This window comes from Zymobacter palmae (assembly GCF_003610015.1).
GTDB lineage: Bacteria > Pseudomonadota > Gammaproteobacteria > Pseudomonadales > Halomonadaceae > Zymobacter > Zymobacter palmae.
This window is the reverse complement of the sequence record NZ_AP018933.1, coordinates 979,921-1,095,263: the sequence shown is the minus strand read 5'-3', so window position 1 is coordinate 1,095,263 and position 115,343 is coordinate 979,921. Positions and strand designations below refer to the sequence as shown.

At 55.6% G+C, this 115,343-nt stretch carries 91 protein-coding genes, 6 tRNA genes, 2 pseudogenes and 2 CRISPR repeat arrays (2 of these 101 only partly in view); of the genes and pseudogenes, 39 read left to right on the top strand and 60 right to left on the bottom strand.

What is annotated here, in order from left to right; translation table 11 throughout:
* The 6 genes from recB to ZBT109_RS04770 all read right to left on the bottom strand — a co-directional run.
* A protein-coding gene (recB, locus tag ZBT109_RS04795) for an exodeoxyribonuclease V subunit beta (RefSeq protein ID WP_027706100.1) crosses the window boundary here: on the bottom strand, positions 1-3,313 show its 5' portion. It extends 446 nt beyond the left edge of the window; 3,313 of the gene's 3,759 nt are visible here — the first part of the coding sequence; its start codon is at positions 3,311-3,313; its stop codon lies beyond the left edge, outside the window.
* A 36-nt stretch (positions 3,314-3,349) separates the two neighbouring features.
* Positions 3,350-3,928, bottom strand: a complete 579-nt coding sequence (locus ZBT109_RS04790) for a UbiX family flavin prenyltransferase (RefSeq protein ID WP_038279441.1) — start codon at positions 3,926-3,928, stop codon at positions 3,350-3,352.
* 50 nt (positions 3,929-3,978) lie between these two features.
* The gene (recC, locus tag ZBT109_RS04785) at positions 3,979-7,485 is read right to left on the bottom strand and encodes an exodeoxyribonuclease V subunit gamma (RefSeq protein WP_038279438.1); all 3,507 of its coding nucleotides are present in this window, start codon (positions 7,483-7,485) and stop codon (positions 3,979-3,981) included.
* Positions 7,486-7,662: 177 nt separating this feature from the next.
* Positions 7,663-8,463, bottom strand: coding sequence for an SDR family NAD(P)-dependent oxidoreductase (locus ZBT109_RS04780; RefSeq protein ID WP_051524187.1), 801 nt, complete (start codon positions 8,461-8,463; stop codon positions 7,663-7,665).
* Positions 8,464-9,247: 784 nt separating this feature from the next.
* Positions 9,248-10,576 carry an MFS transporter gene (locus ZBT109_RS04775; RefSeq protein WP_051524186.1) on the bottom strand — a complete coding sequence of 443 codons (1,329 nt, stop codon included), beginning with the start codon at positions 10,574-10,576 and terminating at the stop codon, positions 9,248-9,250.
* 405 nt (positions 10,577-10,981) lie between these two features.
* Positions 10,982-12,301 (bottom strand): MFS transporter, encoded by a 1,320-nt coding sequence (locus tag ZBT109_RS04770; RefSeq protein ID WP_027706097.1) that lies wholly within the window; start codon positions 12,299-12,301, stop codon positions 10,982-10,984.
* A 292-nt stretch (positions 12,302-12,593) separates the two neighbouring features.
* Between ZBT109_RS04770 and ZBT109_RS04765 the strand changes: the two genes are divergently transcribed.
* Positions 12,594-13,460 (top strand): aldo/keto reductase, encoded by an 867-nt coding sequence (locus ZBT109_RS04765; protein WP_027706096.1) that lies wholly within the window; start codon positions 12,594-12,596, stop codon positions 13,458-13,460.
* 103 nt (positions 13,461-13,563) lie between these two features.
* Here ZBT109_RS04765 and ZBT109_RS04760 read toward each other — a convergent pair whose 3' ends face one another.
* Positions 13,564-13,995, bottom strand: coding sequence for an OsmC family protein (locus ZBT109_RS04760; RefSeq protein ID WP_027706095.1), 432 nt, complete (start codon positions 13,993-13,995; stop codon positions 13,564-13,566).
* Between the two features lie 164 nt (positions 13,996-14,159).
* On the bottom strand, positions 14,160-14,729 hold the full coding sequence (locus ZBT109_RS04755) for a histidine phosphatase family protein (RefSeq protein ID WP_038279435.1): 570 nt from the start codon (positions 14,727-14,729) through the stop codon (positions 14,160-14,162).
* 191 nt (positions 14,730-14,920) lie between these two features.
* Here ZBT109_RS04755 and ZBT109_RS13755 point away from each other — a divergent pair, with 191 nt between their 5' ends.
* Both ZBT109_RS13755 and ZBT109_RS04745 read left to right on the top strand, forming a co-directional pair.
* On the top strand, positions 14,921-15,277 hold the full coding sequence (locus ZBT109_RS13755; RefSeq protein ID WP_051524185.1) for a flagellar transcriptional regulator FlhD: 357 nt from the start codon (positions 14,921-14,923) through the stop codon (positions 15,275-15,277).
* Positions 15,274-15,798 carry a FlhC family transcriptional regulator gene (locus tag ZBT109_RS04745; protein ID WP_027706093.1) on the top strand — a complete coding sequence of 175 codons (525 nt, stop codon included), beginning with the start codon at positions 15,274-15,276 and terminating at the stop codon, positions 15,796-15,798. The genes ZBT109_RS13755 and ZBT109_RS04745 overlap by 4 nt, the downstream gene beginning before the upstream one ends.
* 666 nt (positions 15,799-16,464) lie before the next feature.
* Here ZBT109_RS04745 and ZBT109_RS04740 read toward each other — a convergent pair.
* Positions 16,465-16,839: a histone-like nucleoid-structuring protein, MvaT/MvaU family gene (locus ZBT109_RS04740; protein ID WP_027706092.1), complete on the bottom strand. Its 375-nt coding sequence runs from the start codon at positions 16,837-16,839 to the stop codon at positions 16,465-16,467.
* 519 nt (positions 16,840-17,358) lie between these two features.
* Between ZBT109_RS04740 and dinB the strand changes: the two genes are divergently transcribed.
* Complete coding sequence (gene dinB, locus ZBT109_RS04735) at positions 17,359-18,417, top strand: DNA polymerase IV (protein WP_027706091.1); 1,059 nt, start codon at positions 17,359-17,361, stop codon at positions 18,415-18,417.
* A gap of 617 nt (positions 18,418-19,034) precedes the next feature.
* Here dinB and purU read toward each other — a convergent pair.
* A complete protein-coding gene (purU, locus tag ZBT109_RS04730; RefSeq protein ID WP_027706090.1) occupies positions 19,035-19,880 on the bottom strand; it encodes a formyltetrahydrofolate deformylase in 846 nt (281 codons plus the stop codon).
* A gap of 203 nt (positions 19,881-20,083) precedes the next feature.
* Between purU and ZBT109_RS04725 the strand changes: the two genes are divergently transcribed.
* Complete coding sequence (locus tag ZBT109_RS04725) at positions 20,084-21,727, top strand: ribonuclease J (RefSeq protein WP_027706089.1); 1,644 nt, start codon at positions 20,084-20,086, stop codon at positions 21,725-21,727.
* A 161-nt stretch (positions 21,728-21,888) separates the two neighbouring features.
* On the opposite strand, the gene ggt is transcribed toward ZBT109_RS04725, so the two are convergent.
* The 8 genes from ggt to ZBT109_RS04690 all read right to left on the bottom strand — a co-directional run bounded on the left by ggt (position 21,889) and on the right by ZBT109_RS04690 (position 27,265).
* Positions 21,889-23,658 (bottom strand): gamma-glutamyltransferase, encoded by a 1,770-nt coding sequence (gene ggt, locus ZBT109_RS04720; RefSeq protein WP_051524184.1) that lies wholly within the window; start codon positions 23,656-23,658, stop codon positions 21,889-21,891.
* 323 nt (positions 23,659-23,981) lie between these two features.
* Positions 23,982-24,611, bottom strand: coding sequence for a uracil phosphoribosyltransferase (upp, locus tag ZBT109_RS04715; protein WP_027706087.1), 630 nt, complete (start codon positions 24,609-24,611; stop codon positions 23,982-23,984).
* Between the two features lie 105 nt (positions 24,612-24,716).
* The gene (gene ung / locus ZBT109_RS04710) at positions 24,717-25,421 is read right to left on the bottom strand and encodes a uracil-DNA glycosylase (protein WP_038279431.1); all 705 of its coding nucleotides are present in this window, start codon (positions 25,419-25,421) and stop codon (positions 24,717-24,719) included.
* Positions 25,422-25,471: 50 nt separating this feature from the next.
* Positions 25,472-25,933 carry a xanthine phosphoribosyltransferase gene (gpt, locus tag ZBT109_RS04705; RefSeq protein WP_038279428.1) on the bottom strand — a complete coding sequence of 154 codons (462 nt, stop codon included), beginning with the start codon at positions 25,931-25,933 and terminating at the stop codon, positions 25,472-25,474.
* An 8-nt stretch (positions 25,934-25,941) separates the two neighbouring features.
* Positions 25,942-26,529: an adenine phosphoribosyltransferase gene (locus tag ZBT109_RS04700; RefSeq protein ID WP_051524183.1), complete on the bottom strand. Its 588-nt coding sequence runs from the start codon at positions 26,527-26,529 to the stop codon at positions 25,942-25,944.
* 271 nt (positions 26,530-26,800) lie between these two features.
* Entirely contained in the window at positions 26,801-26,959 is a 159-nt protein-coding gene (locus tag ZBT109_RS13750) for a hypothetical protein (protein ID WP_156934054.1), read from the bottom strand.
* Between the two features lie 68 nt (positions 26,960-27,027).
* Positions 27,028-27,104: transfer RNA gene (locus tag ZBT109_RS04695), tRNA-Val, on the bottom strand.
* Positions 27,105-27,188: 84 nt separating this feature from the next.
* Positions 27,189-27,265 (bottom strand) — tRNA-Val (locus ZBT109_RS04690).
* Positions 27,266-27,463: 198 nt separating this feature from the next.
* Positions 27,464-28,692: a CRISPR direct-repeat array (repeat unit 28 nt; unit sequence TTTCTAAGCTGCCTATGCGGCAGCGAAC).
* A gap of 239 nt (positions 28,693-28,931) precedes the next feature.
* On the opposite strand from ZBT109_RS04690, the gene cas1f reads away from it, so the two are divergent.
* From cas1f to cas6f, 6 genes are all read left to right on the top strand, one after another.
* The gene (gene cas1f / locus ZBT109_RS04685) at positions 28,932-29,915 is read left to right on the top strand and encodes a type I-F CRISPR-associated endonuclease Cas1f (RefSeq protein ID WP_027706083.1); all 984 of its coding nucleotides are present in this window, start codon (positions 28,932-28,934) and stop codon (positions 29,913-29,915) included.
* Positions 29,912-33,307 carry a type I-F CRISPR-associated helicase Cas3f gene (gene cas3f / locus ZBT109_RS04680; RefSeq protein ID WP_027706082.1) on the top strand — a complete coding sequence of 1,132 codons (3,396 nt, stop codon included), beginning with the start codon at positions 29,912-29,914 and terminating at the stop codon, positions 33,305-33,307. Before cas1f ends, cas3f begins: the two co-directional genes overlap by 4 nt.
* 135 nt (positions 33,308-33,442) lie before the next feature.
* Entirely contained in the window at positions 33,443-34,852 is a 1,410-nt protein-coding gene (csy1, locus tag ZBT109_RS04675) for a type I-F CRISPR-associated protein Csy1 (protein ID WP_027706081.1), read from the top strand.
* Entirely contained in the window at positions 34,849-35,841 is a 993-nt protein-coding gene (csy2, locus tag ZBT109_RS04670) for a type I-F CRISPR-associated protein Csy2 (RefSeq protein ID WP_027706080.1), read from the top strand. The genes csy1 and csy2 overlap by 4 nt, the downstream gene beginning before the upstream one ends.
* A gap of 55 nt (positions 35,842-35,896) precedes the next feature.
* Complete coding sequence (gene csy3 / locus ZBT109_RS04665; RefSeq protein ID WP_027706079.1) at positions 35,897-36,916, top strand: type I-F CRISPR-associated protein Csy3; 1,020 nt, start codon at positions 35,897-35,899, stop codon at positions 36,914-36,916.
* 12 nt (positions 36,917-36,928) lie between these two features.
* Positions 36,929-37,498: a type I-F CRISPR-associated endoribonuclease Cas6/Csy4 gene (cas6f, locus tag ZBT109_RS04660; protein WP_027706078.1), complete on the top strand. Its 570-nt coding sequence runs from the start codon at positions 36,929-36,931 to the stop codon at positions 37,496-37,498.
* A 130-nt stretch (positions 37,499-37,628) separates the two neighbouring features.
* A CRISPR array of direct repeats spans positions 37,629-39,277; the repeat unit is 28 nt; unit sequence GTTCGCTGCCGCATAGGCAGCTTAGAAA.
* Between the two features lie 80 nt (positions 39,278-39,357).
* Here cas6f and speC read toward each other — a convergent pair.
* On the bottom strand, positions 39,358-41,514 hold the full coding sequence (speC, locus tag ZBT109_RS04655) for an ornithine decarboxylase (protein ID WP_027706077.1): 2,157 nt from the start codon (positions 41,512-41,514) through the stop codon (positions 39,358-39,360).
* 403 nt (positions 41,515-41,917) lie between these two features.
* Between speC and ZBT109_RS04650 the strand changes: the two genes are divergently transcribed.
* Complete coding sequence (locus tag ZBT109_RS04650) at positions 41,918-42,340, top strand: secondary thiamine-phosphate synthase enzyme YjbQ (protein ID WP_027706076.1); 423 nt, start codon at positions 41,918-41,920, stop codon at positions 42,338-42,340.
* A gap of 42 nt (positions 42,341-42,382) precedes the next feature.
* Here ZBT109_RS04650 and hda read toward each other — a convergent pair whose 3' ends face one another.
* A complete protein-coding gene (gene hda, locus ZBT109_RS04645; protein WP_027706075.1) occupies positions 42,383-43,075 on the bottom strand; it encodes a DnaA regulatory inactivator Hda in 693 nt (230 codons plus the stop codon).
* A 301-nt stretch (positions 43,076-43,376) separates the two neighbouring features.
* Here hda and purN point away from each other — a divergent pair, with 301 nt between their 5' ends.
* The gene (gene purN, locus ZBT109_RS04640) at positions 43,377-44,093 is read left to right on the top strand and encodes a phosphoribosylglycinamide formyltransferase (RefSeq protein WP_027706074.1); all 717 of its coding nucleotides are present in this window, start codon (positions 43,377-43,379) and stop codon (positions 44,091-44,093) included.
* A gap of 69 nt (positions 44,094-44,162) precedes the next feature.
* Here the strand turns inward: purN and ZBT109_RS04635 are convergent, their stop codons facing one another.
* From ZBT109_RS04635 to apbC, 3 genes are all read right to left on the bottom strand, one after another.
* Positions 44,163-45,296 carry an esterase-like activity of phytase family protein gene (locus tag ZBT109_RS04635; RefSeq protein WP_038279471.1) on the bottom strand — a complete coding sequence of 378 codons (1,134 nt, stop codon included), beginning with the start codon at positions 45,294-45,296 and terminating at the stop codon, positions 44,163-44,165.
* 325 nt (positions 45,297-45,621) lie between these two features.
* Positions 45,622-46,191 carry a dCTP deaminase gene (dcd, locus tag ZBT109_RS04630; protein ID WP_027706072.1) on the bottom strand — a complete coding sequence of 190 codons (570 nt, stop codon included), beginning with the start codon at positions 46,189-46,191 and terminating at the stop codon, positions 45,622-45,624.
* A 114-nt stretch (positions 46,192-46,305) separates the two neighbouring features.
* The gene (gene apbC, locus ZBT109_RS04625) at positions 46,306-47,109 is read right to left on the bottom strand and encodes an iron-sulfur cluster carrier protein ApbC (RefSeq protein WP_051524181.1); all 804 of its coding nucleotides are present in this window, start codon (positions 47,107-47,109) and stop codon (positions 46,306-46,308) included.
* A gap of 490 nt (positions 47,110-47,599) precedes the next feature.
* On the opposite strand from apbC, the gene metG reads away from it, so the two are divergent.
* From metG to nth, 3 genes and pseudogenes are all read left to right on the top strand, one after another.
* Positions 47,600-49,642 carry a methionine--tRNA ligase gene (gene metG, locus ZBT109_RS04620; protein WP_027706071.1) on the top strand — a complete coding sequence of 681 codons (2,043 nt, stop codon included), beginning with the start codon at positions 47,600-47,602 and terminating at the stop codon, positions 49,640-49,642.
* A gap of 26 nt (positions 49,643-49,668) precedes the next feature.
* Positions 49,669-50,037, top strand: a pseudogene (locus ZBT109_RS14185) (RnfABCDGE type electron transport complex subunit B); the annotation flags it as partial.
* A gap of 602 nt (positions 50,038-50,639) precedes the next feature.
* Entirely contained in the window at positions 50,640-51,287 is a 648-nt protein-coding gene (gene nth / locus ZBT109_RS04610; RefSeq protein ID WP_027706069.1) for an endonuclease III, read from the top strand.
* 204 nt (positions 51,288-51,491) lie between these two features.
* Here the strand turns inward: nth and ZBT109_RS04605 are convergent, their stop codons facing one another.
* Positions 51,492-51,785 (bottom strand): HlyU family transcriptional regulator, encoded by a 294-nt coding sequence (locus ZBT109_RS04605; protein WP_027706068.1) that lies wholly within the window; start codon positions 51,783-51,785, stop codon positions 51,492-51,494.
* Positions 51,786-52,031: 246 nt separating this feature from the next.
* The gene (locus ZBT109_RS04600; RefSeq protein ID WP_027706067.1) at positions 52,032-53,252 is read right to left on the bottom strand and encodes an argininosuccinate synthase; all 1,221 of its coding nucleotides are present in this window, start codon (positions 53,250-53,252) and stop codon (positions 52,032-52,034) included.
* A gap of 242 nt (positions 53,253-53,494) precedes the next feature.
* On the opposite strand from ZBT109_RS04600, the gene rnt reads away from it, so the two are divergent.
* A complete protein-coding gene (gene rnt / locus ZBT109_RS04595) occupies positions 53,495-54,178 on the top strand; it encodes a ribonuclease T (protein WP_027706066.1) in 684 nt (227 codons plus the stop codon).
* Between the two features lie 111 nt (positions 54,179-54,289).
* Here rnt and grxD read toward each other — a convergent pair whose 3' ends face one another.
* Both grxD and ZBT109_RS04585 read right to left on the bottom strand, forming a co-directional pair.
* Positions 54,290-54,631, bottom strand: coding sequence for a Grx4 family monothiol glutaredoxin (gene grxD, locus ZBT109_RS04590; protein WP_027706065.1), 342 nt, complete (start codon positions 54,629-54,631; stop codon positions 54,290-54,292).
* A 358-nt stretch (positions 54,632-54,989) separates the two neighbouring features.
* Positions 54,990-55,065, bottom strand: a tRNA-Ala gene (locus ZBT109_RS04585).
* Positions 55,066-55,295: 230 nt separating this feature from the next.
* Between ZBT109_RS04585 and uvrC the strand changes: the two genes are divergently transcribed.
* Together uvrC and ZBT109_RS04575 are read left to right on the top strand one after the other, a co-directional pair.
* Entirely contained in the window at positions 55,296-57,143 is a 1,848-nt protein-coding gene (uvrC, locus tag ZBT109_RS04580) for an excinuclease ABC subunit UvrC (RefSeq protein WP_027706064.1), read from the top strand.
* An 828-nt stretch (positions 57,144-57,971) separates the two neighbouring features.
* Positions 57,972-58,574 carry a hypothetical protein gene (locus tag ZBT109_RS04575; RefSeq protein ID WP_027706063.1) on the top strand — a complete coding sequence of 201 codons (603 nt, stop codon included), beginning with the start codon at positions 57,972-57,974 and terminating at the stop codon, positions 58,572-58,574.
* Between the two features lie 134 nt (positions 58,575-58,708).
* On the opposite strand, the gene ZBT109_RS04570 is transcribed toward ZBT109_RS04575, so the two are convergent.
* From ZBT109_RS04570 to ZBT109_RS04535, 8 genes are all read right to left on the bottom strand, one after another.
* A complete protein-coding gene (locus ZBT109_RS04570; protein WP_027706062.1) occupies positions 58,709-59,287 on the bottom strand; it encodes a manganese efflux pump MntP in 579 nt (192 codons plus the stop codon).
* Between the two features lie 272 nt (positions 59,288-59,559).
* Positions 59,560-59,805, bottom strand: coding sequence for a hypothetical protein (locus ZBT109_RS13745; RefSeq protein WP_170144689.1), 246 nt, complete (start codon positions 59,803-59,805; stop codon positions 59,560-59,562).
* Positions 59,806-60,039: 234 nt separating this feature from the next.
* Positions 60,040-60,126 (bottom strand) — tRNA-Leu (locus tag ZBT109_RS04560).
* A gap of 46 nt (positions 60,127-60,172) precedes the next feature.
* Positions 60,173-60,246, bottom strand: a tRNA-Cys gene (locus ZBT109_RS04555).
* A gap of 143 nt (positions 60,247-60,389) precedes the next feature.
* Positions 60,390-60,797: an ExbD/TolR family protein gene (locus ZBT109_RS04550; RefSeq protein WP_027706061.1), complete on the bottom strand. Its 408-nt coding sequence runs from the start codon at positions 60,795-60,797 to the stop codon at positions 60,390-60,392.
* A 33-nt stretch (positions 60,798-60,830) separates the two neighbouring features.
* Positions 60,831-61,454, bottom strand: coding sequence for a MotA/TolQ/ExbB proton channel family protein (locus ZBT109_RS04545; protein WP_051524180.1), 624 nt, complete (start codon positions 61,452-61,454; stop codon positions 60,831-60,833).
* A 52-nt stretch (positions 61,455-61,506) separates the two neighbouring features.
* Positions 61,507-62,271: an energy transducer TonB gene (locus ZBT109_RS04540; protein WP_051524179.1), complete on the bottom strand. Its 765-nt coding sequence runs from the start codon at positions 62,269-62,271 to the stop codon at positions 61,507-61,509.
* Positions 62,272-62,351: 80 nt separating this feature from the next.
* Positions 62,352-64,700 carry a TonB-dependent siderophore receptor gene (locus ZBT109_RS04535; protein WP_051524178.1) on the bottom strand — a complete coding sequence of 783 codons (2,349 nt, stop codon included), beginning with the start codon at positions 64,698-64,700 and terminating at the stop codon, positions 62,352-62,354.
* 460 nt (positions 64,701-65,160) lie between these two features.
* Between ZBT109_RS04535 and ZBT109_RS04530 the strand changes: the two genes are divergently transcribed.
* Positions 65,161-66,912: an ABC transporter ATP-binding protein/permease gene (locus ZBT109_RS04530; protein ID WP_027706060.1), complete on the top strand. Its 1,752-nt coding sequence runs from the start codon at positions 65,161-65,163 to the stop codon at positions 66,910-66,912.
* 130 nt (positions 66,913-67,042) lie between these two features.
* On the opposite strand, the gene ZBT109_RS04525 is transcribed toward ZBT109_RS04530, so the two are convergent.
* From ZBT109_RS04525 to ZBT109_RS04510, 4 genes are all read right to left on the bottom strand, one after another.
* Positions 67,043-68,098: an oxidoreductase gene (locus ZBT109_RS04525; RefSeq protein WP_038279419.1), complete on the bottom strand. Its 1,056-nt coding sequence runs from the start codon at positions 68,096-68,098 to the stop codon at positions 67,043-67,045.
* Positions 68,099-68,706: 608 nt separating this feature from the next.
* Positions 68,707-68,782, bottom strand: a tRNA-Gly gene (locus ZBT109_RS04520).
* A gap of 75 nt (positions 68,783-68,857) precedes the next feature.
* On the bottom strand, positions 68,858-69,406 hold the full coding sequence (gene pgsA / locus ZBT109_RS04515; protein ID WP_027706058.1) for a CDP-diacylglycerol--glycerol-3-phosphate 3-phosphatidyltransferase: 549 nt from the start codon (positions 69,404-69,406) through the stop codon (positions 68,858-68,860).
* A gap of 148 nt (positions 69,407-69,554) precedes the next feature.
* Positions 69,555-69,806 (bottom strand): hypothetical protein, encoded by a 252-nt coding sequence (locus ZBT109_RS04510; RefSeq protein ID WP_027706057.1) that lies wholly within the window; start codon positions 69,804-69,806, stop codon positions 69,555-69,557.
* 183 nt (positions 69,807-69,989) lie between these two features.
* On the opposite strand from ZBT109_RS04510, the gene ZBT109_RS04505 reads away from it, so the two are divergent.
* Both ZBT109_RS04505 and ZBT109_RS04500 read left to right on the top strand, forming a co-directional pair.
* Positions 69,990-70,922, top strand: a complete 933-nt coding sequence (locus tag ZBT109_RS04505; protein WP_038279415.1) for a S66 peptidase family protein — start codon at positions 69,990-69,992, stop codon at positions 70,920-70,922.
* A 211-nt stretch (positions 70,923-71,133) separates the two neighbouring features.
* Positions 71,134-72,276, top strand: a complete 1,143-nt coding sequence (locus ZBT109_RS04500) for an FUSC family protein (RefSeq protein ID WP_027706055.1) — start codon at positions 71,134-71,136, stop codon at positions 72,274-72,276.
* 301 nt (positions 72,277-72,577) lie between these two features.
* Here ZBT109_RS04500 and ZBT109_RS04495 read toward each other — a convergent pair whose 3' ends face one another.
* Positions 72,578-73,024 (bottom strand): hypothetical protein, encoded by a 447-nt coding sequence (locus tag ZBT109_RS04495; protein ID WP_156934053.1) that lies wholly within the window; start codon positions 73,022-73,024, stop codon positions 72,578-72,580.
* 223 nt (positions 73,025-73,247) lie between these two features.
* On the opposite strand from ZBT109_RS04495, the gene ZBT109_RS04490 reads away from it, so the two are divergent.
* From ZBT109_RS04490 to ZBT109_RS04480, 3 genes are read left to right on the top strand one after another with little or no spacing between them, the layout of a single operon-like run.
* Positions 73,248-73,544, top strand: a complete 297-nt coding sequence (locus ZBT109_RS04490) for an integration host factor subunit beta (RefSeq protein ID WP_027706053.1) — start codon at positions 73,248-73,250, stop codon at positions 73,542-73,544.
* 43 nt (positions 73,545-73,587) lie between these two features.
* Entirely contained in the window at positions 73,588-73,893 is a 306-nt protein-coding gene (locus ZBT109_RS04485; RefSeq protein WP_051524177.1) for a lipopolysaccharide assembly protein LapA domain-containing protein, read from the top strand.
* Position 73,894: 1 nt separating this feature from the next.
* Positions 73,895-75,163 (top strand): hypothetical protein, encoded by a 1,269-nt coding sequence (locus tag ZBT109_RS04480; RefSeq protein ID WP_051524176.1) that lies wholly within the window; start codon positions 73,895-73,897, stop codon positions 75,161-75,163.
* On the opposite strand, the gene pyrF is transcribed toward ZBT109_RS04480, so the two are convergent.
* Positions 75,127-75,840, bottom strand: coding sequence for an orotidine-5'-phosphate decarboxylase (pyrF, locus tag ZBT109_RS04475; RefSeq protein ID WP_027706052.1), 714 nt, complete (start codon positions 75,838-75,840; stop codon positions 75,127-75,129). The two genes, ZBT109_RS04480 and pyrF, sit on opposite strands and share 37 nt — an antisense overlap.
* A 173-nt stretch (positions 75,841-76,013) precedes the next feature.
* On the opposite strand from pyrF, the gene ZBT109_RS04470 reads away from it, so the two are divergent.
* The 5 genes from ZBT109_RS04470 (at position 76,014) to ZBT109_RS04450 (ending at position 80,049) form a co-directional block, all read left to right on the top strand.
* Positions 76,014-76,313: a ComEA family DNA-binding protein gene (locus ZBT109_RS04470; RefSeq protein ID WP_169734024.1), complete on the top strand. Its 300-nt coding sequence runs from the start codon at positions 76,014-76,016 to the stop codon at positions 76,311-76,313.
* 185 nt (positions 76,314-76,498) lie between these two features.
* Complete coding sequence (locus ZBT109_RS04465) at positions 76,499-76,948, top strand: FxsA family protein (RefSeq protein WP_027706051.1); 450 nt, start codon at positions 76,499-76,501, stop codon at positions 76,946-76,948.
* Positions 76,949-77,175: 227 nt separating this feature from the next.
* Complete coding sequence (locus ZBT109_RS04460) at positions 77,176-77,469, top strand: co-chaperone GroES (RefSeq protein WP_027706050.1); 294 nt, start codon at positions 77,176-77,178, stop codon at positions 77,467-77,469.
* A gap of 64 nt (positions 77,470-77,533) precedes the next feature.
* The gene (gene groL, locus ZBT109_RS04455) at positions 77,534-79,162 is read left to right on the top strand and encodes a chaperonin GroEL (RefSeq protein ID WP_027706049.1); all 1,629 of its coding nucleotides are present in this window, start codon (positions 77,534-77,536) and stop codon (positions 79,160-79,162) included.
* Between the two features lie 152 nt (positions 79,163-79,314).
* Positions 79,315-80,049 (top strand): RNA methyltransferase, encoded by a 735-nt coding sequence (locus tag ZBT109_RS04450; protein ID WP_027706048.1) that lies wholly within the window; start codon positions 79,315-79,317, stop codon positions 80,047-80,049.
* 63 nt (positions 80,050-80,112) lie between these two features.
* On the opposite strand, the gene ZBT109_RS04445 is transcribed toward ZBT109_RS04450, so the two are convergent.
* From ZBT109_RS04445 to gyrA, 8 genes and pseudogenes are all read right to left on the bottom strand, one after another.
* Positions 80,113-80,694 (bottom strand): TetR/AcrR family transcriptional regulator, encoded by a 582-nt coding sequence (locus ZBT109_RS04445; protein ID WP_027706047.1) that lies wholly within the window; start codon positions 80,692-80,694, stop codon positions 80,113-80,115.
* A 134-nt stretch (positions 80,695-80,828) separates the two neighbouring features.
* A complete protein-coding gene (brnQ, locus tag ZBT109_RS04440; RefSeq protein WP_027706046.1) occupies positions 80,829-82,211 on the bottom strand; it encodes a branched-chain amino acid transport system II carrier protein in 1,383 nt (460 codons plus the stop codon).
* Positions 82,212-83,200: 989 nt separating this feature from the next.
* Complete coding sequence (gene rpsA / locus ZBT109_RS04430) at positions 83,201-84,877, bottom strand: 30S ribosomal protein S1 (RefSeq protein WP_027705352.1); 1,677 nt, start codon at positions 84,875-84,877, stop codon at positions 83,201-83,203.
* A gap of 233 nt (positions 84,878-85,110) precedes the next feature.
* Complete coding sequence (gene cmk / locus ZBT109_RS04425) at positions 85,111-85,791, bottom strand: (d)CMP kinase (RefSeq protein WP_027705351.1); 681 nt, start codon at positions 85,789-85,791, stop codon at positions 85,111-85,113.
* A pseudogene (locus ZBT109_RS04420) lies at positions 85,788-88,054 on the bottom strand (bifunctional prephenate dehydrogenase/3-phosphoshikimate 1-carboxyvinyltransferase). The gene cmk and the pseudogene ZBT109_RS04420 overlap by 4 nt, the downstream one beginning before the upstream one ends.
* A 74-nt stretch (positions 88,055-88,128) precedes the next feature.
* The gene (pheA, locus tag ZBT109_RS04415) at positions 88,129-89,241 is read right to left on the bottom strand and encodes a prephenate dehydratase (RefSeq protein WP_051523866.1); all 1,113 of its coding nucleotides are present in this window, start codon (positions 89,239-89,241) and stop codon (positions 88,129-88,131) included.
* A 25-nt stretch (positions 89,242-89,266) separates the two neighbouring features.
* Positions 89,267-90,358: a 3-phosphoserine/phosphohydroxythreonine transaminase gene (serC, locus tag ZBT109_RS04410; protein WP_038278379.1), complete on the bottom strand. Its 1,092-nt coding sequence runs from the start codon at positions 90,356-90,358 to the stop codon at positions 89,267-89,269.
* 37 nt (positions 90,359-90,395) lie between these two features.
* A complete protein-coding gene (gyrA, locus tag ZBT109_RS04405; RefSeq protein WP_027705348.1) occupies positions 90,396-93,101 on the bottom strand; it encodes a DNA gyrase subunit A in 2,706 nt (901 codons plus the stop codon).
* Between the two features lie 279 nt (positions 93,102-93,380).
* Between gyrA and ZBT109_RS04400 the strand changes: the two genes are divergently transcribed.
* Positions 93,381-94,307 (top strand): recombination-associated protein RdgC, encoded by a 927-nt coding sequence (locus tag ZBT109_RS04400; RefSeq protein ID WP_027705347.1) that lies wholly within the window; start codon positions 93,381-93,383, stop codon positions 94,305-94,307.
* Between the two features lie 100 nt (positions 94,308-94,407).
* Positions 94,408-95,571, top strand: coding sequence for a 1-acyl-sn-glycerol-3-phosphate acyltransferase (locus ZBT109_RS04395; protein WP_232012866.1), 1,164 nt, complete (start codon positions 94,408-94,410; stop codon positions 95,569-95,571).
* A gap of 202 nt (positions 95,572-95,773) precedes the next feature.
* Here the strand turns inward: ZBT109_RS04395 and ZBT109_RS04390 are convergent, their stop codons facing one another.
* Positions 95,774-97,276, bottom strand: a complete 1,503-nt coding sequence (locus ZBT109_RS04390) for a TrkH family potassium uptake protein (RefSeq protein WP_027705345.1) — start codon at positions 97,274-97,276, stop codon at positions 95,774-95,776.
* Positions 97,277-97,514: 238 nt separating this feature from the next.
* On the opposite strand from ZBT109_RS04390, the gene ZBT109_RS04385 reads away from it, so the two are divergent.
* A complete protein-coding gene (locus ZBT109_RS04385; RefSeq protein WP_051523864.1) occupies positions 97,515-98,702 on the top strand; it encodes a cation diffusion facilitator family transporter in 1,188 nt (395 codons plus the stop codon).
* On the opposite strand, the gene ZBT109_RS14080 is transcribed toward ZBT109_RS04385, so the two are convergent.
* Positions 98,690-99,178, bottom strand: coding sequence for a pilin (locus ZBT109_RS14080; RefSeq protein WP_038278377.1), 489 nt, complete (start codon positions 99,176-99,178; stop codon positions 98,690-98,692). The genes ZBT109_RS04385 and ZBT109_RS14080 overlap by 13 nt on opposite strands.
* Positions 99,179-99,325: 147 nt before the next feature.
* On the opposite strand from ZBT109_RS14080, the gene ZBT109_RS04375 reads away from it, so the two are divergent.
* The 5 genes from ZBT109_RS04375 (at position 99,326) to yacG (ending at position 103,664) form a co-directional block, all read left to right on the top strand.
* Positions 99,326-100,813, top strand: coding sequence for a GspE/PulE family protein (locus tag ZBT109_RS04375; protein ID WP_051523863.1), 1,488 nt, complete (start codon positions 99,326-99,328; stop codon positions 100,811-100,813).
* The gene (locus tag ZBT109_RS04370; RefSeq protein ID WP_027705343.1) at positions 100,800-101,996 is read left to right on the top strand and encodes a type II secretion system F family protein; all 1,197 of its coding nucleotides are present in this window, start codon (positions 100,800-100,802) and stop codon (positions 101,994-101,996) included. Before ZBT109_RS04375 ends, ZBT109_RS04370 begins: the two co-directional genes overlap by 14 nt.
* The gene (locus ZBT109_RS04365) at positions 101,993-102,619 is read left to right on the top strand and encodes a prepilin peptidase (protein WP_051523860.1); all 627 of its coding nucleotides are present in this window, start codon (positions 101,993-101,995) and stop codon (positions 102,617-102,619) included. Before ZBT109_RS04370 ends, ZBT109_RS04365 begins: the two co-directional genes overlap by 4 nt.
* A 48-nt stretch (positions 102,620-102,667) precedes the next feature.
* Positions 102,668-103,276 carry a dephospho-CoA kinase gene (gene coaE / locus ZBT109_RS04360; protein ID WP_038278376.1) on the top strand — a complete coding sequence of 203 codons (609 nt, stop codon included), beginning with the start codon at positions 102,668-102,670 and terminating at the stop codon, positions 103,274-103,276.
* 157 nt (positions 103,277-103,433) lie between these two features.
* Positions 103,434-103,664, top strand: coding sequence for a DNA gyrase inhibitor YacG (yacG, locus tag ZBT109_RS04355; protein ID WP_027705341.1), 231 nt, complete (start codon positions 103,434-103,436; stop codon positions 103,662-103,664).
* 43 nt (positions 103,665-103,707) lie between these two features.
* Here yacG and ZBT109_RS04350 read toward each other — a convergent pair whose 3' ends face one another.
* The 4 genes from ZBT109_RS04350 to ZBT109_RS13550 form a co-directional block, all read right to left on the bottom strand.
* Complete coding sequence (locus tag ZBT109_RS04350; protein WP_027705340.1) at positions 103,708-104,691, bottom strand: Nudix family hydrolase; 984 nt, start codon at positions 104,689-104,691, stop codon at positions 103,708-103,710.
* 193 nt (positions 104,692-104,884) lie between these two features.
* Positions 104,885-106,087, bottom strand: a complete 1,203-nt coding sequence (argJ, locus tag ZBT109_RS04345) for a bifunctional glutamate N-acetyltransferase/amino-acid acetyltransferase ArgJ (RefSeq protein ID WP_027705339.1) — start codon at positions 106,085-106,087, stop codon at positions 104,885-104,887.
* 201 nt (positions 106,088-106,288) lie between these two features.
* Complete coding sequence (gene secA, locus ZBT109_RS04340; RefSeq protein ID WP_027705338.1) at positions 106,289-109,015, bottom strand: preprotein translocase subunit SecA; 2,727 nt, start codon at positions 109,013-109,015, stop codon at positions 106,289-106,291.
* 207 nt (positions 109,016-109,222) lie between these two features.
* Positions 109,223-109,570 carry a hypothetical protein gene (locus ZBT109_RS13550; protein ID WP_084261818.1) on the bottom strand — a complete coding sequence of 116 codons (348 nt, stop codon included), beginning with the start codon at positions 109,568-109,570 and terminating at the stop codon, positions 109,223-109,225.
* 47 nt (positions 109,571-109,617) lie between these two features.
* Here ZBT109_RS13550 and ZBT109_RS04335 point away from each other — a divergent pair, with 47 nt between their 5' ends.
* Positions 109,618-110,088 carry a DUF721 domain-containing protein gene (locus ZBT109_RS04335; RefSeq protein WP_027705337.1) on the top strand — a complete coding sequence of 157 codons (471 nt, stop codon included), beginning with the start codon at positions 109,618-109,620 and terminating at the stop codon, positions 110,086-110,088.
* Between the two features lie 192 nt (positions 110,089-110,280).
* On the opposite strand, the gene lpxC is transcribed toward ZBT109_RS04335, so the two are convergent.
* From lpxC to ZBT109_RS04310, 5 genes are all read right to left on the bottom strand, one after another.
* Positions 110,281-111,189 (bottom strand): UDP-3-O-acyl-N-acetylglucosamine deacetylase, encoded by a 909-nt coding sequence (gene lpxC / locus ZBT109_RS04330; protein ID WP_027705336.1) that lies wholly within the window; start codon positions 111,187-111,189, stop codon positions 110,281-110,283.
* Positions 111,190-111,403: 214 nt separating this feature from the next.
* Positions 111,404-112,570 (bottom strand): cell division protein FtsZ, encoded by a 1,167-nt coding sequence (ftsZ, locus tag ZBT109_RS04325; protein WP_027705335.1) that lies wholly within the window; start codon positions 112,568-112,570, stop codon positions 111,404-111,406.
* A 34-nt stretch (positions 112,571-112,604) separates the two neighbouring features.
* On the bottom strand, positions 112,605-113,906 hold the full coding sequence (ftsA, locus tag ZBT109_RS04320; protein ID WP_027705334.1) for a cell division protein FtsA: 1,302 nt from the start codon (positions 113,904-113,906) through the stop codon (positions 112,605-112,607).
* A gap of 518 nt (positions 113,907-114,424) precedes the next feature.
* Complete coding sequence (locus ZBT109_RS04315) at positions 114,425-115,159, bottom strand: cell division protein FtsQ/DivIB (RefSeq protein ID WP_027705333.1); 735 nt, start codon at positions 115,157-115,159, stop codon at positions 114,425-114,427.
* Between the two features lie 116 nt (positions 115,160-115,275).
* A protein-coding gene (locus ZBT109_RS04310) for a D-alanine--D-alanine ligase (protein WP_027705332.1) crosses the window boundary here: on the bottom strand, positions 115,276-115,343 show its 3' end. Its footprint extends 889 nt past the window's final position; the window shows 68 of its 957 coding nt (coding positions 890-957); its start codon lies off the right edge, out of view; it ends in the stop codon at positions 115,276-115,278.

The window sequence follows — 115,343 nt, the reverse complement described above, 5'->3', positions numbered from 1 at the left end:
GCACCCTGTCCAGAGTGCCGATGGACACCTCTGCGGTGACGGGCAGCCAGAACTCCAGCTCGGCACGCCACTGGCGGATAGCCGCCAGCGTCAGCGTAGACAGCTGAGGGTGCAGCGGCGTCTCGACCAGGGTCATCAGCCATGCATACAGTGGATCGCCCCAGCCCTCTTCATAGCCCGAACGTGCCAGCGCGCGCCCGATATCAACACGCAGCGTATAGCTGTATTCCACGCTTTCGAGCTGATCGAACTGCACGTTCTGTAGGATGCCATGTAGGAACGTCCCCGCCTGCGGCCCCCGCGGGAAGTTGACGATCGGCCCTAGCGGCGGCGCAGGCCGCGGCGTTTCTTCATTCAGCACCTCGCGGTCTGAATCCACCATGCCGGCTTGACCGTCAGGGTCGAGCGGCACGTCACTGTGCAGATCACGCACCAGCGCAGAATACGATGCAATCCACCAACGGCGGTCAATCTGACCGGAGAAGGAGCGCGCTTCTAGCGCGGTGGAAGGCGGCTCCTCCTGCAACAGTGCGTTAGCAGGCAAGGGAGCTGGCAGTGGCAACATCACAAAGGTCGGTGTGTCGCATAGCGCCTGCAAGCGCTCCCGCACGACGGTACCGTCCAGTAACGGCTCCATGTCCTTGCCCGTCACCTGACGCTCAGCACCGCGCAGCAGCAGGTTGCCCAGCGCGCTCAGCGCCAGCGTAGTTTCATTGCTGCTCGGCCGACTGCGCCCCTTGAACAGCGGTGCAACGCCAAGACGGCAGGCGTGACGCGCGCGGGTGAGTCCGACGTACAGCAAACGGATATTCTCATCAAGGCGCGCGCGATCCGCTCGTTCCCATAGCGCACTGGTCGCCTCGTAGGCCACACTTCTGCGCCCATCATCACCGGTCACGGTGCACGCCTGATGCTTGTTGCCCGCTTCAGGGCGGTAATCGCAGACGAAGGGCAGATAGACAATGGGGTATTCCAGCCCTTTTGACTTGTGGATGGTGATGACCTTGACCAGTGCATCGTCGCTTTCAAGGCGCTGCACCAGCGACTCAGGGTCCATATCGCTGTCGAAACGCGCCGCCAGCGCGCGATGCAACCAGCGCAGCACGGCCAGCTCACCGTCCAGCTGCTGGCTGGCGGTCTGGGTCAGCTCGACCAGATGCATGAAATCGGTCAGGCTGCGTTCGCCATCGCTGCGCCGCAGCAAGCGTGCACTGATATCGAAGTGCTGCATGATCCGCCGCACCATCGCCAGTACCCCCACCTGCTGCCAGTCACGGTGGAACGTATCAAACTGCTCGGTCAATCGCTCCCAGCGCAGTTCATCGTCGATCAGGTGTGCCACTTCATCCAGACTATCGCTCATCAGGCGAGTGCCCATAACACTACGGATGCGGCCATCGTCATGCGGGTGAGCCACCGCTTCCAACAGCTGTAATAGCCAGAACGCTTCGCGGGTCTGAAAGACCGAACGCTGTAGGCTCAGGTAGACGCTGCGAATGCCAACCTTGCGCAACGCGTCCTGCACCCGACGCGCTTCGCTACCCGTACGCACCAACACGGCAATATCAGCCGGCCGCACGGGCCGCAACGCGCCATCTGACTGACGAAAGCCCGCGTTGCCAAGCTGACTGTCATGCAGAAGCTGCCAGATATCATGGCACGCGGCATCACTCATCGTGCGGCTGTATTCACCGCTACGCATAAAGTCGTCGCTGTCAGGAAACCAGCAACCCAGTGCGGGCGCAGGCTCACCTTGCTGTTCCAGCACTTCGTCTAGCCCTTGCGCCTCGACTGACACAAACGGAATGTCGGGGTGACGGAAGGGTTCATCGGCAGCCGAGAACAGGCGATTAACCGCATCAACCATGACCTGAGACGAACGGAAGTTGCGCGCCAGCGTGTAGCGGGTAGTGATATCGCGACGAGCGCGCAGATAGGTGTTGATGTCCGCATTGCGGAACGCATAGATCGCCTGCTTGGGGTCACCGATCAGCAGCAGCGCCGTTGCACCGGCGAACTCGGCATCGGCGTCCTGATAATGCTCACGCGCGGGATACAGTCGATCGAAGATACGGTACTGAACCTCATCGGTATCTTGGAATTCGTCGATCAGCGCTACGGGCAGTTCGGTGCGAATGCGCTTAGCCAGTCGTCCACCCATCGGTCCTTGCAGCGCGTCGTCCAGCGCATTCAGCAGATCGTCGAAGTCCCAGACCCCATCGGCCTGTTTGCGCCTCATCAGCGCCGCGGCTAGTCCATCGCGGGCATGAGCCAGCATCAGTGCTTCCAGCGGATAGTCATCACTGCGGCAACGGGCATCGCTCCACGCATCCAGCGCATCGAAGAACGGATGCTGTGGCGGCGTGCCGCCCTTCTTGGTCGCCTGTGCGAGTCGCGCTGCACTGCACCACGCCTCACCGCTGGTCATCAGCAACGTAGCAGGCCATTCCCCACCGTTCTGGGCCCATTGCGCCAGCGCTTCCCCTTTGCTTTCCAGCTGCTCAAGCTTGAACTGGTTCTTTTTCAGCTGACCGCTTTCTATCCCCTCGCGCAGCAGTACCAGTACATCGTCCTGATAGGCAGTCCGTGCCGCAGCCAGCGCTTCGGCAGCCCGCTGCTGTGCATGAAGCGCAGGCAGCAACACCTCACGCAGCGAAGCGGGTGCATCAATAGGCTGGTCTTGCCAAATCAACGGCTGAGGACGCCCGCTGGCCAGCAGCGGCCGCAGTCTATCGCCCAGTGCCTGTGGTCCTGACCAGCACTGCTGCACCAGCGCCTGCGCATCGGCCGGCAACGGATAGAACTCGCGCCGCCAGTAGTCTTCCAGTTCCTGATCGAACAGTGCCTGAGGATCAGCCAGCAGTTCCGCTTGAAACGGTGTCCCGCTATCGAACGCATGCCGTTTCAGCATGCGTTGGCAGAAGCCGTGAATGGTGAAGATGGAAGCGTCGTCCATCATGCGCATAGCCTGATCAAGCCGCAGCGCATTGCGGGCCTGCTGCCCTTCCGGCAGCGAATCAAGGATCTTCTTCAGTACAGGATCAGGCGTACTGTGGCCCAGCAATGCATCGCGTGCATCACGCAGCCGTTGGCGAATACGGTTTTTCAATTCATCCGTCGCCGCTTCGGTAAAGGTCACCACCAAGATGTCTGGCGGCATCAACGGCTTGACGAAGGCAGCCTCGCCACCGTGTCCCAGCACCAGCCGCACGTAAAGGGCCGCCAGAGTGAAGGTCTTGCCGGTACCGGCACTGGCTTCGATCAAACAGCGGCCACGCAAGGGCAGCGTTGGGATATCAAGCGGTTGCGTCATGTGCGCCTCGACAGTAGATAAAGGAACAGCACGGCCTCAGCCGCGCGGATTCCAGCGATGAACACCGGGCACATCCAGATCGAACAAATCGAGCACACGCCCGACGGTATGGTCGATCATGTCGTCCAGCGTCTCGGGACGTGCATAAAAACTGGGCACCGGTGGCGCAATGATCACTCCCAGTTCGGACAACTGGGTCATATGGCGCAGATGACCGGTATGCAGCGGCGTTTCACGCACCATCAGCACCAGACGGCGGCGTTCCTTCAGCACCACATCCGCAGCGCGGGTCAACAGCGTGGAAGTCGTTCCTGCGGCGATGTCGGACATTGAGCGCATTGAGCAGGGAGCCACTACCATGCCCATGGTGCGAAACGAGCCGCTGGCGATGGAGGCCCCGATCGAGCGTTCGTGATGCACGACGTCCGCCAACGCTTCGACCTCTGGCACGCTCAGATCGGTTTCCAGCGCCAGCGTCTGTTTGGCCGCCGCGGACATAACCAAGTGAGACTCGATGGGCAGTGCCTGCAAGCGTTCCAGCAGACGCACGCCGTAGCAGATGCCGGAGGCACCCGAAATACCAACGATCAAGCGCAAGGGGGAAGTGGCGGTCATCAACAGCAGTTCCTTTGTTCTCTTAGGGGTAGAATTAAAGGTATGGCCGCTTACAGATGCTGCTCAGCATCGACTAGACGCGCGACCAGTGGGCCGTACAGACGACGGCTCAGCGGCGCAAATCCATCGGCCAGCAGATCATCAAAGGTCGGCCACAGCTCGCCTAGCACCGGATGCTGGTCGCGCAGCGGCGCGCGGCGTTGATCGCCGCAGAAGGTCTCTTCTTCATAGCGATCGCGGCACGGCTGCCAGAGTGGGTCGTCCGCCGCCAGCGTATCCTGCTCGGGTGCGCTGCCGTCAAGGTAGGTAAACGCCAACGAGCGATCCACCGGCAGCGGCCGCTGCCAGCCCTCTTCCATCACGGCAAGCCATTCAATCAGTTGCTGTTCGGCCGCCAGCGGGGTAATCGCCGGCAAACGCAGCACACGGTCTTCGAACACCCAGCCGGGGCGCACGGATCGCCCTGTCGCTAGGCTGGCCAGCAGCGCTTTCACCTCGTTCTCGAACAGGCGATGCGGTTTCTGCAATACGGGCAGCCCTTGGCGTGAGAATACGTCGCCATAGTGGGCGGGAGCGATCTGCCAGCAGTGCAACTGCCCGTCTTCATCTTGCTGAAGCCCTTCCAACACCGCCTCAAGCCAGCGTGTCTGCCCAAGAGCGTCCTGCCATGACCAGCGCAGCACCTGACGCTCCAGCGTTACTAACCCTTGTTGTACCTGCCGCCAGCGGTCAAGCTGCACGGTCAGCCGCGGTAGCATGCCGCGCACCAGCGCGTCACCGAACCCGAGCAGCGGCAGTTGTCCTGCCCGCTGCATTCTGGCTACCGCCGTTTCGAGAGGCTCTCCTGCTCGCGCCCCTTCCAACAAACGCCGCTTGAAATCGAAGACCTGAAGATTGTCCAGCGTGAAGGGTTCAGCGTCTTCCTCATCCACCTCTGGCTCACGGTAGTGAACGCTCAGCCTTGCCGCCAGACACAGCGTGGAGGGTGAACGCAGCAAGCGCAGCAGCCCGTCCTGTGATAGCTGGCTATCAGCCAGCGGTGCGGGTGGCAGTGTATGCGCTTCCTTCGGCAGCAACGGCCGATGTGCCACGTTCAGCGCCGCGGCCCAGTGCTCGTCATAGGTGTACAGCTGCGGTTCGCGGCCTTCCAGATAGCGGTGCGAGAACGGCTGAAGTGGGTGCTGCTGAGTCAGCCAATCAAGCACATGCTCGCCCGTATCCGGGTCATAAGGATGTTCGGCATCATCGGGCAGACGCCAGCCCTGCGCGATCGCATCGCGCAATTCGCTGATCAGGATCGACGGCGAATGCGGGCTTCCCCCACGCTGATCCTGTCCGACCCACGAACAGGTCAGACGTGTACGCGTTGCCAGCAACGCCTCCAGCATCAAATAGCGGTCATCATCGCGCCGCGAGCGGTCACCCGGTTGCGGATAGACCGCCATCAGATCGAAGTCCTGCGCTGGGCGCGTACGTGGATAGTCACCGTCATTCATGCCCAGCAACCAGGTGTAGCGGAACGGGATGGCACGCATCGGCATCAGCGTAGCGAAGTTGATGCTACCGCCCAGAAAGCGTGGTGCTAAACCGTCGTCGTCAATGATATCGCTCAGCGCGGCGCGCACGATGCACAGCGCTATCGGTTCATCGAAACGCGCACTGTCGCACTGATCTAACCAATCGTACACGGCACGCGTTAGGCGCTGACGGATATCGAATTCTTCTGCTGTGCGCGGTGCAAACACGGCATCGTAAAGGTGTGCCAGCCGCTCTGCCCACTGGGTCGGCGGGCACGGCTCGGCCATCTGCTCGGCAAAACGGTCAAGGGTATCCGTCACATCCATCAGACGCCCGACCAGCTCGGCATCCAACCCTTGAATCTCATCGTACGGCTCAATGTCGGCAAAGGCCTCGCCTGCGGCTTGGCTTTCACCGCCCACGGCGTAACCCAGCAACATTCGCTCCAGCCCGAAACGCCAGGTGTTGTTGGCTAGCGCCGGAAGTCCCAACAGCTCGCGATGGGCTTCATTCAACCCCCAACGCACACCGCTGCCCGTCACCCAGCGCGCGATACGCGGCAGCGCACTGGCGTCGATACCGAAGCGATGGCGGAAGGCAGGAATGTCCAGCCAGTCCAGCAGCTCACTGACCGTCAGCCGCCGTTCAGGCAAATCAAGCAACTGTAGGGCACACACCAGTAGAGGGTGAGACCGCGAGGCTCTGCGGTCAGCAATGCTATAAGGCATCCAACGGGCATCGGAGCGGTCGTACTGACCGAACACCGCGTCGATCAGCGGCGCATAGCGGTCGATCTCCGGCACCATCACTACGATATCACGCGGTTTCAGCGTTGGATCCTGCTCGAACGCCGCCAGCAGCTGGTCTCGCAGAATTTCGACTTCACGCAGCGGTGAGTGTGCCGATACGAACTGCACCGAGGTATCATCCAGTGCCAACAGACGCGGGCCATGACCGGTATCCAATCGCTCACGCGGATGCGCCATATCCAAAATGTCCTGCTGAAGCTGCTGCAACAGTGACGCATCAGGCCCGGAAGCCCAGTCTAGGAAGATATCGTGATCAATGTCGAAGCCCTGCTCAGTTTCGAACTCATAGAGTGCCGCAATGAAATCGCGCCCCTGTGCGCCCCACCCTGCCAATAGCGGATTGGCACGCAGGTGCAGCTCGTCGGGTGCAAGCGATTCCAGCTCAGGATGCGGCTGATGGCGCGCACGCGCCAGCGCCCGGGTCTCGCGCCGCAGCGCCTCACGCTCACCCACAATATCGCCCCAGTAAAACCGGCACGGGTTCGTCACCAACAGATAGATATCGGTCACCGAAGCGATGGCCTGCAATGCCTCCAAAATCTGCCATGGCAGGCTGGAAATACCGAAGATGAAGATACGACGAGGAATGCCCGCTGGCCGCTCGGTCAGCTCAGCTGCCCGCTCGCGGAAGCGGCGATGCACCCACGCGCGGTGAAAGGTACGTTCTTCCGGCGTGACATCATTGAGCAGCATACGCCACAGTACCGGCTGCCAGCGCTGGTCATCATCCAATCGAATAGCCGTTTGCTCGGTACGCTCGTATGCCCACGCCGCCATCCAGTCGGGGCGGTACAACAAATACTGGTCGTACAGATCGGCGAGACGTTCGGCCAGCTGATGAAGACGCTGATGCGAAGTCGTGTCGCTGACATGCTCATGGCGACGCAGATAGGTCGCCAACGGTGCATATACCGGCTCGTCGACCAGCTGCGGTAGCAGGCGCATTAACCGCCATACCAGCGCCTTGCGATCGAACGGTGAGCGTTTAGGTATCGTGTTTCCCAGCACGGCGCGATAGGCCTGCCAGATGAATTCCGACGGCAGCGGAAAGGCCAGTGATGCCGCAACGCCTTCCCGCTCGGCGATACAAATACGCAGCCACTGCGCCATCCCCTTGGACTGCACCAGAAAGACATCGTCTTCCAGCGGTGAAAGCGGCTCGCGTTCGACCAGCGACAGCGCCAGATCGCGCAAATCCTCGATATGGTTGGCATGAATAACCGAAAACATAGACACCTGCTGCCGAAGGGAAGGAAACCGAAGATGGCGTAGCGGTCACACCGGCATTGTCATCGCAATCCGGTAACAACACATTAGCCATGTTCCCATAGCTTAACATCGCCACGAAAAAACCGAGCGCGATAATGCCGCTCGGTTTGAGGGAACAACGATCAGGCCCAGAAAAGGCTATTCATCGACCGCGTGGTCCTTGCGCTCGTCGTAGCGCACCACGTTCTGACTGTAGCCACCGTCGATGTAGAGCGTTGTGGCGGTGATATAGCGTGCATGTTCGGAGCAGAGGAAAACGATCGGGTCCGCGATGTCATCGGTAACGCCGACGAAGCCCGCAGGAATCCATGCGTGGTACTTATCGCGCCCGGTCTTTTCGATATCGTCACGGTTGATGTCGGTTTCGATTGCCCCCGGGCTGACCCCAACCACGCGAATGCCATATTCACCCCACTCGACCCCAGCAGCGCGCGTCAGCATCTTCAGCCCTGCTTTGGCAACGCTGTAGTGAGACACCCCCTTGCGCATCACTTCATCGTGGATCGACTGCATATTGATGATGACCCCACCGCCACTCTTCTTCATCCGCAATGCCGCCTGCTGCGCACACTGGAACGGCGCCGTCAGGTTGACCTGTAGCAGCCCCTGCCAGGCTTCCAGCGGTAGCTCTTCCAGCGCATAGGTATTCTCATAGCCCGCATTATTGACCAGAATATCGATCTGCGGAAACAGCGTGTCAAACTGCTCGAACACTTGGGTAATGCTGGTGGGATCGGAAAAGTCACCGACAATTTCGCGCACTGTGACGCCATACTGCTCGGACAGCTCGGCCGCCATTGCTTCAGCCCCTTCATGGGGCGTACGGCAATGCATGGCGACATTGGCCCCTGCGGCGGCCAGTGCATGAACCACCTGCGCCCCGATGCCACGATTTCCGCCCGTTACCAACGCGTTCTTACCTTTCAGCGTCACGTCCATGACAGCTCCTGTCCTGATTGTCCTAAGGGATGGCGAATAAGAACAGGCCGAGCACTCCCGCTCGACCACAGCTTATCTTTTCTTAGGACAGTATAAGAACAAAAGTGCATCTTGCTTCAAACCGAATTGCCTCATCCCCCCCAATGCGACCAAGAGGCGTTATGCCCTTAAGCAAGTGTTCAATAATCTCACTCAACGGTGTGATGAAAACCGCTGGCATGGAAGGAGATTACTGCATAAGAGAGCCGCTAACGGCACCTACATACCGGCCTGCGCCGCACCGACGATAGGTATTCTTTAAAACGCAGCCGGGAAAGTAACGGGGCTCATTGGCGATGAGAAATATGATGGAGAAACGGCCATCACCACAGCATGCCAATAGCTCACGATGCGGCTAACAGAACAACGTGCCATACCAATTAGTGCGGCCAGCATGCGGCTCATGATCAGATGGCATAAACCATGCTAAGTGCATGTTTCATAACGCTAATACCCGTATCACTTAAGGGACATCAAACCACACATTGCGGTAGAAACCGTCTATTATAGACAGGGCAAAAGCGATCACTCAGGTTACGAAACAGCCTCTAAATACGACGCCCAAATCGTAAAACAGCGTAAGCGGCTCAGCGCTTTCGGAAACAGGGAAATAACCGTACAACAAATACGGCATATACCGCGGTACACATATATAAAACATATAAAAAACGCGCTTATCCAGAGGATAAGCGCGCTCACCATACGGCAATGATGCAAGAGGGATGGCACTACATCGCACCATGCCTCAGATGTAGCGACGAACGCCCTGTCGAGTCAGTACGGCACCAATCACGATACCCATAAGGCTCAGTGCACAGATGTACACTACCGGAGCCCACGTCATTTTGGTGATGACCATGGTCAACAGGATCGGTGTGGCACCACCGAATACCGCATAGGCCACGTTATAAGAGAACGATACGCCGCTGAAACGAATTTCAGCCGGGAAGATGCGCACGATCAATGCAGGAATAACGCCAATTATTCCAACGAAGAAACCGGTCAAGGCATAGGTCACAAACAGCAAGGTGTCACTGTAGGCCGACATGGCTGTGGCATAGAACGCGGTAAAGGTGACCGCCACCCCCACGCTGAACGTGGCCAGCGCGCGCCCTTCGCCCACACGGTCAGCCATAAAGCCGGACATCAAGCACCCGACACAGGTCATGATAATGGCAACCATATTAGCCAAGTGCATGGTGCCGTCGCTCAACGTATGCGTAAGGCGCGGCAACATGTTCGGCAACATTAACAGAATAACAACCACGACCCCGGTCAACATCCACGTGACCAACATCGACAACCCGACCGCCTTGCCGTGCTTAGCCAGCACTTCTTTCAACGGCAGACGCTTGTCTGCGCCTTTGCGTGCCTGAATACGTGCGAATACCGGCGTTTCCTGAAGATAGCGACGCAACCACAGCGTGACCAACCCCAACACACCACCCAACAGGAAAGGATAGCGCCAGATTCCTAAGGTGATCTGATCCGCATGCGAGTAAATCGCATCGCAGATCACCACCACAATCGAGCCCATCAGAATACCGAACACCAACCCGCACGACAGTGCACCGCAAGCCAACGCTACGTGGCGCTTCGGCGCATGTTCGGCCACGAATACCCACGCTCCGGGCGCTTCACCACCGATGGCCGCCCCTTGACACACGCGGAAGATCAGCAACAATACCGGTGCGGCATAACCGATCGTGGCATAGGTCGGCAACAGCCCAATAAGGAGTGTCGGCAACGCCATCAGCAGGATGCTGAACATGAACATCTTCTTGCGTCCGATCATGTCACCGAAGTGTGCCATCACGATGCCGCCCAGCGGACGCGCCAGATACCCCATGGCGAAGATACCAAAGGTCTGCAGCATACTCAGCCAGCCCGGCATGTTCGCCGGGAAGAACAGCGTCTGTACCGCCGATGCAAAAAAGACATAAATGACGAAGTCGTAGAACTCAAGCGCACCGCCCAGTGCAGACAGCCCCAAAATCTTGGCGTCCTCAGCACTGAGTCGGCGTGTTTCATCAGGCGTCTTTGCCTCAGCCTCTATTGTTGTCGCAGTTGTCATGGACGCACCCATCTATAAGAATTATTGCCGAAACATGAACAAAGCAGGCATTTGATGCTACTCATGCTCTACATCGCACTATTCAACAAAAGTATCATGATGCAAGATAGCATGTCATTGCGTTTTTACATCAATTCACAGCATAAAAGCGCGACTCGCTAGCATATTATTTCAACAAAGTGAAAATCACTGGAATATATCGTCCTTGCCTACTCGCATCGCTAACCCCACCTGACGCCAGCCACTGCCCCAGTAAAAGCACCATGCCCCACCGCCAACGCGGATCGCTTTCCCACGGTGCAATGACACGCCTCCTTCGGCTCATCAACGAAAATGCCCACCTCATAAGAGACGGGCATTTCATCTTTCAGTTTGGTATGCGACTGCCACTGCCGTGTTAGATGATCACAGATAGCGCGGCATGCGGCCTCCCATCAGCGCGACGCCCAACACACTCCCTACCCCGGCAAGCAGCAACACGTACACCATAATGGCCCAAGGGCTGTAATGGATACCCGTTGTCAGCAACAGCGGCGTAATCCCACCCGACAAGGCATAGGCAGAGTTAGTCGAAAAGGAAACACCTGAAAAGCGCACTTCGGCAGGAAACATCTTTGCCGCCATTGCGGAGACGATCCCTGTCAACGCCAGCAGAAAGCCGCTCGCGCCATACAGTCCCCAGAACAGCCACTGGGTTTCCAAAAGCACCCCTTTTATCGTCAACAACTGCAGCAGTGCGAAGCACCCACCACCCAAGGCGCAAAACGCGACCCATGTTTTTGGCTCAGTAAAGCGATCTGACAAACAGCCTCCGATCAGGCAGCCCAGTGCGGTCATGACCACGACCATGATACTGACCTTCAGCATGCCAATCTCGGAAACACCGGCTATGCGCGGCAACAACACCGGCGTCAACAACACGACCGATATGAACAGACAGGATTGAACAAAAGCCGCCAGCATCAGTGTCAACGCGGTACGGCGGTGATCTTTCAGCACAATGCCGATAGGCAGCGCACTGCTCTGAGCGCGGCGAGCCCGCATCTGCTCGAACACAGGCGTTTCATGCAGCTGACGACGCACCCAAAGCGCGACAAAGCCCAATACTCCGCCCAGCAAGAACGGCAGACGCCATGCAAAGCTCAACTGAGAGGCTTCTGAAAAGAAGTGGCGACAGGCATAGGACACCGAAACGCCCAACAGCAGCCCAACCATGAAGCCACAGGCCAAAGCGCCACCCGCCAGGCCGATATGCTGGCGCGGCACGTGCTCCGCCACGAAGGTAGTCGCACCCGGCCCTTCGCCAGCAAAGGCCACCCCTTGGCATACCCGCAGCAGCAATAACAGCAACGGTGCCGCAATTCCCCACGACGCATAGGTGGGCAGCATGCCGATCAGCAGTGTAGGAATGGCCATCAACAGAATGCTGACCATGAACAGCGCCTTGCGACCAATCAAGTCGCCGAAATGCGCCATGATGCCCCCACCCAGCGGCCGGATCAGATAGCCAATCGCGAAGATGCCAAAGGTCTGCAGTGTACGCAGCCACACCGGCATGTCTTCAGGAAAGAACAGCTGCTCCACAATGCTGGACAGATAGACGAAGACAATGAAGTCGTAAAACTCCAGCGCACCACCCAGCGCTGCTAGGCCCAGTACGCGCACGTCCTGCTTGCCGAGCGTCTTGAACGTTGTCGAAGGAATGGCTGCGTCCGCCGTGGTCATTGTGTTCTCCCCTGTCCACCGCCTGTATCAGGCGCCGGGTATCGCTGTGGATGGTTGATAGGCAGGTCCTGTCTCAAGGACACCTTTTCACACTAACATGAACAATAAGCATTATGTTGTCGTTATATTCAAAATATAAGCATAAAATTTCAATATAAACTTTTAAAAAAGCAACACACCCCATGCAATACCCATTAAAAGCAATATCACCTCAATTCAATGACAGCTTGAGCTCGCTCGACTCATGTCCGATGATAAAGACAGTCTATAGCGACATCGCAAGGAGAGGCGCATGGCATCCATTACCCTTCAATGGCCCGACGGCACGGTATTACCCGCCATCGGGCAAGGCACATGGAAGATGGGCGAAGACCCCTCACAGCGAAAGGCCGAAATCGCGGCGCTGCAGCATGGACTGGACCGCGGGCTGACACTGATCGATACGGCAGAAATGTACGGTGAAGGCGGCGCGGAAGAAGTGGTAGGCGCCGCCTTGGAAGGTCGGCGAGATGAGGCTTTTATCGTCAGCAAGGTCTACCCGCACAACGCATCGCGTAAGGAGATGATCAAGGCCTGCGATCGCAGCCTGCGTCGCCTGAATATCGACGCGATCGACTGCTACCTGCTTCACTGGGGCTCCAGCACGCCAATCGATGAGATCATTGAAGGGTTCATGCACCTTCAACAAGCGGGCAAGATTAAAGGATACGGCGTCTCCAATCTGGACGATCGGGAGATGGAAGCGTGGTGGCAACATGACAATGGCGCACTGTGTCAGACCGATCAGGTGCTCTACCACCTCGGGTCTCGCGGTGTCGAATACCGCCTACTGCCTCTGCTACGTGAACGTCGCCTGCCCATGATGGCATACTGCCCGCTGGCACAGGGTGGTCGACTGCGTCAGCATCTGATGAGCTCACCAGCCGTCGTCGACGTCGCCCAACGTCACGGCGTGACACCTCAACAGATCCTGCTGGCATGGGTAATCCGCGAACAGCACGGCCAGCGCAGCGTTATTGCGATTCCCAAAGCCGTTCACCCAGATCATATTGATGACAATGTAGCAGCATTGGATATCACACTGCCGCCTGAAGACACCGCTCTGTTGGATCAAGCATGGCCTGCCCCTGCTCGCCGCCAGCCTCTTGATGTCGAATAGCTTCCCACGTGCGCTCCCGTAATCCAGTAAGCCAACCTTCCAGATAGACGAAGCCCCCTCGCCAATATATGGCGAGGGGGCTTACAGATGGCCACGCAGTGGATCAGTTGACCAAGCGCGCCGACATAGTGATTGTCGTGTCAAACAGCTGCGATACCGGACAGCCTTCTTTGGCTTGAGTGGCAATGCGCTCGAAGGTAGCGGCATCGGTGCCCGGAATGCGTGCTTCGACGTCCAGATGCACCGCGGTAATGGCGAAACCATCCCCTTTCTTATCAAGCGAGACGGTTGCCTTGGTGTCGATACTGTCCGGCGTCAGGCCTTCATTACCCAGCATCAGCGACAGCGCCATTGAGAAGCAGCCCGCATGGGCAGCACCCAGCAGCTCTTCAGGGTTGGTGCCCGGTTTGCCTTCGAAGCGCGTGTTGAACCCATACGGCTGATCCTTCAGCGCACCACTTTCAGTGGACACTGCACCTTTACCTTCCTTGATGTTACCCGCCCAGTGTGCAGAACCGACTTTCTTGATCGTCATGGAACACCTCCTTGCGTACCTTGAGAATAAGCGCCTTCATACGCTCTGACAGCATTCAGCCTGTAAGTTCACGCTCGATATTCAGCGTAGAACATTTCAGATTCCACAGGATAGGCATTATTACCCGACCAATACAGTAGGATCTATCAGGTAACAACAAGACCTCACGCCCAGTCTTCGGGCTGCAAGGGAATCATTTCCCATGTATCGCCAGCAGGCAGCAGCTTGACCGGTGACGCGTTAGGGAGGCGCTTGCCTTCAAGATGCCCTTGCGTTGCCATCCTCACCACGCGAAACACTCCCGCATGCGCAAAGATAATGACAGGACGCCCCTGTGCCAGCCGTTGCGCCTCGTTAATGGCGTTGATGACACGTGTCTGAAAATCTTCCCATGACTCGACACCGTCGACCGCTTCAACGTACGGCATCTGGTCCGGAATAGAGTTGCCTTGCAAGGGCCCCCAGTCGCGCTCGCATAGCCCCGCCAACGTCATCGGCTCATGATCCGGCATCGCGATGCGTGCCGTCTTGATTGCCCTATCCAGCGTACTGGAAACCACGAAAGGGTCAGCGATATCCGTGAGCACCTGACGCGCATTCAAGGCCTGCGCTTCCCCTTTCGGAGTCAGCGGTACGTTGCGGCTTCCTGCCACGCGTTTTTCAAAATTGTAAAACGTTTCACCGTGGCGGACGAATATAAAAGGGAGGGGGGACAAACTCGGTAATGATGACATCACAAGCAGGGTATTCCTTAACCATCAACGCACTATCTGGAAAGCTGCTCTCAACGAGGCAGCTCACCCCTAGGTTCATAGACTCAACGCTAGCATATCACCCTTGGGGGCATGAACAGAAAGACCGACTGTCAGCATGCCATTTTTATGGCATGCCACCATCTCGCACCATAACAAAGGAGCCACATGCCATGCTCATGTCGGTACAACACGAGATCATTTCATTTAATTTTCATTACCTTTCCATGCTGCAGCACCAGCTGCTTACCGATCCACTGAAGGCACGCTATGTCTTCAATATCAGTGAAGAGATCGCTGATCTATTGGTCTCGCTCGATAGCCATCAGCTAGTCAATCTCAGCAATACACACCGCATGCTGTGCGATTTCACCATCACCAACGCCGATCAGCTCCGACAACGACTGCAGGCACCCGCTCACTTGGTGGATGCGCACCGTGCCCACGCCGCCATTCTGAAAGCCTCTCAGCGCCACCATGAGCACGGCAAGAATGCAACACTTGATGTACTGTGGGGAGACGCGACATGAGCTTGCTACGCCGTTGCCACCAAACACAGGTGGCCCTGCAATTCGTCGAGCTGAATACCCCCGTTAGCATCATTGCGCTGGAAACGGGGTTGAGTGTCCCCATGCTACGCCGCATGTACATTGAGCATACAGGCCAACGCCCGCCCAGAGGTGTACTGCCCTTCTCAGCAGACTGGTTCCTGCAGTGGCGTCCCAACATTCACGCCTCGCTGTTCGCCAACCTCTATGTCGACCTGATGAGGACTAAGCTGACCGCACCCGAGCGTTTGACTGCCGCCTATCGCCACTATCTGTCAGAGCTGGCCTGCTTCGACGACAGCGAGACGCTATTAAGCATGGCACGCGCATGGACACTGCTGCGCTTCTGCCGCAGCCAGATACTGCAGCTGACACCCTGCCACCGCTGCCAGGCCTGCTATATCAGTGCCGCTTATCAACCCAGCAACAACTTTACCTGTGGTATCTGCCATACGCCCTCACATGCGGGCTATCGACACCGTTCAAAACAACTACACACATAATCCACGCTAATAACGGCGCCCTTCCCTTTTAAGCGGGCATCCCCAAGGGGCACCGTCCCATTACGCGCTATTGCACCCCTCATGACCATCTTTAAGAGAAAGTCCTGTGGCGATACCTATGGCTGGAACGCTATTAAGCAACGGTGAATGGTACATGGAAAAGGAATGTGCAAGAATTTAAGCCTTAATTGAAAGCGCAGGAAAATGCACGCCACAACGATAACTAGGCAAGCAATAAGCGCTAAAGGCAGGAAGTGACATATGGGTGAGCTGATTTATCTTGAGATATGTCAAGAAACGTGGCGAGGCACTGCAAATTTAGATCTCCTATGCACATATCACCATAACCTTAGCCTTCTCTTATGTTAATGGCGTACGCGTTGCCTCAATTGCACCATTACACAACACACCATGCGGATCTGCCATACGCAACGCATAGGCATAAGTCCGCAGGTATCGTTAATGATCGATACAGATTAAATAGCGCTTATCCTCTCTCTGATGCATAAATAGCATAACGCTATGTTCTCGTGTCAGGTAGAACGTAATAGCAGTGCGTTGAATAGAACACCCTACTGATGAAACGAGACGGAGTGATATTGCATAAAAAAAGAGACCCTGCAATGCAGGGTCTCTTTTTGAGCAGGGATTACCTTAAACAGGTAATCAGCTCTGCAGCCAGCTTTCGACAACGTCGCTGCCGTACTGCTCTTTCCATTCTTTCAGCTGCTTGTGGTTGCCACCGCGAGTTTCGATGACTTCACCATTGTGCGGGTTGCTGTAGACTTTCAGCTTACGTTTGCGACGAGTGCCTGCCGCTTTGCCGCCTTTGGTTGCTTCACGGTTAGCAACTTCACCGCGCGGATCCAGCGTAGCGATGACGTCGCGAGCGCTTTTACCGTAGTCTTTCATCAGTGCTTCAAGACGGTTTTTGAACTCGATCTCGTTTTTAAGACGTTCGTCTTGTTCGAGTTTCTGCAGTTCAGTTTTGAGTTGTTCGATCTGTTGCTGTTTAAGCGTGTAATCAGTAAGCAGGGACATAGCGTTACTCCAGAAAAAGGGGACATTCACTAATCGGAATCTTGTCGAACGATAGGGCAGAGAAGCAAAGTAGCCTTCATATCAATGTACGTAATGACACCAACATGCGGTACGTATATCTGCAACTTCGTTCAGGGCGAGGAGAAGTATACAGCATAATTTCTGACTTCGCCTAGTGTACTTCCTAAATTTATGACAGGAATCTCCTGCATGCAATCAAGAATAGCTTCTCTTAATGCATTTTTCAAAATCCTGACAAAATCCCGGTTGTACTTTTTTGAAATTCCATCCTCACTTTTTGAGCATCAGTCCAACATTGATCTATTTTCATCAAGGAACACATAACCACTTACTTTCCCTGATTCGATATGCAGCCACAACGGCAATCACAGAAACTTACTACTCGATACCTTATTATAACTTTTTCCCTACTGCCTTCGCCAAAGCGTCTTGCCATGATACCGCTATTACCGGATACTGGTTATATATACACCTTCTTTTTAAAAAACCGTGGTCATCATGAGAAAGATACTGCATGTCGACTGTGATTGTTTTTATGCTGCCGTAGAAATGCGCGACAACCCGTCATTGGCCAACGTGCCCATTGCCATCGGCGGCCAGGCCGACCAGCGCGGCGTTATCGCCACCAGCAATTATGTCGCCCGTCGCTACGGTGTTCGCTCTGCCATGCCGACCGCTCACGCTCTACGCCTATGCCCTCAGCTCAAGGTCATTCGTCCAGACTTTCCCCGCTACCGTGCCGTGTCACGCCAGATCCAGGCCATCTTCCACGAGCTCACCGATATCGTCGAACCGCTGTCGCTCGATGAAGCCTATCTGGACATCAGCGATGTCGAGCGCTTCAAGGGAAGCGGCACTTGGATGGCGCAATGGCTGAAACACACCATCAAGGCCCGCACCGGTATCACAGTATCGGTGGGTGTTGCTCCCAACCGCTTTCTCGCCAAGATTGCCAGCGATTGGCGAAAACCCGACGGCCTGTTCGTGCTTACTCCCAGCGAATGTGATGACTTCATCGCAGCGCTTGACGTCCGGTATCTGCCGGGCGTCGGCCCCAGCACTCGCGGTCGTCTTGAAGACATGGGCATCACCACCTGCTTGCAGTTGCGCGATGTGCCTCTGTCCATATTGCTGGATCGATTTGGGCGGTTCGGTCAGCGCCTCTATGAACTTGCCCGTGGAGTAGATGAACGCCCGGTGGAAAGCGTACATGTCCGCAAATCCATCAGCGTCGAAACCACCTACCCTCAGGATATCATCGGGCAAGATGACTGCTGGCAAGCACTTCAACTACTGATTACACGCCTGCAGGAGCGCGTCGCTCATCACGGCTCCCCTCGCCTGCGCAAGCTCTTCGTCAAGATTCGTTTTGACGACTTCACTCACACCACCATGGAAACGCTGGATCACCAGATGACCGATAGCCGCTTTCGCGAACTGTTCGAGCAGGCTTGGCAACGCCGCAGCCGCCCGGTGAGACTGTTAGGCGTGGGAGTACGGTTAGCGGAACAGGATGATCCCCATCAGCTATCGCTGTTCCCTACGGGCGGCGCATAGGAGACGACTCTGCACTATTCATCACTTCATAAACGCTTTTATTATTTACCTATATATAAGTAAAGGTTACTGCACTGCCGAGAAAACGAAGATCAACTGACTCAACAAAAAACGTCGGCCATTCAGTCTGTTTACCTTTTTATATAGGAATAGGGATAGGCATAACTCATTAGCTCAATACCAATCCATGCTGCCGCCTTTACTTTCGCTCACGAAGCTACCACATAGCCTCTGGGCGTTGCTGCACGTATGACATATCACGCTCCGCACCATAACGAAGCAAGTAACGCTCCTCAGTCATCAGATACAGCCGATCTACTACCCACCAGATCCTCCTTCGACAGAGAGTTTCTCAGTTAAAAATGTTGTACGAACGAAATCCGAACCAACAAAAGAAAATAGCGTTAGGCCGTCGACCATTAGGCAGTATGCACGGATAGATATTATGGAAGAGAAATGAAAAGAGGTTGAGCAGTGACACACGTCATTTTTCGAACAAGGTCGACGCAACCATGTCAGCATCAAGACAGACAGAGAAGGCGCCACTGTGAAGCATTCCACCGTGGCGCCTTCTCTTCTTTTACCTTGCGCGACCCGTAACAGCAAACGCGAGGGTGTTAGCTAAATACAACCGTACGATTACCGTTCAACAGTACGCGGTCTTCGAGATGCCAATGCAGACCGCGCGTCAGCACGCGGCGTTCGACATCGCGCCCCAAACGGACAAGATCATCCGGCAGGCAGGTATGCGTTACACGCTGAATATCCTGTTCGATGATGGGACCCGCATCCAGCACTTCCGTAACGTAGTGGCAGGTAGCTCCGATCAGTTTGACACCACGATCATAGGCTTGGTGATAGGGACGCGCACCCACAAAGGACGGCAAGAAGCTATGATGAATATTGATGACTCGGCCACGATAGCGCTCGCACAGCACCGGCGGCAAAATCTGCATGTAACGCGCCAGCACCAATGTATCGCAGTTGTAGCTGTCGACCAGTTCAGCAACCTTGTCGAAAGCAGGTTGCTTGTTGTCTTTGTCCACTGCCACGTGATGGAAGGGAATATTATGCCATTCCGTCATTCCGCGCAGGTCGTCGTGGTTGGAAATGACGGCCACGATATCGCCCGGCAATTCACCTGTCGCATTCTGGTACAGCAGATCGACCAAGCAGTGCGCCATCTTGGAAACCATCACGACAACGCGCGGGCGTTCGGCCACGTCATGCAAACGCCACTTCATACCGAACTCTTCGGCAATGGGGGCAAAGCCCTGACGGATATGCTCAGCATCGCACTCGAATGCGATTTCGTAGCGCATGAAGAAACGGTTTTCGATGACATCGGAGTGCTGAGCCGCTTCGAGAATGGAGCCGCCGTGTTCGGCAATAAAACCAGAAACGCGCGCAACGATACCCACACGGTCAGGACAGGAAACGATCAAGCGATAGGTATGAGACATGATGAACAAGGCCTGCGAAATAAACGGGATCAACGATCCATGACATTGATGTTGTGCAAGGAGCAATGCTTCTATAAGCCGTTGCTTCTGGCGACCTTACATAAAGTGTAACGAATATCCCCGCACTTGCGTACGGGCAATCAATGCTGCCGGAACCTGCCGAGTCAGGTATATTGGAACACCCTTTGCCGATAGACAGCACAATGAACCGACCTCAGGTACAGATACGTCCACGTCAACGCCCACCGCTCGATATCCTCTTTCTGGGAGGCTGCGGCGAAATAGGCATGAACCTGACGCTCTACGGCCATGCGTCGTCCTGGGTGGCTATCGACTGCGGTATGGCGCTGCGAAAGGACCTACCGGGCACCCCTGTTCAGATGCCGGATATCGCACCTCTTGTCAAGGAAGGCATCACGCCTGACGCACTCGTCATCACGCACGGCCACGAAGATCATATCGGTGCCATCACATGGCTCTGGCCGCACTGGGGGTGCGCGATCTGGGCCACGCCATTAGTCGCCGCCATGCTGCGCTACCGCTTCTCGGAGCGCGGTCTTTCGACGCATGCCATCAAGACATTCCAGCCTGGCGAAGCCTTCGAAGCAGGTGAATTCACCCTGCGCTCGCTGCCGGTCACCCATTCCATTCCCGAAAGCTGTGCGCTGCTGCTAACCACGCCAGCGCATCGCGTACTGCACACTGGCGACTGGAAGATCGACCCTGCGCCACTGCTCGGGCCGGCCAGCAGCGAGGAAGTCTTCCGCGCCTTGGCCCCTATATCGCTGGTCGTAGGCGACTCCACCAACGCGATGGAACCGGGGCATTCCATTAGCGAGGCCGTCGTTGCTGAAACGCTAAAGAACACCATCGCACAATGCAAAGGGCGGGTGGTCGTCAGCTGTTTTGCCAGCAATTTGGCCCGTATCCACGCAGCGGCGCAGGCCGCTCAGGCCTGCGGGCGCCGCATCGCCATTGCGGGCCGTGCCATGCAGCGCATGATTCAGATTGCACGCGTACTGGGCTACCTCACCGACTTCCCGACGCCCGTTCCCATGAAGGATGTCGGCTATCTGCCCAAAGAAGAAGTTTTGGTACTGGCGACGGGCAGTCAGGGCGAACCACAGGCAGCCGTGGCCCGCATGGCCCAACAGCGACACCGCGACCTTGACCTTGAACCGGGCGATAGCGTCATCTTCTCGTCCAAGATCATCCCTGGCAACGAAGAAGCGATCGGAGCCGTATGCAAGGCACTACGCCTACGCGACATCAATGTCCTTGATGAACAGCACATTCCCACCCTGCACGCCTCGGGCCATCCCGCACAGGATGAGCTACGCACGTTCTACACCTGGGTCGAACCGCAGCATCTGCTGCCGGTGCACGGCACTCTGGAACACCAACAAGCTCATCTGACATTGGCAAACGCCATGGGAATCCAAGGCGAACATTGCCCCGTCGATGGCGAATGGCTGCAGTGGAACGGCCAGCAAATCCAGCTGCACAAGACGCTGACGCTCACGCCGCGCTTGATGGAACAGCAACAGGCTCAGCGTCAGGGCGTGCGTCGCCGTACCCGCCATGCTCTGACGGTGATCGTACCACTGCGCAGCGACCTCAATGGCTGGCAGCGCGTAGGGCGCACGGTCATTGATCCGCCACCGGGTATCGAGCTGGATGAAGACGGTGTGCTGGACTGGCTGGATGACCGTCTTGCCGACGCTACCGAGCGCGACATCGACGACTTGCGTCACCGCTTGCTGCATGCCTTGAAGCACTGGCTGTTCGATAACGGCATGGCGGTAGGCTTTGTACATCTTGACCTGTTCGACGTCACCCACGCCTGACCGGCTCTTTTGAAGGACGAGCCGGTCCTTGCCTGCGCCGCTAGCCCCTTCACTTCATATGAAGCGCTGACGCCCCAAGTACGATCCCGATGCTCAAACGCCCTGCCTACCTGCAACGCCGCACGCCAAGGCAGAGCGTTCATCACGACCGCACCAGCGCACTAGAAGCCTTTGGCAGCCCCCGCCGGGCGGCGCGCATCATTGCTACCGTAGACATATCCTGCACGCACTTTACCCGATAGCACACCATCATTACCTGATGATTCAACCGACTGCTCGCTGATGTCAGGCAGCCCTTTCATGATCGCCGCCACGCCGCTCCAAGGTGTCTGCTCCTGAAGCGTATAGCCCTGCGCCTTCAACGCGGCCTGCGTGTCTGCAGAAAGCCCTCTCGTTTCGTAGAAGATGCGATCCGGCCACCACTGGTGATGAATGCGCGGTGCGTCCACGGCTTCCTGAAGTGACATGTGATGGTCGATCACATTGGAGATAGTCTGCAATACGGTCGTAATGATACGAGAACCGCCGGGCGTCCCGATCACCATATAGACCTGCCCTTTATAGGTGACAATAGTGGGGGCCATCGACGACAGCGGACGCTTGTTCGGTGCGATGGCGTTGCGGTCCCCCTGCACCAACCCATACGAGTTCTGCTCGCCGACCTTGACCGTAAAGTCATCCATCTCATCGTTCAGCAGAAAGCCTGTTCCCGGCGCGATGATGCCCGAGCCAAAGCGCCCGTTGATAGTAAATGTCGTGGATACGGCATTGCCTGCTTCATCCATAACGGAGTAGTGCGTGGTTTCGGGACGCTCAGGCAAATCGGCTGGCGGACGGATATCAGCAGAGGGGGTAGCGCGGTCGGTGATAGATGCCCGCAGCGTGGCGGCATAGTGCTTATCGAGAAGATGGCTGACCGGATTATCAATGAAATCGGGATCGCCCAAATAGGTGTTGCGGTCAGCGTAGGCACGGCGCAGCGCTTCCGTCATCACATGAAGCGTCGCTGCGCTGTTAAAACCGCTTTTGGTCAGGTCATAGCCTTCCATAATGTTCAGGGTCTCGCACAGCGTGACACCTCCTGAACTGGGCGGCGGAGCAGAAATCACTTTGTAGCCCCGGTAATCGCAGCTCAGCGGTGTTCGCATCTTCGCCTCATAGCGTGCAAAATCGCTTTCCGTCAGCAGCCCACCATGCTGGCGCGAAGCGGCGGCAATGGCAGCGGGAATACGCCCCTGATAGAACGCCTCATCCCCTTTCGCCGAAATGGCCTGCAAGGTGTGCGCTAAATCGCGCTGAACGAAGCGATCCCCCGGCTGCCATGCAGAGCCGTCCGGGCGCAGGAAAATACGCGCGGTTTCGGTATCCTTACGAAACAAATCAACCTTGGCATCCATGATATCAGTATCAGCACGCGTCAGAACGAACCCTTCACGCGCTAGCTTAATCGCAGGCGCCATCACCTGCTGGCGCGTCAACCGCCCGAACTGTCGGTGCACCAGCGTCAGTCCTTTGACCGTTCCCGGCACGCCTACGGCACGATAGCCGTACATGCTCTCCCCTTTGCGCACGTTGCCTTCTGGCGTCAGGTACATGTTTGCGGAAGCGGCCGCCGGAGCGGTTTCACGAAAGTCGACGAACAGATCACGCCCATCCGCAAGGTGAAGCGTCATGAAGCCGCCCCCACCGATGTTGCCACAGCAAGGATTCACAACTGCTTCGGCATAGCCTACGGCAACAGCAGCATCAATCGCATTGCCGCCCTGCTTGAGGATATCCGCGCCCACTTGAGCAGCTAGCGCCTGTGCGCTGACCACCATGGCATGGCGTGCTTCTACTGCCGGCAGTGTCGCCGCCATTACTGAAGGACTGACTGCGGGCAATGTGCCCAGTAAGAAAGAGGAAAACGCCAAGGTATGCGCCAGTTTCATTGTCATCACGGCCTTTAAGGAATATCGAAGGGGTCTGCCACTGCCACAGTATAAATTCGATCCGTTTCGTATTTATACTATGAACAACATGATAGGCACTGTGCGCGAGACAGTACATATCATCCGACAAATACACTGCAATATTCAGGCCATTACGTACGATTTCGTTAGCGCAGCGTTGAGATGACCCTCCTTCGTTACCGAATGCGGCCGTGTGTCCATCGCGACTTTAACGCCATATCGACATCGCAAAAACGACAATACCCGCCATGACAGAGTGTCATGGCGGGTATCTGCAATAACATTGGGCTTTCGGTAAGGCCTTAGCGCGTACCGAACAGCTTATCACCCGCATCGCCCAAGCCTGGCACGATATAGCCGTGCTCGTTCAGGCCGTCATCGACGGAGGCCGCATAGATGTCTACATCCGGGTGCGCATCCTGAACGCGCTTGATCCCTTCTGGTGCAGCAACCAAAACAATGACCTTGATCTCACGACATTTATGCTTCTTCAGCATGTCGATAGTCGCGATAACAGAACCACCGGTTGCCAACATCGGGTCGATGATCAACGCAAGGCGCTCGTCCAGCTGACTTACGAATTTCTCGAAGTACGGTACCGGCTCAAGCGTTTCTTCATTGCGGTACAGGCCCACAACGCTGATACGTGCACTAGGGATCAGGTTAGTCACACCGTCCATCATACCAATACCGGCACGCAGGATCGGTACGATCGTGACTTTCTTGCCTTTGATCTTGTCGACGAGCAGCGGCTCACCCGACCAGCCCTCGATCGTCCGTTTCTCAAGCTCAAGACCACGCGTTGCTTCATAGGTCAGCAGCTCGGCGACTTCACTCGCCAGTTCGCGGAAGAGCTTGGTGCTCAGATTGGCAGAGCGCATCAGGCCCACTTTGTGTTTTACCAGAGGGTGGTCGATCGCATAAACGGCCATAGGGTTCTCTCGACAGATAGTCTAACGTGATAAATAACGATGATGCCGAAGCATCATGGTGCGGCCAATGACAGTAAGGATCGTATCATTGGCCGTTGAAGGCATTCAGTGTGCCATCGGCTCGACGTGGGAAGGCAGCTGCCACTCAATGGGTGCCATCCCTTTCGCCACCAAGAACTGATTGGCCTGTGAAAAGTGCCGACAGCCAAAGAAACCGCGGTGCGCTGCCAGCGGCGATGGGTGAGGTGCATGCAGCACTAGATGGCGCTGGCGATCCACGAAGGCGGCTTTCTTCTGAGCGTAGCTGCCCCACAGCAGGAACACGACATGCGGGCAACGACGATTGATGACTTCGATCGCACGATCGGTGAAGGTTTCCCACCCTTGATTGCGGTGTGAACCTGCCTGCCCCTGCTCAACAGTCAGCACGCTGTTGAGCATCATAATGCCCTGCTGCGCCCAGCTTTCCAGAAAACCGTGGTTCACTGGCTGGAAAGGCACATCATCTGTCGCCAATTCCTTGTAGATATTGACCAGCGATGGCGGTGTTGCTACACCGGGCCGTACCGAGAAGCACAACCCGTGGGCTTGGCCCGGACCGTGATACGGGTCTTGGCCCAGTATCACAACCTTAACCTGCTCCAGCGGGGTAAGCTGGAAAGCGCGAAACCAGTTGGACGAATGGGGATAGATGACACGGTGAGCATCCTTACGCGTCCGCAGAAACGCCTTGAGCTTCTGCATGTAAGGTGCTTCAAATTCTTGCCCCAGTTCTGCATTCCAGTCGTCAGGCAATACCGATGTTGTCATGCACTCCTCCAATGACCCACTGCTTTCTTCTTGCGCTTCGAACGTCACGCTCAAGCATCTGCCGGCGGGTTTGGCTCCCATGGGAAGACCACCCACGTATCCTGGGACACTTCCGTATGGAAGCGATCGACCAGCGGACGCCCTTCCGGCTTAGCATATACGGTGATGAACAGCGCCTTGGGCAGCAGCTCACGTACAATGCGTGCGGTCTTGCCGGTATCAACGAGGTCATCAATCAGCAGCCAGCCCTCGCCGTCATGATCAACGCCCTTGTCGACAGTAACGCCTTCACGCTGCGACATGGCATCGTAGCTCTGCACGCAAAGGGTATCGATATTGCGCAGCCCCATTTCTTGGGCGAACAGCCCCGTGGGAATAAGGCCCCCACGGGCGATAGCAATGATGCCTTTGAACGTGCGACCCTCAAGGTCTTTGCAGAGTTCCCGGATATCGTTCTGAAGGCGATCCCAAGAGACCTTGAAGTAGCGCTGATAGCGCTCGCTGCTTGCCATGATACGGTTTACTCCGATTCGGTAAAGGAACAGACGGCGAAGACGTTGTGACCGGCTTCGCGAATATGACGTGAGCCACCCAACTCAGGCAGGTCGATGATGGCCGCCGTTTCGACGACTTCCCCACCCGTACGTTCAATGAGCTTGGCTGCCGCCAACATGGTGCCACCCGTCGCTATCAGATCGTCGACCACGACAATGCGATCACCTTTTTTGAAGGCGTCGGAATTCAGCTCGACGGTCGCTTCACCGTATTCCAGCTTGTAGGTTTCACTGATGGTTTTGAAAGGCAGTTTACCTTTCTTGCGTACAGGAACGAAACTGCATCCCATTTCGTAAGCCAGAGGGGCTCCGATAATGAAACCGCGCGCATCGATAGCGGCGATCGCGTCGATATTGAGTTCCTGATAACGATGCACAAAGCTGTCGATCAGCTTGCGGAAGGCTGCACTGTTCTGCAGCAGCGGCGTGATATCACGGAAGTTGACGCCGGGGTTCGGCCAGTCGCGTACCGTACGGATCACAGACTTGATGTAGTCACCATAAACGCTGGTGCCGTTCTGCTGGGAAGACGTATCCGCCAATGTCGAAGTCATAAGGCTGCCGTTCGCACTTGAAATTCAGGGAGTGTATCGAGCGTAGGCCGTCAGGCACTACCTCGGCGCTGCACTGCTTTACGCATCACCGATCACGTCCAATGGGAAGCTTTACCATTGACATGCCCGCACCGAAGACCGCGATGCAGAAGCCGCCCCGTATAGCGCTGCCGATCAGGCAAACGCAAGACACGCACAGAGGCATGCCCTACCCGCGAGTTTCCGAACCACCACGCAGGTCAACGAAACGACCAGCACGACAATGCAGCTATCAACGATAGCGCTCATGACGCATAGGGTCTACACGCCACAAGGCTTCAGTGATAGAGAACGCTACCGCAGACATGGCAACGCGCGGAATCGTGACAGTGATACCACCACTGTTATCGACGCACACCATGGCTTGATAAAGGGCTTTATTTGCGGCCATATACACGGACTGCTTAGGCAACGCGCACGCAAAAAACCCCGCCGATCGTCTCAGCGGGGTTTGGCAACTGGTAGGACCGAGCGGATTCGAACCGCTGACCTCCACGATGTCAACGTGGCGCTCTAACCAACTGAGCTACGGTCCTGCAAAGAGATCGACAGTTCGCCATAACACGACGAAAACCGCTGCGACGCTCTTGATACATATCAACGCATGATATGTCTAAGATTGGTAGGACCGAGCGGATTCGAACCGCTGACCTCCACGATGTCAACGTGGCGCTCTAACCAACTGAGCTACGGTCCTACACAGTCCAAGTGAAGCGCCTAACTGCTTGGCGTCTCGCCGTGAACGCTGCGCATTCTACGCAACTGACTTTAAATTGCAAGCTTTTTTGTTATCAATTCATTGGAATGCTGTGTGGAGAACGTCCTAATTAGTGTGTCCAGGCTTACCTATAACGGTAGCGAATCAGCCGGTGGTCAAACCACCGGGATCAGTGCCGTTCTAAGCTGCCTATGCGGCAGCAAACATGGCACAGTCAGCGATAGCCGCACGTTTACTTTTCTAAGCTGCCTATGCGGCAGCGAACGTTGTGTTGCGTGCGCTAGCGGCGTCTCGTAATTTCTAAGCTGCCTATGCGGCAGCGAACGGCTGTCGTCCTTGTCCACGGGCTTGGCCGCTTTTCTAAGCTGCCTATGCGGCAGCGAACCGATGAGTCCGCGCGCCCACGATTTGTCACGTTTTCTAAGCTGCCTATGCAGCAGCGAACGAGGGCAGAGGCTAAACTATATTTGTCACTTATTTCTAAGCTGCCTATGCAGCAGCGAACACATGGGTTGCTGAATACGTCGCGAACTCGCTTTTCTAAGCTGCCTATGCGGCAGCGAACGCGCAGAGCTTTATCACTACGGCATCACTGATTTTCTAAGCTGCCTATGCGGCAGCGAACACCGACGATTCGTAAGGATCATTCGCAGTTTTTTTCTAAGCTGCCTATGCGGCAGCGAACGGGGCTTACCCCCGGCGACGGGGAGCGCTATTTTTCTAAGCTGCCTATGCGGCAGCGAACGACGCACGGGGCGTGTTCATGCGGGCACAGACTTTCTAAGCTGCCTATGCGGCAGCGAACGAAGACGTCATTCCCTGCGCGGATCGCGTCACTTTCTAAGCTGCCTATGCGGCAGCGAACAGCGAGATTACGACCGGATTTAAGTTCGTGATTTTCTAAGCTGCCTATGCGGCAGCGAACCATGAGAGGAAACTTAGAAAGCGCGACAAATATTTCTAAGCTGCCTATGCGGCAGCGAACCGCAGGTCCACAACGTTAATCGCTGCCTTTGCTTTCTAAGCTGCCTATGCGGCAGCGAACAATAAGAGTCCAAATGATGGAATAAGATTGCATTTCTAAGCTGCCTATGCGGCAGCGAACTCTGCCCATCAGGAAAAGTAACGGAGCATATATTTCTAAGCTGCCTATGCGGCAGCGAACAAGAGGCTCAGAAAATTTTTGGTTCTCTGCTTTTTCTAAGCTGCCTATGCGGCAGCGAACATAATAATCAAAAAATTCTTTAGGTTTTTCAAGTTTCTAAGCTGCCTATGCGGCAGCGAACATTGCTTCTCCTGAAACCTGTTTCCCCTTAAATTTCTAAGCTGCCTATGCGGCAGCGAACATACGAGCACACCAGGGACGGAGTGACAGGCATTTCTAAGCTGCCTATGCGGCAGCGAACTAGAGCTATATCAGCCTAATACTTTATTTCTAAAAGAAAAGCGTTCTGTTTGAAAGAAAATACCCTTTTTATTCTCCCTACTCAGCATGCACATAAAAACAATGGGTTATAGACACTGGTAGAAAAAGGGTACGTCATCTCAAACGATAGTGGGCTTTTTGCATGCATCAGTAGCTTTGCATTTCTATATTTCTGAAAGAAACTAACACTTCAATCTTTCTGCCCCTAGGACGTTGATGATGGACGATATTCACGCTAGCGACCTAAAAACAATCCTTCACTCTAAACGAGCCAACCTGTACTACCTGCAGCACTGCCGAGTTCTCGTCAATGGCGGGCGGGTAGAATACGTTACCGATGAGCAACAACGATCTCGCTATTGGAATATTCCCATAGCAAATACGACCTGCCTCTTGCTGGGAACGGGCACATCCATTACCCAGGCCGCTATGCGAGAGCTTGCTAAGGCGGGAGTCATGGTTGGATTTTGTGGAGGCGGCGGCACGCCTTTATTTACAGCGAATGAAGTTGAAATGCCCGTATCTTGGATGTCGCCTCAAAGTGAATATCGCCCAACCGAATACCTTCAGCAATGGTGCCGCTTCTGGTTTGATGATGCGTTGAGATTGGCCGCTGCTAAACATTTTCAATCCGCACGACTCAAACAGATTCGGCAACACTGGCTTAACCAACGCTTCCAACGTGACAACGACTTTGCCCCTTCAGAAAGTGCCCTAAACTCGGCGCTAGGCGCGATGGAACGCTCTCTGTCATCTATTCCCGATACAACAATGCTACTGACAGAAGAAGCACGCATGACGAAGCATTTATACGCACTGGCAGTACGGTCAACGGGATATGACACAGATTTTACTCGCGCAAGCCGTGGCAACGGCATGGATCCAGCCAACCACTTCCTCGATCATGGCAACTATCTCGCCTATGGACTGGCAGCCACAGCGTGCTGGGTATTGGGCCTCCCTCATGGGATGGCCGTGCTTCACGGCAAGACTAGGCGTGGCGGACTAGTCTTTGACGTCGCAGACATTGTCAAAGACGCACTGATTCTACCGCAGGCCTTCATCTCAGCTGCGCGTGGCGACACAGAACAGGAATTTCGTCAGGCCTGTATAGAACGGATGACCCAGCATGAAGCGTTAGACACCATGATCAACGTTCTTCAGGATACCGCAGCCACATTATCAGCAGAGGTACAGGCATGAACATTCTGTTGATTTCCCAATGCCAAAAAAATGCATTAAAGGAGACACGCCGTATCCTAGACCAGTTTGCCGAACGCAAAGGAGAGCGCACTTGGCAAACATCCATAACGAACGCGGGCCTGAACACATTGCGCATGCTGCTCCGCAAGCGCGCCCGCCGAAATACAGCCGTTGCTTGTCACTGGATTAGGGGACAAAACCACAGTGAGCTTTTGTGGATAGTAGGCAATGCCTCTCAGTTTAATGAAACAGGTACCGTACCCACAAACATGACTCGCCGCGACATCCTACGCCAAGATGATGAGGACAACTGGCATGCACTTGATAAAGTGCGTTGGCTCGCATCAATAGCGGCTCTATTTCATGACTTAGGCAAAGCAACCGATGCGTTTCAGGAAAAACTTCGCGGCAAGAAGCTTGAACGTAACCGCTACCGGCATGAGTGGGTATCGCTGCGCCTGCTAGAAGCATTTGTTGGGCAAGACAGCGATGAACAGTGGCTGAAGCGTTTATGCTCTCAAGAAGGAAAAGCCACTTCCGCTTGGCTAGACATGATGAAGAAAGACGGCATTGATGTGCCAGCGGCACCTCCGTTTCGCGGTCTTCCTCCTCTGGCCAGCGCCATCGGCTGGCTGATAGTGACCCACCATCGCCTACCACTAATGCCAAGCTTCCAGGATGACGGAAGCCAGTCTTGGCTGGGGGATAAGGCTGTACGTTGGCAAGATGAACTAACATCTGGGCTTCATAACGTAACGGCCTACTGGAATGAAGCATTCAGACCAATTGAAGATGATATTTCCGTATGGTGGAAATGTTCTCAAGGCCTACCGGTTGCGGACCCTAACTGGCATAAGCGCGCCAAACGGCTCGCCGAGCAGGCATTTAAGGCCCCGTGGTGGAAAGAAGATCATTCATCACTGCTGGCATCGCCATACATCATGCACTTGGCACGTCTCTGCCTAATGATGGCGGACCACCATTATTCCAGCCTGAGTAAAGGAATGGATGACAGGTTCAAACCTCGGGTTCTTTATGCGAACACCATGCTGGATCGCCAAGCTTGGCCCAACGTAAAGCGCCAACCCAACCAAACATTAACCGATCATCTACTGGGGGTAACCCGTTGCGCCGGGGAAGTTGCCCATCGCCTTCCATCTTTGGAAAAAGGACTCAGGGGAATAACCCAACATCGCCTATTCAGACGGCGCAGCTGCTTAGCTCGTTTCCGCTGGCAGGATCGAGCATTTGATCTCGCTGAGTCACTGCAGGAACGAAGCCAACAGCAAGGCTTTTTCGGCGTCAACATGGCTTCCACCGGATGCGGCAAGACCTTGGCAAACGGCCGCATCATGTATGCACTTGCCCACCCGAGACGTGGCGCGCGTTTCACGGTTGCGCTGGGGCTACGCACTCTTACCTTGCAAACGGGCAATGCTTATAGGCGGCATTTGAAGCTAAGCGAAGATGACCTTGCCATACGCGTGGGAGGCAGCGCCCAGATGGCTCTCTATCGCCATGCCATCGATCAAAATGAAAAGGAGTCTCTTTCGGGATCGAGCTCAGATGAAGCGCTCATTAACGATGGTAGCCAAATTGACTATGTCGACAGGCTGGACCCGCACCCGTTATTACATACCTTCATTCATGACCCTCGTGCGCAGCAATTCATCAGCGCCCCTATCATGACATGCACCATTGACCACTTGATGCCGGCAACAGAAAGCATCCGAGGCGGACATCAGATAGCACCGATGCTGCGTTTGATGACGAGTGACTTAGTACTCGATGAACCCGATGATTTTGATATAAAGGACTTCCCTGCGCTCACTCGTTTGGTGTACTGGGCTGGCCTGTACGGTTCTCGCGTCATGCTCTCGTCAGCCACACTCCCCCCATTCATGGTGCAAGGACTTTTCGAAGCCTATAAAACCGGTCGACAACAGTTTCGACAACACCAAGGGGATCCCGCTGCCCAAGATGCTATCTGCTGCGCATGGTTTGATGAGCAACACTGCAGCGCCAGCAATTGCTCCACGCAGGAAGACTTCGAACACGCACACGACGCTTTTGTGCGCCAGCGACATGCATTTCTAGAAGAAAAAACGCTTCAGCAGCCTATTCGTCATGGCTCGATTCTTTCCACTGAAAGGATCAGGCACTCACCAGATACACTTTACGAGGATATGGCGGAAAGACTGATCGCACAGGCGGTTGCACTTCACAAAAAACATCATGGCACAGCCCCAGACGGCCAGCACGTTAGCTTCGGCCTGATACGAATGGCCAATATCAACCCGCTGGTAGCCGTAGCGCATCGGATGTTCAGCCAAGAGGCCCCTAGGGGGATCGTAATCCACCTCTGCGTTTATCATTCCCAATTTCCACTGCTATTACGCTCACGCAAAGAACAGATGCTGGACGCCATACTGGATCGCCATGACCCTGACGCCATCTATCACCATCCAGACATAGCACCATTGCTGGCAGAAGCACCAAACCAACAGCATATATTCATCGTGTTGGGCTCCCCAGTTACAGAAGTCGGCCGTGATCATGACTACGATTGGGCCATTGTAGAACCCTCATCCATTCGCTCGATCATTCAGCTAGCAGGGCGAGTACAGCGCCATCGTCAGACCCCATCTGCCACGCCTAACATCGCACTGTTAAATACCAACCTGTGTGCAATCAAGTACCCTCAATCGCCAGCATTCATGCGCCCAGGATTCGAAGATGATCGTCGCTGGCATCTACAAAAGCACTATCTTGATCAAGGGCTGCTCCCAGACGGCTTCTTAAACGGCATTGACTCTCGGCCACGACTCGTTACACCGGCATTTAGTCGGCCGCCTAATCCCCGGCAGTACTTGGCGCCAAGTGACACACTCTGTTCTCTGGAGCACCAGCGAATAGGCTATGTCATGAAGCCAGCCTTTCACGCTCGCTACCCCACTATCCGCCCTCAGCCTGTAGTGGGCGCATTCAGCGTATATCAACACCCTTACGTTACCTTGACGGGCATCCTTCCCCAGCATCAGCCATTTCGCGAGCAGGTACGTCGCCAAGCAGACTTTGCATTCATGCCAGATGAATCGTTCGAGCACGAAAGCTTCTGCCGAGTGCAAGACGACTACGAGCAGACACTCAACACGACCGTTGAATACTTGATAGAGCGAACTGACTTAAAGCCATCATGCAATGTGCGCCCCTGGGGAGATGCAGATTATCTGCGCGCACTGACAGCCTTGGCTAACTTGATGCAGATATCAGTAGAGGAATGTGCGTGGCGTTTTGGAAGGCTGACACTGCCCGATGTAGAACAGGAAAATGGCGCGCCCAAAAAATGGGCTTACCATCCGGTGGTGGGAATAAGCCACTATAGCGATTGATATATAACTATTGATATTTCCATCAAATGAAAACTGCACTTTAGACTAGCTAGAGGAACTCAAAACACAAAGGTTACAATTCGTACATATTGAATAATATTTTCACTATTTATTCCGCAATGGAGTTATCTTCCTATGCCCAGCCCTCTTTCTGCGGATGCACTCGCTATCAGAAGCCTTATAGAAGGCTTCATTGCAGAACGTCGAGATATAAAACTGGAAAAGCTATCGCCAGATGATGAGCGATATTCAAAAATTGTTGAGCAATTCGAACGCGAGGCTTGGCTAGAAGATGCCGCTCGTCGGGTTTGTCAACTTCAAGTTGTCACTCATGTTCTAAAGGGCATTCATCCAGATGCTAAAGGCACCAACCTTTTTGTTCGCCCTGAAGAGCTACCAACAACCAACGCGTTAGGCTCTCATGCCAGCCAGGGCCAACTTTCAGATGTCACAGGCAATGCCGCTGCTCTGGATGTCTACAAATTTTTAAAGCTTGAGCACCAAGGGCGCTCTTTACTAGACAGGCTCTCGTGTCAGTGCCCCGATACGTTAGCTGCTCTTAGTGATTCGGCTGTTATTGCCAAGGAATGGGCCGCTTCTTTTGCTGCTATTACGGTTGCCAAAGGAACTCCCGCATCGCATGTCTGCGCCAAACAAATGTATTGGCTGAAAGGATTGGATGCCACCTGCAATGACGACTATGTTTTGCTGGCCCCGCTGTTTCCTTCTTCGTTAGTTCATGATGCTTTTCAGAAAATACAGCACGACCGTTTCAGTGAAGAGGCAAAGGAAGCACGAAAAGCTTATAAAGCCGGTAAGCCTTCTGATAATGAGGTACACCGCTACCCAGAAATGGCCATCCGTAAGCTGGGGGGCACCAAGCCACAAAATATTTCTCAACTCAACAGTGAACGTGGTGGCAGCAATATACTTTTGAGCGGGCTTCCGCCTCAGTGGAATGCCTCTCATATACGCCCCATTCTCAACACACGCTCTGCATTCGGACAACTTCGCCAACAACGCGGTTTCTATAGACCGTTAAACGAACTGCGTAAATTCTTGCACAGCGACCCTATAGCCAATATCGCAACGCGTCGAAAAGTACGTCGGTTGATCGAACGAGCAATGGACAGTGTCATTGACTTCACTATGAAGATGCATGAACTGCCACCGGGCTGGTCTGCAATCAATACCTTACTGGAAGACGGTACGACACAGCGGTGTGATTTACATAAGCATGAAAAACACTGGCTGGATCCTTTCCGCGCAGCAACGGATGCCGCATTCCGCCACGAAAGGCAACACACTCATTGGCAAGAGGAACTTCGCCGAGATATCGCACGAGAAATCAATAGGGTGCTCAACAGAGGAAGTAACTCCCTTGGCGCCAGTGATACGGAAATTCAGGAATGGAGGCACAGAGCGCTTCAACACACCTCGCTTCGTTCAATGGATTCAATCAATGCTGATTACATGTGCGAGCTGGATAAGCAACTTGAGGAAACCATTGCATTTCTGGGTGACGAAGAGGAAGGCCTCGCATGAGTGAACACATTCTTATCCTGCCTCATCTGCATATCCAAAATGCCAATGCCATTTCTAGTCCCCTGACGTGGGGATTTCCTGCAATGACGGCATTCATTGGTCTAATGCATGCTTTAGAGCGACAGTGTGCCCAAGATGGGATCGCTCTATGTTTTCACGGCATTGGAGTGGTATGTCATGAGGCCAAGCCACAGACATCGCGCTCATCTTTTGGCCAACACAGCTTTCTATTGACCCGTAATCCTCTAAAAAATGATGGCAAAACAGCGGCTATCGTTGAAGAAGGAAGGATGCATGTCGAGCTATCGCTTGTACTGATGCTTAGCGGTAATGCCAGTGAGGGCACCCAAGAAGAGCGTATGGCCTTAGCCAAACAGCTGGATGACTACGTGCATCGCATGCGTATAGCAGGAGGAAGTGTACTGCCACGCGAAAACATACGGTCAGAAAATCTGCGCCGCCCGCATCACCATCAGGTGCCACATATTGAGCCATTGGCGCTAGAAGATGATGCTCAATATACAAAGCAATTAAATCGTTTAAAGCGTCGTCTTTTACCGGGCTTTGCCCTAATCCTTCGAGAAGATGCGCTTGCTCAGCATAAGAATGCACTGCAAGAAGCACAGCCAGATGCCTCTCTATTGGATGCGTGGCTGGACCTGAGCCGTTTCAACTATCGCTACGATGCTGATGCCGCTGAAAAGCAGCATTGGCCTTTAGTGCGCCGGCCTTCTGGCTGGTTGGTACCTATTCCTATTGGTTATTGCGCCTTATCGGATGAAATTCCTGCCAATGCCATTGCCAACGCGCGAGATCCCTATACACCTCTACGCTTCGTAGAACCTCTGCTCTCCATAGGAGAGTGGCGATCTCCTCATCGACTGCAATGCATTGAAGAAATGCTATGGCGCATAAAGCCTAACTCTGACGAGCGTCTATTCCTGCTGGAGATGCTTGTTCAAGCGCCAGTCGATGGCGATGTTATTTGATACCGAATTTGAACCCGAACTAGACCACGGATTATTGATCGCTGGGAGAAATAGAATGTCTGATTTGAAAACTGCCTCCGTGCTCGCGTTTGAACGCAAGCTTGACCCATCAGATGCCTTGTTGTTCGCCGGGAGCTGGGATAATCGTGACCAAGAGCATTGGCAACCCATTGCCGTACGCGAAAAGTCCGTACGCGGCACCATATCCAACCGGCTCAAGGCCAAAGACTCCGACCCGGCGAAACTGGATGCTCAAGTTCAGAATCCCAATCTACAAACCATTGATGTGGCAACGTTGCCGCATAGCGCAGACACACTACGAGCCCGTTTTACCCTCCGCGTATTGGGAGAATTTGGTCGCCCTTCTGCCTGCAACAGCGCGGCCTATCAAGCCCGATTGCAAGAAGTGACCGAGCATTACATCAATACCTTCGGATTCAGTACATTGGCGCAGCGCTACGCCAACAACCTCGCTAATGCTCGCTTTCTATGGCGTAACCGCATGGCCGCCGAACAAATTGAAGTGCGAGTACGTGTACTTAACAAAGGTGAGCAAGAAGCGCTCTTCTCCTTTGATGCATTGTCATATTCTCTGCGGGAATTTAAAGAAGATGAACAGATCAATGCATTGGCAGTACTTATCGCTGATGCTTTGGCTGGCAAGCGCCATCTGCTGCTGGAAATCACGGCTTTCGCGCGAATGGGAGCAGGCCAAGAAGTATTTCCATCACAGGAACTGATCCTTGATCGCGAATCTCATAAGAGCCGCACACTCTATTGCCTTGATAACGTGGCGGGGATTCACTCTCAGAAAGTAGGTAACGCTCTGCGTACGATCGACACATGGTACCCACAACCAGAAAACGCTCGCGATTATGGCCCTATCGCTATTGAACCCTATGGTTCCATTACTACGCAGGGTGTTGCGTTGCGCCAACCCAAGAAAAAACCCAAGCTCGATTTCTACAATCTTTTTGACAACTGGCTATTGAAAAATGAAGTGCCGGATGAAGAACAGCAGCACTATGTCATGGCAATACTGATTCGCGGCGGCGTATTTGGCGAAGCGGGTTAAGGGAGCAATGCGATGGACCACTATATAGAACTAGCCATAGTTCCTGATCCAGAGTTCTCTGAGCCCCTGCTGATGAATGCCCTGTTTGGGAAACTACACCGTGTCCTGGCCGCGTTGTCTCGCCAAGACATCGGCGTTAGCTTCCCAGGCTATTGTGAAGGCCATCAGAAGCGGACGCTGGGACATATTCTACGTCTTCACGGTACGCCACCAGCGTTGGCAGAACTGATGACGACAGATTGGCTGAAAGGTATGCGGGATCATCTTGACGTAACGGAGTGTCAACCTATTCCTAGCCCACATGGCTACAAAAAGGTACAGCGCCGTCAGTTCAAAACAAATGCTGAACGTATACGTCGTCGGCATGCATCTCGTCATGGCGAAACGCTGGAGGAGGCAAGATCTCACATACCCGACAGTGTCATAAGGCCAGTTGAGCTACCGTTCGTGCAGTTGAACAGCCAAAGTACACACCAGAAATTTTGCCTGTTTATTTCACAAGGTGAGCTTATGACACACCCAGCCCAAGGGACTTTCAACACCTATGGGCTTAGTAGCACCGCGACCATCCCTTGGTTCTAACCCTTTTTTTCGCCCCTTTCTTAACTTATTGATTTATAAAGGGGCGAAATTTAGCTTTTAAAAAAGGGTCTAGAATAGAAAAAACCTATATTTCTTTTTATATTCATATGATTGAGGTGATAATCGCCTAGTTCGCTGCCGCATAGGCAGCTTAGAAATTGCCCGAGGCTTTACTCATCGACATGACCGAGTTCGCTGCCGCATAGGCAGCTTAGAAATCTGAACCCTTACCACCTCCCACCGTGTACTTGTTCGCTGCCGCATAGGCAGCTTAGAAAACTACTTCGACACCCGATCGCTTCGATTCGCTGTTCGCTGCCGCATAGGCAGCTTAGAAACTCATTGCTGTGCTGTCGCAGCAGCAGTTCGCGTTCGCTGCCGCATAGGCAGCTTAGAAAACAGTGAGCTGTGGCGGGCTGATGGAGGCCGCGTTCGCTGCCGCATAGGCAGCTTAGAAAGCCGGATGAGCTGATGGATGTTCAGGCGGTCCGTTCGCTGCCGCATAGGCAGCTTAGAAATGAACGCCGCTGGCTGTGGGGGTGTCGCGTTTGTTCGCTGCCGCATAGGCAGCTTAGAAAGCGAAACTCTACGCGGAGATATCCTAGAGCTAGTTCGCTGCCGCATAGGCAGCTTAGAAAATAGATGCTCTCTGTAGTGTCCCATCCTCATTGTTCGCTGCCGCATAGGCAGCTTAGAAATCTACCTGAAGGTATCTGACAACGGCAAGCAAGTTCGCTGCCGCATAGGCAGCTTAGAAAGGGGACGAAGCAGTGGAGGTCACCTCTGTAATGTTCGCTGCCGCATAGGCAGCTTAGAAACTGGGGAGTGGACTCTGCGCGCTGGTACTTCTGTTCGCTGCCGCATAGGCAGCTTAGAAAGTGGTCACGTACACAGAACTGTCGGGGAATCAGGTTCGCTGCCGCATAGGCAGCTTAGAAAAGGCGCTCCGCCTCGGAGTAATCACCCCATTTGTTCGCTGCCGCATAGGCAGCTTAGAAAACGGTGCCACATTGATACCATGAACAGCCTCTGTTCGCTGCCGCATAGGCAGCTTAGAAAAAGTCCGCTCAGTCTGCTGCTGAAGAGCGTAAGTTCGCTGCCGCATAGGCAGCTTAGAAAAAGAAGAGTGCCCCCCCGAAAGGCAAAGAAACGTTCGCTGCCGCATAGGCAGCTTAGAAAACGGGTATCCGGCTGAATCTATTTCAGCTTGCGTTCGCTGCCGCATAGGCAGCTTAGAAACTGCTGGCTACGACTGGCGCGAATCGCTAGAGGTTCGCTGCCGCATAGGCAGCTTAGAAAGAAAGGCGGCGAAGACGAAAGCATCATCAGGAGTTCGCTGCCGCATAGGCAGCTTAGAAAAGCGGTTGCCTGCTGCGTTGCCCTCGATACGGGTTCGCTGCCGCATAGGCAGCTTAGAAAAGACCGCATAATCCCTACCGTCTGGTGATTTAGTTCGCTGCCGCATAGGCAGCTTAGAAATAGACACTACGTTGACAAATGAATCAACACCGGTTCGCTGCCGCATAGGCAGCTTAGAAAAATATGGGCAGCACGCTACAGGGCAAGGTCAAGTTCGCTGCCGCATAGGCAGCTTAGAAAAGCGCAACGCCGTCAAGTTATCGATGAAATCCGTTCGCTGCCGCATAGGCAGCTTAGAAAACAAAGGCTTGCGTGGCGGTCTTGGCTACCCAGTTCGCTGCCGCATAGGCAGCTTAGAAATCTTGACGGAGAGCTTGCTTGCATCGTCTCTGGTTCGCTGCCGCATAGGCAGCTTAGAAATGCTTTGCAAATTCAAAACGAACGATGCCCGACACTCGGTCGGGCATCACTTACCTGTACTGCATAAAATTCATCAGTAACTATGCGGACTCACGCACCACATACGCCATCAGTTGGGACGTATCATCGGTAGCGCTTTGCATAATTTTCACGCCCTGCAATTCTGGCGCGAACCCCGGCAGCGTTTTCACTAGCTGCTCAAGTGCCATGAAATAGGTCCATGCAGCATCGCTCCATGCCTCACCTGGCACAACACACAAAATGCCCGGCGGATAAGGCAATGCCCCTTCTGCTGCCACGCGCCCGCGCACAGCTGCTAGTGGCAGCAGTTCGACATCACCACGCACCAACGCATGATTGGCCTGCTGCGGAAGCATAACCACCTCAGGCATCGATTCCGCACGGAACATTGCCTTCTGCAACGCCTTCATGTCATGCCGCACATTGATATCGTGCATTTCCTGACACAGCTGACGCAAGGTGTAACCGCAATAGCGCTCACGGTATCGCTCATAAAGATGAGGCAGCACCTCTGACAGAGGAGAGTCAGCCTCTAGGTGCCGTTCGAAGGAAACCAATACCTCCACCAGATGCTGCATCTTTGCGGCATCTTCAGCAGGCGTCAGCAAAAAGAGGATTGAGTACAAATCACTCTTCTCAGGGATGATGCCCTGAACACGCAGATAGTGCGCCAGCAACGTAGCAGGCACGCCAAAATCAGCGTACTGGCCCGTTGCCGCATCCACGCCCGGCGTGGTTAATAACAGCTTACAGGGGTCGATAAGGTACTGCCTATCACCGTATCCTTCGAATGCATGCCATTTAGCCTTTGCCGCACACGCAAAAAATCGACCATCATGCACAATCTGCTCGGTGGGATAGCTCTCCCATGGGCGCCCATCTATCGCATCAGGAATGAACGGCCGAATCTGCGTACAGCGCGTGCGCAGCGCTTTGCGAATATCAATACCAAGCCGCATGCACTCATGCCATAGCGGTGTGCCTGCGCCGCCATCGTGAATACGAGCGTTGACCTCCAGCGCAGCGAATATCGGGTAAAAAGGACTGGTTGACGCGTGCAGCATGAAGGCATTATTGAACTGGCGGTGATTGCAATAGCGCACCTGCCCTTTGATATGGGCATCTTTCTTATGGATCTGCGAGGCCTGCGAAAAACCCGCCAGCTGTTTATGCACGGACTGCGTCACGATGATTCCCGGATCATCAGGCGTCAACGTCAACAGTAGCGGCGAACAGTCCGACAAGATGTCGATGAACTGCTCGTAACCCGCCCACGCTGAATCAAACAGGATGTAATCGCACAGGTGACCTATGCGTCGAACAATCTGCTGCGCGTTGTACAGTGTACCGTCATACGTTGCCAGTTGAATGACAGCCAAGCGAAACGGCCGGGCCGATGTCTCGCGGCCGGGGGCAACGCTACGGATCTTGCCACGCAGATTCGCTTCATTGAGGGCCTTGTCATCAATCCCACCGATAAAGCCATACGGATTACGTGCCGTTTCCAGATAGATAGGAGTTGCTCCTGCTTGGATCAGGGCACCATGGTGAACGGACTTGTGGTTATTGCGATCAAACAGCACTAAATCACCGGGAGCTAATAACGCATTGGTGACGACCTTGTTGGCCGCAGACGTGCCATTAAGGACAAAAAATGTTTGATCGGCATTGAACACCTTGGCTGCATACTGCTGCGCTTCCAATGCAGCACCTTCATGAATTAAGAGATCGCCTAGCCGGACATCGGCATTACAGATGTCGGAGCGAAACAGGTGCTCACCATAAAAATCGTGGAACAGCCGTCCAGCAGGATGGCGCAGAAAGAAACGCCCACCTTGATGGCCCGGACAGGCAAATGACGAGTTACCCAAGCCAACATAACGGCTAAGGGTATCGAAGAACGGCGGAAGCAGATGTCGACGGTAATGCTTGATGGACTGCTCAAGCTTGTCGCTGTGCGCTGGTTCATCAAGCGCCAGCCAAGCACATCCTTCCGGCAATGCATCACTGGCATCATGTTCATCACGAACAATAAATGCGGGGACACCAAATCCTGTGCGCTGCAATACGCTCAGAATTCCGGTATCCAGTTCTTGGCGCGTCAAAACGACAGCGCCCACATCGGTAAAATCTGTCTGGCCTAGCGCCACAATTGGACGATCGGTTATCAGACGACAGGCCACGGTTGCATTAGCAGCGATCTTCAATGGTTTCATTAAACCAGTCCCACCTCCATCTCATAGAGAGTATGCATATATCCACGGGTGCGATGCCGCCATATGACTTCGGCACCGCCGCGTTGACATAGAAGGATGGGGAACGAATCTGTCTCGCAATCACCCACGGTGCGCCAGCCTCTATCTCAATAGCCCCTTATTGCGCCATGAGACCGGCCCCTGATAGGAGGGTAGATATAGCGGAGAAATAATGCGAACGAAAGGCAATTCGATAAAGAAAAGAAAAAACTTAAGGCGAGATAAGACTCAGCTAAAATTAGCAGGCACGCTAATCAACGAGTACAGCAGCTTGTAATCGTTGACGTGCACCATCATGCTTTTGTGAACAAAGCATTGGAAAGAACCACTACCTACAAAGAGCACGTGAAGGAACGTCATCTACATGTGGCTACAAAAAGAACTCCGACTTTCCCCTTTTCGCAGAGGCTTTCATCTCATTACGGATGAAATAGAGCATGCACTGAGCGCAGAACTGCGCCAGATCAATGTGGGTCTGCTTCACGCGTTCATCAAGCATACATCAGCATCGCTGACGATTAACGAAAATGCCGATCCGACGGTACGGGTCGATTTTGAAAGCTTTTTCAACCATGCGGTGCCTGAAAACGAGCCTTACTATCGCCATACCTACGAAGGCAGCGATGACATGCCCGCTCACCTGAAAAGCAGCCTGTTAGGACCTAGCGTACAGATTCCGGTCTCTGCAGGACGCCTCAACCTCGGAACATGGCAGGGAATCTACCTGTGCGAACATCGCAATCACGGAGGACGTCGGACGCTAGTGCTGACGCTTCAAGGCGAATAGCACTACACCGGTGATCTATATGGCATGGTATGAAGCGCCTCGCTACCACTCCAGTGCTTCGCGCACGAAGGGAATAGTCAGCTTGCGCTTAGCCGACAACGAGGCCATGTCCAGCCGATCAAGAACTTCAAACAGTTCTGACAGCCGCCGCGGGCCACGATGCAGGATGTAGCGCGCCACCTCGTGAGGGAGCTGCATGCCCCGCATCGCTGCTCGCAGAATCAAGGCATCGCGCCGCTGCTCATCTGTCGGTGGGCTGAGGTGAAACGTCATGCCCCATCCCAAGCGGGATGCTAGATCAGGCAGTTTGACATCCAGCTGGCGCGGCGCGCACGGCGCACTGACGACCATGCGCTTACCCGCATCACGCATGCGATTAAAGCAGTGAAACAACCCTTCTTCCCAGCGCTTTCGCCCCATCACGACGTCAATGTCGTCCAGCGCCAGTAAATCAAGGTGCTCAGTATCCTCTAGCATCAGCGGCGGAAAGTGACCCAGCTGCTGAAGCGGCACATAGAGAGAACGCATGCCTTGATCGCTGGCATCGTGACATGCCGCCTGCAACAGGTGGCTACGCCCCGTCTCTTCATTGCCCCACAGATAGACCAACGGTTCGTCCGCACGCTGCAGCTGAAGTTTCAGTGCAGCGATAGCGCCAGCATTATCTCCCGGCAGAAAACTGGCAAACGTTGCGTCATCATGGATACCCACGCCCAACGGCAATTGCCACGGCATTGCTTCTCCTGAAACCTGTTTCCCCTTAAAGGGTCATCCCCGGTCGTGAACGAGGCCGTCCTGCCTGTCACTCCGTCCCTGGTGTGCTCGTATCCATGCCCATTGGCGACTCTATAATGGCCGCGGATGGTGCTACAATGCGGCCCCTCTATTCTTGCTGGTCATGAACGGCACACCTTGTCATGTCATTATCATACCTCATTGTTCACGCGGTGAGGCCATACTGACGCCAAGCCTTCCCTTTCGGGTTGCCGCACTTGCCAGTCATTACTGCTTTTTCGACCACGTCAGGAGCTTTCCCATGGACGACAAAACCGACTCAGGCTTCACTCCCGAACAAGTGCCGCCCCGCCGCATCGTCGCGCTGCTGTCAGGCGAAGGCAACCGGCTGGAAGCGCTGATCGAGGCTCAGTCTCACGATGAGTTGGGGGGCGAACTGGTCGCCGTCATTGCCGATCGCACCGATACTGCCGGCACGGAAAAGGCTCATGCGGCAGGTATCGACGTTGCCATACTGCCCCGTGATGAATACGACACGCCGACAGCTTATGATGGCGCACTGATAAAAACGATCGAACGCCATGCCCCAGACCTAGTAGTGCTTGATGGCTTCTGGCACATCTTCAGCCCAATATTCACCAGCCGCTTCAACGGACGATTGCTGAACTGTCACCCATCGCTGCTGCCCGCACTGGTGGGGCGTCACACGCACCAGCGTGCACTGGATGAAGGTCTACAGGAGCACGGTGCCAGCGTGCATTTCGTCATCGAAGGGCTGAATACGGGACCGCTCATCATTCAGGCCGTGGCCAAGGTGGCCAGCGATGACACAGCGGAAACGCTGGCAGAGAAAGTGCTGGCTCGCGAAGAACTGATCTACCCGATCGCCATTCGCTGGTTCCTAGAAGGACGCCTAAAACTGGGGGCACAGGGAGCCGAGCTGGACGGCATCCTGCTGCCACCGACCGGGCTTCGCCTATCAAACGAAGACGCCGAAGAAGAACTCAACGGCGAATAATAGGGCGAGAATAGTATAGAGGTGCGTGCCGACTACCCTGCACAGTGGCAGGGTAGTCGTCTGGATCTATCAATGCGGTCGTTGCTCAATCTTGAATGCGAAGAACTGGTTTTTTTGATGCACGCTAAAGTTGTCATCTGACGCAAAGACAAGTACCTCGCTGCCATCGGCGGCACGCCCCAGAGCAACGCTTTCGATATTGTCAGGCACAAGTCCCATCGCACGAAAATCGATCAACTGGCTCTTGCGTATCGGCGTGATGCGTTGATTGGTGTTCGCCAACGATGACAGATGCAGTACATCGGTCGCGCCGGCGATATCCGCCATAAAAACCTTAATGGTCGCCCCATAGCCACTGGCAAAGCTGCGCTCAATAACCAACAGACGATGATCGTCGAGTGCCACCACTTCCGACACGCCATTATCGTTGGAATATGGAGAACGTAGTGCAGGCTGCGGCACCGGTGAAACAGGATAGGTATAGGCCGCCGTCGGTTGGCCACTGCGAGCATCGTAGCGCACGAATCGGGCTAAGCTGCCAGACGTCAGCCGCGCGATCGATCCATCTTGGCGCAGCGACGTTTCCATCCCCGCGATCAAGTCGCCGGAAGGCAGTACGGCAAGCCCCTCAAATGCGAGGTTGTCACGAATGCCACTCTGCCTGTCCGCTGTGGGCGCAAAACCTTCCGGCACTGAAAACTCTTTGACCCAAGCGCCATTATTGTCGGCAACACGCACCACGGACGGCAAGCCTGCACGCGCACTGCCTTCACTCGTCCAGTAGAGCTGGTTGTTCGGCCCACGCCGGACCGATTCCGGATCGACACTGCCTGCGGCGAAAGGCTGTCCATTGCGATCCTTAAGCGTGATGGTGCGTACCACATCAACGCGCCGTATCTGTCCAGGCTGAATGTCGATGGCCAGCTCATAGATACGCGCGGGAGCCTTCTGCGATCGGTCATCGCTGATGGCCAAGTAGTGGCCCGTTGCGGGATCGAAATCCAGCCCCGATATCCCTCCGAAGGGAATACCATCAAATTGAGTATCCCACGGTAACGAATACTCACCGATATAGTTCAGAGAGACACCTGCCGAACAATCTCCCATCGGACAAGGCATACGGATCTGCGTCGCCCCCTCCATTCCTGACGCTAACGGTACGGAAAAGAGCACCGCTAACGCACTACCGGCGAACCACTGCATGATCTTCACTGCCTATCTCCTTTTGCCTTCAATATGTTGCGCCCACTATAGTCACCGATCGATGACAGTTAGATGACGCCATTGATGCGTTATTACGCCATAGCCTAGGAGCTCTCAGGCAGTGCCATGGCCCGACACATTAAACATCCGATCGTTCACCGCACTCCACATCAAGGCGTTCTGAACATCATCGCTACGATAAAACTCTTCGTTTGTGCACAGCGCATAAAAAAAGCACCAACCTTAACGGTTGGTGCTTTTCCATTCACAAACAGCACTATGTCGGCGCAGCCGGTCGTGCTCGCCTTAGCGGAGTCGCGCGCGATCAGGTACGCGGCAGAGTGACGCCACGCTGGCCTTGGTATTTACCGTTGCGATCGCCGTAGGACACATCGCAGATTTCGTCGGATTCAAAGAACAGCATCTGCGCCACGCCTTCGTTGGCATAGATCTTCGCGGGCAGGTTAGTGGTGTTGGAAAATTCCAGCGTCACGTGCCCTTCCCACTCAGGTTCCAACGGCGTGACGTTAACGATGATGCCGCAGCGCGCGTATGTGGATTTACCCAAGCATACCGTCAGAACGCTGCGCGGGATGCGGAAATATTCCACCGTACGTGCCAGCGCAAACGAGTTCGGCGGAATAATGCAGACGTCGCCCGTCACGTCTACGAAGCTGCGATCATCGAAGTTCTTAGGGTCAACGGTCGCAGAGAAGATGTTAGTGAACACCTTGAATTCGTTTGCACAGCGGACGTCATAGCCATAGCTGGAGGTGCCATAGGAAATGACGCGCTGCCCGTCTTCAGCGTTACGGACCTGATCGGCTTCGAAAGGCTCGATCATGCCGTGGTCGCGTGCCATTCGACGAATCCAGTGGTCCGATTTGATACTCATGCGCTGCGCCTACCTGTCAATCTGTGAAGTCATGACTGACCGCTATGGCCAGCCGTCTGTGCTTGTGCGCGAGGATACCAGACTTTCCCCATCACCACATTATCAGCGCCCGCATCAGCTGAAGCCAATGGTGGGACCTGAGGCTTCCGGCTGGGCCTGACATGCCTCATCCAGCTGCGCCACGATCGAGGCGAAGTGCTGAGCGGCAGGCTGATCCGGTGCAGCGATGACGGGCGGCACGCCTTTATCCATCTGCTCACGGACCGACAGCGCCAATGGTAGGCGGCCGAGGACCGGTGCGTTGTAACGCTCGGCAATGCGCTGACCGCCCCCTTCACCAAAAATAGCTTCTTGGTGCCCACAGCATGAGCAGGTATGAAAACTCATATTTTCAACAATTCCCAACACCGGCACATGCACCTTGCGGAACATCTCGATTCCTCGCTCAGCATCCAGCAGCGCGATATCCTGCGGCGTGGTCACGATGACGGCACCGGACACGGGGACTTTCTGTGCCAGCGTCAGCTGTATGTCTCCCGTGCCGGGCGGCATATCAATGAACAAATAGTCCAGTTCGCCCCACTGCGTCTGATTGTAGAGCTGCTGAAAAGCCGTTGAGGCCATCGGTCCGCGCCACACCATCGGCGTGGTCACGTCAACTAAAAAGGCGATCGACATTACCCGAAGACCATGCGCATCAACGGGGCGCATGGTCTTGTCATCGATCATGTCCGGGCGCGTCTGTGGATCGACACCCAGCATATGTGCCTGACTCGGACCATAGATATCGGCATCGAGCACACCCACTCGCTTGCCCCGCGCCGCCATGGCCAACGCCAGATTCGCCGTCACCGTCGATTTGCCGACCCCGCCCTTGCCCGATGCAACGGCAATGATATGCCCGACCGTATTCGCCATCGACCTGCTCCTTTTCTTTATTCATTCAGTGGCATAAGCGCGGCCGCTCTCACCAAGGCACCAAGGACTCACCCTCTTCCCGTTCAGCTTGGTAACAGCACGACTCGCCTTTTTTCTGCATCGAAACACATCCAATCACGCAGACGTTTCACTTCCTCTACTTTACAACGACACGCGTCATTACCCCACAACAACACTCTGGCTTAATCTGCAATGCCATGCTCCGATCGCAGGCCTGCGGCTAGCTCGCACGCGATAATGACACCCTCAGAAAAAGTGGTGTTTTTATTGGCGTTCCCACCGCGCACCCCATACCGAAATGCGGGTTAACGCGTTAGAATGTACGATTCTATCAGTATTGGATGATTGCGACGTTTCACTTCATCATCCCGAATTCTGCCGCTGTCTGCACATGCACCAACGTACCTGAGCACTGATTACCGCAGGGCATGGCAGTGCAGACAACTTCAAATGTTCGAGGCCACACCCCATGTCAAGACGCAAGATTCTGGTTACCAGCGCGCTTCCTTACGCCAATGGAGATATCCACCTAGGGCACTTGCTCGAGTACATCCAGACCGACATGTGGGTTCGCTTCCAGAAAAGCCGCGGTCATGAGTGCCACTACGTTTGCGCTGACGATGCGCACGGTACGGCCATCATGTTGCGTGCCGAGCAGGAAGGCATCACTCCGGAAGAGCTGATCGCACGCGTAAACGAAGCCCACCAAGCTGACTTCGCTAAATTCGGTGTGCACTTCGACAACTACAGCTCAACCAACTCCGATGAGAACCGCCATTTCAGCGGCGAAATCTATCGTCGTCTGCGCGACGCAGGCCATATCGCCACGCGCGACATCGAACAGATGTACGACCCTGAAAAAGGGCTGTTTCTGGCCGATCGCTTCATCAAGGGCACCTGCCCGAAATGCCATACGCCCGACCAGTACGGCGACAACTGCGAAGCATGCGGCACAACCTATACGCCAGCAGAACTGATCAATCCGGTGTCGGCCATTTCTGGTGCCACACCGGAACTGCGCACGTCGACTCACTATTTCTTCAAACTGCCGGACTTCAAAGAGTTCCTGCAGGAGTGGTTGCAGTCCGGCACCGTCCAGCCGCAAATCGCCAATAAACTGCAAGAATGGTTCGAAAACGGCCTGAAAGAATGGGACATTTCGCGTGATGCGCCCTACTTCGGCTTCGAGATTCCGGATGCGCCAAACAAATTCTTCTATGTCTGGGTCGACGCCCCTATCGGCTACGTCACCAGCTTCAAGCAGCTCGCTGATCGTGAAGGCTTAGATTTTGATAGCTACTGGGGCCCGAATGCGGATGCCGAGCTGTATCACTTCATCGGTAAGGATATCGTTTACTTCCACGCGCTGTTCTGGCCGTCGATGCTGAAAGGCGCCAACATGCGCCTGCCAACAGGCATCAACTGCCACGGTTTCGTGACCGTGAACGGTGCCAAGATGTCCAAATCTCGCGGCACCTTCATCAAGGCCGATACCTATGCGCAGTTCCTTGAACCGGAATACCTGCGCTACTACTTCGCCGCCAAGCTGAACTCCCGCGTTGAAGACCTTGACCTCAACCTTGAAGACTTCGTGACGCGCGTGAACTCCGACGTGGTCGGCAAAGTGGTCAATATCGCGAGCCGCTGTGCAGGCTTTATCAAGAAGGCAGGCGGTCGCCTATCTAGCACGGTTACTGAACCCGAACTGCTGCAGCGCTTCATTGACGCTGGGGATGATATTGCCGCTGCCTTCGAAGCACGCGAGTTCAACCAAGGCGTTCGCCAGATCATGGCACTGGCTGATGATGCCAACACCTACATTGCCGACAAAGCACCGTGGGCACTGGCCAAGCAGGAAGGCAAAGAACAGGAAGTACTGGATATTTGCTCAACTGGTATCAACCTGTTCCGCCAGCTGATGACCTACCTCTACCCGATCTTGCCTGCCATGGCGACCAAGGCACAGGCCTTCCTTCAAGTGGATTCCCTCAGCTGGGACAGCCGCCTTCAACCGCTGATTGATCACGCCATCGCACCGTTCAAGCCGCTGGCTCAGCGCGTAGACCCCAAAGCCATCGAGCAGATGCTTGATGCGTCCAAGGAAGTACTGGCAGAAGAGCAGCAGATCCGCAACGGTGGCCAAGATGCCAAAGCCGAGACAGCTGCCGCGGCGATGGAACCCATTGCCGATGAAATCACCATCGACGATTTCTTTAAGGTCGATCTGCGCATCGCTCGCATTGCGAATGCTGGCTATGTAGAGGGTTCCAAGAAGCTGCTGCAACTGACATTGGATCTCGGTGGCGAAACCCGCAACGTCTTCTCTGGTATTCGCGGGCACTACGAGCCTGAACAACTGATCGGCCGCCTGACTGTGATGGTCGCTAACTTGGCACCGCGCAAGATGCGCTTCGGCGTATCGGAAGGCATGGTGCTAGCGACGGGCAACGATGACGGCTTGTACCTGCTATCACCGGACTGCGGCGCACAGCCGGGTCAGCGAGTCAGCTAAGCATGCAGGCGTCACACATCACCGCTGATCAGATCGACGCGCTTCTGCCGCAGACACAGTGCGGCAAGTGCGGGCATCCAGGCTGTCTGCCGTATGCCAAGGCCATCGTTGATGGTGAAGCGATCAACCGCTGCCCCCCTGGGGGGCAGCGGACTGCCGATGCACTGGCTACTCTGCTGGACAAAGCCCCCCTGCCACTTGCTCAGCCCGCTGAATCGCCCCTGCTTGCCGTTATCGACGAAGACATCTGCATTGGCTGCACCAAGTGCATCAAGGCCTGTCCAGTTGATGCCATCCTTGGGGCACCCAAGCAGATGCACAGCATCCTGCGCGACGAATGCACTGGATGTGAGCTGTGCGTTATGCCATGCCCGGTAGACTGCATCAGCATGGTCCCACATCCTGGCTGGCTGGCCGCACACGCCGAGCAAGAACAGCATGCTTGGCTGGCCCACCGCGCCACACAGGGACGCCAACGTCATCAGGCACATATCGCCCGTATCGCCCAGTGGGAAGCGGAAGCGCTGGAACGCCGCCGTACGCGCCGCCACCAGCGCATCGCCACCCCGACATCACCAGCAGCGAGCACACCTACCGATGACGCAGCTCTGCGCCGTCGCTTGAAGATAAAGCTGGCCCGCATGAAGCGGGATGATTCTCTTCGTCCCCAGCTCGAAGCACAGTTACAAGCTCTAGGGGGTCAGACAGCCGCCCGCCCGGTCACACCTGTCGTTCAGCAGGCCCGCTCTCAACGCATTGCCCTCGCAGCAGCTGAAGACACGCTGCGCCGTGCTGAACGGCATCTGGCTCATTGCCAGCGCCAAGAAGGACCAATGGAAGTAGCGGCAGCCCAAGAACAGCTGGAACGCGCACAGCATCAGCTGGAACGCGCGCGCCAAGCACTCGATCCGACCTGACCGACGTATGCGAACGGTATTAGGCTTCGCCTATACTGCACCGCGAATCCATCACACCCTTTCACTATGCGACCGCCGTTATGAACAAGGCCACACGCCACGAGATATTCGTTCGTTTGCGGGATGCCAACCCGCGCCCCACGACAGAGCTGGTGTGGAACGACGATCCTTTTGAGCTGCTGATTGCTGTCCTGCTGTCGGCACAGTCCACGGATGTCGGCGTCAACAAAGCCACGCGCACGCTGTTTGCGGCAGCCAACACACCGCAGACCATGCTGGCGCTTGGACTGGACGGCATCAAAGAGCACATTCGCACGCTCGGCCTCTACAACAACAAGGCCAAGCATATCGTTGCACTCTGCGAGCAACTGCTTGAGCACCATCAAGGTGAAGTACCCCGTTCACGCGCGGCACTCGAAGCGTTGCCGGGCGTGGGGCGCAAGACAGCCAACGTAATCCTCAACACCGCATTCGGCGAACCCACGATTGCTGTCGATACGCATATCTTTCGCGTCTCCAATCGCACCGGGTTAGCGCCGGGTAAGAACGTCAATGAAGTGGAACAGAAACTGCTGAAGGTCGTGCCAGACGAGTTCAAGCTAGATGCGCATCACTGGCTAATACTGCACGGTCGCTATACCTGCGTGGCCCGCAAGCCTCGCTGTGGCAGCTGCATCATTGAAGACCTGTGCGAATTCAAGGACAAAACCGAGCCCGCTACGGCTTGACCGCTACGCATACAAGCTCACTCTGAACAGAACCGCCATTCATTGATATGCGCTGATAGCCTCACCCATTTATGAGCGCCTCTCAGCAGTAGTGCATGCTCGCAGTCTTTCATCCTCACCTTTACCGCGCGCCAACGAATAGCCCCCATAGAAAATAGAAAAGGGACGCTCGCGTCCCTTTTCTATTTCATCTACGCAATACATTTAGAACAGAGGTGTTTCCTGTTCGTCGATAAACTGACGCGCCTTGAGCTGCGTCATACGTATTGCCGTTTCACGATCAGGAAAGGTGTCCGCACGATCAAAAGGAATCGACAGATCACCATCTTCCTCAGGCGGCTGCCGGATGGTACCGCTAATACGATACTGACCATTCTGTTCAACGGGGGCCGCCACGATATCGCACCCCTGATAGCGCAGCGGCTCGGCTTCCTGCGGTTTCTTGCTTCCCGCAGCCGATTCCGTCCCGCCCAGAATGCGTTTCAACCACTTCAACATAGCGCTTCCCTCCTATGGGCATGACAAGTTATTGCCACGATACTGTGTGCATTTTTCACCGCGCGCAATCCCTTCTACGGTCTAACTCAAGCGTAGAGCACGCTCATTCAGAAATATCAGCATAGTGATCATCGCGAGAAGGCGACCGGACATACGGCCAGCACGGCAAGACGATCACCCTAGGTTCTCCATAAAAAAATCGGCGCCCGCATGAGGCGCCGATTCTCAATAGTATCCACCTAAAGATCAGACTTCGTGACGACCTTTAGAAGCGGCAATACGCAGACGCAGTGAGTTCAAGCGAATGAACCCATGAGCATCTTTCTGATCGTATGCACCCGCATCATCTTCAAACGTTGCAATAGATGCATCGAACAGGGAGTCATCGGACTTACGACCAACAACCGTTACACTGCCTTTGTACAGCTTAACGCGAACCACACCGTTGACGACGCTCTGCGTTTCGTCGATGGCGGCCTGCAACATGTGGCGTTCCGGAGACCACCAGTAACCGTTGTACACGATTTCCGCGTACTTCGGCATCAGACCATCCTTCAAGTGAGCCGCTTCGCGGTCCAGCGTGATGGATTCGATAGCGCGGTGCGCTTTCAGCATGATGGTGCCCCCTGGGGTTTCGTAGCACCCACGGGATTTCATGCCTACATAGCGGTTCTCGACGATATCCAGACGACCGATACCGTTTTCGCCACCCAGACGGTTCAGTTCGGCCAGCAGCTCGTGCGGTGCCAGTTCCTTGCCATCCAGCGCAACCGGATCACCGTTGCGGTAGGTGATTTCGAGGTAGGTCGGAGCATCCGGAGCCTGCTCGGGGCTGACACTCCAACGCCACATGTCATCTTCCGCTTCGGCCCACGGGTCTTCCAGCATGCCGCCCTCATAGGAGATGTGCAGCAGGTTGGCATCCATCGAGTACGGGGATTTTTTCTTGTTCTTAGCGTAGTCTACTGGGATGTTGTGCTCTTCACAGTAGGCCATCAGTTTTTCACGGGAGTTGAGATCCCATTCACGCCACGGCGCGATGACCTTGATACCCGGTTTGAGCGCATAAGCGCCCAGCTCGAAACGCACCTGGTCGTTACCTTTACCGGTAGCACCGTGTGCGATGGCATCGGCACCGGTTTCATTGGCGATTTCAACCAATCGTCGAGCGATGAGCGGACGTGCGATGGAAGTACCCAGCAGGTACTCACCTTCATAGATGGTGTTGGCACGGAACATCGGGAATACATAGTCACGCACGAAGGTTTCGCGCAGATCTTCAATGTAGATTTCCTTGATGCCCAGCTGACGTGCCTTTTCTCGTGCCGGTTCGACTTCTTCACCCTGACCCAGATCGGCCGTGAACGTCACGACTTCACAGTTGTAGGTTTCCTGAAGCCATTTGGCGATCACGGAAGTATCCAGCCCACCCGAGTAGGCCAGCACCACCTTCTTCACGTCGGACATGCTCATCTCCTTTTGTTTGTACTGATCGTGGTACAGCCAGCGTACGCCATAGGCGGTTATCTCCGCACTATGCATATGAAATTGCTGATACCGCAGTATATCGTCATGTATGACCTATCGTACACCACCGAGGACGAATCGCGCCCAATCTGATACAATCGCGACCACTTGCCTCTTAAAGGCATGTCTTTCTTACTCATGAAGGCCATCCGCGGATGACCTCTGATGCAAGGGATACCTGCATGACCGATGCCAACGTGGCCCGCCAGATGAGCCAGCGCTTTCGCGGCTATCTTCCCGTCGTGATTGACGTTGAAACGGGCGGCTTCAACCCATCGACCGATGCCCTGCTGGAAATTGGTGCAACGCTGATCACCATGGACGCCACGGGACAGCTGCTGCCTGACACCACGTACAGCGCACATATCACCCCGTTCGAAGGTGCTAACGTGTCGGAGTCGGCCTTGGCCTTTACCGGCATACGCTTGGACAGTGCACTGCGCCAGAGCGCTGCCATCACGGAAGAAAAGGCACTGAGTGAGCTGTTCAGCATGGTACGCAAGGCCATCAAGTCCCACGGTTGCAGCCGCGCCATCTTAGTCGGCCACAACTCGGCCTTCGACCATCAGTTTCTAAACGCCGCCATCGCGCGTAGCGGTATCAAGCGTAATCCGTTCCATCCGTTTTCCAGCTTCGATACGGCCACGCTCGGCGGTTTTGTATATGGCCAGACCGTATTGGCCAAAGCATGCGAAGCGGCCGGAATCGCGTTCGATAATGAGCAAGCACACGCGGCCTGCTACGACACGGAACGTACAGCTGACCTTTTCTGCGCCATGGTCAACCGTTACCGCGATCTGGGCGGCTGGAACCTTGCCTGCCGCGAACAGGGCATCGATGCTCACGACGATGACAACCTCTACTGAGCGGATACCCGCTACAGCACTGTTGCCAATTGCTCGCTGGACGTACGTTCAGCCACAAAAAAGCCGCTCATCATCGAGCGGCTTTTTTGTCACTATGTACGACAGATACGCTCAGGCATTTTTCTCAGCGTCATCATTGGCCGCCGCTTCCTTCAGCAACGTTGCCAACTCACCGCTCTGGTACATTTCAACGATGATATCGCAGCCACCGATTAGCTCGCCGTTGACCCACAGCTGCGGGAACGTCGGCCAGTTGGCGTATTTCGGCAGTTCAGCACGGATATCCGGATTTTCCAGAATGTTGACGAAGGCAAAGCGCTCGCCACAGTTAATCAGCGCCTGAACCGCCTGAGCAGAGAAACCGCACTGCGGGAACTGCGGCGTGCCTTTCATGTACAGCAAGATCGTGTTGTCGTTGATTTGCTGCTTGATGGTATCGAGCGTCTCGCTCATGAGATCGGTCCTCTGTTCGTGAACGGGAATCGATGTGCATCGCTGCACGACTTACCACTATTGTACGCATGCCTCGCCTACTCATACCAGCGCACAGACCATGAACGCACTTCATGATGCCCATCAGATTTGGCTATAACGGGCACGACCACTTCACCGGAAAGCGGCAGCGCTCGATAAGATCATGCTATAGCGTAGATAGAACACTCGAAAGGGGTAAGGGGAGGTAAAGAGAATAAGCGGCCACGCCATCCGACAATAAGAAAGTCATGGGGCAAGGAAGGAAAAAGGAGAGAAACTACAGATACAAAAAAATTCCGTCTACCAATATGGGTAGCGGAATTCAAAGTAGAAGATCTGGTGGAGCCTAACGGGTTCGAACCGATGACCTCAACGCTGCCAGCGTTGCGCTCTACCAACTGAGCTAAGGCCCCAGACCACGCTGCGCATTCTATTGAGATGTAAGATGAAAGTCAACACTTTCCCTTATCGCCTTGCACTGTTCACGGAATGCCCCCATTGTGGGACGATATTAAGGCGTATGTGATCAAGGCAGATAGCCGCAACGATCTCGCCTCCCGTTTTTGCCTTAGCGCTTCTATTTCTATTCGGCCTCGAACCGTTCGAACGATTTTCGACCGGCTCCGCATTCATGGTACCTCGTGTGTCTACAAACGACCCGACGAACACTCGTTTCGACGCGCGCGCTTTTCTGCGCAGCGTCTCGGAAGCACCTGGCGTCTACCGTATGTATGACGCCAAGGGCGACATTCTTTATGTAGGCAAAGCACGCCGCTTAAAGGCGCGCCTGTCGAGCTATTTTCGCAGTACGGGCCTCAACACCAAGACGCGCGCGTTAGTGTCCCATATCGCCGACATCCAGGTAACGGTGACTCACACCGAAACCGAAGCGCTGCTGCTTGAGCAAACGCTGATTAAGAAAGAGCGCCCGCCTTACAATATCCTGATGCGCGACGACAAGTCCTACCCCTATGTCTTCGCAAACACTCGACATGCATTTCCCAAGCTGGAGATGCGCCGCGTTCGGCGACCGCGCAACGACGGACGCTACTATGGCCCATACCCTAGCTCGGTTGCTGTGCGCGACACGCTTCAGCTTATGCAAAAGATCTTTCGCATCCGCAACTGCGAGGACAGCGAATTCTCCCATCGAGAACGACCATGCTTGCAGTACCAGATCAGCCGCTGTACGGCCCCTTGCGTGGGCTATATCGACGAGCACGACTATCAGCAACAGCTCGAACACGCGACCCAATGCCTTGAAGGCCGCAGTGAACAGGTTGCCATACGCCTCAGCCATGAGATGGAAGCCGCTGCCTCATCGCTGGCCTTCGAAAAAGCAGCCTTTATCCGCGACCAGATCCAGCAGCTGCGCAGCCTACAGAGCCACCAGTCTGTCGATATGCAGCACGGCAACGCTGACGTATTCGCCTATATCGAACAGCCCGGCGGGCTCTGCATTACGCTGCTGAGCATTCGCGACGGGCGTGTGCTCGGTACACGCCACTTCACACCAGACAATGGACTAGATCTGCCGAGCGAAGCCCTGATGGGCGAGTTCATCAGTCAGTACTATTTGGGGCTAGAACAGCGAGTACCTGCCGAGGTACTGGTCAACGTGACACTGGAAGATCAGGCCCTTATTGAAGAAGCGCTTTCGCACTATGCAGAGCGGCATATTCGCGTAACCAGCCAAGTGCGCGGGCATCGTGCGCAGTGGGTACGCTTGGCCCAGACCAACGCCGAGCAGCATCTGGCATCAACGCTGTCGAACCAGAAACAGATCCGGCAACGCTTTATTGCGCTGCGCGAAGCACTGGGGCTAGCGGAAACCCCCAAACGGCTGGAGTGCTTTGACATAAGCCACAGCCACGGCGAAGCCACCGTCGCCTCTTGCGTAGTGTTTGACAGCGACATGGGGCCCAATACATCTGAGTACCGCCGCTTCAACATCAACGGTGTGGCACCCGGCGACGACTATGCTGCCATGCGCCAAGCCCTAACGCGCCGCTATACCCGTTTGCGCGATGAAGACCAGACGTTTCCCGACGTATTGATCGTGGATGGCGGCAAAGGACAGCTCAATATGGCCCGCGAAGTGCTGGAAGAACTGGCGATATCCAACCGCATGACGTTGCTTGGGGTGGCAAAAGGCACAACGCGCAAGCCCGGGCTGGAGACCCTGTTCTTGGAGACCACTGACCAGACGGTAACATTGGAAGGCACCGAACCTGCCCTGCACTTGGTACAGCATATCCGCGATGAGTCGCACCGCTTCGCCATTACCGGCCACCGACGCAAGCGCGATAAGCAGCGCCGAACGTCGTCGCTGGAAGGCATTGCAGGCATCGGCCCCAAACGCCGCCAGGCATTACTGCGCTACTTCGGTGGACTGCAGGGCATTCGCAAGGCCAGTCTGGACGATATTGCCAATGTTCCCGGTATCAGTCGCCCCTTGGCGAACACTATCTATCAAGCACTCAATGGCTAGGACGCACAAAAAAAGACCGCGGCTTCAAAAGCACTGCGGTCTTCACATGAATAAGAACAGGCCCTCGAACGAGGGCCTAATCGATGATGGCACTCTGCACGGTGCCATTCCCCCCTGCAAAGGATGATCATCTACGTGATCTCTCTTCTTTCCCCGCCAGAAACCGCTTACTTCATGCTGATATGATTTCCGATCATGCACTTCTGCGCACCTTAACCCCCCCATTCAATCAAGGCTCGCCAAGGTGGCCTTCCTTAGAACACGCGCGCAGCACACTCCATACGCCCCTTCATGCCTCGCCCCAAGAACATGATTCGCATGGCACTCAAGGATAAGGCTGATATACGCCACGTTTGCGGCCACACCCCTCATCGCTCAGCACGTGTTTCTTATGGACACCTTATACATCGACCGTTTCTCCCATTTCCTCACCTGTCCTTAAAGGCATTACCTAGAACGCCTATGCGCAGCGTCATTCGTCATAGCGCCATGCCTCTAGTAACGCATTGAAAGCAACTGTCGCTCTTCATTCTTACGGTTATGATGCACACCAGACACACTCGTTACATAAAAAAAGATACCGACGCCACCCAATTACAATTATCCGCACAAAAATGCGCAATCAGCGCACCTGCCCCTATATATTCCTACGGAGTGCCTATCAATTGCCTTCTTCCACATTGCTCACGCAATTCTTCTCGCTAGGCAATGGGCCCGTCGAGCGCCTGGCGGCTTTATTTTTTCCCGAATGGCTTGAGAAAGCAGAGCAAGCAGACTAGAAGACATAGACACGGACCTTATTGTGCAATGCACGGAGCACTCCCCCTGATGACCTATCGTCTTGCGGCCATCGTTCTGCTTATCCTGTCGATCAATGCTGCCGCAGATGACACCGACACTTCATATGCTGACGAAGACTGGTTCCCTGTCGATGACCAGCACTATATGGCCGTTGCTGCCACAACGGATGCCGATATGGTGCTGCACATGCGCACGCTGTCGCTTGACCCGTCCTCGCCTGCCGAAACCGTGATTGCACTTCGACACGACAAGCGCTGTCAGCACAGCAGCGAAGTCGACACGTCACTGTGGCAAGCCGATGGCACACTGGAACTCAATCAGAAAACACTGGCAGCAGAGTCGCGCTGCGAAGGGCATTCGCGCCTCTACAGGCCGCATAGCGCCGAAGACACCGATTACCTGTACGATCTGATCACCAGTGACCGCCCTATCACCGTTCGCATCGGCGAGGCTCACGGCCAATTCGACAACGTCAATGGCAAGGAAGCGCTCGACGATCTGCATACCCTGCCGGGAACGGATACGCCCAACAACACACGCCCTCACGATGATGTTCTGCCTACGGATCGCGAACCATCCGCCACCCTGCCATCGTCCGCCTCGGCAAACACCGCCACACACGAGCACTAAGAGACAGACGCCGTATAAGACTGCTCCAACATCACGTCAGCATCACGGAATGAAACGCACAAAAAAGCCCAGCATGGCAGCCGGGCTTGTAATGATTATTCAATGCAGGCGTGAGCGCTGAAAAGCGCCTCACCCTATATATGGGTCATCAGGATATGAAAGCCCATTCCGATCAGCAGTACTCCCCCTAACACTTCAACGAGCCGACCGCCACAGCGCCCGAGAAAATTGCCGAGCAACACACCGATCGTCGCCATCGCCAGCGTGCAGCAACCAATCACCGCCGCCGCCTCAACGATACTGACAGACAGTAGCGAGAGACTTACCCCCATGGCCAAGGCATCAATACTAGTGGCAAAGGCCAGCAGGATCAGCGAAATATCGAAACGACCGCTTCTTTCCGCAACGGGTGCATCGGCACCATCCTCGTCCTCATTCCTGCAGAACACGGCCTGACGCACCATATTGACCCCCAAGCCCAACAGCAGCAGAAAGGCCACCCAATGATCCCAGGCTGAGATGTAAGGCAGCGCCGTACGCCCGATCATCCATCCAATCAGTGGCGTAATGACCTCGACTGACGCAAACACCAATCCAATCTTGAAGGCCTGAAGAAGGCTAGGTGAACGCAAGGCCACCCCACGCCCAATGGCAGCAGCAAACGCATCTGCCGACATAGCCAGCCCGACAAGCAACAGCGCCACAAAACTCATCGCGCACCCTCCGCAGCCAAGTGGCATTGAGCAACGTGCATTACAGAGAGAGCATCAGACATAGCAACACCTGTTCATCGGGCAACCAAGGAGGACAGGCATCATATATAAAAAACGACAGCTAATTCCACACACGCCGTTTACAGTTTTAACCTCGGTATATCATTGAAAGGGCAGTAATAATGATTGCAATCAAGAGTATTTAATCATCAGGTTAATATCTAAATTAAATACTCGGATATAAAACACGCTTGAAATCACCGTAGACCTTTTTAATTCACACTCTCCGATACCGAATTAGCGAGCGAAAGGTCAAGAATCAACGAGAACATGGCAGGTTGGCAGGTTGGCAGGTTGGCAGGTTGGCAGGTTGGCAGGTTGGCAGGTTGGCAGGTTGGCAGGTTGGCAGGTTGGCAGGTTGGCAGGTTGGCAGGTTGGCAGGTTGGCAGGTTGGCAGGTTGGCAGGTTGGCAGGTTGGCAGGTTGGCAGGTTGGCAGGTTGGCAGGTTGGCGTTTCATTATCATCTTCAGATACGATCACAACAAGACCAACGGCAGATAAATCCGCTTTTACACCAGCAAAAATACCGCTACGAATATATACAGCGAGGAATAAGTATTCCATCAGCTAAAAAGCAGATATTAAGAGACCATAGCAATGACACGCCATGAAGCCATAAAATAGGAAGGCGGCCAAATTGTGACTAAGGTAACGGTAATACAAGGAAGGAAATGGTAACCCATTGATGGGACTGGTGCCCGAAGCCGGGATCGAACCGGCACGCCCTAACGGGCGAGAGATTTTAAGTCTCTTGCGTCTACCAATTTCGCCATTCGGGCTTATAGATACGCAGGATACTGCAAGGGGGAAATACTATGAAGGAAATGGAGGCTGGAGTCGGAATCGAACCGGCGTACACGGAGTTGCAGTCCGCTGCATGACCACTCTGCCATCCAGCCATATCCATATGCGCTATTAAAGCGCCGTCTGCCAGAAAACGTGCCCTGACTGACGCTGTGCATTATGCACCAGAGCAGCTCTCGGCGCAAGTCCTTACGCACGGAAAGCGTAGGAAAATCATGCAGGGCCGAGAGCCTTCTGCCTAGCGCTCGGTCATGACCGATAGGCGTGTGATGCCCGCCCGCTCAATGATGGCCATCACTTTGGCAACAGTACCGTAATTGACGCTTTCATCAGCTTGAAGCTGCACCTGGGGCTCCTTGCGGCTGGCCGCCGCGTCGCTCAGCTGCTGTTGAAGCTGCTCTAGTGCAACGGTGCGATCATCCAGAGTAATCTTGCCCTGCTGGTCCACGTTGATCACTAGTGGGGTAATCGGTGCTGCAACATTATCAACCGTATCGGTTTTGGGCAGATTGACCGGGATCGTATTGGTCAGCAGCGGCGCCGTTACAATAAAGATCACCAGCAACACCAGCATGATATCGACCAACGGTGTGACGTTGATGTCATTCAGGGTGCTTTCGCCGTCTTCACTATCGTGGAAACGCATGGCATGTTCTCCTGCTCGTCAAATCGTGCGTTTCTAGCGGCGTGCCGCTGAACCGTCGATATCGTTGCGCTGTGCCTGATCGAACAGAAGGAAGGCAAAATCTTCCCAGCGGTGCACTTCGGCGCGCACCAAACGCAGCAAACCGTTATAGAACAGTACGGCAGGCACCGCTACGGCAATACCAATACCGGTAGCGATCAAGGCACTCCCTACTGGCCCGGCAACCGTGTCTAGGCTGGCCGTACCCGCGATACCAATGCCTTTCAGTGCTGACATGATGCCCCACACAGTACCGAACAGCCCGATGAAGGGGGACGTTGAGGCCACGGACCCTAGCACGGGCAGCCAGCGTTCCAGTCCACGTCGTTCGATACGCACCTGCTGGTGCAGGACGCGTTCCAAACGCTCACGCGCGTCATCACCTTCACCGGATTGCGCCACAACATCCTGAGCTGCGGCCAACAGGTGCGCACAAGCACTGTTGCCGTCGCGATGAGCTGTCGCCTTGCCGTCCCTTGACCAAGCGTCGATGACCGCCGCGTTCTGTCGACGCGCCTTCAACAGCACACCGGCCTTGATAAGCGCCAGCGCCCATGTCACTACGGAGAACAGAATCAGGATACCAATGGCATACTGTTCAACAGAGAATTGCGTCATGTCGTGTCCCTTCCAGAATCATTGATTGCGATCACTGCGGCCAGACAGCCACTCAGTTCAAGCGGAAATTGATGCGCACATCCGTCCAGCTGGCCGTCGTGCTGCTGCCCTGACGCCCCGGTTCGAATTGCCACTGGCGTACCGTTTCGAGTGCACTGTCATCCAGCAGATCGTGCCCGCTGGACGACTTAACACGCGCATCAACGACTCGCCCCTCCTCGTTGACACGCACCGTCAGCACCACCAGTCCTTCCATATGCCGGCGACGTGCCTGCATAGGGTATTTCGGATTTGGGTTATTCGCTTGGAAACGCCCGACCTGAGCCGGGACAGTAGCCGCTTGCTGAGCCCCCGTGCCAGCAGGTGCCGCTGCCGCGCCGCCGCCCCTCGCGTCAGAGGTCTGAGTGGCAGCTGGCGCCGTCGGAGTAGAAGGTGCGGCAGGAGCAGGCTCAGAGGGAGCCGTCTGCGTCTTGACAGGCGCAGACTTCACCGGCTTAGGCTTTTCGACAGGCTTCTTCTCTACAGGTTTCTTCTTGGGTTCAACAGGCCGCGGCGGCGTTTCAGGCTTAGCAGGCTTCTGCTCGGGCACAAGCGGCGCGGCAGGCACCGCGGGCTGAACCGAAACCGGCCCGGGCGCCTCCGCTTTGGGCGCAGCGGGGGCACTCAGCTCGAAGGTGATCGCCGACGGCTGCTGATCAGGGATATTGATGACGTTCATGGTATGCATCAGCGCCCAATACAGCCCCACCGCATGCAGACAAGCCACCACCACGATGATCATTGTTTTCATGCCGAACGCACGCTTGGGCGATGACATTCTCAGCACCGCATCTGACGGGCTGACAGAATGAGACGTCCGATGATTACGCATGAAGCCCCCAAGAAGCAAAGTGCATATCAGTATCTAAGCGTAGCGCGCAGTGCAACGTTACGAGAATCGCCATAGAAGTTGTTGGCGTACTTCGAGCGGTTGTTATACGCCTCGTAGTAGCGTTTATCCGTTAGGTTGTTACCGATGAGTGCTATATCGAAGTGCTCATTGTAGCGATAGCCGATGGACGCATTGAACAAGGTATAACCACCCTGTTTGATATTGTACGGCTTAGCAGAAACTGTATCGCTCTGGGTCGACATGCCAGCACCGATGCTCCACTGGCCCCATTCTCCCGGCAGCTGATACTGGCTGTATAGGCGCAGGATATTACGCGGCGTATAGCTGTTGCCACGGTCGCCTTTAGTGTATCGCCCTTCACTTTCTTCATAGCGTATATCGTTGTAGGTATAGCCCCCACCCAGTCGCAGCCCATTTAGCGGCGAACCTGCCAGCTCAAGTTCAATACCTTGGCTACGCACCAGTCCCGAAGCCTCATAACAGGAGTTCGGATCTTTGCAGCCCGACGTATTTACAGCGGTAACCGCACGATTTTCCTGATCGATACGGAACAAAGCAATGCTGCCGTCTAGCGCGCCATTGAACAGGCTACCTTTGACCCCGGTTTCGTACCCATTACCTTCGATAGGATCAAGCATTTTCCCATTGGCATCGGTAGCTGTCTGAGGTTGGAAAATGCTGGTGTAACTGGCATAGGCTGTCCAGTTGGGCATGAAATCCCATGTCAGTCCTGCATACGGAGTGGTCACACCATGCCATCGATTACGAGTAGAGGTGTGGTCATCGCGGTCAAGCGTATAGATATCATATTCGGTCAAACGACCACCTACGATAAACTTCACATCATCCGTAAGCGAGAAACGGCTTGCCGCATAGATGGCCTGCTGGCGCTGGAGGTAGTGGACGTTAAGTGAGGCCGAGATGCTGGCCCAATTAGGCTCAGGAATCGCGCCAGAATTCCAGTCGAAAACGCTTGCTGATAGGCCGTTGTCAGCCGACACATCAGCGGGATTGGTCGATTTATATGTTTTCAGCTTCGTCACGTTATAGGACGAATCTGTTTTGATATCAGCACCCAACACAAGCTCATGTTGGCGCCCCAACAACTGGAAAGGCCCTGTCGCATTGAAATTGAAAGCCGTCTGATCGGCCGTGTTATGGTACTGAGACGCCCCATCGTATAGGGTGGATTCAGCAACACGATAACCCGTATCGGCATCAACGGCTCCAAACGCATTGGCACCTTTACTGTCCGCACGCGAGCGAGTGAAATTCAGCGTACCTTTGGTCGTCCAACCATTATCGAAATCATGGGTAACGCTGGTGAACAGATCAAGACGATCATACTGTGCTGCGTTCCAGTCGGCCCCTAAGAACGTCGAACGAGAAAGGCCCAGATCCTGTCCAGTGCTACTCAGTGGCACTCCATAGATATCTGGTGTCTTGTGTGAGCGCTGACGATAAAGACCGACATCCACGCGAGTATGGTCATCCAGATCGTATTCAAGCGTGCCGAAGAAACCGCTCAGATCACTGTCAACATCGGACTTGTCCGAGCCCCGATCTTCATTGACGATCACCGCCCGCCCTTTCAGACGACCCTGTAAGCCGATAGGCCCTGACATATCAGCCTCGTTACGGCGCAGCCCATGTGACCCTACGGTCATAGAGGTGGATGCCTGGAACGTATCGGTGGGGCGCTTGCGTACCAGGTTTACGGAACCACCGGGGGTGCCGTTCCCTTGCAATAGGCCAGATGCACCACGCAGCACTTCGACATGGTCGTAGATGGCCATATCAGGCATATCGATCGCTGAACGATAGATGTTGCCCGACGGCGACCCCGGCAATGAGTTAGCGCCGTCTTGCTGTACGTTCTGAATGGCAAAACCGCGCGATTCGAAGTGATAGCGCCCCCCTGTATCCGTCATCACGTTGACCCCTGTGACATCGCGCATAACATCTTCAAGCGATGTCATGTTGCGGTCTTTCATGCGCTGGTCGGTAATCACGCTGACAGACTGTGGCGTTTCACGAACGGACATTGGCAGGCGAATCGAACTGGTCGTTGTGCCTGTTGTCCATAGCCCAGTGCCTTCCGTTGTGTCGCTTAGTGCCGTAGACACAACATTGACGGTGGGCAGTTCGCTGCTATTGGTCGTTTCGGCATGAGTGTCGCTATTGCTGGTGGATGCCGTTGCGGCCATGCTCTGAGTGGCACACAGCGAAAGCATTGAGGTCACCCCCCATGTCAGCACTTTGAAGGTCATTCCCGCAAAAGGGGAACTGCCTGAGCCGCTGTCAGAAGCAGAAAGGCGGGATGGACGCTTGTGCTGGGAGGGGTGAGCATTCATACGTTGGCAATTCCTGAATACAGTAGGGCTCGCATCATTTCTACTTCAGGGGAAAGAAGAGTGATCTGCAAAGCCAATTGATAAACATTCTCAACAAGGCTAGACTACCCCTATTGAGCGCATAACACAATATTCTTACCACTACACGTTATATGGTTACCGCGGTGAATCTTAACGAGCCTTATCCTCTATCACGTGTAAACTTCACATGATGCGTCTCACCCATGCCAAGTGCTTGAATCAGCCATCCCCTTCCCTGTTTACATGCACAACCGTCTTCGTTGTGCCGGGCTTGCTTATGTCTAGTGATCATAGGCACAATGAATATCACTTTCCATGCGGACGCCTATTATATTTCAGTAATACGTTATTACCTTTTTAAATAGAAATAACGATATCCGTAATGGCGTTATAAAATAGTAATATGTTTTCATCAATTCTCTGTCAGGGAGCACGTTGAATGGCAACGTCTCATACGAAAAAGGCGCCTCCTGGTGCCCCTTCAACGACAGCCTTGCTGACGCGTTACTGGATCAGCCGCGACAGCCTGTTCGGCTGGCTGCTGCTGGCGATGCTAGTAGCCACAACCTCGGTCTACCTCTACAGCATCAACGAAATCACTGATTGGCAGAAGATATTCTTCGACGCCGTGGGTGACCGCAACGCCGCCGCCCTAATGCCTATCACGCTGCAGGGGCTGCTGATTCTGGCCATCTTCATCCCTTCTTCCAGCTTTGCGACCTACTTCCAGCAGTGGCTGCAAATGGAGTGGCGCAACTGGGTTACCCGCGACTACATGCAACGCTGGTTACACAGTCCGGCCTATCACAGCATGGGGCAGTCAAGCAGCCTAAACAGGCTGAGCGATAACCCCGACCAACGTGTGGCTGAGGACGTTTCAATACTGGTGGAGAAGGTGGTCGGACTGGGGATTGGGCTGGTAAAGAACCTCGCCAATATCTTTATCTACGGCATTAAGCTATGGATAATTTCCAAGGTGCTCGTGTACTACTTTTTCGTTGGTGAGCCATTCACGTTCCGCGGCCTACTGATCATTTGCACCGTGCTTTTTGTGCTGTTCGGCTCGTTGATCATGGAGAAGCTGGTCAAGCCCATGGTCGGCATCGACTATCAGCGCCAACGACATGAAGCGGATTTCCGCCATTCGCTGTTCAATATTCGGGACAATGCCGAGCAGATCGCCTTCTATCGTGGTCATCAGCACGAAAAGCGACGCGCGCTCCAGCATTTCAGCGCTATTTATCGGAACTGGCGAGAACTGATGCGCTTCTCGCGCCGCCGTACGCTGACGGAAACGGTCTACATGCAGGCTGGGAACTACTATTCCTATGTATTCACCCTGCCCAGCTACTTCAACAATCTGATATCACTAGGCGATGTGATGCAGCTGAACATGGCCTGCGCACGCCTTCGATCATCATTGTCGTGGTTCGTCTATAACTACGAAGACTTGGCCATTGTTCGCGCCACTCTCCTGCGTTTGCGCGAATTTGAGGCTCAGCTGTCCATGCCCATTGAAAGCACATTCAACTATCGCCCCTCCACGGATGGCAGCCTGCAACTGCTTGATGTGCAGCTCAATCGCCCGGATGGCACACCCATCAATCACATTGACAGGCTGGTGATCAAGAAAGGACAGCGCTGCCTGCTGCAAGGGCCTTCCGGCGGCGGCAAGAGCACCATTCTACGCACGCTGGCGCAACTATGGCCCTACGGCAGCGGTACGGTGCGCCTTCCACGCCAAGAGAACATGCTGTTCCTTCCGCAGAAAAGCTACATCGCCGAAGGCACGCTCAAGGATGCCTTGATCTATCCCAAGCTGCATACCAGTCTCAGCGATGAAGAAGGAGCCGCCCTGCTCTATCGCGTCGGCCTAAGCCACTATATTCACGGCCTCAATACTTCTGCAGACTGGAGCAAGCAGCTGTCACCGGGCGAGCAGCAACGCCTAGCCTTCGCTCGAGCGCTCTTCACTCGGCCGGACTACCTGTTCTTGGATGAAGCGACATCCGCACTGGATGCTCGTGCCGAGTGGGAAATGTACACACTGGTGCTGGACGCACTGCCCGACGTCACGCTGCTGAGCGTGGCACATCACGCCGCACTGCGCTCGCTGCACAGCATGGTCGTCGATTTGCCTTCGACGCATCAGGATATCGACGCTTACAGCGCTAGCTGTCAGGAAGCCTGAAACCCCGAGTTCACAAACGTCATTACAGAAAAAGGGTGGCGTCATCGACGCCACCCTTTTTCATACATCCTTCGCTACGCAGTGACCCACCGATGTTTTCACATGCATAAAAAGACATCAGGAGCAGCATTCAAGATAACGGTATATTTTTGATGACAATCCGCGCTCCAGACTGCGATGAAGCAATGCCCTGCTCGATCAGATGAATGATGCGCAGCGCCTGTTCTGGTGTCACAGGATTATCCCCTCTTCCAAGCACTGCATCACGGAACTGGCGATAGTAGCAGCGGTAATCACCAGGCACAGATGCATAGGCACGCTCATCAAGATCGCCCTGTTCGTTACGCGTCAGCAGTAACGCCGGCCGAGGATCGACGCCCCATTGATCATCACCGGGCTGCATGCCCGCCTTCAGCTGGTCTTCTTGCACGTCCAGACCATATTTGACATAGCCACCGTGCGTGCCATTCACGGTATAGTGCGGCGTTTCGGTGGCCACTAGCATCGACGCATGCAACGTTATGCGACGCTGCGGATAAAACAGCGTCGCCTGCGCATGGTCATCGCTCAGACCACCCGGGCGCAGCGAGGCAATATCGGCCTGAATGGCATCGGGCATACCAAAAAGCTGCACGGCCTGATCGAGTAGATGCGGCCCCAGATCGTACCAGAGACCACCGCCCGGCACGTTCTGTTCACGCCAGCGCTGCCGGACTTCCGGTCGATAGCGATCGTAACGCAGCTCTGCCTCTGTGACGGTGCCGAGGTGTCCTTCGTCGATCGCCTTGCGCAGCGTCATAAAATCGCTGTCCCAGCGACGATTATGGAATACCGACAGCACAACCCCTTTTTCTTTTGCCAGCGCCATCAGAGTGCTCGCCTCCGCTACCGACAGCGCAAAAGGCTTATCGACCACGACATGATGACCACTTTCCATCGCCTGCTTGGCCAGCGGGAAATGGGTATCGTTAGGCGTAGGAATGACGATGATGTCGATATCAGGCAGCGCCAGCAGTGCTTCAGGAGAGTCCACACAGGGCACATCCGGCAGCACGGCGGCCACATCATCCGGACGGCTCGTCGAAATGGCGGCCAGTGCCAGCCCTTCCGTTGCCAAAATCAAAGGTACATGAAAGGTTTTGGTCGCATACCCGAACCCGATAACGCCTACTCGCAGCATGTCCATATCATTATCTTCCTTTACCTTAATGACCGTTAACATCGCCTGAGGTGGGACACCCCGCCCTTCAAACCGTTCATATGAAGGATTATTACTTAACGTATTTGGTAATAAAATAGCGATACCGCATGAACAGCGGGATAGCCGTGAACACATTGGCCGGAGGTGTAACCCAGTAGAGCATAGAATTCAGCCACAGTGGGGTACTGAAACGGAGGAACATCAAGCTAGCTTAGAGGCTATTTCATAACCTGAGTAATGGCTGTTGCCCTTTCTAAAATAAACGGCTTTTACCGCAGCTTTGTGGTTTGCAATCTCCTCAATGACATGGGTATGGGGGTTATGAAACACGCTCTTAATACACGCCAGCTTGATTAGAAAAAAGGCGTGAACGCTAGCCCCCTATCTGACGCGATGGTCAGGCATTGCGCGAAAGTCTGTGGGATGCCGTACGACGGCCGCCTCAGCCCATACGCCTTTTGCTGTTAAGACGCGAGCCATCATCAGCCGTCAATGTTGTGGGCAAAACAGACATCAGAAAGGAAAATATCGAGGTATAAAAAAAGAGCCCCTAGAGGCTCTTTTTTACGGATCAGTGAGTGACCCTTCAATTCTGGAGCGGGAAACGAGGCTCGAACTCGCGACCTCCACCTTGGCAAGGTGGCGCTCTACCAACTGAGCTATTCCCGCTTGATTTCGAAAGCAATTATAGCCCTCAACGGCAATCTGTCAACCCCTGCAGAAGAACAGGGGTCGATACCGGGATTACATTTCGCGGGTCAGCTCAGGCCATGCGGCACGCAGATAGTTGATCATCGACCACAGCGTCAGCAGTGCTGCTGCATACAGCATGACGATGCCCACGATGTTGTAGGCCGTATAAGGTGCCGTACCGAGCAGCACGAAGATAGAGAACATCTGCAGGGTCGTTTTCAGTTTACCGATATAGGATACCGCCACACTGGCACGTTTGCCGAGTTCGGCCATCCATTCACGCAGTGCGGAAATGACGATTTCGCGCCCGATAATAACCAACGCCGGCAGTGTCATCCATGCCACATGATAGCGCTCGATCAGCAGTCCCAACGCAATGGCCACGATCAGCTTGTCGGCCACGGGATCAAGGAAAGCACCGAAGGGGGTACTCTGATTCCAGCGACGCGCCAGAAAGCCGTCAAACCAATCCGTTACCGAAGCGGCACCGAAAAGGAAGGCTGCAATGGAATAACTCCATGCACCCGGCAGGTAATAGCTCACCACCAGCAATGGGATGAACACGATCCGGATCAGCGTGAGGATATTCGGAATATTCATGGTCGAACAGGCGTCCTTGCAGCACAGGAGTGGAGGAAAGATCGGCTTACCGTTGGCATACGGCTCACCACATCATCGTGACACGCTCCGGAAAGCATATACTCATTTTATGAAAACAGGGTCATCGCGGTCGAGCAATGAAGTCCACTTATTCATCACGTTGCACATGGTCGACCAGCGCCAACAGCTCATCAAAGGCGGGCGACAACGGCAGATTCTCAGGCATATCGCGCGTCTGCTGCAGGCAGTTCACCCAACGCCCTTGCATTTCAGCAGACTGCTGACGCAGCAGCTCGGACAGTGCCACCACGGCCACCTGCAGCACCGCAACGCGGTCGCTGTCCGTGACAACCGTCGTACGTGGACGTTCATCGTGATAAGAAGAAGCGTGATCTGACATGAACTCTCCTGACATCAAGGTGCCCATAGACTGTATTCATAAACCGTTTCGCGGCACTATTCACCTATACAGTGCGCTCGTACGGTAAAGCCCGCGCGGTCAGCGGCAGGCGGGATAACCACCAGCCTATCAGACGCAGGACTTCTACCCTACTCCCTATTGTTCCTCAGGAGCATCATAACAATGCACACGTTTTTTTCTTCCCCTGAGCGTGCATCTCTTCGCGTTGCGCTGATCGCCCCATCAGGTGCCGTCGATGAGGAGCGCTATACCTTGACTCTGCAACGTCTGGGCCAGCTAGGGGCAACAGTCGTCTCTGGTCAGCATGTGCTGGACCGACATCGCTATCTGGCCGGCACGGCAGAACAGCGCGTGGATGATCTTCACAAAGCCTTCGAGCGCGATGACGCCGACATCGTGTGGTGCTTGCGCGGTGGCTACGGCGCCGACCATCTTCTGCCGCTCATCGACTGGACACGCATTGCCCGTCACCCCGAGCGCGCGCTGGTGGGTTATTCCGACGTAACCGTACTGCTGGAAGCGTTCTACCGCCATGGGTTACCCGCTATCCACGCCCCCGTTGCCACGGAGCTGGCACTCGTATCCCCTTGGCCTCCCGAAGAAACCGATGCACGTTGGCAGTCGATGCGGTCATTGCAACATGTGCATGCGCACACCGAAGGCCATATGGAAACGGTACGCTTTGCAGGACCGGAAATGACCGTGAGCGGACAACTGCGCGGTGGCAACCTGGTCACACTGGCCAGTCTGTGCGGAACGCCGGGGGCAATGGTACTGGAGCGCCCAACACTGCTAATGCTCGAGGAAGTGGGCGAAGCCGATTACCGCATTGAGCGCTGCTTCCACCAGCTACTGTCTTCGCTGGACACTCGCTGGCTCAGTGGCGTATGCCTTGGCAGCTTCACGCGACAAGGCGAGGCTACCACCAGCAGCCACGCTGCGCTGGCAGAATGGCTGGCACCACTAAACATTCCGCTACACCATCAGCTGCCGTTCGGGCACCACCCTATCAATCATGCCTGGCCGTATGGCGCAATGGCGACACTGTCCGCCGCGGGGCTCCATTGGCACGTGTCGACCGAAGACTTCCGATAATACATAACATCAGTAGTGCGAATAAGGCCCGGCAAGCGTATGCTCGGGCTCCTGCATGCCTGATCGCCGCCATGCGACATCATCGCCCCCTGGGTTTATGATCCGCGGTGCGTATAATGCCCGCGACGGTGCTTCAGCCTGCCCGCCATCGGCCGATGAGATCCCTAATTCCCGTCGTTCATCCACTCTTGCGAAGCTAGATCACATCACTATGCGATCACTGCCATTTCTGGATCCATTCTTCACTTATCGTCACCGCCAGCTCATCCATACCGTGAGAGGCTGCGTGGCCATGCTGATTACCTTGTCCATCATCATGCTGTTCCACCTTGAACACGGCAGCTGGGCATTGGTCAGCGTCGTCATGGTCATGGGGGGGTTACCGCATATCGGCGGTGTCGTCGAAAAAGGGCTGCAACGACTGGCCGGCACCATCATCGGCGGGCTATTCGGCATCATCGCACTCCAAATCCCCTTTCTTCGCGAAGTCCACTTTCCCAACGCCCCACTGCCGTTTCTGCAGGACTTCCATTTTCTGCCGCTGCTGATGGTGGCCTCCGTCGGTATTGCCAGCTACCTCTCGTTTTCATCCCGCTACAGCTATAGCGTATCGATGTTTAACATCACCATCGTAATGGTGCTGGGGGATGGAACGCTGGATACCTCTGTCGCGGTATGGCGCTCCTGCAACGTGCTTATCGGCACCAGCGCGGCTATCCTGACCTCGATCATTATCCAGCCCCAGAAAGCGACCGATGTGATGCGCTTCATGCTGGCAGGCAACCTCGACCGCCTATCGCGGGTGTATCGCATTCATACCCGCACCGGCGCCTACGACCCCGACTACACTTCGAAACTGATGAAAGAAGCGGGAACACGCTTGGTCAAGCAGCGCGCGTTGATCGAAGCCGTACACCGTGAAGGCCGCGTAAAGCGAGGCACCTTCAGCGATATCCTGTCACTGCAGCGCCGTATGATCTCGACCGTCGAACTACTGATCGAAACCCACTGGGACACGCGTGACGGGCACGATCTGATCGAAGGTCTATCAGGCCTGCGCGAACAGCAGCGTAAGCTGGCGGGCGCACTAAGCACACTGGCTTATGAAATCCGCACAGGCCAACCGATCAAGATCGACATGGACAACTTCGACCTTCAGCCCTATGCGGATACTGCGCTTAATGCGCAAAGTGATTCGGGCAAGGCCCTGTTCAGCCCCAGTGGCTATCTGTGGCTGAACAGAGAGCTTTCGCAGCAGACATCGGCGCTGGTGACCACGCTGTCCAACATTCAACGCCTACCCAGCCGACGCCTGCGCAAGCGCGCGAGCCACGGCTACGTACTGAGCGACTGAACGCACCCCGCAGCGCTATTTCATACCGGCCCTTGCTTGTGCAGGGGCTTTTTTCATCGACTGTCCACTCTCCGCCGCAAGGCACTACCCTTAGGCTCGGCCGCCGTTTTTCGTGCAAAGGGCAAAAGCACGCTAGCACTCCAGCGCATTGAGTGTATTCGATGTCTATCTCTTACTTACTCCACTTTTCTTTCCATACAACGCCACCATGCGTATCCCGCTTCACCTTCGCTATATTCTTTTATAGGATGGGAACGAGTCGTATAGAAACGCGCCGTATCAGATATAATACGGTGTAGATTTAGCCTAGAATCCAGCAACATAAGCGCCGCCACAGAGAGGGAGCGGGCTCTTCTTGCAACCGAGCGCGCTGACGGGCCAGCAACGCACGGCGCAGATACCACTGCTCACGGGGCGTACAGCTGTCGGGCCAGACGATGATATTTCTGTTTTCAACCGTCATGCTCATCAGCCAGCTACCGATATAACAAGGCTTAAGGGCGACGAGCTGCCACTGAGCCCCCTGGAACAGCCACCACTGGTGGCGATGGTATTTCAGCAGCGGCAGGACGCAACGCTGCCCTTGGAGGCAAGCGATCATGACCGTAAACGGCAACAGCAAATGAGGCTGTACGCGCCACCAGAGGCCAAGCAGAATGGCTGCGATCATGACGAGTGCAGCAAGCATCCATTGGCACTGCGAGCGCTGCAACCTTATGATTACAGGCTGGTCAAAGGCATTGGGCATCAATGAAGTTTCCCCTTGCTGCAAGGTGATCATGGATGATGGCGAGGCGACCATAGCTCACGCCTCATAGGGGCTTGTATCAAATGTATTTCATTGCTTTGTGAAGATTGTCATTGTCCTAGGGCGCAGCTATGCTGAATCCGAAAAGGTTGCAAGACAGCCCTTTACGCACTAATACAATAGATACAAGTAATTAGGGATTTTGCGCATAGAGAGTACATTCATGACCAAGTCCGAACTGATCGAACAAATTGCCAATCGCCACCCACATCTGGCGCTGCGCGACGTTGAAAGCGCGGTACGACAGATTCTGGATGACATCACCGACATGCTTGCGGAAGGTGGTCGCGTCGAAATTCGCGGCTTCGGCAGCTTCTCGCTGCACTACCGTGAACCCCGCGTCGGCCGCAACCCCAAAACAGGCGATCCGGTACCGCTCGAAGGCAAGCACGTCCCGCACTTCAAGCCCGGCAAGGAACTGCGAGAACAGGTTAACGCCAGCCGCACGTTGGGCTACTAAGCTTATAGGCTTCGACCAACACCCTTGACCATGGGAGACGTGCATGCGCTGGTTCAAACGCCTCGCTTTAGGCCTTATCACCCTGGTACTGCTTGTGGTCGGTGCATGCTTTGCACTGCACAACCAGTACCAGGTACCGCTTGACCTGCTGTGGGTCACCCTGCCCCCTGCCTCACTGGCGCTGTGGCTTCTGCTCTCACTCGGCATCGGCGTGGTCATCGGAATATTGACCATGGGAGGCCATTGTTTTCGCCTCCATCGACGTCTGGCACGCCTGCGTCGCCAGACGTCGCCCCGGACAGCGTCTCAGTCCACTCACTCTGCTCAGTCTCCGCAAGGAACGCAGTGACATGCAGAATCTGCTGATCCTTATCGTGCTGTTCGTCGCTATTGCCATTGGATGGCTGCTTGGACGCCTGAGCAAGCCTTCCAAGGGAGACGATGCGGCTGAGGCTCCGCCCGCGCTGTCGCGCGACTATTTGGCCAGCCTCAACTATCTGCTGAACGAACACTCCGACCGTTCGCTGGATTCTTTCGTCGAGACCTTAGAGGTCAGCAGTGACACCATTGATACCCACATCACACTGGGCAACCTCTTCCGCATGCGTGGCGAGGCCGACCGCGCTGCACGCCTGCACCAGAATCTGCTGGCCCGTCCGGCACTAAACGACCGCCAGAACGATCAGGTGCAGCTTGAGCTCGCGCGCGATTTTATGCACCTTGGTGTGCTTGATCGCGCGGAAAACCTGCTGCGCCCACTCGTGGATACTTCCCAGCACAGCGATATTCGCGGTGCTTCGCGGGAACTGCTGATCCAGCTGTACGAGCAGGAACGCGAATGGCAGCAGGCACTTGATCTGGTTCCGTCATCGCTGCTGGCCCGCCAAGAGGATCTGCGTTGCGCAGCTGCTCACTGGCACTGCGAACTGGCGGAGCAAGACTTCCGACGCCACGATGACCGTGCAGCGCGCCGTCATCTCAAGAAGGCGCTGTCCATTGACGCGCAGTGCGTCCGCGCCTATTGGCTTCAGGCAGAACACTACCACCGCCAACAGCGCTATCGTGATGAAATCAAGATGCTGGAGCGCCTTGCCACCCAGTCTCCCGACTTCGCACCGATCATCATCGAACGCGCCATTGCAGCATTCCGATTGCTCGACGATGAGCAAGGGCTGATGCGCTTTCTGGATGATCAGATCCAAGCCACGCACAGCATGGAGGCAGTCATCAAGCGAGCAGAGCTGGGCATCGCCAGAGAAGGCATCACTACCGTAGCGGCACAGCTCGACGCGCTCCAGCAGCAACAGCCTCACTTGAGAGGCATCGGTTTTCTGGCCTTGCTGCGTTCACGACAGGCCATGCTTGAACTGTCGGCCCCAAACAATGAGCGCGCAGCTAACATGCTTCGTCAGCTTCACGATCATCTTCAACGCCTTGACGCGCATACACCACGCTTTCGCTGCGAGAAATGCGGCACGCTCTATACGCACCTTTACTGGCATTGCCCCAAATGCAAACGCTGGGCCACTATCAAGCCGCGCGATAGCGTCGACCCGGCCGTGGCCCAGCGTGAAACTCCGGCTCAGCGCGTACTCAAGACCCCTTCCACTTCTCGCTGAATCAGCGCCAACGCCTCGCGCGGCGTCTTGGCGCGCGTGATGGGACGCCCAATCACCAGATGCGTACTGCCATTGGTCAGCGCTTCTGCAGGCGTTGTGATCCGCTGTTGATCATCTACCGCCGCAAAGCTTGGGCGAATACCCGGGGTCACCTTCAGGAACTCATCTCCTAGCGCTTCTCGCAGCGCTGCTGACTCACGCGCCGAACAGACAACGCCGTCTAGGCCTGCGCGCTGCGCCAGCGTCGCCAATCGCAGCACCTGCGCATCGATGCCGCTATCGACACCGACCTGTTTCAGATCAGATTCCGACATGCTGGTCAATACGGTAACCGCGATCAGCTTGGTCGGCAGGTTGCGCTGTGCCAGTGCACTGGCGGCATGCGCCATCATCGCCTCGCCACCACTTGCATGGACGTTCACCATCCAAACGCCGAGATCCGCCGCTGCCAGTACGGCCTTGGCAACGGTGTTGGGAATGTCGTGAAACTTGAGGTCGAGGAAGACATCGAAACCACGCTGATGCAAGGCATTGACGGCAGCCGGCCCCGCAGACGTGAACAGCTCCTTGCCTACCTTTACTCGGCACAGCGCAGGATCGATCAGATCGCTCGTTGCCAAGGCATCATCCAGCCGATCATGGTCTAGCGCGACAATAATGGGTTTCTGCATGAACATTCCCTCAGTCATGAATGGAAGCACTCGCAGCAGTGCAGGTGCCCGTTCTTATACCGTCTCGCACGCTGGATGGCAAAGTTGAGACGCTCCCCAGAACCCTCAAGGCGCTCCTTGGGATACCGCTATCCGTAGGCACCGTGGATTTTCACCATCATCGGAGAACGGGTATGCCTATGCCACGCCCTATCATTGCATTGCTGTTGCTGCTGAGTTTCACTCTGTCCGCTGAAGCCGAGACACCTTGTGCACCCTCTGACACGCCCACCGAACAGCGCGTGATTGATGCCAACCATGCCAGCGCCGACGATCTACAAACACTTAAAGGGCTAGGCCCGCGCAAGGCGGCGGCTATCGTCGCAGAACGTCAGCAGCACGGCACCTTCATTGATGCCCGCGACCTGACCCGCGTTAAGGGCATCGGCCAGAGGCTGGCAGACGCCCTCGGACAGCGGCTGAGCTTTCATCGTCCATAGCACTTCCTGACGGATACAGCGTCTATATATACAGATGAAGTCATAGCCCTTCATACTGTTGCGCTATGCTCTGATATAGGCCTGCTTCCTGAAGCCACCCTGTAGCTCAATCGTGGCCCCGCCATTGAATTGCGATCGGAAGGCGCCCATATCCTTAACTCACGGCATTTCATCTGGGAGATCCCATGCCTATTCGAACGATACTGGGCGTCTACATCATCATAGATTTCGTGGCGCTGATTCTATTTGCCTCTTCCTTCGGCGCCATTGCCACACTTGCCCTCATCATCGGTAGCGGCATCTGTGGCGTTCAGCTCATGCGCAAGGAAGGTCGGCAAACGTTGCAGGACATGCAGACCAGCCTCGCAGAAGGGCAGCAGTCGCTCGGCGGCATCATGCGCAATAGTGCGTTCCTGCTAGGCGGTCTGCTGATGATCCTGCCGGGGCCGATCAGCGACGTACTTGGCCTCGCTATGGTGTTGCCTACGCTGCTGCGCCGCGGCCGTCGCTCGGGTACTACCGGTCACACGTATGAAGGCGAAGCCTCAACAACGCGTTCACACGAAGGAAACATCATCGAAGGCGAATATATTGAACGCGATACGCGCCGCGATGATGAACCCCGCCAGCATTGAGCTAATGCTGAAGGGCATAGCAGCAGTCTACTGTGACAGAAGTAAAAAATTTTCGGCCCGTACTCTTGAAAAGCGAAAGAGCGGCCTTATCTAGTGAGACGAACCACTCATCAGGGTTTCGATCAGAACCGACGCTGTCGGTTCTGTCTGGCGGTCAGATGAATCCCCATTTTCTTGTCTTCTGACCTTCAAGATCGACAATCAAGTGACTCAGGAGAACACAATCCATGAAGATCCGTCCTTTGCACGAGCGCGTCGTCGTTCGCCGTGTAGAAGAAGAACAGAAAACAGCTGGCGGTATCGTCCTGCCTGGCAGTGCACAGGAAAAGCCGACACGTGGCGAAGTGATTGCCGTGGGTAATGGCCGCATTCTCGAAAGCGGTGAAGTACGTCCGCTCGACGTCAAACCTGGTGATGTTGTGGTCTTCGATGAAGGCTACCACGTCAAGAAACAGAAAATTGACGGCGAAGAACTGCTGATCATGAGCGAAACCGACATTCTGGGTGTGCTCGAAGACTGATCTGACGGTGCCGTGTCATTTCCGTCATAACCGTTTGTGACTTGATTATTGAGGTTGGAACAACATGTCTGCTAAACAGATCCGTTTCTCCGATGACGCGCGCAAGCGCATGGCTCGCGGTGTCAATATTCTTGCTGATACCGTCAAAGCGACTCTGGGGCCGAAAGGTCGCAACGTCGTTCTGGAAAAATCCTTCGGCGCTCCGACCGTCACCAAAGACGGTGTTTCCGTTGCTAAGGAAATCGAACTGAAAGATAAGTTCGAAAACATGGGCGCTCAGATGGTCAAGGAAGTCGCTTCCAAAACCTCCGACGCTGCCGGTGACGGTACTACTACGGCAACCGTTCTGGCTCAGGCTATCGTCAATGAAGGCCTGAAAGGTGTCATCGCGGGCATGAACCCGATGGACCTGAAACGCGGTATCGACAAAGCCGTCCTGGCTGCCGTTGCCGAAATCAAGGCGCTGTCCGTACCGAGCAAAGATGCCAAAGCCATCGCTCAGGTTGGTACAATCTCCGCCAATGGCGACACCACTATCGGTACCATCATCGCTGAAGCGATGGAGAAAGTGGGTAAAGAAGGCGTCATCACTGTTGATGAAGGCCGTGGCTTCGAAGACGAGCTGGAAGTCGTCGAAGGTATGCAGTTCGATCGTGGTTACCTGTCTCCGTACTTCGTGACTAACCAGGACACCATGTCCGTCGAACTCGAAGACCCGTACTTGCTGCTGGTCGACAAAAAAATCTCCAATATCCGCGAACTGCTGCCGGTACTGGAAGCCGTTGCCAAAGCAGGCAAACCGCTGATGATCATCGCCGAAGACATCGAAGGCGAAGCGCTGGCCACTCTGGTGGTGAACAACATGCGCGGTATCGTCAAGGTTGCTGCGACCAAAGCACCGGGCTTCGGTGATCGCCGTAAAGCCATGCTGCAGGATATCGCTATCCTGACAGGTGGTACGGTTATCTCTGAAGAAGTCGGTCTGTCTCTTGAACAGGCTACTGTAGAAAACCTGGGTACTGCTCGTCGCATTACCATGACCAAAGAAACCACTACGGTCATCGACGGCGCTGGCGTTGAAGCAGACATCGAAGCACGCGTTGCTCAGATTCGTGCCCAGATCGAAGAAACTTCTTCTGACTACGACCGCGAAAAACTGCAGGAACGCGTTGCCAAACTGGCAGGCGGTGTTGCCGTTATCCGTGTCGGCGCAGCGACCGAAGTCGAAATGAAAGAGAAGAAAGCACGCGTTGAAGATGCGCTGCACTCTACTCGCGCTGCCGTCGAAGAAGGCGTCGTACCTGGCGGTGGTACTGCTCTGGTCCGCGTTCTGTCCAAGCTGAAAGACCTGAAAGGCGATAACGACGAACAGACTCACGGTATCCAGATCGCACTGCGTGCGTTCGAAGCACCGCTGCGTCAGATCGTTACCAACGCAGGTGAAGAAGCCTCCGTTGTGGTCAACAACGTTAAAGCAGGCGAAGGCAACTTCGGCTACAACGCTGCCACTGGCGAATATGGCGACATGTTCGAAATGGGCGTTCTTGACCCGGCTAAAGTAACGCGCACGGCGCTGCAGTCTGCCGGTTCCGTAGGTGGTCTGATGATCACTACCGAAGCCATGGTAGCAGACGATCCTGAAGAAGTTGCTGCTCCGGCAGGCGACATGGGTGGCATGGGCGGCATGATGTAATCCCGCTACCTCATTCTTCAGCTTCCGCTGACGAACGAAGCCCTCGTACCCCAAGGTACGGGGGCTTTTTCATTACCATTGCGCACCAGCCCTGTATACTAACGCTCCCTGTACACTAAGCAGCCACGCCACTCCCATCAGCGGTTACTTTCATGCTCGACAATATTCGCATCATCTTGGTTCAGACCTATCATCCCGGCAACATCGGAGCAACGGCTCGCGCCATGAAGACCATGGGTCTTTCGGATCTTCATCTCATTGCGCCCCGCTGCTTTCCTGATGATGAAGCCATTCGTATGGCAACGGGTGCCAGCGACATACTTGATCGAGCGATCGTGCACGCCACACTGGAAGATGCCGTTGCTGACTGTGTATGCGTTATTGGTGCCAGTGCCCGTCTGCGCAACATGCCACTGCCGCACTTCGATGAAGGCGACGACATGGCGAAGGAAGCCGTGGCTCGCGCTCGCCACGGCAAGGTTGCTCTTGTATTTGGTCGCGAGCGTTTCGGCTTGACCAACGAAGAGCTTCAGCACTGTACACACCAGCTCTCGCTACCCACTAACCCTGAGCATCCAGTACTCAACGTGTCACAGGCTGTCCAGCTGTGTACATACGAGCTGCGCAATGCCGCACGCCGTGCAGCACCGGACCATTTCCCGACGCTCAGCCAAGCACATGACAGCCACGATGAACCACGCCCACCGCGCGCTCAGTTTGACCACTTCTGCGCTCAGCTGGACGATGCGCTTCAGACCGCCGGTTTCTTCAACCAACCTCACGCTCACACCCAAGAAAAGCTGCGCAACATCTTCCAGCGCGCCGACCTATCGCAGCGAGAGCTATCAATGCTGATGGGCATGATCAAGGCCCTGTCCTCCCGCTGAAACGAAAAGCGGCGTCCCAAATGGACGCCGCTATACCTACTGTGAGTGGACAGAACACATCACTCAGAGGCGAATGGCCTGCATGACGAGGTCGAAGTGTGCACTGATGTATTCCTTGTCGAAGCGCCGCAACCGCATCAGCATCTTGCAAAAGATCGGTGCATATAGCGCCTCCACCACAACATCCTTGTCGATATCCGGCCGGATCTCCTTTTGAGCGATAGCGCGGTCCAGCAGCCCATTCACCTTTTCACGCCGCCGATCCAGATATTCTGTTTCTAGAGATGTCAGCACATCCGGCTCGTTCTGGCCCAAGGCGACAACTTCACACAAGATGCGCCCCGCATGCCCGTGATAGAGCGCCACAATCTTGATGAGCTGATCCCGAATGTCTTCACACGCCGACTCCGAGGGTGTAAACGAGACCTCGTCAGATACCCCCTCCATAAAGGCTTCCATGGCCAACGCAGCCTTGCTTTTCCACCAACGGTAGATCGTAGCTTTGCCCACGCCTGCACGCGCAGCCACCGCTTCGACAGCCAAGCCACTAAACCCCTTTTCATCCAGTAGTGCCAATGTGGCCTTCAATATAGCCTGTCGGGCTTTGTCGCTACGTTTACGCCCCGCTTTCGATAGTGACGTCATTAGTCCCTCTTTTTCATCAAGGCCTCTGCCAGATATGGCGACGGCCATACACAACAGAGGGAAGAATATCATTGTTCACATATGATAACGGGGCCATAAGGCCCCGTGGTGAATTAAATTTGACAAGATATTCTTTATCTTATGAAGTTATCCGTAGAAGCGGGCCTTACTAAGACATCGATGATGATCGATACCACCGCAACCACGGTAATAGGCAGTACCCATTCCAGCTGATGATCGTATAACGGCCAGTGCCCCAGACTCATCTTCAGCACCTGAGGCATCTTATCCAGACCTGTATCTACAAAGATAGATGCACTCCAATCGATTGCACGCAACGCCTGCGCAATACCAAATATCAGTGCCACAATCATGCTCGGAACGATCACAAGGCGACGGTTGTGCCAGAAGCTGTTGCCAAGGCTCAGCAGCACCAAGACGACGCAAATGGGGCCAAGACCGTACAGTAGCGGCTCGGAGAACTTAATGAGCTCTTTGAGACCCAAGTTGGAGACGACCATCGAGAAGACAACCAACAGCACCGTGATCATTTTCTCAGATTTGTTAAGCAAGCGACCAAAGTACTCGCCACACGCACAAGTCAGCCCAACGGACGTGACCAAGCAGGCGATGATAATCAGGAACGCCAGAATGAAATTACCGACGATGCCAAATACGTCTTTTACGTATGCGCTCAACACTTTGGCCCCAGTATCGGCGCCCATTGCTATGTGCTGACTGTCGATGCCCAGCTGAAACAGCATGATATAGATGATAGCCAACCCCAGCCCTGCCATCAGACCGGCCATAATGGCATAGCGCGTCACCAACCCCTTGTCCGTTACGCCTCGAGACTGAATTGCACGCACGATGACAATGCCAAATACCAGCGCACCCAACGTATCCATTGTCAGATAACCGTTACTGATACCCGAGCTAACGATACTGAAACGGCTGTCATTAGCACTGATACTAGCGCCGGAATGCACAAGATAGGCACTCATCACAAATGCGCTTCCGCCGAGGAACAAAATGGCGATGACCTTTACGGGTGCCAGCACCTTGCCTACCGTATCCAGCAGGCGTCCCGGATAGAACGACACCACCATAGTGACAAGGAAATAACAGATCGAATAGAGAGCGAGCGGCCAACGGCTTCCCAGCAGGGATTCGGACAGAAACGGCTGAATACCGATTTCATAGGAAACCGTGGCGGTACGTGGCGTCGCAAACAGCGGCCCGACCGCGAGATAGCAGACAACGGCAAACAGTACGCTACAGAACCGCCCAATAGGATGACTCAGCACCTGAATGGTGCCGTTGACGCGCGCCAGCGCCACTATGGTTAGGACAGGCAAGCCAACAGCTGTCAGCAAGAAGCCACAGGCGAAATACCAAGTATTGTCTCCCTGCTGCAAACCGAAAAGGGGCGGATAGATGATATTACCGGCTCCGAGAAACAATGCTAGCGTCATAAATCCCAACGCTAATAAGTCTCGGCCGTTTAACTTTTTCATGGAGAATGAATCCTTGCACATGCGGTACTTTGAGGTGTTTCAGATTGTACGACATGATAAGCGAACAGCAGATGATTGTAAAATATAGGCACCATAAGCATTTCGCTACCAACAAAAAAGGATTTACAGCACTAAAAACCCACATAAACGTCGTCTATGGTACATCCTTCTGGAATGCCCGTTGTGTTGGCATCAGGTTGCGCATATACCCTATAACCACGCATTTATCATGAAGCCATGGTAAAGAAAAAGCGTCATCTGATTTCCCCTTCCTCCGACATATTCCAGAAAGATACAACCACGCTTATTTTGCATCACCCAACCGTGAGAATTGCGATCACTCCCACCCTCTCTTGGGTCGGCGCACTATTATGCAGCAGCCTGCACTAATATCTTGCTCTTGCTATCACGGGAGCGTGGAGCGTGGAGCGTGGAGCGTGGAGCGTGGAGCGTGGAGCGTGGAGCGTGGAGCGTGGAGCGTGGAGCGTGGAGCGTGGAGCGTGGAGCGTGGAGCGTGGAGCGTGGAGCGTGGAGCGTGGAGCGTGGAGCGTGGAGCGTGGAGCGTGGAGCGTGGAGCGTGGAGCGTGGAGCGTGGAGCGTGGAGCGTGGAGCGTGGAGCGTGGAGCGTGGAGCGTGGAGCGTGGAGCGTGGAGCGTGGAGCGTGGAGCGTGGAGCGTGGAGCGTGGAGCGTGGAGCGTGGAGCGTGGAGCGTGGAGCGTGGAGCGTGGAGCGTGGAGCGTGGAGCGTGGAGCGTGGAGCGTGGAGCGTGGAGCGTGGAGCGTGGAGCGTGGAGCGTGGAGCGTGGAGCGTGGAGCGTGGAGCGTGGAGCGTGGAGCGTGGAGCAGCATGATGTTGCCCGCAACTGCCGTCAACCATTTCCGGCACGTTTTCCTGCTCAACCTCTTGCTATAAAAGACAAGGCTTCAAACGAAATTGCCCGAGCACAAGGCCCGGGCAATTCACAGCGGTCTCACTCAGAGCTGATCAGATCAGTCCTGGTTGAGCTGCTGCTTGATCAGATCACCGATGGTGGTCGGACCAGCAACTTCCGGTTCTTCTTCGCGCAGCGTGTTCATCGCTTTACGAGTTTCAGCCTGGTCTTTCGCACGGATAGACAGGTTGATGGTACGCGTTTTGCGATCAACGTTGACGATGCGTGCTTCAACAGCGTCGCCTTCTTTCAGCTCAGTAGTCGCATCTTCGATGCGCTCTTCGCTGATTTCGCTTGTTTTCAGGATAGCGACGACGTCAGTAGCCAGTTCGACCAGTGCCTGTTTCGGCTCAACTTCAACAACGCGACCGGAAACGATAGCGCCTTTGTCGTTGACGGCCAGGAACTCAGCAACCGGGTCGCTCTCGAGCTGTTTGATGCCGAGAGAGATACGTTCGCGTTCCGGATCGATAGACAGGATGACGGCTTCAGCTTCGTCACCTTTGCGGTATTTGCGAACTGCTTCTTCACCAGCTTCAGACCAAGAGATGTCAGACAGGTGAACCAGACCGTCGATGCCGCCTTTCAGACCGATGAAGATACCGAAGTCAGTGATGGACTTGATGGTACCGGAAACGCGGTCGCCTTTGTTGTAGGTAGAGTTGAACTCTTCCCACGGGTTCTGAGTGCACTGTTTGATACCCAGAGAGATACGACGACGTTCTTCGTCGATATCCAGAACCATAACTTCGACGTCATCACCAACGTTGACGACTTTGGACGGATGGATGTTTTTGTTGGTCCAATCCATTTCGGATACGTGAACCAGACCTTCAACACCTTCTTCCAGCTCTGCGAAGCAGCCATAGTCGGTCAGATTAGTGACACGTGCTTTGACCTTGGTGTTTTCCGGGTAACGCGCTTTGATGTTGACCCACGGATCTTCACCCAGCTGTTTCAGACCCAGAGAAACGCGGTTGCGTTCGCGGTCGAATTTCAGCACTTTCACGTTGATTTCGTCGCCTACTGCAACGATTTCAGACGGATGCTTGATGCGTTTCCATGCCATGTCCGTGATGTGCAGCAGGCCGTCAACGCCGCCCAGATCAACGAATGCACCGTAGTCTGTGAGGTTTTTGACGATACCTTTGATCTGCTGACCTTCCTGCAGGGTCGCCAGCAGAGCTTCACGTTCAGCGCTGTTTTCAGCTTCGAGAACGGCACGACGGGAAACAACAACGTTGTTGCGTTTCGGATCGAGCTTGATGACTTTGAAGTCCAGCTCTTTGTTTTCGAGGTGAGTCGTGTCACGCACCGGACGGACGTCAACCAGAGAACCCGGCAGGAACGCACGGATAGAGTTAACGTCTACGGTGAAGCCGCCTTTGACTTTACCGTTGATCACGCCTTTGACGATCTGGTCGTCTTCGAATGCAGCTTCCAGCTCTTTCCAAGCTTCAGCGCGTTTTGCTTTTTCGCGTGACAGGCGAGTTTCACCGAAGCCGTCTTCGACCGCTTCCAGTGCAACGCTAACAGTGTCGCCCACTTTAACGTTCAGTTGGCCGCTTTCGTCCTTGAACTGGGACGCCGGGATCTGACCTTCAGATTTCAGACCCGCGTTAACGGTGATCCAATCGCCTTCGATGTCAACGATTGTAGCCTCGACGATTGCGCCCGGCTCCATGTTGATGTCATTCAGAGACTGTTCAAACAGTTCAGCAAAGCTTTCGCTCATGATATTCCTACGTGATCAACGTGATGACGGTCAAAGACCGTTTTTCTCCACACCACCGACTAGCGTGGGCCTATTCTACGCACTCTGGAGACGTTACCGCCGGTTTGGAAACGGTTCGCATCGTTGGAATGAATGATGACGTACCGCTTCGTTGACGTACTTCCAGAGCATCCGGATATGGCGTCTGGCCACCGTGCGCACAGCGACCATCGTCGTGAATCGAACCGCTAAACTCAAGCCTTCAACCGCTCATCCAGCAGAGCTTCGATGCGAGCGACGACGTCCGGTATACTCAGTTCTGTCGTATCCAGCACGATGGCATCGTCTGCAGGTTTCAGAGGTGAAACACTGCGATTCTGATCGCGCTCGTCACGAACCTGAATATCTCTTAAAAGACTCCCAAAATTAGCAGAAATACCCGCTAACTGCAACTGATTCATACGCCGCCGAGCACGCTCCTCGGCCGAAGCCGTTAGGAATATCTTCAGCACTGCGGCGGGGAAAACGGTTGTCCCCATATCGCGGCCGTCCGCGATTAAGCCCGGGCCAATAGCGAAATCGCGCTGACGTTGCAGGAGCGCATCGCGCACTGCTGGAATGCTGGCGACCACCGATGCGGCATTGCCAATAGCTTCTTGACGGATAGCATGTGAGACGTCTTGACCTTCCAGCATCACCTTCACCGAGGTATCAGCCTCCGTTAGAAAGCAAACATCCAGCGTTTCCGCGATATGCGCTACAGCGGCTTCATCTGCAACATCGACACCATGATTGTGTGCGGCCAGTGCCGTCAGGCGATACAGCGCGCCAGAATCCAGCAGGTGCCAACGATGGTTGGCCGCCAGCATGCTGGAAATCGTACCCTTCCCTGCGCCGCCCGGGCCATCCAGCGTGACTACAGGCACGTCATTCATGCCGTTTCCTCAATCACATCCAGACGCATGCCAACGGTATCAGCCAATGCTTTGAAGTTCGGGAAGGACGTAGCCACGTTGGCACAGTCCAGAATGTCGATATCACCCTCGGCACACAGTGCCGCAACGGCAAAGGCCATAGCGATGCGGTGATCACCGTGACTGTCGATACGACCGCCATGGTAGGTGCCACCGACAACATCAATGCCGTCATCATAGACCGTGTGCTCAACGCCGATGGCAGCCAGGCCGTCAGCCATTGCTTGGATGCGGTCGGATTCCTTAACGCGCAGCTCTGCAGCATTGCGCAGGCGGGTTGTGCCCTCGGCATTGGCTGCGGCGATGAACAACACGGGGAATTCATCAATGGCTAACGGCACTTGCTCATCGTCGATGTCGATGCCTTTCAACGGCGCGTAGCGAACGTGGATGTCGGCAACCGGCTCGCCTCCCACTTCGCGCTCGTTAGACAAGGTGAGGTCTGCCCCCATAGCCTTGAGAATATTGATGATGCCAACACGCGTGGGGTTGATCCCGACATGCTCAAGCACCAGATCAGCCCCCGGCGTGATGGATGCAGCAACAAGGAAGAAAGCAGCCGAAGAGATGTCTGCGGGTACGTCAATCACACCCGCTGTCAGACGCCCGCCCCCTTGGATAATGGCCGTAGCCCCTTCGCGACGCACTTCATAACCGAAACCATTGAGCATGCGCTCCGTATGATCACGCGTCGGTGCAGGCTCCGTCACACGCGTTTCGCCTTCAGCATACATGCCTGCCAATAGCAGGCAGGATTTCACTTGGGCACTGGCCATTGGCATGTCATAGGAGATGCCTTTGAGCGGCTGACCGCCGTGAATGTGCAACGGCGGGCGCCCCTTGTCTGCTGTATCAATGCGTGCACCCATCAGGCGCAACGGATCCGCGACACGGTTCATTGGGCGCTTCGACAGAGAAGCATCACCTGTCAGCGTGCTATCGAACGCCTGCCCTGCCATCAGGCCAGAGAAAAGACGCATCCCCGTACCGGCATTTCCCAGGTACAGGTCGCCCTGCGGCGCTTTCAGACCATGCATGCCGACACCGTGAATGGTGACATGCCCGTTATCAGGCCCTTCAATCTGTACGCCCATGGCACGGAAGGCCTTGAGCGTAGCCAGACTATCTTCGCCTTCAAGGAAACCGTCCACTTCGGTAACACCTTCAGCCAGTGCGCCCAGCATGATGGAACGGTGCGACATAGATTTATCGCCCGGCACGCGGATGCGGCCACGGACACTGCCGCCCTGATGGGCAAGATAACGAACATTGTGCTGAGTCATGGTCTGCTCACTCATGAAGTAGTCTGGTTCAACAGGGTCTGAAAGTGGTGTCGCGCCTGACTGGCGCACTGAAAGATAGCATGGAGGGATTCGGCATCGCCCTCCTCTATGGCACGTCGTAATCGCGCCAAGCCCGCCTCGAAGTCGTCCAAAGCGCTCAGTACGGCATCGCGGTTACCGAGGAAAATGTCACGCCACATCACTGGATCGGACCCAGCGATACGGGTGAAGTCGCGGAAGCCGCCCGCGGCGTAGCGGAAAATATCAAGCCCTTCATCTTGACGCGCTAGCGTATCGACCAGAGAAAAGGCCAAAAGATGGGGCAGATGGCTGGTTCGCGCCAGAATATCGTCGTGCCGCTCGACCGACATGGTGACCACCTCGGCTCCGGCGGCTTCCCACACTGCTGCGACGCGCTCGACATAACGTTCGGCAGTTTGCAGTTCTGGCGTCAGGATCACCTTGTGCGCAACATAGCGCTCGGGATCGGCTGCCGCCACACCGGTATGCTCAGCCCCAGAAATGGGATGTCCTAGTACCAGCCACGACGGCAAATAGCCCATGGAGGCGACGACTGCATCACGGATGACACTTTTGCTGCTGCCCACGTCCGTCACGACAATGTCGCGGTCGGCGACATGAGGGGCTAGGCGCTCAATCAGCGGCCCGATCGCCATCACCGGCACACACAGAACGATCATTGAAATGCCGTCGAGCTGAGTCAGAGGGTCGGTATCACCACTGTCGATCAGCCCCATCTGCTGCCCCAGCACCAGCTCTTCCTCACGCACATCGCTACCGCGAATGACGCCAGGATAGCCTTGCTGCTTCAATGCGGCGGCAAGAGAACCTCCGATCATTCCTACCCCAAGGATAAGGATGCCCGACTCTTGGGGCGTGGGCCTTTGCTTCACGTAACCGATACCTGTTGCAATCTGCATTCACGGCCGTCGCGGCACTGCAAACGATAAGAAATGGTGCAGCGACCCATAGAGCCGCTGCCTTCATCGGAGAATTAGATAACCGCTGCGGGCCAAGAACCCAAAACACGGACATCAATCATCGAGCCTTCGTATTCTTCCAGTGCCTGCGCCAGCGGGCCATCTTCACAATGCCCTTTCACTTCAACAAAGAAGACGTAATGCCAAGGCTGGACACGCGAAGGACGCGATTCTAGATGCGTGATGTCAATGCCGTGGCGGCTCAACGGCTCAAGCAAGCGTTCGAGCGCGCCGGGCTGGTTATGCACGGACGCCAGCAGCAGGGTACGGTCATCGCCGCTCGGCCCCACCGGCTCACGCCCGATGACCAGAAAATGCGTCACGTTGCTGGCCAGATCCTCGATATTACGCACGAGGATATCGACATCGAAATAGTGGGTCGCATGCGATCCTGCAATAGCGGCACCGTTTTTGTCCTGCTCAGCCAGTCGTACAGCTTCAGCATTGGAGGATACGGCGATCAGCTCTGCCTGAGGATAGTGCACAGCAAGCCATCCGCGGCACTGTGCCAACGGCTGCGAATGGGAATAAATTCGTTCGATCGGCTCATCGAGCGCCCCGCGACGCCCGATGAGGTTGTTGTGGATAGGCAGGAAGATTTCCCCGCACACCCGCACATTGGAGCTAACGAACATATCGAAGGTCTGGTTGATCGCACCCTCGGTGGAGTTCTCAACGGGGACGACCCCGTACGCGACCTGCCCCGCTTCGACCTGACGGAAGACATCGGGGATGGTGGCGACAGGAACGCCTTCGACGGCGCCACCGAAGTGCTTCAGCGTCGCCTGCTGGCTGTAGGTGCCGTTAGGCCCCAGATAGGCCACGCTGATAGGCTGCTCAAGCGCCAGACAGGAAGACATGATCTCACGAAACAATCGAGCCATCTCTTCGTCGGACAGAGGACCTTCATTGAGCGCCATAATGCGCCGCATGACCTGAGCTTCGCGCTCGGGACGATAGAAGACCGTATCGGGGTCTTCCGCCAGTTTGGCTTCGGCCACACGCTGAGCAAGCTGGGCACGTTCACTGATCAGCGACAGCAGTTCGCTATCGACCGCATTGATGCGTTTGCGCAATGCATCGAGCGACAGCGCGTTCTGCTGATCAAGATCCTTCGATTCATTCATCGAGCGTACTTACCTTGTAATGCGGTTATCCGTGATCGCGTTCGAAGGCCTTCATGAAGTCCACCAGTGCATCGACGCCCGCCTCAGGCATGGCGTTGTACAGACTGGCGCGCATGCCACCGACGCTACGATGCCCCTTCAGATTGAGAAGCCCTGCGGCCTTCGACTCGGCGAGGAAGCGCGCGTTGAGCGACTCGTCCGCCAGAATGAAAGGCACGTTGGTGATGGAGCGATGACGCAGTTCCACGGGGTTGGAATAGAAGTCGCTGTTATCAATGGCGGCATACAGCTTCGCTGCCTTGCGCTGATTGATCTCGGCGATGGCCGGAATACCACCCTGACGTTTCATCCACTGGAAGACCAGACCGCACAAATACCACGCAAAGGTTGGTGGCGTATTGTACATGGAATCGGTCTTCACCATAGTGCGATAGTCAAGCATGGTGGGAATGCCAGCCTTTGGCGCACGTGCTAGCAGGTCATCGCGCACGATCACCAACGTGATGCCAGCCGGCCCAATGTTCTTCTGGGCGCCAGCGTAGATCATGCCAAACTTCGACACGTCCATTTCACGCCCCATGATGGACGATGACATGTCACAGATGACCGGCACGTCCTGACCACCGATGATGGCCTGCGGAATGTAGTCGAACTGCACGCCACCGATGGTTTCGTTATCGGTGTAGTGCAGGTAGGCCGCATCATCCGAGATCACCAGTTCGTCTTGCAGCGGCGCACGCGCATAGTTGCCGTCCTTGGTGGACGCCGCAACGTGCACACCCGTCAGGCGCTTAGCCTCGTCGATCGCTTTAGACGACCAGATACCACTATCAATGATGTTGGGACGCCCTTGCGCTGCCAGATTGAGCGGCGCGCTGGCGAACTGTGTCGAGGCGCCCCCGGACAGGAACAGCACACGGTAGTTGTCAGGAATGCCCATCAGCTCACGCAGATCGGCTTCTGCTTGCTCGGCCAACGCCATGAAATCAGGGCCGCGATGGCTGATTTCCATGACGGAAGCGCCCAGACCGTGAAAGTCCAGCAGTTCTTCCTGTGCCTGTTCCAGTACAGCCTCGGGCAATGTCGCCGGGCCCGGACTGAAGTTGTAATGTCTCATCGGGAGCTCCTCGAACAACCATCATTGTTGTGGGGCATCAGGCTCCAGTCGTGTCGTCACCGTCAGCGGCCTGATTTTCATCAGCCTCACCGGAGGTCTGTTCGCCCTCTTCTTCTTCAATCATGGGCTCATCATCGGAAGGCTCGTCAAGGCGGACACTCGCCACCAGACGCTCACCTTCGCCAACACGGATCAGAGTGACACCCTGTGTGTTACGAGACGTGCACGACACTTCACTGACACGTGTACGCACCAGCGTACCGCGGTCGGTGATCAGCATCATCTCATCCTGATCGGCCACTTGAATGGCCGCTACCATCTCACCGTTGCGTTCGGAGGTCTGCATGGCGATCACACCCTGACCACCGCGTCCGCGCAGCGGGAATTCTTCGAGACGCGTACGCTTGCCGTAACCGTTTTCCGAAGCTGTCAGGATATAACACTGCTGAACATCGTTGTCAGCTGTTACCTCTTGATAATCTTCACTTTCCACTTCTGCACTGGCATCGATTTCAGTCGTACACGGAATGATCAGACTGATGACGCGCGCGCCTTCTGCAAGACGCATGCCGCGGACACCGCGCGCCGTACGTCCCATTGAGCGTACAACCTGCTCTTCGAAGCGAATTGCTTTGCCGTTGGAGGACAGCAGCATGACATGGTCGTTGCCGTTGGTGATGGCAGCACCGACTAGGCGGTCGCCCTCTTCCAGCGCCAGCGCGATCAGACCACTGGAGCGTGGGCGTGAGAACTGTTCAAGCGAAGTGCGTTTGACCGTACCGAATGCCGTCGCGAAGAAGATATAACTGTCTTCGGCGTACTCGCGCACGGGCAGCAGGGCTGAGATGCACTCATCGTCTTCCAGCGGCAACAGATTGACCAGCGGGCGACCTCGCGAACCGCGGCTCGCCTGCGGCAGCTCATAGCATTTGAGCCAGTACACCTTGCCACGATCGGAGAACATCAGCAGCGTGTCGTGTGTCGAAGCCACACGCAGGTGTTCAATGACATCCTCATCCTTCATCGCGGTAGCGGACTTGCCTCGACCACCGCGACGCTGAGCCTGATAGTCGGACAGTGGCTGAGTCTTGGCATACCCGGTACGCGAGATCGTGACCACCATGTCTTCTTCGGCGATCAGGTCTTCGGTACGCAGGTCGCTACGGCTAGCCAGAATCTCGGTACGACGCTCGTCACCATACTGTTCCCGCACGGTGCGCAGTTCGGTACGGATCACCTCCATCAGGCGGTCCGGATCTTCGAGAATTTCGGTCAGCTCGGCGATGCGTTCGAGGATGCCCTGATATTCTTCGAGCAATTTTTCAGTTTCGAGGCCAGTCAAGCGGTGTAGGCGCAGTTCGAGGATGGCCTGAGCCTGAGCTTCGGTCAGACGATAGCCAGAGCGATCGGTCGCCAGACCAAACTCACCTTCAATATCGTCGGGGCGGCAGGAAGTGGCGCCCGCACGGTCGAGCATTTCGAGCACTTGGCCCGGCTGCCATACGGTGTCGACCAGCTTCTGCTTGGCTTCCTGAGAAGAGTTAGAGGCCTTGATAAGGGCAATGACCTCATCAATATTGGAGATCGCGACCGTCAGACCTTCAAGAATATGCCCACGTTCGCGTGCACGGTTGAGTTCGTACAGCGTACGGCGCGTGACCACTTCGCGGCGGTGGCGCACGAAGGCATCCAGTACCTGACGCAGGTTGAGTGTCTTCGGCTGACCATTATCCAGCGCCACCATGTTGATACCGAAGACCGTCTCCAACTGCGTCTGTGCGAACAGATTGTTGACGACGACATCACCGGATTCACCACGCTTGGTCTCGATCACGACGCGCAGACCGTCCTTGTCAGACTCATCGCGCAGTTCAGCGATACCTTCGATCTTGCGATCCTTAACCAGCTCGGCGATCTTCTCAATAAGGCGCGCCTTGTTCACCTGGTAAGGCAGCTCGGTCACGATGATATGATCGCGACCGGTCTTGTCATCGTGCTCGACGGTATGACGTGCGCGCATATAGATACGCCCGCGACCGGTGCGGTAAGCGTCGAGGATACCGGCGCGACCATTGATGATACCGGCCGTCGGAAAATCGGGCCCCGGTAGGTATTCCATCAACTGATCGACGGTCAGACTGTCATCGTCGATTAGTGCCAGACAGGCATTGATAACTTCGGTCAGGTTATGCGGCGGGATATTGGTCGCCATCCCAACAGCAATACCTGCAGCACCGTTGACCAGCAGGTTGGGGATGCGCGTTGGCAGCACATCAGGAATGCGCTGCGTACCGTCATAGTTGTCGACCCAATCGACGGTATCCTTTTCAAGATCGGCCAGCAGTTCGTGCGCGATGCGCGCCATGCGCACCTCGGTATAACGCATGGCCGCAGCACTGTCGCCGTCGATGGAACCGAAGTTCCCTTGCCCGTCGACCAGCACGTAGCGCATCGAGAAGGACTGTGCCATGCGGACGATAGTGTCATAAACGGCCGAGTCGCCGTGCGGGTGATATTTACCGATAACATCACCAACCACACGCGCGGACTTCAGATAAGCACGATTCCAATCGTTCTTCAGCTCATGCATGGCGTACAGCACGCGCCGGTGAACCGGTTTGAGCCCGTCTCGTACATCGGGAAGTGCACGCCCGATGATGACGCTCATTGCGTAGTCGAGATACGACTGCTTCAGTTCGTCCTCGATGTTGACTGGCAGAACCTCTTTGGCGATCTCACCCATGAGTCGTTAAATCCTGAAGTTGACTTTCACATTAACCACATGTCCATGCATACAGCCAGACGACTGCAGGCGCAGCTGTGGTTTGGCGCATGGCACGCGCCTCATCATTGACGACCAGTGTACCATATAGAGATGTGTTGACGCGTCATCAGTACGTTTTAGCTACGATAGGCATGATCGACACGCGACACCTCGCGGCATTCACACACCCTCACCAGGAAGTGGCGTGGTGATAAGGACTTCCGACATAATGCCCACTTCCGATTAGGACGAGAGACCATGTGGTTTAAGCACCTTCATCTGTATCGCGTACACGATTCCGACATTCTTCCTCTTGAGCAGCAGAGCGACGCTCTGGCCGCCCATCGCTTCCAACCCGTCGGCCCGCATGAGGCGCGTCGTCACGGCTGGAGCGCACCAGCAGGCCGCAACAGTGACTTGCTGGTTCACGAGGTGCAGGGGCACCGTCTGATCCGACTGGCCGAACAGCAGCGCCTGCTGCCTTCCAGCGTCATCAAGGAAGAACTGGAAGAACGCTGTGCTGAACTGGAAGCTAAGCAAGGCTTTCCGCCCCGTCGCCGCGAACGCCAGGCACTCAAAGAGACCCTGATCGAAGAACTGCTGCCGCAGGCCTTTGCCCGTACGACCGTGACCGAACTGTGGTGGGATACGCGCAGCCGTTTGATCGGCATCAACTGTGCGTCAGCGAAACGTGCTGAAAGCGTGCTGGATGCCCTGCGACAGACGCTGGGCTCACTGAAGGTCACACCACTGGCCGTGCGCGAACCGATCGCCCGCACAATGACGCACTGGTTGACCGACCCATCCTCACGCCCCGATTCACTGGTCATCGGCGACCAAATCGAACTGCGCGGCAACGATGATGGTATTATCCGGGCACGTGCAATGGATCTTGATGGTGATGAAATCCAGACGGCCATTGCTTCGGGACGCCAAGCCAGCCGCCTTGCCATTCAGATCGAAGGCGTACTGGGGCTGACGCTACAGGAAGATCTCGTGCTTAAATCGCTGGCCTTCGACGATGCTCTGTTAGACGAAGCCAACGATGCCGACGATGATGGCGATCCCATCCTCCGTATCGACACCGACCTTGCCCTGATGGCAGGCGCGCTGACATCGGCCGTGCAGCAGCTCATCGGCTGGCTGGGCGGCGAACAAGACCCCGCCGTCGCCACGGCCGTATAGTATTGTTGTTAATGCGTGGTGGCGGTGCCGTACCACCACCACGCTCGGTTATATCGGTGAGTTGCCGTTATTTATCATTCATTCATTTATGAACGTCACCATGACCACTACTTCGACACCCGATCGCTTCGATTCGCTGCGCCCCTATCGAGACGATGAGGTCGTTGCCGTACTTGACCGACTGGCACATGACCGCGAGTTTCTGAACCTTGTCGGGCGCTATCGACTGCCGCGCCTGATGAAGCACCTGCCGTGCTTCGCCCGCTTTTTGACCCGTCAAGGTCTTCAGAAACGTATGAAAGGCACGCTGACAATCGCCGATTTTCAGCAGCATATCGCCGATTATATGAACGATATGATCGCCAAAACGGTCACGCGCTTCGAAACGGAAGGGGCCGCTCATCTGGACCCGGACAATGCCTATCTGTTCATCGGCAACCACCGCGACATTTCACTTGATCCCGCCTTTCTCAATTTGGCACTGCACCATTCGGGTCGCGACACGGTCAGGATCGCCATCGGCGACAACCTGCTGAAACGCCCTTTTGCGTCGGACCTGATGCGTCTCAACAAGAGCTTCATCGTGCCGCGCTCTTCCAGCGGTAAGCGAGAGATGCTGCAAGCATTTCGCCTACTGTCCGATTACATCGCGCACTCGCTGAGAGATGAAAAGCACTCCATCTGGATCGCTCAACGTCAGGGGCGCGCTAAGGACGGTATTGACCGCACCGAACCGGGCATCATCAAGATGATCTGCATGTCTCAGGGCAAGCAACCTCTGGGCGGCACCATCAAGGCACTCAACATCGTACCGGTGTCGATCAGCTACGAGTACGACCCCTGCGCACTGATGAAAGCCCGTGAACTGCAAGCACTCGAAACGGATGGCAGCTACGAAAAGCAGTCCATGGAAGACATGCAGTCAATCGCTGCAGGCATCACTGGGCAGAAAGGCCGCGTCAGCCTGCATTTCGGTACCCCACTGTCCGTACGTCCTGATGGCTATCCGTTCGAAACGGCCGAAGAGGTTGCGGCGGAAATCGACCGCCAAGTACTGGAGGGCTATACGCTGTTTCCGCCCCATATGCTGGCACTAAAGATGCTGGGTGGGCACGATGAGCTGGTCGACGAGACGGCAATCACCGAGGATGATCGCCAACGCTTTAACGCCGCTCTGGCCGAAGTGCCTGAAGACCTGCGTCCTTGGTGGCTACAGCAGTATGCGAATCCGGTGCTGAACCGCGCAGGATTAATCGAAGAATAATCCTCCTTATGCCCCGTAGAACACACGGTGAGTACAAGGCAAAAACGAGAAAGGGCAGCCTGATTAGGCTGCCCTTTCTCTCTATTTACAATGAACGTTCTTTATCACGGGCGACAATAACTGCGCACGGGCGGATGCCCCCGACAGCACAAGCCTCCCTCGCATAGCAGAGCGCATCTACACCATGCGGACATACACGGCATCACTTACGCCAGAACGCTGGCGTCAGCAGCACCATGACCGTCAAAATCTCAAGTCGCCCCATAATCATCGCCACACTGAGCAGCCACTTGGCCATATCAGGAAGGTCACGGTAGTTGCCCGCGGGACCGACACGCCCCCCTACCGCCGGGCCGACATTGGCCAGCGAGGACACCGAGGTACTGATTGAGGTTAGCAAATCCACATCCATCATCGACATCAGAATCGACATCACCGCCACGGTCAGCGAGAAGAAGAAAGAAAATGCAATGACGGCACGCACGATATCGTCGGTCAGCAAGCGGCCATTGTAGCGCTGCACGAACACCCCATTGGCATGCACCAGATGGCGCAGGTGGTTACGCAACATCAGCCAGCCGATCTGCACGCGGAAGATTTTGATCCCCCCCGTTGTCGATCCCGAACACCCGCCGATAAACAGCAGATAAAAGAAGACGTTGACGGCTAGCGCACCCCATAGGGTGTAATCGGTGGAAGAATACCCTGTCGTCGTAATCACGGACACGACATTAAAGGCCGTTTCCGTCAGCACCCGTCCAAAGCCTGCGGTCGCCCCTTGATGTAGGCGATAAAGCGTCAGGCTCAGCGAGGTGAGTGTGACCAGCCAGAACAGGCCTCGCACCTGCTGATCGCGCCACAGTGGCTGCCAAGAACGACGCCCAAGCACACGGATGTACATCACGAACGGCAGCGCACTGGTCAGCATGAACACCATAGAGGCCCATAGAATAGCGGGATGGTTCTGGTACACACCGAAGGAGTCGTCGTAATTAGCGAAGCCTCCGGTCGATACCGAACTCATAGCGTGCACGATGGCATCCAACCAGGTCATACCCAGCACCCGATAGGTGATGAACGCTGCCAGCGTACTGCCGATATAGATGCTGGCAATGGCTTTGGCAGCGGTGCCCGCGCGCGGCGCGACCTGATCCGACCACTCAGAAGACTCGGTATGAAACAGCCGCATGCCACCGACCTTGAGAAAGGGCAAGATGGCGATCGCCATCACGATAATCCCGATCCCTCCCATCCATTGCAGCAACCCGCGCCACAGTTTGATGCCGACGGAAAGGTGTTCAATGCCTACCAGCACAGTCCCCCCCGTGCTGGTTACGCCCGACACGGCCTCGAAAACGGCATCCGCTACAGTAAGGCGCGGCTGCCCCAGAATCATCGGCAGGCTGGCAAAGCCGGCGAACACTACCCAGCTCAGTACGGTCAGCAGGAACATCTGTCGCGGGCGCAGTTCCATGTGCGCATTGCGCGTCCAGAACAGCACAAGGCCCACGGTGCTCAGCGTGATGACCTCGGAGGTGGCGAACGCGCGCACATCCGGGTCCTGCTCAATGGCCAGTACGATCAGAGGGATCGCCATGACCAGAGCCAAGATGAACAGCAAGATTGCCAGAATGCGCAGCACTGGCATGAAGTCGATCAGATGCAAGAGCCGCATCGTTGCGAACGGTGATCGTGATGAGGGCATATTGCATGGTCTCATTGCAAAGAAACCGGCCTTCAGGCCGCCTACACTCAGATAGGAAGATGACGACTGTCGCTGCTCACTACAGCGCTCAGCACGGCAACAGTATGAACGGCTGCATAGCCTTATGCGAGCCTGACATAAAACAGCGGTTGTGCAGTGGTTTGATCCTCTGCACTATTCTGTACCGCACCCTATGCTAGAAGACATTCGATACTCGCACCCGGAAAAGCCCATAGCCATGACCTCTTCTCGAACGCAGCTTCAACAGGCCCAGCGCATCAACATTGTAACGGCCGTGGCCGATGGCTTACTCGGTCTGGTCAAGATCGGCGTGGGTAGTCTCACCGCCTCTGGCGCACTGGTTGCAGACGGCATTCACTCTCTGGCCGATTTGTTCACCGATCTCATGGTGATGGTGGCCATGCACTTCGGTCGACAGGCTCCAGACAAACAGCATCCTTATGGCCATGGCCGCATTGAAACCATGGCCAGCCTTGCCTTGGGCTTCCTACTGATTGCCATCGCCGTCATCATCGGCTGGGATAGCCTGCAAGCCATGTTCGTTCCCCAGCATGGTGCCATTGGCTATGCGGCGCTGGGCGTTACCATTCTGGCCCTGCTGGTCAAGGAAGCCATCTTCCACTGGACCCTTCGCACCGCACGCGAACAACGCTCGCAACTGCTGGAAGCCAGCGCATGGCATTCCCGCAGCGATTCACTTTCATCGCTTATCGTCCTGATAGGCTTGATCGGCAGTCTGTTCGGGCTGCACTGGCTGGACCCACTGGCCGCGCTATTGGTGTCCTTCCTTGTCGGTCGCATCGGCGCCGAAACACTCTGGCAGGCCAGTCGCGAGCTGATCGACACGACACTGTCCGACGATGAAATTGATTCGGTACGTAAGAGCGCTCTGACCGTCTCCGAACTGCGCGATATCCATGATCTGCGCGCCCGTCACGTTGGGGCGATGATCTGTCTCGATGTCCACCTACTGGTCGATGACGATCTGAGCGCTTCGGAAGCACATGAAATCGGCAATGCCGCTGTGGCAGCCATTCGGCGTGACCATCCAACGATCCGCGACATTACTTTCCATATAGACGTCGAAGATGACCACCTCAGCAAGCATGCCGCACAGCATCTTCCCCTGCGTAAGGAGGTCAAGGCGGCGCTCGACAAAGCGTGGCAAGACCAAAGCTGGTGGCCTCATTGCCAAAAAATGAGCTTGCACTATCAGGCACATCGAGACCACCAGACTCGCCATATCGACCTCGATCTCTATCTCCCTTGCGATGTAGTGTTTGACGATGCAACCCTGCAGCTGGCCTATTCCCTAACGGCCGACCTGCCATGGCGCGGCGAGCTGAACATCTGGCATGCCGCCGTACCTTGCACAGGAAAGCACCTACCTGCTCACGAAGAATGACAATCGCTGGGCACTAGGCGGGAGGTAATACCCTCCGCTCTGCACGCCCAGCCACCCGTGCTCTTGCGTACCATATGCAGCACAGCCTCTTCGCTACCCTCACCTATCCCCGCTGCGCTATCGGCATTGAAGCGGTAGTGCAAGGCGGGCTGCTGTCCTTCCAGCGTGAGAGTGATATCACCGTAGGCAGCGCTCGTCTCTTCCAGCGCATAGTGAGCCAACCCACCGCCACTCATCATGAATTGTTCAACGTCCAGCTGCTGGCTACGTAGACTCCCCATTGCCGAGGTGATATGCGCCTGCGCGGTATAGCGCTGATACGCGGGCACCGCAATGGACGCCAAGATACCGATAATGGCCATAACCACCATTACCTCCATGAGAGTAAAACCGCTCTGTGCCCACAAGCGCTCGCCGTTGGAGGTTTGGCGCTGCGCCAAGCGTGAATGAACCTCAGATTGTGCGAATACCGACATCGTAACGTCCTCTCGATAAGGCGTGGTTGACACTCTCTATGGCGGCAGTGCCACTGGCACCTTGAGTCGGTAAAAAATTTCTGGGGCAGGTCAATTTTCTCTTTTTTAGGCCGCCATCCTGTAAGCCAACCGCTACGGGAATACGCCATGCCTTCATCCGCTCCAGCTCGCTTCGCACATCTACACGGCCTGCCATTTCTGTCGGAGTCAGAGTTGCCGACAAACTGGCCAGCCGTGACGCAACCACTCGAATACTGGCAGCGCCACGGCATCCTGCCGCTCAGCCATAGCAACGAGAAGACCGCCATTGCCGTAGCCTCGATTAGTGCCCTGCGCGCGCTGAACACTCTGGCCTTCGCCGCGGGCAGCCAAGTCGAAGCTTACTGGTGCGCCCCCGACACACTGTCGGAAGGACTAAGGCGACTGGCAGCACAGCTGCAGAATTCACCCTCACCTTCCGCCATGACGCTAGATGACGAACAGCAGGATCACGACACGCTGAAAGCGTTGCGCCAGCTGGTTCAGCAGGCGGCATCACAGGCAGCCTCCGATATTCATATTGACCCGGCACCAGAAGGCCACGTACTGCGGCTGCGCATTGACGGGCGCCTGCATACAGTGGAGCACTGGCCTCACCAACGCAGCACGCGCCTGATCCGTCAGTTCAAGCTTCAGGCAGGCCTTGATATCGCACAAACGCGTTTACCACAGGACGGTGCGCTCCACATGGTGCTGGAGAATGGGCGCAACGCTGACCTGCGCCTCAGCACGCTGCCGGCACTGCACGGTGAAAAGGTGGTACTGCGCTTCATTCCTGCCGGCCAGTCGCTGCTGAAGCTAGCCGATATCGGCCTCTCCTCCTGCCATTATTCGCAGGTAGTCCACGCCCTCGGCCGACACGGCATGGTGCTGGTTACCGGTCCAACTGGCAGCGGCAAAACATCGACGCTCTACCGCATGCTGATGGCACTGGAACACCGCCACCAGCTCAATCTGTGCAGCGTAGAGGACCCCGTGGAAGCACGACTAGAAGGACTGACCCAAATTCAGGTGCATTCAGCACAAGGCCTAAGCTTTGCCACCATCCTGCGGGCGCTGTTACGTCAAGACCCGGATGTACTGATGGTAGGTGAGATACGCGATGGCGAAACAGCCGGTATGGCCATCCGGGCCGCACAGACTGGGCACCTACTGCTGTCCACGCTGCATACAGGATCTGCCACCGAAACATTCAACCGCCTGCACGCATTAGGCATTCCCTTTCACGATATGGCTAGCGCCGTCACCCTAGTGGTATCGCAACGCCTTGTACGTCGACTGTGCCCGTCCTGCCGTCAACCCGATATCGCGCCAGCACTCTTGTTACAACGGCACTCCTGCCTGAAAGAGATGGAGCTCTTCCGTGCCGGGGCAGGCTGCAATGCATGTCGAGAAGGGTATCAAGGGCGAATGGCACTGTTTGAAGTCGTCCCGATGACGACCACTCTTCGCAATGCGCTGCTGACATCGACCCCTATCGCATCGGCGCAGGCACTGCTAGCGACGCCCACGGATTCCACTCTGAGCGATGCCGCGCTGCGCTGTCTTGCAGAGGGACAAACAAGCCTTGATGAGGTGCTCAATGTACTCCACTAGGCGACCTCGTTATTGGCAATGGCAGGGAATCGATGCAGAAGGACAGCGACAGCGTGGTCTCATTGAGGCCTCGGATCGTCGACAGGCGCGAGACAGCCTGCATCAGCAGAGCATCGCTCCCATCATCGTCACACGCTTCATAACACTCGGCACACCCTGCTGTTCAAGCACAGCGCTAACCCAATGGATGAGGCAACTTCAGCAACTGTTAGCCGCAGATATCGGCCTGCCACAAGCCCTGCAGGTGATGGCGGAGATGTCCTCCTCACCGGCTACGCAACTGCTGACGCTTCAAGTTCATCACACGCTGGCACAGGGGGAGTCGCTGACCAGCGCTCTGAAGGCAACACCGCACGCTCGTATGCCGTCGATAGAGTTGACCCTGCTAGCGGCTGCCGAACAGGAAAGCGTGTTAGGCCACGGACTACGGCAGCTGGTCGAGCGCAGGCAGCGCCAACATGACTGGCTGCAACGCTGCCGTCAGCAGATGCGCTATCCCTTAACGCTCATTGTCGCGGGGCTGGGAACACTGACGCTGATGATGAAGATGGTCGTGCCTCGTTTCGCCCAGCTGTATCAGCAATCAGGCCATGCCCTACCTCTGCTGACCCGTGGCCTCATCACACTAACTCATGCGCTTACTTCCCGTGCATGGCCCTATGCGGTGCTGGTGGCGCTCGCAGTCGTCAGCTGGCGCTGCCGTCACCACCCCCGTATCGCACGGATATCGGCCCATCTTCCCATTATCGCAACGCTGCAGCGGCACAGGTTAGGCATCGCACTGTTAGAACAGCTTTTGCTAATGCGCCAAACGCGTCGTCAGCAACCACTGCTTGCGATGCCCGCGTCGCAGCAGCCCTTGGATGTACTCACTCATTACCTTCAGCATGCGCTGGCTGCCGGAGCGTCGCTCAGTCACGTTCTAAGCTCATGTCGTAGCGGCTCTCGGCCGTTGTTTGCTAAAGACGTCATCCATCTCCTTCGGATTGCCGAGCACACAGGTCAGATGGACGACGTATTAGAACAAGCCAGTCAACTGATAGCACAGCGCAGTGAGCACTATCGACAGACGTTGACCGCATGGCTGGAACCGATTCTGTTGTCCTGCTTGGGCCTTGTCATCGGCACGCTCATGCTGAGCCTGTACCTGCCCATTCTTGATATGAAAGATGTGATGATATGAGTCCAGAAACCGTGTTACTGCTTGACGTGGTGATGTCGGCCGCTATCAGCATAGTGATTGCTTGGCCCTTTCGGCACCGATTGAAGCGCTCCTACGTGCTGATGGGGCTACTGCTTGATGGTGGGCTGCGCTACGCACTGCTGAGCCTCAGCCACGGCTCGCCCACGGCATGGATGACGGCGCTGGCCTTCGCCGCGTTCAGCCGTCTGGCTTGGATAGACGCAAGCACGGGGCGACTACCGGATGCACTCACCCTGCCCTTGCTGGCAGCGGGTGGGCTTCATGCTGTGATGATTGGTTACCCCCACTGGTCAAACGCTTTGCTTGGGGCATGCGTGGGCTACCTCATTCTATTCGGCATAGACCAGAGCTGGTGGGCACTGCACAAGCGCCATGCCATTGGCGGTGGCGATATGAAACTGCTGGCGGCACTGGGAGCATGGTCGGGTATCCACACCCTACTGCTACTGCTATCATGTGCATGCCTTATGGCGGCCAGCGTTGGCCTTGCCACAGGGCGCCATCACCAGCGCGCAGCCACACTGCCTTTCGGCCCATTTCTGGTCATCGCGGCGCTACTTCAACAGCTACTGATGCGCCACTGGGCTCCGCCACTCATCTGACGTTGAGCACGCCGCGCTCGGCAGCTCATCTTCAGCCTTGGATCTGTCATGCTCATCATCGGCCTGACGGGTGGTATTGCCTCCGGTAAAAGTACCATTACCCGTTTATTCAACGCCCATGGTATCGGCCACGTCGATGCCGATCAGGTAGCGCGTGACATCGTCGCGCCGGGTGAACCGGTGCTGGCCCAGCTAGTCGAACGCTATGGGCAGCATCTTTTACTGCCTAATGGCACACTTGATCGTGCTGCGCTACGCACCGTCATTTTCGAGGACCCCACAGAAAGGCGCTGGGTCGAAGCGCTTATGCATCCGGCTATCCGGCAGCGCATGTTTGAGCAGGTAGCCCGCCAGCCTGAACCCTATACCCTGCTTGTAGTTCCGCTACTGTTCGAAACCGGCTTGGATCAGCAAGTGGATCGCGTGCTGGTGATCGATATTCCCGAAGCGCTTCAGCGTACGCGCCTCAAGGCGCGCGACCACAGCAGCGATGCTCAGATAGAGGCCATCCTAAACGCGCAGCTGACACGTACTGAACGCCTAGCACGGGCAGACGACGTGATCGACAATAGCCTAGCACTCGGCGACCCTGCGCTAGCACAGCGCGTCGCTGAACTGGACCACCACTATCGACAGCTCGTCAAGCAGGCACGCTGATCGGCACTGCTTGAAAGCCGGTGTGCCGCCCGTATCTCTTTGCGATAAGGCCAGTGCGAAACCGCGCTCAGACATAGATGCACCGGGCTGTTCAACCTTTCGTACCCGCCTATCGGCTTACTTTTTCACGATAGAATCTCACAAAAAGAGGCTTCCCATGTCACAGGACAAACCGCTGCAAGTGGCCTGCCCCACCTGTCACACCAAGGTCAACTGGTCGTCCGCCAACCCGGACCGCCCGTTCTGCTCTCATCGCTGTAAGCTGATAGACCTAGGCGCCTGGGCCAGCGAATCGCATCGCATCCCCGGTGAACAAGCCATGGACGAAACGGCCATTGATGAAATGGTGCTACAACTGGAACGTCAAAACGCACAAAGCACGCCCTAAGGCGTGCTTTGTAAGGTACTGCTGTGCTCTGGAAGGCGACGCGTTAACGAACGGTCCAGAAGAACCCTTGTGACGCGATCCCCTGCGCCCCAACGCCGCGCGCATGGTCGATATCGTCCATTTCCAGACCGCCCATTGCATAGATAGGCAGGCGGCGAGGCGCCACCCATTCCTGCAGGTCATGCCAGCCCAGCGCCGTCTGGTCACGGCACAGCTCGGTCGGACGGATCGGCGACAGCGTCGCGAAATCACAGTCCAGCTGCTCAGCCATGATCAGATCCTGTTCATTATGCACCGTGCTGCCCAACCAACGTGACGTTGCCACCGGGCGCTCTTTCAAGCCGTGCAGCTGATGAGAGGTCAGGTAGAGACCACTGGCGTCCAGTGATTCGACCAAGTCAGCGACCGGTTTCACTTGCTCGTCGCGGTTACCCAGCAGAATGCGAGCACCGTGTTTACGTCCCAGCTCAACGGCAATTTCGGCACGCTGCGCATAATCGTCCATTGCCAGCTCGGGCGCGCGTACGCGTACCAGTTTCAGATGGTGCTCGGTCAGCGCTTCCTCAAGCGATTCAGCAAAGGCATCGTTGCTAGAAGCTTCCCCGGTCACCATCATGTAAGACGGTAAGATCGCCGCGCGAATGATAGGCTGGTTGGCTTCAGGGAAGTTGTAGTGCCACAGATCGTCGACGTCGACCCAGCGCACCACCTGGCCTTCACGGCCAAAAGGTTCGCCGCTGAAATCATGTACGGCCCACACATCCAGCACGACAGTGTAATCGCCATAATCGTGAGGAACACGAATCAGCGGCTGAGCACGACGCACATGAATGCCTAGCTCCTCGAACAGTTCTCGTTTGAGCGCCTCGAAGCCTGTTTCATAAGGGCGACGCTTGCCCCCAGGAAACTCCCAGCGTCCCCCTTGATCGACGAAAGAAGGGCGTCGAGATAGGAATACCTGACCATTCTGATTAAAAATGGCCGCCGCTGCGACATTGAGGTGGCGCTTGGACGTTGATTCCGACATGACGTGCGTGTACTCCACTGCGACAGCAATAAGTTAAGAAAAGACAACCGCTCGAATGGGGGGATTCTACCACCATCCGCGCCCCGTGAGGTATTCGGGTTGCCCAAAGGACAGATTTATCCCGCCTGGACATACCCATTCTCGCCGTCACCGCCCACCACCGTGGACAGGCGGTAACGGCGGGTGAACATCCTCAGGTGCGGTATTCAGCGTTGATGGTCACGTACTCGTGGGACAGATCAGATGTCCAGACCGTTGCCGCCTGATCGCCACGCCCCAGCGTAATACGAATGACGATATCCTCTTCGGACATGGCGCGACTACCCGCCTCTTCGCTGTAACCCGGCGCCCGCTCACCGTACTGTGCGATCAGCACACCGTTGATTGTGAGCGTCGTCAATGCCACATCAAGATCGACACCGGCCTTGCCGATGGCCATCAGTACACGTCCCCAGTTGGCGTCACTGGCAGAAAGCGCCGTCTTGACCAATGGAGAATGCGCCACGCTGTAGGCGATCTTCAGGGCTTCCTCTTCGCTCTGTGCATCGGCTACTTCAATGGCGACGAACTTCGTGGCCCCCTCGCCATCGCGAATGACCGCCTGTGCCAGCTCCAGCATCAGATCATCCAGCACAGTGGCAAAGGCCTCAAGGTCATCGCCAGCCACAACGGCACCTTCACCCGTCGCGACCATCGTGCACGCATCGTTAGTGGAGGTATCCGAGTCAACGGTAATCCGGTTGAACGAAAGGTCCGCGCCCTTGCGCAGCATTGCGGCCAACGCCGCCTGCTCAATGGCGGCATCCGTCGCAATGAAGACCAGCATGGTCGCCATGTTGGGACAGATCATGCCGGAGCCTTTTACGATCCCATTGATCGTGACGGATTGACCGTTGATCTGTAGCGTGCGCGTAGCGCCTTTCGGGCGCGTATCGGTCGTCATGATACCCGTTGCCGCCTGCTGCCAATGATCCGATGCCAGATCAGCTAGCGCGGCGCCCAGTGCAGCGCCGATACGCTCAACGGGCAACGGCTCCCCGATCACTCCAGTGGAATACGGCAGCACTTGCTGTGCCGACACACCGGCTTCGTGCGCGAGGGCTTCGCAGCAGGCATTAGCAGCCACTAGGCCATGCTCGCCGGTTCCTGCATTGGCATTACCAGTGTTGATCAACAGATAGCGAGGCGCGCCTGCCATCAAATGATCGCGTGCCACTTTAACAGGCGCGGCGCAGAACACGTTACGCGTGAACACGGCCGCCACCTGGCTTCGTTCACCCAGCTCGAAAACGACAAGGTCTCGATGCCCTGCTTTCTTGATTCCCGCACTGGCGATACCCGCCCGAATACCCGCAATAGAAGGCATGTCTGGAAATGCGCCGCTACCTGTTGCCATGATATTGTTCGCTCTTGAATACGCTACAGAATGAAAGAATAAAAACAGCCTATCTGTTATGCCATGTCAGGGCGGACGACGCCAGCCCTGCGATACGCACCAACCCAATTGTCCGCCGCTTCGCGACTTACCTCTTCCCTATAACGCACGCGGGGCATGCCCTGATGGACATGCCCCGCGTCGTCGAAGACGAATAAGCGATTAGCTCAGACGCCCACAGCACTGCTTGTATTTCTTGCCAGAACCGCACGGGCACGGCGCGTTGCGGCTAATGCGAGGATCCTGCCCATCAGCACCAGCAGCCACTTGCTCTGCGCTGTCCAGCGCGGCATCGTCCAATGCATCGTCAGAGCGCTCTTCATGACTGCTCTGACGTTCATGTTCGAGCTGCTCACGGCGTGCCTGTTCAAGACGCTCTACATCTTCCTGACGCTGCACCTGCACATGGCTCAGAATGCGCACGACATCGGAACGGATATCAGACAGCAGCTGCTGGAACAGGTTGAACGCTTCGCGCTTGTATTCCTGCTTCGGATTCTTCTGCGCATAACCGCGCAGATGAATGCCGCGACGCAAGTGATCCATCAGCTGGAGGTGTTCCTTCCAACGCGTATCGAGCACCTGCAGCATGACCTGCTTCTCGAAGCGGTTCATCATCTCGTCGCCCACTTCGGCGCGCTTAGCCTGATAGACGTCGGCATGTTCCTGACGCAGACGCTCGATCAGACCTGCATCATTCAACGACGGGTCTTCGTCCATCCACTGCTTGACCGGGCTTTCAAGATTCAGCTCTTCGCGCAGATGACGCTCCAGACCTTCGATGTCCCAGTCTTCCGGCAGGCTCTCCGGCGGAATGTAACTGTAAACGACAGATTCGATCACCTGTTCGGCAATGCCATGGATGTTATCGGAAATGTCATTTGCAGACAGGATATCGTCGCGCTGCTGGTAGACTACCTTACGCTGATCATTAGCCACGTCATCGTATTCGAGTACCTGCTTACGCGCATCAAAGTGGTGACTTTCCACCTTCTTCTGCGCCCGCTCAACGGCATTGGACACCATGCGGTGCTCAATGGCTTCACCGGTCTTCATGCCCAACATCGACATAACGCGCTTAACCTTATCGGCCGCGAACAAACGCATCAGGTTGTCTTCCAGCGACAGATAGAAGCGAGTGGAACCCGGGTCACCCTGACGCCCAGCACGACCGCGCAGCTGGTTGTCGATACGGCGTGAATCGTGGCGTTCGGACCCAACGACGTGCAGACCACCTGCCGCGATAACGGCATCATGACGTTGCTGCCAGCGCGCCTTGATCGCGTTGATTTCAGCGTCCGACGGTTCTTCAAGCTCAGCAACTTCCGCTTCCCAGTTACCGCCCAGCATGATGTCGGTACCACGACCGGCCATGTTAGTGGCGATAGTCACCGCACCCGGCTGACCCGCCTGCGCAATGATGGCTGCTTCACGGTCGTGGTGCTTGGCGTTGAGCACGCTGTGCGGAATGCCCTGGCGGCGCAGCAGATCGGACAGCAATTCAGACGTTTCGATAGATGCCGTACCGACCAGCACCGGACGCTGCTCGGCTACCGTGCGCTTAACGTCTTCCGCGATGGCAATGAACTTCTCTTCTGCCGTCAGGAAGATCTGATCGTTATGATCCTTGCGCGCCAGAGGACGGTTAGTCGGGATCACCAGCACGTCGAGCTTATAAATATCGTGGAATTCATAGGCCTCGGTATCCGCGGTCCCGGTCATCCCACTCAGCTTGTCGTAAAGACGGAAGTAGTTCTGGAACGTCGTGGACGCCAGCGTCTGGCTTTCCTTCTGGATCTCGACGTTTTCCTTGGCTTCGATCGCCTGATGCAGACCTTCCGACCAGCGGCGCCCCGGCATTGTACGACCAGTATGTTCGTCAACGATCACCACTTCACCGTCGGCCACGATGTAGTCGACGTTACGCTGATAGAGATGATTGGCCCGTAGAGCGGCATTAACATGATGAAGCAGCCCCAAGTTCTGCCCCGCGTATAGAGAATCGCCTTCCGCCAGCAGCCCAGAGGACAGCATCATTTCTTCAACACGCTGGTGACCGCGTTCGGTCAGCTCGACCTGCTTCTGTTTTTCGTCGATGGTGAAATCGCCGTGTTCTAACGCTTCTTCTTCATCGCTCTCACACGGCACCAGCTGAACGGCCAGCTGATGGACGCTGCGATACAACTCAACGTTGTCGTCGACGGGACCAGAGATAATCAACGGTGTACGCGCTTCGTCGATCAGGATGGAGTCAACCTCATCCACCAGCGCATAGTGCAACGGGCGCTGAACCTTCTCTTCGAGCGAGAACGCCATGTTGTCGCGCAGGTAATCGAAGCCGTACTCGTTGTTGGTACCGTAGGTGATGTCGGCAGCGTAGGCATCGCGCTTTTCATAAGGCATCTGCCCAGAAGTGACGACGCCGACGCTCAGGCCGAGGAATTCATACAGCGGACGCATGATATTGGCGTCACGGGTGGCAAGGTAATCGTTGACGGTGACAACGTGCACCCCTTTGCCAGTCAGGGCATTGAGGTATGTCGGCAGCGTAGCAACCAGTGTCTTACCTTCACCGGTTTTCATTTCAGCGATACGGCCTTCATGCAGCGCCATACCACCGATCAGCTGAACGTCAAAGTGGCGCATCCCCATGACGCGCTTGCCCGCTTCACGCACAACAGCAAACGCTTCCGGCAACAACCGATCGGTCGTTTCGCCGTTGTTCAAACGCTCACGGAATTCGAGGGTCTTGTTGCGCAGTTCATCATCGGAGAGTGCGGCCATCTGCGGCTCAAGCGCGTTGATGGCATCCACCACCTTGCGCATGCGTTTGAGTTCCCGGTCGTTCTTGCTACCAATGATCCTGCGGAACAGAGTGCTTAAAAACATGTGTAGTCCTGGTCAAATAGTGACAGTAAAAAAGGTCGTAGAGCGTGTTGTTCGTCATCGCATGCAAAAGGATCAAGGCCGCAGAAACTGCCAGATAACACCGCATGGTGTTGTGTTGATGAGGGCGCGTCGGACATTGTTCAAGCGTTGGTCCCGATTATTCACAGCGCACCAGCACATCGGCGGTCATACAGGCCATTGAAGATCTTATGCCAACAGGCTCTTCGGTGGCCCTCTTCGCGACAGGACATCGACGTCGGCCACATGACGGCACAAGATACGGGCACACTGCCAGATGCGGCCCAAGAGGCGATGAACGCGACGCTGCAGACGGTGATGACCCCGCCTCAAACGAGTGCGACGCTGACGCAGGCTAACCTGCCCCGACATGTGCAAGGCCACCTGAGTCAAGCGCACCGATAGCGCGTCCAGACGCGCCAAGGCGTCCGGATGGCACAGCGTGACCGGCAGCAGGCATCCGAAAAGGAAACCGGCCCACCAGCGCTGTCGCGTACGCTGCCAACGGTGTGGATGTGTTACATTGCACTCAGTCATCAATGAATATCGCTATCGTCTTCTTTTGCCAGGTGGACAATTACGCCATGAGTATAAAGGCCAGAAAAAGTCGCGCCCAGCCCATCGCACAACTATTGTCTTCGCCACGCCACGGCATCGGGTCGCTGATGAACTCGGCACATCTGATCGAACAGGCACAGCGTCAGCTTGATCGCGTACTGCCTGACGAAATGAAAGACCATGTCATGGTAGGCGGTCATCATGACGGCCAGTTGACACTGCTCACGGATCGCGCGGTTTGGCTAACATGGTTGCGCTTCGAGCGTGTGCGCCTGCTGCAGGTCATTACCAGCGTGCGCGGCCTGGAAGATATCCTACGGCTGAACTTCAAGGTGCGGCCGCTGCGCAAGACGCGCGCCCCACTGGTCCAGAAACGCATTCTGTCTGAGCAAGCCGCCGAGCATATCACTGCCTGTGCACATGATATTGAGGACCCGGCCCTGCAGAAGGCACTGCAACGACTGGCAGCCCATGCCGCCCCGCCTCCCCAAGATTAGCCTACCTTAAGGCAAGCAATGCGCACGAGAGGAGATAAATGTAGTCGCTACTATGACATTACGCAGCGCTTAACGAAGCCCACGCCCGCGCATTGCCCTCCCTCCACACGTAATTCAGATCGTCTTTACACCGTCCAGAAATGAAAAAACCGGCTGATCGCCGGTTTCTCCATGCCTTCCCTGTATCCCTTATTACGCCATTGCAGGCGCTGCATAGGAGATAGGAGCGGGCTCACTGTCTTCGTAGGTCACGAATTCCCAACAGTCTTGCTGCTTCAACAGCTCGCGAACCAGTTGGTTGTTAACACCATGACCTGATTTATAGCCGATGAACTCACCGATGATGCCATAGTTAAGCTGATACAGGTCGCCGATAGCGTCCAAGATCTTATGGCGTACGAATTCATCTTCGTAGCGAAGACCGTCTTCGTTAAGAATACGGTACTCGTCCACTACGATAGCGTTGTCGAGGCTACCGCCCAGCGCAAGGTTGCGTGCGCGCAGGTGTTCAAGATCGCGCATGAAACCGAACGTACGAGCACGACTAACTTCTTTGACAAACGAGGTTGTCGAGAAGTCGACACACGCTGTCTGGCGCTGGTGCTCGAAAACGGGGTGATCGAAGTCGATCATAAACTTCACCCGGAAACCATTGAAGGGGTGAAATTCAGCGCGCTTATCGTCAACGTTGACTACGATAGGCTTGGTGATGCGGATGAAGCGCTTGGCCGCGTTCTGTTCCTGAATGCCCGCAGACTGGATCAGGAAGACGAACGGTCCCGCACTGCCGTCCATAATCGGAATTTCCGCCGCACTGACTTCAACGTAAGCATTGTCGATACCCAGACCAGCCAAGGCTGACATCAGGTGCTCGACAGTCGCGACGCGGACGCCGTCTTTCTCTACCGCAGTGCACAGCATGGTGTCATGCACGTTTTCCGGGTGCGCAGGGATCTGAACAACGGGGTCAAGATCAGTACGAACAAAAATGATCCCGGTATTGGCAGCTGCCGGACGGAGCGTGAGATAGACCTTCTCACCAGAGTGGAGACCCACCCCGGTGGCGCGGATAGTGTTTTGCAGGGTTCTTTGTCGGATCATAGGTACAAGGCCACGCAGGGAATGCATCGGTGCAAGTTGGAGTCAATAGTAACATTCAGTAAGCACCAAACCAACGAACACTGTTCGTTTTGCAATCTCATGCCAGAGAATACTTTTTTTATTCACAATTCATCTGCTCACTTCGCGAGAAGGAGCAGATGAATATAAAGCAGTCACGGCAAGCATTGCCTGCGCTGCGAGGGTAGTGCTGAACTCAGTCGGCCTGACGACGCAGGAACGCAGGAATATCGAGGTAATCATCAAGATCGCGCGATTTCTGACGCGGACGCTCGGTTTTTTCCTCACGTTCCTTAGCGGCCTGCTGACGCATAACCGTCGGCTGCTGAAGCTTGCGATAGTCCGTCTTCTCAGCACGAGAGGCCGCAGCATGATGTTCGCGTGTTGCCGGGCGTTCCTGACGCAGTCCGTCAAGCCCTGCTGCCACGACGGTAACACGCAGCTCATCGGACATATCCATGTCGATGGAAGTGCCCACCACGATGGTCGCATCCTGAGAAGCGAATTCCTGAACGGTCGCCCCTACATCGTTGAACTCACCGATGGAGAGATCCGGGCCGGCGGTAATGTTGACCAGAATACCGCGTGCACCGTTGAGGTTAACGTCTTCAAGCAGCGGTGAACGAATGGCTTTTTCGGCCGCTTCGCGCGCTCGGTTCTCACCTACGGCAACCCCGGTACCCATCATTGCCATGCCCATTTCAGACATGACGGTACGCACGTCAGCAAAGTCGACGTTGATGATACCCGGGCTGGTGATCAGTTCAGCAATACCTTGTACAGCGCCAAGCAGTACATCGTTGGCGGCACTGAAAGCCGTCAGCAAGCTGGCATTCTTGCCCAGCACAGTCAGCAGCTTTTCGTTGGGGATAGTGATCAGAGAGTCGACGTGCTCCGACAGCTCCTTCATCCCTTCCTCTGCTGCACGCTGACGCTTCGGTCCTTCGAAGGGGAACGGGCGCGTGACAACGGCGACGGTAAGAATACCCAGCTCTTTGGCGACCTGCGCCACGACGGGGGCTCCACCGGTACCTGTACCACCACCCATTCCTGCGGTGATGAATACCATATCGGCACCCTGCAGTAATTCTGCAATGCGATCCCGATCTTCCATTGCAGCCTGGCGGCCGACTTCCGGGTTAGCGCCTGCACCAAGACCCTTGGTGATTTCGTTACCCAGTTGAAGTACTGTTTTGGCCGCAACGCGTTTCAGGGCCTGCGCATCGGTGTTCGCACAGATGAAATCAACCCCTTCAATGCTATTTTCGACCATGTGGTTTACGGCATTACCGCCGCCGCCACCCACACCGATCACCTTGATGACCGCATTGTTGGATGGCGCATTGTCTACCAGCTCGAACATAAGCCCCGTCTCCCTAACCGCTTTGCGGTCTTGACTAGAAATTACCCTTGAACCAGCCCCGAATACGTTCGATCGTTGAAGAGAGGCCTTCCCCGGTCAGACTGGTCCGTGCTGGCTTGCGTCTAGCGCCATCCTCACGGCGGGGCAGTACATCATCAAACGTTTCAGCGCCGTACGCTGGCTGGGAATGCTGCATGCCATATTGGAGCAGCCCCACACCAGTCGAATAAATGGGATTGCGCACGACATCGGCCAATCCTCGTACGTTTTGCGGACAGGCCACACGCACCGGCATGCGGAAGATCTCTTCCGCTAGATCGGTCACGCCTTCCATCCGCGAGGTACCGCCGGTCAGTACGATCCCGGCCGCCACCAAATCTTCATAACCGCTGCGACGCAACTCTTCACGCACCAGCGTGAACAGCTCTTCGTAGCGCGGCTCAACAACTTGAGCGAGGTCCTGACGACTCAGCTCACGCGCAGGTCGATCGCCGACACTGGGCACGCGAATGATGTCGTCGCTAGACGCCATGCGCGTCAAGGCGCAGGCGTATTTGACCTTGATATCCTCAGCGTACTGAGTCGGTGTCCGCAATGCCATTGCAATATCGTTGGTGACCTGATCACCTGCGATCGGAATCACCGCCGTATGGCGAATAGCGCCTTCGGTGAAGACGGCAATATCGGTCGTGCCACCACCAATATCGACCATGCAGACGCCCAACTCGCGCTCGTCTTCCGTCAATACAGCATAGCTCGAAGCCAGCTGCTCCAGAATAATATCATCAACGTCCAGCCCGCATCGACGCACGCATTTCTCGATGTTCTGCACCGCATTGAGTGCAGCGGTCACCAAGTGAACCCGCGCCTCAAGGCGCACCCCCGACATGCCGAGCGGCTCACGGATGCCTTCTTGGTTGTCGATGGCATATTCCTGAGGAATGACGTGCAGGATACGCTGCCCTTCAGACACAGCACGTGCCCGCGCCGAGTCGATCACGCGCTCAATGTCGGACGGCATGACCTCGCGGTCGCGGATCGCCACGACGCCATCCGAGTTCATGGAACTGATATGACTACCGGCAATGCCAACATGCACCGAGTGAATGTCGCACCCGGCCATCAGTTCGGCTTCTTCGATGGCGCGCTGGATGGATTGGACGGTCGACTCGATGTTGATGACGACCCCTTTCTTCATGCCACGAGAGGGGTGTGATCCGATACCGGCGATCTCGATCCCACCATCATCAGTGGGCTGGCCGACGATCGCCACGACTTTGGATGTTCCAATATCCAGCCCGACGACCATATTGGAAGTGTTGGATTGTCCTGCCATAGGTCGGGCTTACTCCCTTATTTCATGACTATGCGCAGTCTTACGATCGCTGCTGCGCATACCTGTTTCCTGATATCAGTAGTGCATGTCCCGATGTGAAGACACCGACCTTCTGCCTTACCACTCAGCACATATCGCTGCTGTTTATTGTCGATAACAAATCGAACACTTTAATTCGCTGACCGTTAAACGCAGTTAATGTGCCCACGAGATAACGGTCGATTCGTCATTCAACTGAAGCGCGGGCGACAATTTAGAGCCATGGCATCAGCGATAATTATAGAGTCCATAGCATGACGTTAGAACATTCTGCACGAGAGGTCATCGCTGGATCGTGAAAATATCCAGACTTTGCAGTTTCTATGAGTCAGTGGACGCTAAAAAAACATAAATCGCCCTGTCTGACCACCGGATATTAGTTTTTCCACAAACCTGCAATAGTGTTACCTATTGCAATCAAGCCGCCCGAATGAATGACAACTTGATACTCATTCAATAGAACTTAAGGGCTGAGTATCTTAGCGTGACGATACGTTACCTGTTGCCGTCTGCCCATGCCAGCCAATCGCTAGGCCGTTTGGATAGCGTAGATCAAGATAGCGAATCTGATCACGACGACCCGACAGCATGCGGTCCCATGCGGTCAGGAAGCGCGCCAGACGTGGCTCGCGCTGCGGTTCGACCTGCGAACGCCCCATCAGTACCCAGAAACTGTCGTCGACCTGAAAGCGCCATGCTCCGCGCGGCTCCAGCGTCAGCTGGGTGATGGTCAGCTGCTTCTTCGCCAGTACGCTCTGTAACCTATTATAATACGCTAATACGTCGGCAGCACGCTCATCGGGGCCTGACAGGTTAGGCATCCGTTCAGTTATCTTCTGCTGACCCGGTTCAAATACCTCGCCTTGAGCGTTCAGCAGACGGCTATCATTCCACCATGCGACCGGTTGCTGCTCCTGAATATCGAAACGAAGTGTATCAGGCCAGCGTCGGGAAATGCTGACTTCGTGCACCCACGGCACTTGCCGCACTTCCGCACGCAGGGCCTGTAGGTCAACCGACAGCCAGCCGGACCCTTTCACCAGCGGCGCAATGCGCTGCTGAAGCTGCTGCCCGCTGACGCGATGCGCGTCGTCGCGCACGTCCAGGTGGCGCACGGGCTGATCAAGCCACAGCCAGAGCGAACGCCCACCTGCCACGAGCAATGCCAGCACGAGCACGAGTCCAAACATGCGGTTGGTAAGGCGTCCAGCCATCTACAGCCTCGTTGGGATTGTGTACAAGGGCGGCCATGCCACCGGTGCAAAAAGAGAACAAGGGGAGGACAGGCCCTCCCCTCTTTAGCGGCGCGCGTCTTTGCGACACCTCAACGTCAGTGCTTTGGTGCTGCCTGCGTCAGTTCGAGCGAGGCCGAGGCCGCTACGCGGACGACGAGCGTAT

What these genes read in the sequence shown, in the direction of transcription:
- ZBT109_RS04725 (WP_027706089.1), top strand. Translation starts at nt 20,084, where the DNA reads ATGAACCGACCTCAGGTACAGATACGTCCACGTCAACGCCCACCGCTC.
- ZBT109_RS04765 (WP_027706096.1), top strand. Translation starts at nt 12,594, where the DNA reads ATGGCATCCATTACCCTTCAATGGCCCGACGGCACGGTATTACCCGCC.
- ZBT109_RS04740 (WP_027706092.1), bottom strand. Translation starts at nt 16,839, where the DNA reads ATGTCCCTGCTTACTGATTACACGCTTAAACAGCAACAGATCGAACAA.
- ZBT109_RS04550 (WP_027706061.1), bottom strand. Translation starts at nt 60,797, where the DNA reads ATGCGTTTCCACGATAGTGAAGACGGCGAAAGCACCCTGAATGACATC.
- csy1 (WP_027706081.1), top strand. Translation starts at nt 33,443, where the DNA reads ATGCCCAGCCCTCTTTCTGCGGATGCACTCGCTATCAGAAGCCTTATA.
- ZBT109_RS04755 (WP_038279435.1), bottom strand. Translation starts at nt 14,729, where the DNA reads ATGTCATCATTACCGAGTTTGTCCCCCCTCCCTTTTATATTCGTCCGC.
- gpt (WP_038279428.1), bottom strand. Translation starts at nt 25,933, where the DNA reads ATGGCAAGCAGCGAGCGCTATCAGCGCTACTTCAAGGTCTCTTGGGAT.
- pyrF (WP_027706052.1), bottom strand. Translation starts at nt 75,840, where the DNA reads ATGTTCATGCAGAAACCCATTATTGTCGCGCTAGACCATGATCGGCTG.
- coaE (WP_038278376.1), top strand. Translation starts at nt 102,668, where the DNA reads ATGCTCATCATCGGCCTGACGGGTGGTATTGCCTCCGGTAAAAGTACC.
- metG (WP_027706071.1), top strand. Translation starts at nt 47,600, where the DNA reads ATGTCAAGACGCAAGATTCTGGTTACCAGCGCGCTTCCTTACGCCAAT.
- recC (WP_038279438.1), bottom strand. Translation starts at nt 7,485, where the DNA reads ATGTTTTCGGTTATTCATGCCAACCATATCGAGGATTTGCGCGATCTG.
- ZBT109_RS04700 (WP_051524183.1), bottom strand. Translation starts at nt 26,529, where the DNA reads ATGACTTCGACATTGGCGGATACGTCTTCCCAGCAGAACGGCACCAGC.
- ZBT109_RS04605 (WP_027706068.1), bottom strand. Translation starts at nt 51,785, where the DNA reads ATGTTGAAGTGGTTGAAACGCATTCTGGGCGGGACGGAATCGGCTGCG.
- ZBT109_RS04545 (WP_051524180.1), bottom strand. Translation starts at nt 61,454, where the DNA reads ATGACGCAATTCTCTGTTGAACAGTATGCCATTGGTATCCTGATTCTG.
- ZBT109_RS04370 (WP_027705343.1), top strand. Translation starts at nt 100,800, where the DNA reads ATGTACTCCACTAGGCGACCTCGTTATTGGCAATGGCAGGGAATCGAT.
- ZBT109_RS04375 (WP_051523863.1), top strand. Translation starts at nt 99,326, where the DNA reads ATGCCTTCATCCGCTCCAGCTCGCTTCGCACATCTACACGGCCTGCCA.
- ZBT109_RS04760 (WP_027706095.1), bottom strand. Translation starts at nt 13,995, where the DNA reads ATGACGATCAAGAAAGTCGGTTCTGCACACTGGGCGGGTAACATCAAG.
- ZBT109_RS13755 (WP_051524185.1), top strand. Translation starts at nt 14,921, where the DNA reads ATGCTCATGTCGGTACAACACGAGATCATTTCATTTAATTTTCATTAC.
- ZBT109_RS13745 (WP_170144689.1), bottom strand. Translation starts at nt 59,805, where the DNA reads ATGAAACGCCAACCTGCCAACCTGCCAACCTGCCAACCTGCCAACCTG.
- ZBT109_RS04335 (WP_027705337.1), top strand. Translation starts at nt 109,618, where the DNA reads ATGAGTATAAAGGCCAGAAAAAGTCGCGCCCAGCCCATCGCACAACTA.
- ZBT109_RS04790 (WP_038279441.1), bottom strand. Translation starts at nt 3,928, where the DNA reads ATGACCGCCACTTCCCCCTTGCGCTTGATCGTTGGTATTTCGGGTGCC.
- cas1f (WP_027706083.1), top strand. Translation starts at nt 28,932, where the DNA reads ATGGACGATATTCACGCTAGCGACCTAAAAACAATCCTTCACTCTAAA.
- rnt (WP_027706066.1), top strand. Translation starts at nt 53,495, where the DNA reads ATGACCGATGCCAACGTGGCCCGCCAGATGAGCCAGCGCTTTCGCGGC.
- yacG (WP_027705341.1), top strand. Translation starts at nt 103,434, where the DNA reads ATGTCACAGGACAAACCGCTGCAAGTGGCCTGCCCCACCTGTCACACC.
- ZBT109_RS04775 (WP_051524186.1), bottom strand. Translation starts at nt 10,576, where the DNA reads ATGACAACTGCGACAACAATAGAGGCTGAGGCAAAGACGCCTGATGAA.
- ZBT109_RS04485 (WP_051524177.1), top strand. Translation starts at nt 73,588, where the DNA reads ATGCGCTGGTTCAAACGCCTCGCTTTAGGCCTTATCACCCTGGTACTG.
- secA (WP_027705338.1), bottom strand. Translation starts at nt 109,015, where the DNA reads ATGTTTTTAAGCACTCTGTTCCGCAGGATCATTGGTAGCAAGAACGAC.
- ggt (WP_051524184.1), bottom strand. Translation starts at nt 23,658, where the DNA reads ATGAAACTGGCGCATACCTTGGCGTTTTCCTCTTTCTTACTGGGCACA.
- ZBT109_RS04570 (WP_027706062.1), bottom strand. Translation starts at nt 59,287, where the DNA reads ATGAGTTTTGTGGCGCTGTTGCTTGTCGGGCTGGCTATGTCGGCAGAT.
- purN (WP_027706074.1), top strand. Translation starts at nt 43,377, where the DNA reads ATGGACGACAAAACCGACTCAGGCTTCACTCCCGAACAAGTGCCGCCC.
- serC (WP_038278379.1), bottom strand. Translation starts at nt 90,358, where the DNA reads ATGAGACATTACAACTTCAGTCCGGGCCCGGCGACATTGCCCGAGGCT.
- ZBT109_RS04395 (WP_232012866.1), top strand. Translation starts at nt 94,408, where the DNA reads ATGACCACTACTTCGACACCCGATCGCTTCGATTCGCTGCGCCCCTAT.
- purU (WP_027706090.1), bottom strand. Translation starts at nt 19,880, where the DNA reads ATGTCTCATACCTATCGCTTGATCGTTTCCTGTCCTGACCGTGTGGGT.
- argJ (WP_027705339.1), bottom strand. Translation starts at nt 106,087, where the DNA reads ATGGCAACAGGTAGCGGCGCATTTCCAGACATGCCTTCTATTGCGGGT.
- dinB (WP_027706091.1), top strand. Translation starts at nt 17,359, where the DNA reads ATGAGAAAGATACTGCATGTCGACTGTGATTGTTTTTATGCTGCCGTA.
- ZBT109_RS04745 (WP_027706093.1), top strand. Translation starts at nt 15,274, where the DNA reads ATGAGCTTGCTACGCCGTTGCCACCAAACACAGGTGGCCCTGCAATTC.
- ung (WP_038279431.1), bottom strand. Translation starts at nt 25,421, where the DNA reads ATGACAACATCGGTATTGCCTGACGACTGGAATGCAGAACTGGGGCAA.
- lpxC (WP_027705336.1), bottom strand. Translation starts at nt 111,189, where the DNA reads ATGATCCGACAAAGAACCCTGCAAAACACTATCCGCGCCACCGGGGTG.
- ZBT109_RS04650 (WP_027706076.1), top strand. Translation starts at nt 41,918, where the DNA reads ATGTGGCTACAAAAAGAACTCCGACTTTCCCCTTTTCGCAGAGGCTTT.
- ZBT109_RS04385 (WP_051523864.1), top strand. Translation starts at nt 97,515, where the DNA reads ATGACCTCTTCTCGAACGCAGCTTCAACAGGCCCAGCGCATCAACATT.
- ZBT109_RS04495 (WP_156934053.1), bottom strand. Translation starts at nt 73,024, where the DNA reads ATGCCCAATGCCTTTGACCAGCCTGTAATCATAAGGTTGCAGCGCTCG.
- ZBT109_RS04540 (WP_051524179.1), bottom strand. Translation starts at nt 62,271, where the DNA reads ATGTCATCGCCCAAGCGTGCGTTCGGCATGAAAACAATGATCATCGTG.
- ZBT109_RS04400 (WP_027705347.1), top strand. Translation starts at nt 93,381, where the DNA reads ATGTGGTTTAAGCACCTTCATCTGTATCGCGTACACGATTCCGACATT.
- csy2 (WP_027706080.1), top strand. Translation starts at nt 34,849, where the DNA reads ATGAGTGAACACATTCTTATCCTGCCTCATCTGCATATCCAAAATGCC.
- ZBT109_RS04350 (WP_027705340.1), bottom strand. Translation starts at nt 104,691, where the DNA reads ATGTCGGAATCAACGTCCAAGCGCCACCTCAATGTCGCAGCGGCGGCC.
- hda (WP_027706075.1), bottom strand. Translation starts at nt 43,075, where the DNA reads ATGCCGTGGCAATTGCCGTTGGGCGTGGGTATCCATGATGACGCAACG.
- ZBT109_RS14080 (WP_038278377.1), bottom strand. Translation starts at nt 99,178, where the DNA reads ATGTCGGTATTCGCACAATCTGAGGTTCATTCACGCTTGGCGCAGCGC.
- speC (WP_027706077.1), bottom strand. Translation starts at nt 41,514, where the DNA reads ATGAAACCATTGAAGATCGCTGCTAATGCAACCGTGGCCTGTCGTCTG.
- ftsA (WP_027705334.1), bottom strand. Translation starts at nt 113,906, where the DNA reads ATGGCAGGACAATCCAACACTTCCAATATGGTCGTCGGGCTGGATATT.
- cas3f (WP_027706082.1), top strand. Translation starts at nt 29,912, where the DNA reads ATGAACATTCTGTTGATTTCCCAATGCCAAAAAAATGCATTAAAGGAG.
- ZBT109_RS04365 (WP_051523860.1), top strand. Translation starts at nt 101,993, where the DNA reads ATGAGTCCAGAAACCGTGTTACTGCTTGACGTGGTGATGTCGGCCGCT.
- ZBT109_RS13750 (WP_156934054.1), bottom strand. Translation starts at nt 26,959, where the DNA reads ATGGCCGCAAATAAAGCCCTTTATCAAGCCATGGTGTGCGTCGATAAC.
- ZBT109_RS04480 (WP_051524176.1), top strand. Translation starts at nt 73,895, where the DNA reads ATGCAGAATCTGCTGATCCTTATCGTGCTGTTCGTCGCTATTGCCATT.
- ZBT109_RS04505 (WP_038279415.1), top strand. Translation starts at nt 69,990, where the DNA reads ATGCACACGTTTTTTTCTTCCCCTGAGCGTGCATCTCTTCGCGTTGCG.
- ftsZ (WP_027705335.1), bottom strand. Translation starts at nt 112,570, where the DNA reads ATGTTCGAGCTGGTAGACAATGCGCCATCCAACAATGCGGTCATCAAG.
- nth (WP_027706069.1), top strand. Translation starts at nt 50,640, where the DNA reads ATGAACAAGGCCACACGCCACGAGATATTCGTTCGTTTGCGGGATGCC.
- ZBT109_RS04450 (WP_027706048.1), top strand. Translation starts at nt 79,315, where the DNA reads ATGCTCGACAATATTCGCATCATCTTGGTTCAGACCTATCATCCCGGC.
- ZBT109_RS04470 (WP_169734024.1), top strand. Translation starts at nt 76,014, where the DNA reads ATGCCACGCCCTATCATTGCATTGCTGTTGCTGCTGAGTTTCACTCTG.
- ZBT109_RS04575 (WP_027706063.1), top strand. Translation starts at nt 57,972, where the DNA reads ATGACCTATCGTCTTGCGGCCATCGTTCTGCTTATCCTGTCGATCAAT.
- ZBT109_RS04525 (WP_038279419.1), bottom strand. Translation starts at nt 68,098, where the DNA reads ATGGACATGCTGCGAGTAGGCGTTATCGGGTTCGGGTATGCGACCAAA.
- ZBT109_RS04500 (WP_027706055.1), top strand. Translation starts at nt 71,134, where the DNA reads ATGCGATCACTGCCATTTCTGGATCCATTCTTCACTTATCGTCACCGC.
- csy3 (WP_027706079.1), top strand. Translation starts at nt 35,897, where the DNA reads ATGTCTGATTTGAAAACTGCCTCCGTGCTCGCGTTTGAACGCAAGCTT.
- ZBT109_RS04535 (WP_051524178.1), bottom strand. Translation starts at nt 64,700, where the DNA reads ATGAATGCTCACCCCTCCCAGCACAAGCGTCCATCCCGCCTTTCTGCT.
- ZBT109_RS04390 (WP_027705345.1), bottom strand. Translation starts at nt 97,276, where the DNA reads ATGCCCTCATCACGATCACCGTTCGCAACGATGCGGCTCTTGCATCTG.
- ZBT109_RS04465 (WP_027706051.1), top strand. Translation starts at nt 76,499, where the DNA reads ATGCCTATTCGAACGATACTGGGCGTCTACATCATCATAGATTTCGTG.
- ZBT109_RS04780 (WP_051524187.1), bottom strand. Translation starts at nt 8,463, where the DNA reads ATGGACGTGACGCTGAAAGGTAAGAACGCGTTGGTAACGGGCGGAAAT.
- rpsA (WP_027705352.1), bottom strand. Translation starts at nt 84,877, where the DNA reads ATGAGCGAAAGCTTTGCTGAACTGTTTGAACAGTCTCTGAATGACATC.
- apbC (WP_051524181.1), bottom strand. Translation starts at nt 47,109, where the DNA reads ATGGCGAATACGGTCGGGCATATCATTGCCGTTGCATCGGGCAAGGGC.
- grxD (WP_027706065.1), bottom strand. Translation starts at nt 54,631, where the DNA reads ATGAGCGAGACGCTCGATACCATCAAGCAGCAAATCAACGACAACACG.
- ZBT109_RS04530 (WP_027706060.1), top strand. Translation starts at nt 65,161, where the DNA reads ATGGCAACGTCTCATACGAAAAAGGCGCCTCCTGGTGCCCCTTCAACG.
- ZBT109_RS04460 (WP_027706050.1), top strand. Translation starts at nt 77,176, where the DNA reads ATGAAGATCCGTCCTTTGCACGAGCGCGTCGTCGTTCGCCGTGTAGAA.
- ZBT109_RS04445 (WP_027706047.1), bottom strand. Translation starts at nt 80,694, where the DNA reads ATGACGTCACTATCGAAAGCGGGGCGTAAACGTAGCGACAAAGCCCGA.
- dcd (WP_027706072.1), bottom strand. Translation starts at nt 46,191, where the DNA reads ATGAGTATCAAATCGGACCACTGGATTCGTCGAATGGCACGCGACCAC.
- cmk (WP_027705351.1), bottom strand. Translation starts at nt 85,791, where the DNA reads ATGAATGACGTGCCTGTAGTCACGCTGGATGGCCCGGGCGGCGCAGGG.
- cas6f (WP_027706078.1), top strand. Translation starts at nt 36,929, where the DNA reads ATGGACCACTATATAGAACTAGCCATAGTTCCTGATCCAGAGTTCTCT.
- ZBT109_RS04600 (WP_027706067.1), bottom strand. Translation starts at nt 53,252, where the DNA reads ATGTCCGACGTGAAGAAGGTGGTGCTGGCCTACTCGGGTGGGCTGGAT.
- pgsA (WP_027706058.1), bottom strand. Translation starts at nt 69,406, where the DNA reads ATGAATATTCCGAATATCCTCACGCTGATCCGGATCGTGTTCATCCCA.
- groL (WP_027706049.1), top strand. Translation starts at nt 77,534, where the DNA reads ATGTCTGCTAAACAGATCCGTTTCTCCGATGACGCGCGCAAGCGCATG.
- ZBT109_RS13550 (WP_084261818.1), bottom strand. Translation starts at nt 109,570, where the DNA reads ATGACTGAGTGCAATGTAACACATCCACACCGTTGGCAGCGTACGCGA.
- ZBT109_RS04510 (WP_027706057.1), bottom strand. Translation starts at nt 69,806, where the DNA reads ATGTCAGATCACGCTTCTTCTTATCACGATGAACGTCCACGTACGACG.
- upp (WP_027706087.1), bottom strand. Translation starts at nt 24,611, where the DNA reads ATGGCCGTTTATGCGATCGACCACCCTCTGGTAAAACACAAAGTGGGC.
- brnQ (WP_027706046.1), bottom strand. Translation starts at nt 82,211, where the DNA reads ATGAAAAAGTTAAACGGCCGAGACTTATTAGCGTTGGGATTTATGACG.
- pheA (WP_051523866.1), bottom strand. Translation starts at nt 89,241, where the DNA reads ATGAATGAATCGAAGGATCTTGATCAGCAGAACGCGCTGTCGCTCGAT.
- gyrA (WP_027705348.1), bottom strand. Translation starts at nt 93,101, where the DNA reads ATGGGTGAGATCGCCAAAGAGGTTCTGCCAGTCAACATCGAGGACGAA.
- ZBT109_RS04635 (WP_038279471.1), bottom strand. Translation starts at nt 45,296, where the DNA reads ATGCAGTGGTTCGCCGGTAGTGCGTTAGCGGTGCTCTTTTCCGTACCG.
- ZBT109_RS04770 (WP_027706097.1), bottom strand. Translation starts at nt 12,301, where the DNA reads ATGACCACGGCGGACGCAGCCATTCCTTCGACAACGTTCAAGACGCTC.
- ZBT109_RS04315 (WP_027705333.1), bottom strand. Translation starts at nt 115,159, where the DNA reads ATGGCTGGACGCCTTACCAACCGCATGTTTGGACTCGTGCTCGTGCTG.
- ZBT109_RS04490 (WP_027706053.1), top strand. Translation starts at nt 73,248, where the DNA reads ATGACCAAGTCCGAACTGATCGAACAAATTGCCAATCGCCACCCACAT.